Here is a 112938-nt window from a genome sequence, read left to right as displayed (position 1 = left end):
GCTGGGCCAGCCAATGGAGCGACCCCCAGTGGATCCAGGTCGACCTCGGCAGCAAGCAGGACCTGAGCCGAGTCGTACTCACCTGGGAAGCGGCGCACGCCAAGAACTACGAACTCCAGGCCTCCGACAACGGCACCGACTGGCGCGCCCTCAAGACGGTCACCGGAAGTGACGGCGGAACCGACGACGTAGCCGTCTCCGGTTCCGGCCGCTACGTCCGGATGCTCGGTACCGCTCGCACCGGTGGCTACGGCTACTCGCTGTGGGAGTTCCAGGTCTACGGCAACGGCGACGGTCCGCCGCCCGCCACCGGGGGCGCGGTCGCGGTGACCGGCTCGCAGGGCAACTGGCAGCTCACCGTCGGCGGCAAGCCCTACCAGGTCAAGGGGCTCACCTGGGGGCCGTCCGTCGCCGACGCGGCCCGCTACATGCCCGACCTGAAGTCGATGGGCGTCAACACCATCCGAACCTGGGGCACCGACGGGACCAGCAAGCCCCTGCTCGACGAGGCGGCCGCCAACGGTATCCGCGTCGTCAGCGGCTTCTGGCTCCAGCCGGGCGGTGGTCCAGGAAGCGGCGGCTGCGTCAACTACGTCACCGACACCGCGTACAAGAGCAACTCGCTCACCGAGTTCGCCAAGTGGGTCGAGGCGTACAAGAGCCACCCCGGCGTCCTGATGTGGAACGTCGGCAACGAATCGGTACTCGGCCTCCAGAACTGTTACAGCGGCACCGAGCTGGAGAACCAGCGCAACGCCTACACCTCCTTCGTCAACGACGTCGCCAAGAAGATCCACTCCATCGACAAGGACCACCCGGTCACCTCCACCGACGCGTGGACGGGCGCCTGGCCCTACTACAAGCGCAACGCCCCTGACCTCGACCTCTACTCGATGAACTCCTACGGCGACATCTGCGGCGTCCGCGGCGCCTGGGAGCAGGGCGGCTACACCAAGCCCTACATCATCACCGAGGGCGGACCGGCCGGCGAGTGGGAGGTCCCGGACGACGCCAACGGCGTCCCCGACGAGCCCACCGACGTACAGAAGGCCGACGGTTACACCAAGGCGTGGGGCTGCGTCACCGGACATCAGGGAGTGGCGCTCGGTGCCACGCTGTTCCACTACGGGCTGGAGCACGACTTCGGCGGCGTCTGGTTCAACCTGGTGCCCGACGGCCTAAAGCGCCTGTCGTACTACGCGGTGAAGAAGGCCTACGCCGGATCGACGAGCGGTGACAACACGCCGCCCGTCATCACCGGCATGGGCGTCGCCCAGGCATCCGCCGCCCCGGCGGGCAAGGAGTTCACCGTCCGTGCGGACGTACGGGATCCGGATGGCGACCCCGTGACGTACAAGATCTTCCTCAGCGGCAACTACGCCAGCGGCGACAAGCGGCTCGTCGAGGCTCAGTGGCGGTCCACCGGAAACGGCACGTTCGCCGTCACCGCGCCGGAGAAGCTCGGCGTGTGGAAGGTGTACATCCAGGCCGAGGACGGCCGCGGCAACGCCGGGATCGACACGAAGTCGGTCAAGGTCGTCGCACCCCCCGTCGACGGCACCAACGTCGCGTTGCACAAGACCACCACCGCCTCCTCCTCCCAGGCCTCCTACGGCGACTGCCCGTGCCCGGCCTCCCTCGCGACGGACGGGAAGACGGAGACACGCTGGGCCAGCGACTGGAGCGATCCCCAGTGGATCCAGGTCGATCTCGGGGCTCCGACCGCGTTCCGCAAGATCCAGCTGGTCTGGGACCCCGCCTATGCCAAGTCCTATGACGTGCAGGTCTCCGACGACGGCACCAACTGGCGCACGATCCACACGACCGCGGCGGGCAACGGGGACATCGACACGATCGACGCCCCCACCACCGCCCGGCACGTGCGTCTCCAGCTGAAGGCACGAGGCACGGAGTGGGGCTACTCGCTGCACGAGTTCGGCGTCTACAGCTGATCGCACCGCAGAGCGCCGCCGCCGCATGACCGGCAGGGCCCGACCGTCGCCACCACGGGGCGGCCGGACCCTGCCCTCACGTGTACGGGGCCCCGATCGAGACAGAATGCTGAGCGGTCGCGGGGCCGATCAATCTAGGCTCTCAGCATGTCTGGACCGACGTTGGTGATCGAGTTGGCGGACCCGCTCTCCACGGCTGCGCTGCGGGAGTTCCGCGCGTTGATGGTGGGGCTCTCCTCCCACTTCGACGAGAAGCGGCCCGGGTTCTTCGACGTCAATGTGCCCGCAGAGCGGCTGGGCGTCGAGGACGGGAGAACTGAGGACTGGCGAAAGCCGTTCCCCCTTCCGCTCCTCGGCAGGACCGGTTCGGACGAGGAGCTCAAGGCCCTCGTGGGATTCAACCCGCAGCGTGAAGACCGGCGTCGGCCTTTCCTGGTCTACCTGATGGGGCCGGATGTCGGAGACGAGGGCGTCTTCGAGGCCGAGCACGCGGACCAGCCCGAGGTGGAGGCCGTCCTCGGCTTCAGGCCGACCCACGCCGTCAATGTCAGCGCCTGCTGCAATCGAGACATCGACCACGTCGTCACGGCTCTGCTGACCGCCGCTGTCATGGACGTCATCGGGGGCGTGGCCAACGTCGAGCTGCTGGACGGACAGGAGTTGGTGGTCGCAGACCTTCCGGGGGTATCGGGGATTGCGCACGACTGCATGGCACTGGGAACGGCCGATTTCCTTCGTGTCTGGGTCGGACACCCGGCCTTCCGGCTGGTCAAGTAGGACAGCTGGTTCATGGAGTTCCTCGTCCGGCTTCCCCAGGGCAATCGCACGCACCGGCGTCCTGCGTGCGGCTGCGCCGTAGGCTGCGTGTCATGGGGCGATTCGATGAGGTCACGGCGACGTTCTGGGCCGACGACGACTACGGCGTCCAGCAGCCTCTGACGGACGAGATGGTGCGAGAAGCTGAGCGCGTGCTCGGCGTGACACTGCCGTCGTCCCTGCTTGACCTTCTGCGGGCACGGAATGGCGGCATCGTGGGTGCTGGTCACGATGCGTTCCCCACCGGTCGGCCGACGTCGTGGAGCGAAGACCACGTTCCCTTCGACTACCTCATGGGCATAGGGCACAGCGACGGGCTGATCTCGTTGCTCGACACCCCGTACCTCGTCGAGGAATGGGGCATGCCCGCCCCACTTGTGCTGCTCTCCGGCGATGGACACTGCTGGGTGGGGCTCGACTACCGCATCTGCGGGCGGCACGGAGACCCCACGGTCACCTGGTTCGAGACGGACCTCGGCGCGGAGCTCGTCCTGGCCGGTGACTTCCGTTCGTTCGTCGAGGGCCTCACGGACTCCGAACGGTTTTGATCTCCAGGTCCGCAGGGGGAAGGCACGATCGCAGGCGTCCAGCCTGTCGGAATACGTTCCGCGGCTGCCTCCAGCAGCCGTGCCAAATGATGAGTTTCACACGCGAACTCATCGAGCTGGGCCGGCCGGCTGAGCAGGCCGCGGTACGGCAGCGAAGGGAGGCAGGGTGAACCAGTCGGGAACCGCTCGTCGCAGCGTCTCCGGTCCCTGTACCGCCACGGCCCCGGAACGCAGAGCGGCGGGCCATCCCAGGTCGCCGCGCCAGATCTTGATCATGTGACGCAGGCTCGCGGAGACAGTGACGGTCACATCGAAGCCCGGATCCACGTCGCAGACGTCGGCTTCGGCCGCTGTGATCACCAGCCACCAGTGGCGGGCGTTCGCGGCGACGTCCGAGAACACGAACCGGACCACGGTGCGCCCGGCCGGAACGACACCGTGGTCGATACGCCGGTGCATGTCCCACATCAGCAGCTTGGGATCGAGATCCGCGTCACCGAGCTCACCGATCCACCGAATGCCCCAGACACTCAGTGCCTCGACCACCGGCCGGAGCTCATGGCCCGCCGGGGTCAGGACGTAGCGCACCTGATGGCCCTCGGACCGTCTTTCCACGATTCCTGCGCGCACGAGCTGCTGCAGTCGCTTGGACAACAGCGTGGGCGACATCCGAGGCACACCGCGCCGCAGCTCGTTGAAGTGCTCGGTCCCCGTCACCAGTTCGCGCACGATCAGCAGCGTCCAGCGTTCGTCGAGCAGCTCCATCGCTTTTGCGACCGGACAGAACTGGTAGTACGAGGACCCCATAGGTACAGGCTAGGACCCTGGTGAGAGCTCGGCCACCGACCGGGGACGAAGCTACGGACACCGACGGAGCGGGCTCCGGTACAGATCCCGTACTGGAACAGGCACACGTACCTTCCTAGCCTTGGTTCTACGGGAGCGGTGACGATCCCGGCAGTGCCACGGAATCCGGAGGCGAGCTCTCATGACCGAAGCAATCGACGCAGTAGAGGCCGACCGCGCACTCAAGACGAAGCACCGCAAGATGTGGGCACTGGGCGACTACCCGGCCGTGGCCACCCAGCTCATCCCGGACCTCGGACCCGATCTGGTCCAGGCATGCGGCATCCGCAGCGGTCAGCGCGTCCTGGACATCGCGGCCGGGTCGGGCAACGCCGCGATTCCTGCGGCCCTGGCAGGGGCGAGCGTCGTGGCCTGCGACCTCACGCCCGAGCTGTTCGAGGCCGGGCGCAAGCTCGCCGCAGAGCGGGGCGCGGAGGTGGAGTGGCGTGAGGCCGACGCGGAGGCTCTCCCCTTCCTCGACGGAGAATTCGACACTGTCATGTCATGCGTGGGGATCATGTTCGCCCCGCATCACCAGGTCAGTGCCGATGAGCTGATCCGTGTCTGCCGCCCGGGCGGGACGATCGGCCTGCTCAACTGGACTCCGGAAGGGTTCATCGGACAGATGTTCGCCACGATGAAGCCGTTCGCGCCCCCGCCCCCGCCCGGTGCGCAGCCCCCGCCGATGTGGGGCCGGGCGGAACACGTCCGCGGCCTTCTCGGCGACCGGGTGACCGACGTAGAGGCACATCGGCGGACGGTGCGGATCGGCCGCTTCGGGAAGCCGGCGGACTTCCGTGAGTACTTCAAGGCCAACTACGGCCCGACCATTGCCACCTATCGGAACATCGCTGACGACCCCGACCGTGTCGCCGCGCTGGACGCCGGTCTCGACGGTCTCGCCGAAAGGGCGGGCGCAGGCGACATGGAGTGGGAGTACCTGGTGGTCACTGCCCGCAGGAGCGACTCCTGACGGTGACCGGACGAGCACGCACAGGGTGACGCCGGGACCGTGCAGCCCGTAGCGCCCCGCCGACCGCCCCTGCCCGTTTGTCGCTGGGGGCGGCCCTGCGGTGGACCCAGTGGCTGAGATCAGGCGAGCAGCAGTCGACACCAACCGTCAGCGAGCCAACGCTCGAACCGCTCGGGCGGCCAGTCGCGGTCCTCGACCAGCAGGCAGTAGAACTCGGGCGAGTTGGTGGCCCAGATGACGTCGGCCACTTCCTCCAGATCCAGCCCGGGGCGCAGCTGTCCCGTCGCGGCCAGGTCCTGGGCCAACAGCCGCATGTTCTTCGCACGGCGCCGTGCGATGCCCTGCCAGACCTCCGCGGCCTCAGGCGGTCCCGTGCGGGCGACGCGCAGCAGTGGTGCCAGCCGGGCGTGCATCTCTCTGACGGCCCGTGCGTATCGGCGCAGCTTGAGTGCCGCGTCCGGTTCGGCGCGCATCTCGCGTACATAGTCCCGCTCGGCCGCCGGAACGGCGTCGCCGGTGCCCGAGATGGCGGACTCCACCAGCTGAAGGAACAGCGCCGGCTTGCGGCCCGCCACTGTGTAGACGGTGTCGACCGCGACGCCCGCGCGCTCGGCGAGCAGCGCCATCGTGGTTGCTGCGTAACCGCGTTCGGCGAACAGCTGCGTCGCCGCGTCCAGGATCGCCTGCCGGGTCGCCTGCGCTGCCGCCCGTCGGCGGCTCGTGTCGTACTGCCTCTTGACCTGTTCGTCCACGGGGTCGATGCTAGTCGTATTCATCCGAAATGGCTTCGGTTGAATATGAGGGATGTGGTCCTGTGACGTACGCGTTCACCTTCGAGGTGCCGATCGACGCGGACACCTACGCACGCATCAAGGAAGGTCTGGGGCCGGAGAAGCCGCCCGGGTTGGTGGCTCACCTCGTCCAGCGCACAGCCGGTGGGCTGAGGTACACGGATGTCTGGGAGTCGGAGGCCGACTGGAAGCGGTTTGCCGAGGAGCGTCTGCATCCGGTCGTGGACCGAGTGGTCACGGCGGCGCTGGGCTTTCGTCCGCCCGAGCCGTCGGTTCAGCGCCTTGAGATGGTGGACGCCTGGATCGGTGCCTGACACCTCACGCGTCCAGGTGTCTTGATCCCCAGCGTTGTTGACTCGGCAGGTCGGGGGGCTTGCCGCAGGCTCAGGGCTAGGCCGGACAGCGTGAGAGCAGGCCGCGTGTAGTGCACACCTAGTTAGGTTACCGTGCGCTACCGCGGCACTCACGGCCGCCGGCGTCACGGTCGCCCCTGTCGCCGGCACGTTCACCACGCCGCCGAGAGGCAATTCGGTGGCCGCCGCGCTCGGGCATTGTTCACGAATTGTTGGATTGCCGATACGTTGCGTGATGACAGTGGGTCGTTGCAGAGGCGGCTCGCGGCATCGAAAGGACTGACAGCCATGAAGCGACGTATGGCTACAACGCTGGGGGCGCTCGCGGCCGCCGCAGCGCTGGCCCTCACGGTCCCAAGTTCCGCGTACGCGGCGGAAGGCGTGCTGATCATCAATGGCAGCGAGTACAAGGACCCGTCCGGCTGCTACTCGATCACCTGGTACCCGTCGTCAGTGACCAACCACACCGATGCCATCGCTGAGGTGCACTCCGGGCCCAAGTGCACCGGGCTCGTGGAGGAACTTCTCTATCCTGGCAAGACGTACCACTCCGAGACTGCCGGGAGCGTCTTCGTCCTCTGACGCCCCGATCGGCCACCCGCCCGCTTCGTGGTGCCCGCTCCCACAGTCCGGTGGCGGGTGGTCTGCGCGCATGGGTGGGGCGGAGAGCGAAGAGCCTGCGCGAGGGGCGGGCTGCGGGGAGGCCGGCCCTGAGTGTCTGTCCAGTCTCAACGGGCAGGCCCAGCTCTTTCGAGCTGTCGGCTGTCAGGCTCCGCGTGGGGCTGAGTCGTAGGACGCTCGCCAAGGCACTCCGTGCCGGCGTCAGGCCGACGGCCGAAAGGAGCGCCTCGAGGCTGATGTGGCCATCGCCGGTGCCGTCGTCCCGCTCGACCAAGAGCTGCGATGGGCGCAACTCGCACCCATACCTGGCCCTCGGCGTGGTTCACCCGGCGATGGTCGCGTACTGGTTCGGCCCGACCGATCGACTTCCGGCCGCGGCGAGGACGCCAGAGCCGCTCAGATCTCCCCTCAGCCGTGACCGGCCGTACAGCCCCTGAGCGGCGATCAAGGGTTCGGGCGTCTCTTCGGATCCCCTGATGAGCGCTCCGTCGGCGGCCTTCGCTCCGGACCGCCGGCTGGTCAGAGCTGGAACTCGGCGGGAGACAGTCCCAGCGCTGTGCAGGCCTCCCGGATGATCATGTGTTCGGCATGGGAGAAGTCTCCGTCAGCTCCGGCGATGATGATGCCGGTCTGGATCACCGCCCGCGCCTCGGTCGGCTTCTTCGCGGTCTTGGCGATGTCCTGCATCGCCTCGGCCTTGCCCTGTGCGAAGTTGTGAGTCAGCTGGTCCGCATGCTTGCCGAAGCGCTGGCGCAACTGCTCCGGAGGGAAGTTCTGCAGCACGTCGTTGCTGAGGATCAACGACTCGACGTGCTGCCGCTCGGCCGGGTCCACGCGTCCGTCCGCAGCAGCGACCAGTGCACACATGGCCATGCTCGCGTCCCGGTACGCGCCACTCTTCAGCTCGGTCTTGAGGGAGCCGAGCTGTGTCTTCAGCACACTCACCAACTGGGCGCGTGGGCCACCGGACCCTCCACCGCGGCTCGGTCCGTGGGTTGACCCACGGCCGCCCTGGGCCTGCTGCAGAGTCTTGGCCTGGTCCTTGAGCCGGTCCCACATGGGCATGGACTTCACCTCGTTGTTCCGTGCGTCATCGGTCGCGCATCCGCTCGCGCGTTCACCGGACCAACGGCTGCCGTAAGGCAAAGGTTCCGCAAAATAGCGGCCTCCCTCTTGCGGGGCATCGCTGGGCAGGCAGGCAGGCAGGCAGGCAGGCGGGGCTCGCCAGGCATCGTGCCGCCCACCGGGCTGCGTCTATGTCGCCGAACTCGATCGACTCAGTCCCGCGTACCGGTGTGCCACTCCGCCGGGAAGCAGGTATTCGGCCAGCAGGTTGCCGGCGCGGCGGGACGGCAACCCCATGTCGTGCAGGAGTTCATCCGCGCAGTGGATGTCGTAGGGGCCGAAGTCGTAACCGCCGGAGCCCGGCAGCACCTGCTCCTGCCAGGCCAGGCGGGCGTCGGTGTCCTCCCGCATCTCTTGCTCATCCGGGACGGTGCGCAGCGTCGCCCGGAAATGGCCGGTCAGCCAGTGTGCGGTGAGTTCCACGCCCATCATGTTGTTGAAGACCTGTCGGAAGCCGACGAATCCCAGCCGGTCGGTGCCGGGCGGCACGATGCCCCGGTAGAGCCGCAGCCGCCCGTCGGCATCGTGCACGCGCACGCTCGGGTCCAGGAACGGGAAGACTTTGCGGTGGCCCGTGGCGAACACGATGACATCCGCCGCCACTTCCTCGCCGGTGGCCAGACGCAGCCCTTCGTCGGTGTAGGCCTCGACGGCACTGACCTTGGTGGCGATCAGGCCGCGCCGAACGGCCTGTGTGTAGCCGCGTGGCATCACTCCCGCGTGGGCCAGATGGAAGGGGAGGGCGTGAGTGGGCCGCAGATGCCTCGGCAGCCGGTACAGCCCGGTGGAAAACAGCATGTCGCGGGTGATGAGCCACCACAGAGCACGCTTGACCCGGTTGTCGATGCGGTCGATCGGGGAGACGCAGGCGGGATCGTGATACCGGGGCAGGAGCGCCTCGCCGAGCCGGGTGAACAGGATCCACTTGTAGCCGACCAGGCCGAGCAGAAGCCGCTCAGGGATCATCCAGTTCACCTTGCGCTGCACGATCGTGGCCGCGGCCGCCTCGGGTGCGGCGCGGGTGACCAGGTCCAACGCGGACTTGCCGCCGCCCACGACGACCACGCGCCGTCCGGTGAACGTCCCGGCCCGCACTTCGTTGGAGTGCAGCACGGTCCCACGGAACAACTCACGCCCAGGCAGCTTGGGCAGTTGGGCATGATGATGAGCCCCACTGGCGACAACGACGTAGTCGAATGTCTCGCGACGGCGGTTCGCGGCCTCGTCCCCGGCGGGCCGGGAGTCGACCGACCAGCCGGAGGCGCCCACGCGCCCGGGCCCCTCCGCCGGCCGGATGGAGACCACCTCGGTTCCGGGCCGGACGCAGTCCAGCACACCGAAAGTCCGGGCGTAGTCCTCCAGGTAGCGTTGCGTGTCCACCGCGCCGGCGAAGTGCAAGCGGTTGGGCAGGTCCGCGAACTCGAAGAGGCGGAGTGCGGACTGGTTGGCCAGGCCGTCGTAGCAGCCCTCTGATGACCAGATCCCGCCGACCTGCCGGTACTTGTCGAAGACCGTGACGTCGAAGCCGTTCTCCAGCAGCACCTTCGCGGTGACGATTCCGCCGGGGCCGGCCCCGACCACACACGCTCTCATCAGCTGTCACTCCCCGTGGGCGATCGCCGTGTCCAGCTCGCTCATCATCCCGGTCGCGGACCTCCGTGCCCAGGGCGCCTCCGATGCCTGAGGATCAGAAGTCGAACCAGCACGACCACACCCCAGGGCGCGATGCGCTCGAACCTGCCCTGGGCGGCAGACAGTCGCCTGGGGCCCAGCGGCGCACGCGGCTGAAGCCGGAGAACGCTTCTGGGTCTTCCTCGTCGGGAGGCCGGGCTGGTGGCACCTGGGGCAGGCGTCAGTAGGGGAGGCCCTCCGAGGCCGCGCGCAGGGCGGCGAGCAGACACGTGGTGATCTCGCTGCCCGACGCGCCGGGCTCCTCCGCGTACTGGCGGGCGAAGTCCTCCGAGGCCGCTCGGAGCGCGCCGTTGAACGTCGCCGCGTGCACCCGGATCCGAAGGTCGTCGGCGCTGACGCCGGACCGGTCGGCGAGGAGTTGACCGAGGACGGGCAGGGCGTCGTCGTGGGCCTGGAGCCAGACGGAGCGCAGCGCCGGGTCGGTGGACGTCATACGGATCAGATCGAGGATGACGGGGGTCCCGTCCGGCAGTTCACCGTCGCGCAGGGAGCAAGTGACGAAGTCCAGCAGGCTCATGTCCGCCGGCCACTGGCGCAGTTGCTGGATGGCGAACTCGAGCCCTGCGGAGAGCAGCGGCAGCACGCAGCTCTCCTTGGTGGGGAAGTGGCGCCACAGGGTGCGGGAGGAGATACCGACGGCCCGGGCGATCTGCTCGCCCGTCGTGCCGGTGACGCCCTGTGAGGAGAACAGACGGACGGCTTCGGCGGCGATCTCGAAGCGGAGAGCAGCCTTGCGGCGTTCGGCGAGCGACGGCCTCACATCTGCCCGAATCATCTGCTCACGTACCGCTGATGGCGCTTCGTGCACCCTCGCACCCCCGGCTCTCGTCCCCACACCGCAGCATAGCGAGCCATTGAAAAGTGGCGCATGCCGACGTCTTGTCACTGAGTGACACGCGGACCTACGCTGCCGTAAGTGACCAGCGAGTAACAGTGTTGGTTCACGCCTTCGTTTGTCATGCGCAGGACGCATTGAAGGTGGTCAGGCGTAGTCGACCGCCAAGGATCGGCACGCCCCGGCAACGCGATCGACCACACCGTTCCGACAGCACCAACCTGCCTTCCCCGCACGAAAGGAGCTGCCCATGCCCACTCCCACCAGGCGCGCCCTGCTCACCGGTGCTGCAGGCCTCGCGGCCGCGAGCGTCCTGTCGCCGTCCTCCGCGGTGGCCGCGCCGGCCCGGGTGAGACTCGCCAGGGAGGAGCACAGGGCCGTTGTCATCGGCTCAGGCTTCGGCGGTGGCGTCGCCGCGCTGCGGCTGGCCCGGGCCGGCGTGCCGGTGACCGTACTGGAGCGCGGACGCCGCTGGCCCACGGGGCCGAATGCGGAGACCTTCCCCCGGGTGTCCGGCCTCGACAAGCGGGCGCTCTGGTACGGAACTCTCCCGGCGGCCGCCCGGCCGCTCGCGCAACTGATCGGCGCACCTCTGGACTTCGCGCCCTACGTGGGCCTCCTGGAGCCGGTACTCGGGCAGAACATCCTGGGCGTCTGCGCTGCCGGGGTCGGTGGCGGCTCCCTCGTCTACCAGGGAATGACGCTGCAGCCTTCCGAGGCGGTCTTCAACACCTGGCTGCCCCAGGACCTCGACTACCGGCGCATGAACGAGATCCACTACCCACGGGTCGCGGGCATGCTCCGGGCGGCGACCGCGCCCGACGCACTGGTCGGTTCACCCCACTACTACGCGGCGCGGGTCTTCGCCGAGCGGGTGCGCCGGGCCGGGTACGGCGTGGAGAAGATTCCCATGCCGATCGACTGGGACTACGCCCTGGCCGAGCTGCGGGGTGAGATGCGGCCGTCCTACACGAACGGCGACTGCGCGCTCGGCGTCAACAACGGCGGCAAGCACTCCGTCGACGTGACCTACCTCCGACTGGCCGAGGAGACCGGGAAGGTGACCGTCGAGACCCACCACAACGTCACCTCCGTGGCGCGGGCGGCGGACGGCCGGTGGGAAGTGCATGTCGACCGCACCGACGACGCGGGAACCGTGCTGGAGCAGAAGGTCCTCTCCACGCGAGCCCTCGTCATGGCGGCCGGAAGCCTCAACACCAGCAAACTCCTCGTCCGCGCCGGAGCCACCGGCGCCATCCCCGATCTGCCCGACGGCCTTGGCGAAGGGTGGGGAACCAACGGCGATCGCATCTACGCCTGGACGAACCTCCAGGAGGACTTCGGGGCCGAACAGGGAGGTCCGGTCGTCTACGGCAGCAAGGAGTGGGACGACCCCGGGACCGCGAACACGATCATCCAGGCGTCACTCCCGCCGCTCGGTATCGACGCACGGACGACCATGCTCGTCGGCTTCGGGGTGAGTGCGGACCGCGGCCGGTTCCGATACGACGCCGCCACCGACTCCGTGTCGCTGCACTGGCCCCTGGGCGGCGACGCCGCCAGCCACCGCAACATCCATCGGCGCGTCACCAAGGTGTCCAAGGGGCTCGGCCTCCTCACGGATACGAACGCCCTGGTCAACAGCACCTGGCACCCGCTGGGCGGCGCCCCGATGGGCACGGTCTGCGACCTGGAAGGCCGCGTCCTGGGTCAGCGCGGTCTCTACGTGCTCGACGGCGCCCTGATCCCCGGTACGACCGGCGCCTGCAACCCGTCCATGACCATCGCCGCCGTGGCCGAACGGGCCATGGACGCGATCACCGCGCACGACATCGACACGATCATCTGACCGACGAACGAGGAGCACACCATGAGCCGCACCAGAACCCGTTCCCGTTCCACCCTCACCCCCGCTCCCACCCTCACCCCCGCCCGTAGCAACAAGGCCGGACTGAGCCTCCTGGCCGGCGTCGTCGCAGCCGGCACCGTCTGCGCCGGCCTGACTGCGGTACCGGCCTCCGCCGCCGTACCGGAACCCGTCGTCTCCCGCGGGGTCACCATCCCCGCCTTCTACACCCCGCCGAGCGAACTCCCCTCCACCAACGGTGCGTTGATCCGCACCGAAGCCATGCCGCTCGGTCTGAGCATCCCCGGCCTGGACGGCCGCGCGATGCCGGGCACCGCAACCCGTCTGATGTACAAGTCCACCGACTCGGCAGGGCTGCCCGTCGCCGTGACCGGCGCGTACATCGAACCCTCGGCCACCTGGAAGGGAACCGGCCCACGCCCCCTGGTGGCGGTGGCCTCGGGCACCATGGGCCAGGGCGACCAGTGCGCGCCGTCCTTCGCCCTGCAGAACCCGCTCACCCTCAACGGCGACACCGTCTCCGTGGGCTACGAGGCGCTGGCGATCTACCGTCTCCTTTCCACCGGGGCGGCGGTCGTCGTCACCGACTACGTCGGCCTCGGAGCAACCGACCGCCTGCACACCTACGTCAACCGCGTCGACCAGGCACACGCCTTGCTCGACGCCGCCCGCGCAGCCCGTTCCGTACCCGGCGCATCGATCACCCAGGCTTCCAGGACGGGCCTGTACGGCTACAGCCAGGGCGGCGGTGCCAGCGCCGCTGCCGCGGAACTCCAGGCCTCCTACGCGCCCGACGTCCCGCTCGCAGGAACCTACGCCGGCGCACCCCCGGCGGATCTGACCTCGGTCATGAAGGGCATCGACGGAAGTGCGCTCGCCGGTGCGCTGGCCTGGTCGATCAGCGGCTTCGCCCAGGCCGACCCCGACCTGCGCGCGGTCGTCGAAGCGAACATCAGTGCCACCGGCAAGGCAGCTCTGGCGGACGCGTCGACCATGTGCGTCGGCGACGCGCTGTTCGGGTACGGCTTCACCAAGAGCAGCAAGTGGACCACCAGCGGCAAGTCGATGGGGGACATCATCGCCGCGGAACCCCGTGCGAAGGCGGCCCTGGACAAGCAGCGCATCGGGAGGCTGAAGCCGACCGGACCGGTACGTCTGGCCACCGGCATCCAGGACGACATCGTTCCGCACTCCCAGGTCCGGCAGCTCGCCCTCGACTGGTGCAACAAGGGCGCCACCGTCACTTACGACGCCATCGTCCTGCCGAACCTGGGCGACAAGATCCTCACCAACCATCTCGTACCGCTCATCACCGACCAGGGCGACGCGATCTCCTGGCTGACCGACCGCCTCTCCGGCAAGGCGGTCACCTCCAACTGCTGGACGATGCCCATTCAGCCCTGACCCCTCCAGCGTCGACCAACGGGTCCACCGGAGCGTCGCTCCGGTGGACCCGTGTGTGCTGAGTCCGGCGTACAGCCGCAGATCCGACTGCCTGTCAGAGGGCGGCTCCTGGCCGTGCAGGAGCCGGCAGGGACGCCGCACGGCCGGCTCGCGTCAGTGGGTGCCGAGCAGGGCGCGCCAGGTCTGCGGGCCGATGACGCCGTCTACCTGCAAGTGGTGGTTCTTCTGGAAGGCGGCTGCTGCCGACTTCGTCTTCGAGCCGAACCCGCCGTCGACCGTGAGGCCGTAGCCGTAGACGTTCAGCTGCGTCTGGGCGGCCTTCACCGCCTGGCCGGACGTGCCTTGCTGCACCGTAACGATCAGCTTGGACCACGTGTTCGGGCCGATGACGCCATCAGCGGTCAGGGAACGGGACTTCTGGAACTTGATCACGGCGGAGCGGGTCTTCGCACCGAAGATGCCGTCGGCCTCGACCGTGTGGCCCCGCGCGGTCAGCAACTGCTGGGCGGACCGCACGTCCGCACCCTTGGAACCGCTCTGGAGGATCGGCCAGGACACACTCGGGGAGGGCACCTGTCCACCGCCTCCGCCACCATCCAGCTTGACCGGGCGGAAGGGGTCGTAGTTGTCACTGCCGATCCCGTACCTGAGTTGCCGGTGTGTCGTCCCGTACGTACCGCGCTGTTCGTACGCCCAGTAGGCACTGTGCGACGCGTTGGCCCACTTCTCGAAGATCACCACGTGACGGAAGTCGCCGTCAGTGGTGCTGTAGTCGATGAGCAGGTCCCCCTTCGTGAGCTGACTCACGCTGCTGAGCCGCTTGGTGACACCGTTTCGCGAGTCGGCCAGCCCGACGGTGTTCAGGCCGGGCTTCCCCAGCCCGAGCGCCATGGAGACGTAACCGGAGCAGTCCTGGCGGTATCCGTCCTTCCAGTTGCGCTCCATGCTGTAGGGGACGGGGCCTCCGTTGTTGGCCGTGAGCCAGGTGCGGGCCCGGTTGATCATCGTGTCGCGCGAGAGCGTGGCCGTAGCCATGGTCGACATCTCGCTGACCTGGGTGACGAGCTTGCTTTCGGCCTCGGGCTCGGGGCCGTAGTCGGTTTCGCCCTGTGCGGCGACCGTCGTCGGCTCCGAGGAGACGTTGTCGGCGAGCGACGGTACGACGGCGATTGCGACCGCGACACCTCCGGCGGCGACACCTATGAGAGTGACCTGCGCACGGCGCGTGAGTCGGCTGCTGAAAGACATGATTTCCCCGTATTCCTGTCGTGATGGCACGCCGACCCGAGTGGGCCGGCCGGGGCTCGGCGTTCCTCTCGTAGGTCGGCTGTCGCCTGCGGCCCCTGACGGGTCATTACAATGGCAAAGGTTGCTGCCCCGGCCCAGCGCTGTGTGGAAGCTGCATCAGTCAGTGACGTGACCTCGACAATGTTCGGGATGTGTGACCGATCTCGTCACGGCCGATCGTTCCTCCGAAGCGCGACAATCCGCCTGCGTGCTCCTGTGGGGCCCGGGCGTCCACTCGGCACTCCCTGTCGGGCCGTCGAACAGCTGGTTGGCGACGAGTGGGCGGTCGAGGGCTCCAAGTGTGATGAAGGGAAGGTGAGTTGATCGCGTCGATCGGGCTGGCGACTGGGCGTCGCCGGAACGCCCGGTGCGGGGTGCTGTGCGGCGGCCCGCGCAACTTGCCGCACACGACCCGCGCCACCCTCTGTCGGCCGGCGCACACTCGTACGGGCTGTTCATGCCCGCGGTTTGTCGGAGGGCAGGTCGTCGAATCCTGTGCGGATGGATTTCGGAGATCGGGTGAACCGTGCCATCGAGCAAACGGTGTCGGGCAGGGGACCGATCTCTGTGACGGGGGAGACCGGTCCCCTTCGGGTGGCGGGCGACCGGCTGCAGGTCCGGCGGGTGGCCGCTGCCCGGACGGATCCGGTGACCCGGCCTTCATCGGTTCAGCGAAGAGTTTCGGGCCGCGTGACGAAGCGGGCAAGCTCCTCGGCTCCGCCGCGGGGCAGGTCAGCGACCGCTGCATCCGGCAACGCGGCAATCACGGCGCGCAGCCCCGCGTTCAGGTCCGGCAGCAGGGACCAGGCTGAAGCCGGGGCCCTGACGGCAGTGAGCAGCAGATCGCCCGGGTAGAAGGAGGCGTCGAGCAAGGGCTCCTCGAGCAGCAAGCGAACTGCGAGTGGAAGGACGTAGGGCAGTGCGACCTGCTGTGAAACGAGGACGCGCAGATCCGCCGGACCGAATTCCCGCAGGCGCACATGCCGCAACGCATGCACTTTGCGCATCAAGTCGGTCGCGTCAGCGGCAGGGGACGTCCAGCGCGGCGGGTCCAGTTCATCGAGTGTGCGGTCCAGGTGCAGCAGATGGTCCATGGCGCCCATTCTCACCGAAGCGGACACGGGACCTCGGGCCAGGTCACGGGCGTGAAGTCCAAGCTCTGCGCGTGATCCGCCCGACTTCCCCGGACTGCCCGACCCGGTCGGCGACCCGCTCGCTGGTGGAGAAGCGAGCCGACACACGTGCCGATCTCCCGGATGGACGGACTTTTCGCGTCCCTCCGCGTTGTGATCCCTGATCACCCGCATGATCTCAGGATGCCGCTCGCGTCGGGTCCTCCACCGACGGCACCCTCATCGAGCTGTACGCCCACAAGCCCTCGACCCGAGCCGACCCGAACCGACGGCCGCACCGCCGTCCCCACCCTTCAGGAGCAGCCCGTGATCACCGAGCAAGAAGCCCGCGACGCCATCCGGCACGCCCTCGGCGACGTCGCCAGCATCAGCATCGAGACCTTCCCTGCAGGCAACCTCTCGATCACCATCACCAAGGGCGAACACGCAGCGACGATCGACGGTCACACGGAAAGCGGCTGGGGCTGGAGCATCGACCCCGTCGAGGACGACGGATTCTCCGGCCACGAGAACACTGCCGACACGCTCGAGGAAGCTCTCGTGAGCATCCACGCCGCCCTCATCTGAAACGACACGAGCCGGCAGGGCGTGGCCACGAGTCCACCGCACATGTGCGGAGAGCACGCCCTGTCGGCCATGTCTCCTTCGATACGCGCCGTGGCGAGGCCGAGGCGTCGTCCCCTGTGTGCCACGACGGGGCGGAACCGATCGGGTGATCGTTTCAGGTCGCAGCACCGGGCAGCGGACGAGGCGCCGGCCCGTCCGCCAGGGGTTCCTCGTCGGCCGCCGGACGGGCCGGCCACCAGGAGCGGTTACCGAGCAGGGCCAGCGCGGACGGCAGGACCAGCGCACGCAGCACCATCGCGTCGAACAGCACCGCGACCGTGAGGCCGACAGCGATCTGCTTCATCTCGATCCGGTCGATGAAGAGGAAGCTGAGGAAGACCGAGACCATGATGACGGCCGCGCTGGTGACCACACTCGCCGATCCCGCGATGCCGTCGACCACTGCCTGCCGGGTGGGCACCCCCTTGCGTACGGACTCCTGGATCCTGCTCACCACGAAGATCTGGTAGTCGGTGGAGAGCCCCACCAGGATCGCGAAGACCATGAGCGGCGTTCGCGATCCGACGAAGCCGAGTGATTCGAACCCGAGTACGCCCTCTGCCCATGTCCCTTGGAAGACCAGGGTCAGTACGCCCCAGGAGACCATCACCGTAGCCAGATTGAGTGCCACGCCCAGGACCGCGAGGACAACGGATCGGAACGCGGCGAACATGATGGCGAGAGTCGTCAGTGACACGAAGACGATCACCCAGGGCAGCCGGTCCTCCTGGTGCGCCGCGTAGTCCACCCCGCCGGCGATCTCCCCGGAGACCGCGACTTCCACCCCCGTTGCCGCCCCGCTCACGGTGTCCGGTATCAGATCGGTCCGCAGCCGCTCCAGGGAGCGCGTCGCCTCTGCCGAGTTCTGGGCGTACGGAACGGGAACCTTCAGCATGGCCGTACGCCCGTCCTCGGCCACGGTCAGCTCCGGCATCCGGTCCTGGGCGAAGAGTCCGTCCCCCCTGGTCCGGTCGGCGAGTGCCCGCAGCAGAGCTGCGGGGTCCTCGGCCCGCACCACGACGAGGTGCGCGGGCCCTTGGGACGGGTACGCGGCTGTCAGCCGGTCGTACGTGGACACCGCCACCAGACTGTCGGGGAACGTCTCCTTGCCCTCTGTGCCGAGCTTCATGTTCAGCGCGGGCAGGGCGAGCGCGGCTGTCGCGGCGGTGCCGAGGAGCAAGGCGGCCAGTGGACGGCGCACCACCGGTCCGAGGAGGGCGGTCCACGCCTTGTTTCCGCTCCCGCCCTTACCGCTGCTCCCGTCCCGGTCCCCGTCCTGCCTGCGCCGGGTCCGCCGCCCGTCCATCCGGTGCCCCAGCATGGCGAGCAGCGCCGGAAGTACGGTCAGAGAGCCGGCCACCGCGACCAGGGTCACCAGGATCGCGCCGGTGGCGATGGACGAGAAGATCACGTCGTCCACCAGGTAGAGACCACCGAGCGCGAGCACGACGGCCAGTCCGGAGTCCACGACTGCCCGCCCCGAGGTGGCCGCGGCAACCTCGACAGCAGCCACATGGCTGAGCCTTCCGCCCGAACGCTCGCGCTCCTCGCGGGCCCGCTTGAGGTAGAAGAGCGAGTAGTCGACGCCGACGGCCATGCCCAGCATGAAGATCACGCTGATCGCCGCGCCACCCGCGTCCGGGAACACCCAGGACGCCAGACCGTACAGACCGACGGCCCCCGCGAAAGCGGTCAGCGCGAGCAGGACCGGGATCCCTGCCGCCAGCACCGCGCCGAAGACGACGAACAGGATGAGGAAGGTGACGGGCAGACTGATGGCCTCGGTCCGCTGGAGGTCCTGGCCCATCTTGTCGTTGACCGCGGTCGATATCGACGCGCTGCCGGTCTGCTCGATCCGCAGATCCTTGTGCGCCCTCTGCACCGCCTCCGTCTGTTCGAGGAGACCCTCGACATCGTCCTTCGCGGTCTCCTTGTCCCCGCGGAGGGTGACGGTCACCCGCAGCGCGGCACCATGGTCGGCCCGCACCGGATCGGCGACCCGGACGACGGACGGCAGGGAGGCCATCCGTCCCCGTATCTCACCCGCTGCGGCGCGGGCGGCCGATTCGTCGAGGCGGCCGTCCTTGTCCGGAGCCGTGATGAGCACCTGCTCCTCCGGAGCGGGCGTGAGACCACCTCGCGCGGCCATTGCCTCGGCCCGCCCTGCCTCACCGACCCAGAAGTCCTCGAACGTGCCCTTGTTGGTACCCACGGCCATGCCGGCACCGAGGCACAGGGCCACGAAGAGCAGCCACCCCACGATCGCCCGCCAGGGATGCGTGGCGAACCACCTGGCTGTCCGGACCGTGATCGGTCGATGCTCGCTACGCACGCGGGTCCCTTCCGGGGAACAGTGATTTCTTGCTTGATCACCTTCCTCGGCCCGGGCCGCGAGTGCACTGGTGCACGCAACCGGCTTCTCCTGTGGCTAGCCCCACCCCTGGTGCCGTCCCGGACGGCTCAAGCCGGTGGAATTGCCGGGTTGCGCTGCTCGAAGCGGCCGGGCTTGCCCCAGGAGAGGGGCGCCTGCCAGTCATGTGGCTGCGGCATACCTCTCCGCCGTCAACTCGAAGACCCGTACTCGTCGCCTGCAACTGGGATCGACCGTCTCATGGAAGGGGCGCATCCCTAGCTTGGTCATGATCCGTTCGGACGCATCGTTTCCCACCTGAGCAATGCTGATGATCCGCTTCAGTGCGCAGTCCTCGAACCCGAACCGAACCGCTGCCGCAGCGGCCTCGGTGGCCAGCCCCTGTCCCCAGTGCGCGCGACCCAGCCGCCAGCCGACCTCGACCGCCGGCAGTACCTCCGGCAGGAAGTCGGGAACCGACAGGCCGGTGAACCCGGCCAGCTCGTGCGTGGAGCGGATCTCCACGGCGAACAGGCCGAAGCCCTGTACCTCCCACCCGCGCTCCATGGCTTCGATCCCGCTGCGGGTCTGCTGTTCGTCACGGACGCTGCCGTCACCGATCCACCGCATCACATCGGGGTCGGCGTTGACGGCGGCGAGGGGGACGACATCCTCCTCCCGCCAGCGGCGCAGGAGCAGGCGGGGAGTCTCAAGCATGACCATCCGAACATTCTGGACCAGTCTGCGTGCGGCTCCACCACCCTCACCGGATGCCTTCGGCACAAGGCCCGGGCCGTTCTGATGGCAACTAGAATTCCTCACTGCCGGCACCGGCTCCGACGGCGGTCGGAAGCTCTGGATCACTGGGGGATGGCAGTGCACGTTGCGCCCTGGATCCATGTCGTCGCGGAGCAAGGCTCCATGCCTGTCGATCTCCTGCTTCCCGTGACCGGGAAGACGTACGTGGCGCGACTCGACGGCCGGGAGATGCGGGACACGGACTCCGTCTTCCAGGTCTTCTACGACGGACTGCGGCTGCCGGACTACTTCGGGTGGAACTGGGATGCCCTCTCCGACTGCCTGCGCGACCTGAACTGGCTGCGCGCGGAACACCACGTACTGAGCATCGAGGCCGCGGACGAGGCACTGTCGGACGATGCCGCCGGGCAGCAGTTGCTCTTCAGGACCCTTCTGCGGGCAGGACAGCGCTGGTCCTCGACACAGCGGCCCCAGGGTGTTGACCTCAGCAGGCTTGTAGTCGTCATGTCCTGTGATCCAGCCTCCGTTTCGGTCCTGCAGGCACAACTGCGCATGTGCTGGGACGGGCCGGGTTCGTCGTAGCGGCGCGGTGAACGCGCACGCCGAACGTTCTCGGGTGAAGCGCCGGAAGCCGGCGTTGTCGACGCCGCACGAGCAGCGTTTCCCCAATGGGACCGAGTCACATCTGCACCCGCCGGCAAGAGGAGGTACAGGAAAACCCGAGGTCCTGGCCTGATGACGCGGGACCGGCCTGGGGCCTAGGGTGTGCCGGTGATCTTCAAGAGGAAGCAGAAGGGCGCGCGACTCGCTGCCGCGGTGTCCGAGCTCGAGGATGCGGTCGCCGCTCGCGATGGCGACCGCACCGGTCGTGCGTTCACTGCCATGATGCGCGACGTGCAGTCGGCCTCGGATGCTGAACTGATGTCGGCAGGGCCCCGGTTGGCGGCGCTGCTCCCGGCGTTCCCACCCACGGGACCGCGGCCGACACTGGCGATGGCGGTCGGCTTCTGCGTGGAGCGCGCGGCCGACCCGGCAGCCTGTGCGGAGCCGATCCTCAGTGGCGTTCACAAGGACCTGCTCGACGCCCTGGAGTTCGCCCGCCGCTGGACCGCCGGCGGGGCCGAGGACGAACTTCCGGAGCCGGACGAGAAGATCATCGACGACGCGCTGCTGGCACGCCTGGGCGGCGACGCGGACGAGGCCACGCGGCTGGCGCTGGCCTGGTGCTCGGCCGAGGAGTGGCAGCCACCCGCGCTGGCCGTACTGTGCCGCAGCGCTGAAGTGCGTCATCGGTACGCATCCGAGATCCTCCCCGCCTGCCGCGACTTGGAGGCTCTGGAGCGGCACGACCTCAAGTGCCTCACCTACGCGCTGGCGGTTCTGGACGACGAGCCCCTGCTCGTGCTGCACGGACCGACCAGGACGGGGTTCGAGGTGCGCATCGGCGGCATAGGGGACAACTTCCAGTTGCACACGCTGCTCGCCCATGTCCTTGTGGGCGGCGGCCATGTACCCGGCACCAGGCCTTCGGCGGAGAGCGTTCGGCTGGCCACGGACCCCGAGCCCGCCCGGGGCCGCTCCGAGACCGTTGCGACGGGGACCTTCGAACTCCTCGCCCCGGACGGCGCGCGAATCTGGAACGAAGGGTTGCCCGACGACATCCCCGTGGTGGAGGGACGCCGCCTGCTCGTGCTCGATGAGCCGATGTACGAGCGCAGCTGGAACGCCGACCGGTTCTTCCCGCATCTCCCGGGCACCGCTGTACTGACCCGCGTCCTGACCACGGATGAGACCCGGACCTGGTTCGCCCGTACCTCGGCCGGGTCGAACGCGTAGGAACTCGGGAGGAAATGATGAGCACAGCCCGATAGCGCAGGCGGCCGCCTTGCACAATCGCTTGGCGGCGCGGAGAACGGACTCCCTGCCGATCAGCTACGTATCCGCAGCCACGGCGTGACGACCTCTCAGGCCTGGCCCGTTTCGAACCGGCTGATGCGGCCGTCGGTCGTCACATCGAACCGCCAGGCGGTGCGCATCTCGCCCCAGGTGTCGTTCCGATAGTCGACGATCAGGCCACGACCGCCGTCGGACTCGGACGCGACCGCCATGTGGCCGCCGGAAGAGAAGATCTCTCTGTCCGCCCATTCAGTGAGATTGCGGTCCGAGCCGTCGTCGGACATGGTCGCGCCAGGGGCGAGGAGTGCCTCGAAGGCGCCCCGGTCCCCGGCGTTGACGGCAGAGACGAAGGCGCGGACGGCGGGGTCGGTCAGCTGGGCCGGGTCGATCACAGGAGCCTCCAGGTCGTGCACGTACGGTGCGCGTGTGCGACCAGGGAACACCGTGGACAGGGCCGGGGATCCGACCTTCACTCATTCGAGTCCCCACCGCGTGTCACCGCATCACGGGACCGGCCGACTTCTACGGAGGCCGGCGTTCCCTACTTCCCGGGGCACATCGCGCGCCCCGTTCAACCGGACGGTGTGACGGAGGGCCACACGCCGAACCACTGCTCGGCGCCGTACTCCTCGAACCTCTCCACCTCGCTGAACCCCAGCTCGGCCGCAAGGCGCATCGAACGGCCGTTGGCAGTCTGCGTGCAGAGCACCACAGGCTCTCCGGGCAGGGCGTCGGCGAACCAGGCGAGTGCTGCCGCACACGCCTCGGCGGCGTACCCGTGTCCCCACGCTTCCGGCAGGAGTGTGTAACCGAGCTCGGCCTCCCCTCCGTCCGGACTGACGTGCCCCGGACGTCCTGCGTCGCGCCGATCGAGCGTGACCATGCCGATCATCGCTCCGTCGAGATCGATCACGAAAAGACCGTGGCGCCGCCCGGGTACCTCCGGCACCGCGCGTTCGAGCTCATCGCGCGGTCGAGGGCCACCGAGGTAGATGTGCACCTCGTGCGAAGCGAACAGTTCGATGAACGCCGCACGGTCCCGGGCCTCGGACTCGCGGAGAACGAGGCGTTCGGTCCATATCGGGGCAGGTGGCCAGGCGACGGGGCCGAGTCCAGTCATGGCGGGCAACCTATCGCACAGCCGTGAGGCCCGGCCAAGCGTTGTGCCATCGTGGGGATCATGGGCCAGTCGCAGGGATATCCCGTCCTCAGGAGCAGTACCCCAGCCGATACGTACGCGCTGGCTCAGCGTCTGCGCAACCTGATGTCCTGGCAGAAGCCGACCGTCCGTCTGGGCGCCGAACTGCAGACGGTCGAGGACGTGTTGCGCATGGTGGACGTGCTGCCGAACGCTGTTTACGCAGCAGAGGGTGCGCCCTGCGACCCGGAGGGGTGGACCCATGAATACCGGGCGGATACGTTCCCGACGGACAGGGACGAACTCCGGGCCTTGCTGCCGTTCATCCTGGATGTCGACATGCCGGTGGATGAACTGGAGGAGTCCTTCGTCCGGGCCCTCGGCGCCGGGCCGGCCACGATCGACTGGGCAGGTGCCTGGCCGAACGCCCCGGAACTCGGCCTCGTCGCGGACCCTCTGTTCGAGGGGGTTCAGGTCGTCTTCAACAGTGACGATCCCGGCTGGGAGCGACCCGCTCACGACCATACGGTTTTCGTGCACCTGTCGAAGGGGAGCGATTTCCCCACGACGGGGGCGGAGTGGCTGGCCGGACAGGTCGGCGCACGCGTGCTCGGGGGACCGCTGCTCGGTTGGTGACGGGGCGGACACACGGCGCGCAGGGCGGGTGCGGTGGCCGCCTGCCGCAGCACGTTGTGCGGCCCAGCTGGTGGCATCGCTTCTTCGGTGTCTGCTGACGATCACGCCGACGGGTCAGACCGGTGCAGGCAGCCGTCGATCACCTCCGCGGCCGAGGAGCCGACGGGCCACCGGCCGCTCCGCAGCGCCGTGGCCCGACCCCCACCGCTGAATTGTGGTGAGGGCCGGACGCAAGGGCTCCCGGCCAGATCTCCTACGGGACTATTCGCTGCGCAGAGCCGTGGCGGTCCGGGCCCTCGCAGCCCAGCCGGCGGGCAGCAGGGCACCCAGGACGGCAATGAGCAAACCGCCGAGTGCGAGCGGGAGCAGTTCGGCCCCGTGGTAGACGGCGATGACGGATTCGGGGAGGCGGAGCCCCGCGCTCTCGCCCATCGAGGGGAGGACCCAGCCGTGCAGGGACACGCCGAGAGGCACGCCCAGAGCGCCAGCGACAAGTCCCGTCAGGGCGACCGAGGTGAGGACCATCGTGATGGTCTGCCGGGGGGTCATGCCGAGCGCCTTGTGGACACCGATCTCCCGGACGCGTTCGCGGGTGTCGAGCAGCACGCCGTTCAGCACACCGAGTGCGGCGACGGCGACGAGCATCGACGTGAGGACCGCGGACAGCGCGTTGAGCGTGACGACCATGTCGCTCCCGGCGCCGAGTCCTCCGGCTCGCGCACTGACCCCCAGCGGTGCCAGGTCCTTGTTCAGCGCGTCGATGTAGCCAGTAACGTCGGATCCTGGCGCGACCGCGATGTGATGGCTCGTATCCGTCAGGTCGGGATGTGCGGCCGTGAGGGTCGCGGCGTCTGTGAAGACCTGCATGCCGTCGAGACGGGGATCAAGGACCTCACCGACGATCCGGACCGTGGCCGGCTCGTCCAGGCTCCCTAGGCCCTTCAGGGTGGCATCCTCACCGATCCGGATGCCGGAGGTGGCAAGGAACTGGGTGGGCACCACGGCCTCTCCGGGCTTGTCGATCCAGCGGCCCGAGACCATCGTGTAGCCGCCCCAGGAGGCGTCGCCGGTGAAGGCGATCACGTCGACGGTACCGGTCACACCTGACACGGTCGCCCGTACCGTCGCCGCGCTGTAGTACTTCCCGGTTCCGGCGCCGGACTTGATGGCCGCGGCGACTGCGGCGGGATCGGCCCTGGGCTGCTTCTCGAGGCCAGGGCTCTGGGGGCCGAACTCCGGCAGGGGCGCTGCGACGGTGACATCGGCGACGTCATGGGCCTTCGCCTTCATCACCTCGCCGAGCGAGGCGCCCATCCCCACGGTGAACGTGACAGCGATGGTGCCGAACAGGACCGCCAGGCCCATGGCCAGCGCGCGAGCGGGCCGCGCGAACGGCCGGGCCAGGCCAAGGGCGACGGGCTGCGGCAGCGGCAGCCGTCCGGCCAGGCGTGCTGCCCACCGGCCGCGCTCCGTCGACGAGGCGTGTCCGACGGTGAGCGCGTCGACCGTGCGCAGCCGGCCGGCCCTCCAGGCACTCGCCCACGCGGTCGCCCCCACGAGGCCGAGAATCCCGGCGGTCACCGTCAGGTCGACCCAGGGGGCGATGGCCGGCGAGGAGACGCCGTAGACCTCCCCGGTCTCGGCCAGTACGGGGACGGCGAGCAGATGGCCGACGAGTACGCCGAGTGCCGTGCCGGCCGCGGCAGGGGTCAGCGCCTGGGCCACGTACGCCCGCACGACCTGGGCCGGGGTGAAGCCGACGGCCTTGAGGATGCCGATGCGGCGCGTTCCGGTGCCCACGGCCGACGCGACGACATTGCCCACCGTGAGCACCGACATGACCAGGCCCAGAGCACCGAACGCGATGAGGAACGGGACGTAGAGGGCGGTGTCGCGCTCGGAGGCCTCCTTGACGGTGAGCCAGGACTGCCGGCCGACGGCCGCTCCCGGAGGGAGGGTTGCCGCCACGGCCGTGCCGCCTGCGGTGATCTGCGCCGCGGTGTCGGCTTCGGTGAAGCGGTAGAGCATCTGGTAGCCGCCGTTGCCGGGCGAGGTGAGTGCCGGCATCTGGGCCGGGACCACCCAGGCGTCGGCGGTCTGCGTGATCGAGCGGGCCAGACCGACCACCGTCAGGGTCGGGTCTCCCGGCAGAGCGGGGAAGGCCACCTTCATGCCCATGGTCGGGATGAGCGCGCCTCCGGCGGACAGCACGATCTCGCCGGGGCGGGTGGGCCACCGCCCGTCGAGCAGCGTCACCTCGTCCACATCCCGGCCCGGATCGCCCCGCCCCACCACGGTCATCGGCCACCCGGGGCCGGACCGACCCGGCCGCGGGGTGACCGTCGCCGTACGGAACGGCCCCGCTGCGCCGCTCACCCCTTCGGCGTCCTTGGACTTCGACAGCGGTCCGGTACCCACCCTGCCGGCGTCGTACTGGACGGAAAGGTGCGCGCCGTGCTGCTGGGCGAAGGCATCGTCGAAGGGCGCGCCGGACACCGCCAGCAGCGACCCGCCGAGGATGGAGGCGGCCACCGCGATCATCGTGGCGAGCCCGATGACCAGTGTCTGCACCCGGCGTCGTCCCACCCCCGAGCGCACCACCTTGCCGAGCGCGCTCATCGGACGATCTCCGGGGCGACGGCGCGCGACCGGACGTCCTCGGTGACCCGGCCGTCGGCGATGCGGACCGTACGGTTGGTACAGGACCGGGCCAGGGCGGGGTCGTGGGTGACCACGAGAATGGTCTGTCCGTCGGCATTGAGCTCCGTGAGCAGCCTGCTGACGTCCTGTCCGGCGGCCGTGTCCAGAGCCCCGGTCGGCTCGTCGGCCAGGAGCAGCGGCGGCCGGTTCATCAGCGCCCTGGCCACCGCGACCCGCTGGCGCTCGCCGCCGGACAGCCGCCCCGGGTAGGCGCGGGAGTGCCGGTCGATGCCGAGGGATTCCAGGAGCTCCGCCGCCCGGCGGTCCGCCTCCCCACGTGGCGTACCCGCGAGCCGCGCGGGCAGTACGACGTTGTCGGTGACGGTCAGATCGTCGAGCAGGTTGAAGAACTGGAAGACCATGCCCACTTTCGACCGCCGGTAGAGCGCCGATCCGGCCTCGCCAAGCCGGTCCACCCGCACGGAGTCCACGGTGACGGTCCCCGTATCGGGCCGGTCGAGACCCGCGATCAGATTGAGGAGCGTGGACTTGCCGCTGCCGGAAGGCCCGAGGATCGCGATGGCCTCGCCCGGCTGCACGGTCAGCGACACCTCGTGCAGAGCGGGCGGACCGTCGTCGTAGCGACGGCTCACCTCGCGTAGTTCGATCACTGGCGTGGTCATTGAAGGGCTCCTTCGGTACGGGCAGCGGACTCCTTGGACGCTAGGAGCGCGCCCTGCCGCCGTGCGTCGCCCGTCCGGACCCTTTGCCGTACCGCGTCGGGATGATCTACCGGAGCGTCATCCCTGCGATGTAGGCGCCCGATGTATGCGACGCGCCGGGAACGACCACTGAGGCGGACTCGGAAGGTTCGGGCGACGGCGAGAATGAGCAGGTGATGTACGTACGTACGATGCTGAACCGGCTGCGGAACGCTGCACGTCAGGCGGTCCGTGAGGCCAGGCTGCCCGGCAGCCCGCCGCCCCGGCTGACCAGGCGTGCCTGGCAGTTCGACGTGCTGGTGGCACTGACGATCGGTATCGCCACCGTCTACTACGGCATCGACAACGCCGACAACGTCGTGGTGCGGGAGGTCGCACCCGGCGTGGAGCGCGTCGTGCCGCGCCCGAACGGCCTCGGCGGGATGGTCTTCATGGTGACCCTCGCGGCTGTCGCGTCGGGAGCCCTGTTGTTGCGCCGCCGCTTCCCGCTCGCCGTACTGTGCATCGTGACGGCCGCGACACTGGCGACACCGCAGAGCGTCCTGAGGCTGACTTTCTACGCGTTCGTCATCGCCGTCTACAGCGCCGCCGTGTACAGCCCGTACCGGGTGGCGACCCTGGCTGCGCTGCCGGTGTCGGTCGTCCTGGTCGGCACCTCGGGGAACTCGGTGACACCGATCGTCCCGAACGAGTACATCGCCCTGCTGATCCTGGTCCCCATGGCAGTGGCCGCCGTTGGCCTTCGTACCTGGAAACTCCGAACCGACGAGGGCCGCACCCGGCTCTCCGCCCTGGAACGCGCACAGGCCGAGGCGCTGCGCCGAGCCGTCGAGCACGAGCGGGCCAGGATCGCCCGCGAACTGCACGACGTCGTCACGCACAACGTCAGCGTGATGATCATCCAGGCGGGCGCAGCGCGCAAGATCATGGAGACCTCCCCCGATCAGGCCGGCGAAGCGTTGCTCGCCGTCGAGGCGGGCGGGCGGGCGGCCATGACCGAGCTGCGTCACGTCATGGGCCTGCTCACCATGGACAGCGAGGACGAGGGAACAGGCGGGGACGCGGACATCGCGGGTGTGGCGGTGGAGCTCGCCCCGCAACCCGGCCTGGACCAGTTGGAAACGCTGATCGGGCGGGTCCGGGACACCGGCCTGCGCGTCGACCTGACCGTGACCGGCCCGCCACGTCCCCTGCCGCCCGGCGTCGAACTCGCCGCCTACCGCGTGGTCCAGGAAGCCCTGACCAACACGGTGAAGCACGCGTCCGGCGCCATGGCCGCCGTGACCGTCGAATACCGCCCGGACCATCTACGGGTGGAGGTCACCGACACCGGTGGGCGCCCCGGCGCGGGCGCGACCACCGGGAACGGCCGGGGCCTCATCGGTCTGAGCGAGCGCCTCGCCGTCTACGACGGAACTCTGGACACCGGCCGGCGTCTGACCGGCGGGTACCGTGTCGAGGCCCTGATCCCCTTGGAGACACCGTGACCGAGCCGCTACGCGTACTCCTCGCCGACGACCAGACTCTGGTCCGCACCGGATTCCGGTTGATCCTCGGTGCCGACGGCATCGACGTCGTCGCCGAGGCGACCAACGGAGCCGAAGCGATCGAAGGGGTCCGCCGCACGCGTCCCGACGTGGTCCTGATGGACATCCGGATGCCCGAGATGGACGGCTTGGAGGCCACCCGCCGCATCCTCACCGGCGACCTCGACGCACCCCGCGTCATCATCCTGACCACCTTCGACCTCGACCGCTACGTCTACGCGGCGTTGTCCGCCGGAGCCAGCGGCTTCCTCCTCAAGGACGTCACCCCCGAGCAGCTGACCGCGGCCGTCCGCACGGTCCGGGCGGGGGACGCTCTCCTCGCTCCCGCCATCACCCGCCGCCTCGTGAAGCGGTTCACCCAGCGCGGGAGCGACGCCGCCACCCTCCACCGCAACCTCGCCTCGCTGACCCCGCGCGAGCTGGAAGTATTCGGCCTGCTGGCCCGAGGACTGAGCAATGCCGAACTCGCCGCCCACCTCCACCTGGCCGAAGCGACCGTCAAGACCCATGTCGCCCGCATCCTCGCCAAGCTCGGACTCCGTGATCGTGTCCAGGCCGTCATCGTCGCCTACGAGACGGGGCTGGTCAGCGCAGGTGGAGGCGAGAACGCCCAGTCCATCGAGTAGACGAAGACGCAGCCGCCGGCCGAACACGGTCAACCCTCACCTGCTGATCACCCAGAAGACCGCCATCCGCTGCGCGGACTCGGCGCACGCGCTTCTGGGAGAGACCGCCGAGCAGGCATCACAGTGACGAAATGCGCTCGCTCCGGCTCACCCTGTGACGAGATCATGGACAGATGCCGTCGACCGAATCAGCAGCCCGCGCGCTTCAGGACCATGCCGTTCTCTGGAGCATCGGCGAGGCCCGTGCCATTGACGTCGTCAACGCCGCCTGTCGTGCACTCGTTGCCGGTCTCGACGGTTCCGCCCTGCGGATCCTGGCCGCTTGCACACGCGCGGAGGCGGATTACGACGTCCCCGAGCTCCTTCCCCCAGCACTCGACGAACTGGGCCTCACCTTCCATCCGCCCGGCAGTGTTGGCGGCCAGGAAGCCGCCGCGCGAGCACTTGCCGCCCGGATGGTGGCCGGTCAGCTGACCCCACGAGAGTTGGCCTTCCGGATTCACCAGCGCTTCGGACACGAGTTGCCGTCGGCCGAACGGCTCGCTGAACTCGATGACGAGTACGACACCCTCGAATACAGCGATAGAACACCGGCGCAGGTCGACGCCGATGTCACGGCCGAAGCCCTCCGGCTCGCTCAGCATCCTCGTGTTCCGACCGAACCCACGGATGCACAGCCCTGAAGCACACCGTCGGACCCATGGGTTCGCGCTGAACAGTCCTCGTTTTCCTTGAACCCACGGGGCTGGCCGTGTGCTCCCGAAGCTGCCACGAAGTGACAAGTAGCTCCGTGCAGTCGTGGGAACTGGTTTGTCGTCGGTCCGGCGCCGGCACCCTTGCTGGCATCAAGGTCGTTCACGGCTGTTACGGTCCTGCCATGACTCGCCGTGACCGTGCCTTGGAGACTCTGCGTCAGCACTCTGAGCTGGCTGATCTCGCGGCGTTCCCGTTCGGCTTCGACCTCGACCGGGCCGAGCACGTCGAGGCGGTGCGGCTGGCATCCGGGACGGCTCTGCAGGCGGTGGCCGGCGATGACACCGGCGGCACCTACTTCCTGTGCTCGAACGGTGAAGTTCTCTATGCCGGCTCCGATGGCGAAGCCGGCCTGGTCGGCGACAGCGTGGACGAGGCACTCGAAGTACTGATCGGGCTACCCGGCTGGCGGGACTACACGGACCTCGACCTCCAGGCGGGCACGGCCGAGCTGACAGCTGTGATCGCCCGCACCGAGGAGACAATCCGTAACTCCTACGCCCCGCAACTCGATCACGACCGGAGCCGCCTCCTGGCCGGGCTCGGCCTGAGCCGTCTCCCACAGCTGGAACTGGTTCGGCGGCTGCACCAGTCGCTGCTTCGCACCGAGCCGGACTTCATGCTCCTCAACGCGGACGAGGGGTGCGCCTACACCCTGCTTGACCGGCTCCCACGCCCGCCGCTTTGGCGAACCGTCCTCGCACCGGGACAGGCAGACCTCCTCATGCTCCGCTCGGACCGCACCTGTTGGGACGAGGTTGTGGACGACCCGGGTCGTCGCGCAACCCTGCTGCGATCGGCCCAGTACGACCGTCGGACCACCGACCTTCCGCTCCTACGGACCTTGCTCCGTGCCGAGGCCCAGCTCGGCCACACCCAAGAGCTAACTCTGGCCGCGGTTTTGGTAGGTCTGCATGGGCACGTCCAGGACTACGAGCTGATGCAGTCACTCCGCATGGCCGACTCGGACGTCCACCACGCGCTGGGCGGCTTCCCCGAGGGGGCAGAAGGGTTGAGGGCCTGGGCGACCGCGTTCGACGTCTCCAACTACGGGCAGGACCCGACGGACGAGGATGCGCTCACCTGGGCCGATCTGGCCCGTCGCCAAGGTCGAACGGAGCTGGCTCGCAGCGTCCTGGTGCGACTTCTGGACGACGCGGGACCGCGCGACGCACCCCTCCTCGGACGCCTTGCCGGACAGCTCGCGACGCTCGGGGACTACACCCAGGCCGCACGTGCGCGGAAACTGCACGCCAGCCTCCAGGACGACCCGGAACAGCGTGGGGCCTTGACGCTCAGCCTCGCGGTGCTGCAACGACGGGCCGGCGATGTCGAAGCGGCCTGGCAATCGTTGCAGCGTGCCGTCGCGGTTCTCGACGGTCCTCCGCCGGAACCCCCTACCGACCAACTCGCGCTGGACCTCGACCTTGATGAGCAAGAGTGTCAGGCCGTTGCCTGGCGCAGCCTCCAGCTGGGGCAGATGGTCACCGAGGAGCATTTCCTTGTTGCGCGCGCCGCAGCGACGACGGGACTGGCCGCAACCGCCCGCACAGCGCTGGCGGCAGGCACCGCGGTAATGGGCACTCTCACTCGCCCGACCGACAATCTCCGCGGGCTGGCCCATGCGATGACAGAGGAGTCGGAGGGCTGGTAACAGCGATGCAGAGGGCTCGTGTTGCGCTGCCGGCGACTGCGACGGCGATCTTGACTCCGCATTCCCGAGCCGCCGATCGAACGCGTCCGCCGCACATGCAGGCGGACATCATGCGGTTCTCGGAGCGTTGCCGGTCTGGTCGGAGAAGTAAGTACCCTGACGCGGTGATGACCAGCACCCTCTTGTCGAGAGCCACGAGCGGCACTGTCGACCCGCCGCTGCTCCCTCTGCCGGATCGTGTGGCAGCACTGCTGTCGGAGCTGGGAAGCCCGCCGCGACTGGCAGCTCACCTGCGCGCCGTCCATGACGTCGCGCACCAGCTGGTCGACTGGCTGGAACAGCATTACCCAGCCGTGATTTTCGACCGAGAGGCGGTGCTTTTCGGGGCTGCCACGCACGACGTGGGAAAGACGGTGCACCTCGACGAACTTTCAGGGCCCGGATCGGCGCACGAGGAGGCTGGGCAGGCTCTACTGATCGGCCACGGCATCAGCCCGGAACTGGCGCGATTCGCCGCCACCCACGCGGCATGGGTGGATGCGCGGGGCGGCCTGGACGACCTGCTGGTCAGCCTCGCCGACAAGATCTGGAAGAACAAGCGTGTCCCGGACCTGGAAGATCTCGTCGTGGCCCGCCTGGCCCGAGCGACTGGACGAGCGGTGTGGGAGGAGTTCCTCGCGCTCGACGGAATCCTGGCTCGCATCGGCGACGCGGCCGACGAGCGTCTGGCGTTCCAGGCATCCTTCCCGATCCACAACTGAGGGCCCGAGGCTGCTGGGTCGCTTGCTCCGGGAGACCACCGCGGCCAGGACGGCGACGGCGCGGGGTCAGACGTCGAGTGAACTCGTCCGACTCGATCAGACCCGTGAGTACCTGGATCATGTTGCTGATGCCGGGATCGCTCGCGCTCCACCGCTGGGCTGCAAGCGGCACGTTCGGAGTAACTGATCGTTGCAGAATGGCTTGGCCAGACGGTTGTGCACTGCGACGATGCGACTTCGACTGGGCGGTTGAGAACGGGGCGAGTCGTGACGCAGTGGCAGCTCTTACAGGGGAACGTCTTGCTCGGTGAGCTCAGTGAGTACGGCTGTGACCAGCCGTTCTTCCTGGCGCGCTTCACTCCGGGGCCAGGATGGGAGAGCGTGCGGGCCTTGTTCGAGGCATGGGCGGCCTTCAGTGGCCCGGACCCAGACGGCTCGCGCATCGTCGCCGTGGTGAAGCCGCTGAGGGACCTGGAGCTCACCCTGGCACCGGTCGGCGGCGGGCAACCTTTGCTGCAGGTCTTCAAGAACTGCATGCTGTGCATCGACGGGTCGGAGGCCCGCCTCCGCCACTGACTCGGCGAGCGGTGATTCTGCTGGAGTCTTCGCAGGCAGATCACGCTGTAGGCCAGTTCGAGAAGGCCCTGATGGAGGTCGGCGCGTCGCTCGTAGAGGGTGCGGAGCCGTTTGAACTGGTGCAGCCAGGCGAAGGCGCGCTCGACCACCCAACGCACCTTGCCCAGCCCAGAGCCGTGGGCGACGCCGCGTCGGGCGATCACCGGCTTGATCCCGCGCTTCCACAGCAGGCGTACAGGCGTACAGGCGTTGGGGCTTGCGGCGTGGGTGCCCCCGCAGGCCCCGGATCGGTGGGACGGCGTCCAGCAGCTGCAGTAGCTGGGTGACGTCGTGACGGTTGCCGCCGACAAGCGGAACCCATTCGACGTGCCTGTAACCCCGGCGAGACGACTACCGGCCCCCCCCCCGCACCCACGGTCATTCCAGTCCTGGGTATCAGCTGCTGAGGTCGAACACGCCCCATGCGGTGAACGGCTCGGCCTGGACGTAGATCCTGCTTCCTCGGCCGACGACCCGCCGGCGGCCGGAGGCAGGGCCATCGGGCAGGGTGAGCAGGCTGATGTCCGTTGGCTCGACCGATGCTTCGGTGAGCTCTCCGTGGGCGAGTCGGTCTTGCTCCTCGCCGTAGCCTCCGTAGAAAGCCACCCGCTCGCCGTGGACCGCCACCGCACGGGCGCCCCGAATGCCGTTCGCCCACACCCTCACGGGCCGCTCGGGACGGTCGGGGCTTATCTCGACGAGTGGGAAGTCCGTGTATGGGCACGCCCAGGCGGTGGTGCCCGACACGTTCAGGGCGTAGCAGTCGAAGAGACCGGGGATGCGGGCGCTGTCTGATGTCCAGGTGAGCTGGCCCGTGGCGCTCCAGCGGCGGATTCCGGCGGGGTTCTCGTCGAAGTGCCCGACCCAGAACTGGCCGGCCTCGTCCACGAGCATGTGCTCGATGGCGTCCCCGACGGAGAAGGCCGAGGTTTCGCGGCCGAGCGCGTCGAAGACCTGGACCTGGGGCGAGTCCCCGTCCCTGCGGGCGCGAGACGCGGCGACGACGAACCCGCCGTCGGGCAGGCGGTCCAGGTGAGGCCAGCGGGCCCGCACGGCGCTCAGTTCGGTTAGTTCGACGCTGCCGTCCGGATGGACGGAGACGACCAGGGCGTCGAAGAGCGGCTTATCGCCGCCGGGCTGCGGAGCACGTTCGCCAAGCAGCCAGTGGGCGGCGCCGAAGGCGTCGACGGTACTGGTCAGGACGTGGCGGTTGTGGTGCGCTCGGGGGAGGTGGGCGTAGGGAATGAGGGCGGTCTTCTGCACGGGTGGGCTCTCCTGGGTGGTCGGTCACGGCCATCGGACGCTGCGGGGTGAGCGGCGGTCGGCGGCGCGCGAGCGGTGGAGAGGGGAGCGGGGTGCCTAGGCCGTATCTTTGGGATCTTGCCAGGGTGGCCCGTTGCGTGTTGTCAGGAATGCAACTTGCGCGGTTTGGCCCCGGCTGGTCCAGCTGAGGTACGGAGACCTTCGGCGGGCGGACCCCGCACGCAGCGGCGGACCGCACGGTTCGATTGGCCTCCGCGCGAGCTGAACAGACCCTCGTGGAGCGCGGCGTGGCGGGAAGCGTCCGCGAATGACCGGAGCAGCCCGGACACCCTCATCGCGGTCTCCGCCGCCTCGAACCGTTCGAAGGCGGACAAGGATCCCGCGGAGTGGCTGGCCTCGGACGGCTCTACCACTGCACCTACGCAGCGACCTGGGTGGGGATGACGCCGAGCGGCAGGCCTTCCTCGGGTTCGCCGAGGAATGCTCGACCACCACCGTGGTCTACGAGCCTGCCTCGTAAGCCGGATTCGCTGGATGCCCGCCAGATGCTGCAGCGCACGGTGCGTACCGCGGCCGCGCTCGCCGGGCACGAGTGGGACTTCCTGGACCGGTTGTGCGACGCGGGTCCTCGCGTACGGGAGCGCCGCCAAGGCGAGCGTGCTCTTCTCCGGTACGCGGTCGCCTCCCCGGCGACCGGGCCGACGCCGGTCCGATCGGGTGGTGGTGGCGGGGCGCGCGGGAGAGTCGGGTTGGGCGGATCGATTCGCCACCGGGGCCGGCTTCTAAGGTCGGGCCCGCACCATCCTTGATCATCTCTGGAAGGGATTCCCCTGTCATGAAGCTCCGCACCACCCTCGGCTCCGGTCTCGGCGCGCTCGCTCTGGTCCTGTCGATGGCCGGCTCGGCCCAGGCCGCCCAGGGCAACTTCACCTACAAGTACGTCGACGGCTTCGGCGTGGAGCGCCAGGCCACCCTCCACGACCCGCACAGCGGCAAGTGCATCAATCTCTACGCCGTCGGCGACGACGAGGAGCAGCCGGGCTACGGCCCGCACAACGACACCGACACCGCCGTGACCGTCTACCTCGGCGCGAACTGCCAGGGCCCCGACTGGCGGCTGAAGGCACACGGTCAGCCGGCCAAGGACACCCTGGAAGTCCGCTCGGTGCGCTTCGACGCCCCGCAGGCCAGGTAGGCGGGCTCGCTTTCGCCCGCATCGTGCCGGGTGGCGGACCGGCCGGACACACGGCCGGTCCGCCGAGCGACGGCGTTGCTTCTTGCTGCGGCTCGTCTTGCCTACATTCTTCCGCTCCCGGCAGGATTTCCGGTTCCGCCGGATTCGGCGAAGTCGCGCGGCGCGGCCCCGTTGGCGGGACCGTCGCGCAGCCTTCCCGCCACGTCAGATCGCCTCGTGGTCCACCCGCGGGTGCCCGCAGACCCGGATGATCGCACCTGAGCCGATGTCCCCTCCCGTGAAGTCCCGGTACTGGCTGAAGCAGAAGTCGGGGTCACCTTTGAATTCTGGACATCCGCAGGTTTGGATCGGCGTGTCATCGGATACCACCCCGGTGCAGAATTCCAAGGACCCGTGTGACGCGATACCCGGGTCGATTCCGGACCGGGCGAGCACGCCGGCGGCTACACCCCGTGCCTGACTGATCAGCCGCGCTGCCTCTCTGAGGGCTTTCACATGCTCGTCGCTGAGACGACCGTCGGGGCGATAGGACATCATGACTCCTGCCGATCGACACCGGGCTTGACGGGCCCCTTCTCGCGCCCGCCGCGCCCGTGGAGGTAGTTCGGGCTTCGCATGCGATGACGCTGCCCAGGTCACTGTTCGTCGACCCGCTCGCACATGGCGAGTCCGGGTTCGATTTCCGTGCACTCGAAAACCGGCTGAGTGCTGGCCACTGTCACAGGCTTGCCCGGTTCCTCTCCACGGCCCGCGGGGTAGTACGCGAGCGAGAAATGCCGGACTGCCTGCGGGTACTTCTCAAGTAGGCCGCGAAATTCCTCGATCAGTCCGCCGAACTCCTCCGGGACGGTGTCTCTGCTCCTGCGCTTTTCCGTCATGACCGCCTCCTAGGCCAGAGAATCGCTGGTGCCACCCCGAGGGAAGTCGTAGCCGTCGACGCCGACCAGCGCTCGAGTCCGTCACGCCGCCGCCCACCCATCAGCTTCAGTTTCGCGCAGGGAACGCGCATGCGCAGCGTGGGCCACGCTGAGGGGCAAAGCGGTCACCACCTCCTCGCCGTACAGGCGGTGACCGCCGTTGCCGCGTTCCGGCTCAGCCGGCAAGCCGCGCCACTCGTAGGAGCGCAGTGTCTGGACGTTCACCCCGGCTGCCTCGGCGGCTTGCCCGCTGCGCAGGTCCGCGCTCACCGCTGCTCCCCGCCGGCAGCGGTCCGTACGGCCAGAGCGTCCAGGACCGCCTCGTGCGCCTGGACCACAACAATGTCCAGCCGGATCAGGTCCTCGCCGGGGGTGGTGGCAGCAGCCACTCTCGCGCTCCACCAGGAGGTCACGGACCCGGTCCTCCATGCCCTCTCCTCCCACCAGGTCCAAGCGCAGGTGTAGCGGCTGGTCCTGGACAGCGAGGTCAGCCGCTCGGAGAACAGCGAATCCCACTCGGCGACCCGCAGGGGCCTCTCCGCGATGGGCAGCGTGCAGGGTTGCGGCACCCAGGCCAGATCGTTCATCGCGCCACTCCCGCTATTACGCCCCGCAGGTGGAGACACCTCCGACGGTAATCCTGTACCTGGGCAACCCGCTCCTGAGCGCACAACTGGCCAACTGAAGTGCTCACTGGCCAGGTAAGGCACTCGGTCACAAGTCATGTGACTGAGGGCGGTAGTTGGCGGATCTCGAAGGTAATAGTTGGCTGATCACGCCGTGATCAGCGCCCAGCAGAAACACGTTCCTGCAGGGTAGAGCGTCGGCTGTCGACTATCGCTGTCGTTGGCCACTCTGGACAGACAGATGCTCAGCGAAGGGCCGGGTGGGGCGCCAACGCTGAAACCTTCAGTGCAACAGCTCGTGATGACTAGCTTGCGGGTAGGGGCCGGTCGTCGATGACGTTCTTCATGACGAGGGTAGAGGTGAGGCGCTGGACCCCTGGCAGGCGTGCGAGCTGCTTGTCGTACAGCTCCTGGAACGCCGCCAGGTCAGCGGTCGCGACCCGTAGGAGGTAGTCGGGCTCGCCGAACAGGCGCTGCGCCTGAAGCACGTGCGGAACGGCTGTCACGGCCTCTTCGAAGGCCGTGACGGTGTCGGGGCTCTCCCAGCGCAGGGTGGCGAACACGAGCGCCTCGAAGTTCAGGCCGACGGCGGCTGGGTCGACCACGGCGCGATAGCCGCGGATCGCACCCTCGCGTTCAAGGTCGCGCAGCCGGCGGTGACAGGGAGAGACGCTGAGCTTCACTCGAGCGGCCAGCTCGGTGATGGTCAGGCGGCCGTCGATCTGCAGCTCGGCAAGAATCTTCCGGTCCAGGGTGTCCATGAGGGAGATTCTCCCTCACATTGCGCGATCGTGGGGTAAGGACGCAAACACCTTCGGGCTCATCTGACCTAGCCTTCCCTCCAGGGCAAGAAATGCGAGAGGGAACGATCGATGGATACGACAACACTGGCGGCCTTCCTGGCAGTGGACCTTCTCCTGGTGTTCACCCCCGGCGCGGACTGGGCCTACGCGATCTCCGCCGGACTGCGGGAACGCTCGGTTGTTCCGGCAGTCACAGGGCTGGTCGCCGGACACGGGGCCCATGCGCTGGTGGCCGTCGCGGGCCTCTCGGTGATCGTGGCGGGCTCACCGGCCGCGCTCACCGCCCTGACCGTGGCGGGCGCCGGCTACCTGCTGTGGCTGGGCTGGGGCGTTCTGAGGCAGCCGGCCGTACCGACAGTCGCTGCAGAGAGCGCGGACGCCTCCCGTGTGCAGGTGATGCTGAAGGGTGCCGGGATCAGCGGTCTGAACCCGAAGGCACTGCTGCTGTACTTCGCGCTGTTCCCGCAGTTCATGGACTCCGCCGACGGCTGGCCGGTCGCCGTGCAGACCGGGCTGCTCAGCATGCTGCACCTGACCGCGTGCGCCGGCGTCTACCTCGCCGTCGGCGTCATGGCTCGTACGGTCCTGAGAACCCGGCCCTCGGCCGCCCGGATCGTCACCCGCATCAGTGGTGCCATGATGATCGCCATCGGCGCCTTCCTGCTGGTGGAACGCCTGGCCGGCTGAGGGGCCCCTCCTGCTCCACCGCCACGGACCCGAAGGAGAGCGTGCACGTGGAAGACCAGACGCAGCAGGAACAGGCGAGCCCCGCAGTCCGGAAGCGCGTCCAAGACAGCTTCGACCGCCAGGGGCTCATGGCACACCTCGGCGCGCGCCTTGCCCACATCAGCCCCGGCCGCGTGCACATAGTGCTCCCGGCTTGTCCCGAGGTGACCCAGCAGCACGGATACGTCCACGCCGGCGCGACCAGCGCCATCGCGGACACCGCTGGCGGATACGCGGCTCTCACGCTGTTCGACGAGGCATCCGAGGTCCTCACCGTCGAGTACAAGATCAACCTCCTCGCGCCCGCCGCCGGCACCCATCTTGAAGCGATCGGTACCGTCCTGAAGCCCGGACGTACCCTGACCGTGTGTCAGTTGGAGGTGTACGGCGTCCAGGAAAGCGGCGAACGGCAACTCGTGGCCAACGGGCAGCAGACCCTCATCCGCGTGAACAGGCCTGCCGGGTGAGCATCAAAGTCTGACCCCCGCTCCGCGTCACTGAGCCAGGCCGCACTCGGCGCGCGGCCATGCTCCTCACCCGACGGGCCCGGTCTTCGGCTGCGGCGGCGATGGTCCTCAACCGGCTGCATGTCATGGCCAATCCGTTCGGCTCCCCACAGGACACGCGTGACACCCTCGCGTTCGCTGCGGCGCTTGGCATCCTGCCGGAGATCACCTCGGTCGGCCTGTTTGCGACGCCGTGGGCAAGCGGTCGGTCATCGTCCTCGATTGACCGGCCTGCCGTGCGAGCCGCCCCCTACAGTTCGTCGGCGTGGGCCCGTGCAAGCTCACGCCACTCGGCCCGCGGCAGGCCGGCACCGCCTTCCTCGACAGTGAGCACCTGGAGCGCGACATGGTCGGCTCCGGCGTCGAGGTACTCCCGTGTCCGGGCCCTCACACGCTCGGCGTCGCCGAGGGCGAACAGGGCGTCGAGGAGGCGGACGCTGCCGCCGTTGGCGAAGTCGATCTGCGTGAACCCCAGGCGCAGCAGGTTATCGGTGTAGTTGGGCAGCTGGAGGTACATGCCGAGCATGCTCCGCGCAGTGGTGCGGGCCCGGTCGAGATCTGTGTCGAGCACGACCGACAGCTCCGGAGCGAGCAGCGCATCGGGGCCGAGCGCTTCGCGTGCTTCCGCCGTGTGTTCGGTGGTGACGAGATAGGGGTGCGCGCCCAACGACCGGCCGGTCGCGAGCTTCAGCATCTTCGGGCCGAGCGCTGCCAGGACCCGACGTCCCGAATCCAGGGGCGGGGTGGCAGCATCCAGCGCATCGAGGTAGGCCACCATCGCGCTGTAAGGCTTCGCGTACTGCGGCACCATCGGGCCATGGCTGACGCCCAGACCAAGGACGAATCGCCCGCGCCCGCTCGCGTCGAGCGCCGCGATCCGCGCCGCCACCTCCTCGGCGGTGTGGTCCCAGATGCTCAGGATGCCGGTGGCCACCGTGACCGTGCGGGTGGCGGCGATGACAGCCGCAGCGTCCTCGGGGGAGGGACTGCCCCCGATCCAGAGGGCGCCGTACCTCAGCTCTTCGAGCTCGGCGACCGCCTCGGCGATCGCCCCCTTGCCTGCGTCTCCCCGTGCCCCGTGCAGGGCGCTGCTCCAGATGCCGACTCGTCCGAATGCCTCGCGCGTCACAGAAGTCATGGTGTGCTCAACAGCCATCCCTGCCCGCTATTCCCGGCTGCGCACGGATTCATCCGTATGGAAACGCCGCAGCGGTGCAGTCCCCGACAGCGCCTCACAGATGGCTCGACCAGCGGCCTCCGGCGGGGGAGGGGTGACGAGGGGGCGCGGTCGGGCGGGAGGGCGGCATGCGCTTACCGAGAGGGTCCTCACCGCCGACGAGGTCAACCCGGATGGGCGCGAAGCGCGCCGCCCAATCGCCCAGCGGGAGCGCAGGTGGCCACATGCATCGCTCAGTTGTCGCTGTGAGGTAGCGCCGACGTGAGCATGTTCGCCTTGCAGTGCCCGGAGTCGGGAAGGGTGCTGCATCGATTGAACGTGCGGGTCCGCGCTCTCCTCCGGTCAGAACGCAGCTACGCGTAGTGGTGACCTTGACCCGGCCAGAGGCGGGTGTCGTGCACGAGGCCGCCGGGTAGCGGGGCGCGGTCAACCACGTAGTCGCACGCGACAAACCCGATGACGTCGGCGATCATCCCCGGGAGACTTGTCGCCCATGGATGAGGTCAAAGTTGTCGTCGCCCATTCCGAGCGCGCGACGCTGCGTGTCGGCGATGTGTTCTTGAAGGTGGACGCCGATCAGGCGCGCATCGACGTCGAGGTCGAGGCCATGGCCCTGGCGCCGGTCCCGACCCCGGCGGTCCTGTGGCGCAATCCGCCCGTGCTCGCGATCGCCGCAGTCCCGGGGACGACGCTCGGGCGTCTCGGCGGGCCGTCGACCGGGTCGCCGGCGGGGTGGGCTGCGGCGGGTGCCGCCATCCGGAAGCTGCACGAAGCGCCCCTGCCGCACCTGCCGGGCCGGGCCGGCCGAAGCATCGTCGAGCTGGCGGCGGAACTCGACGACGAGTGCGAGTCACTTGTGACGCACGGCGTCCTGCCCGCCGACGTGGTCACCCGCAACCGCCAGGTCGCCGATGCCGCGCTCCGGCCGTGGACTCCGGCGTTCACGCACGGCGATCTGCAGATCGCGCACGTCTTCGTCGACGGCGACGAGGTGACAGGCATCATCGACTGGTCCGAGGCGGGTCAGGGTGACCCTTTGTACGACCTCGCCACCTTCACGCTCGGACACGAGGAGCACCTCGACGACGTCATCGCCGGCTATGGCACCGACGTCGACCTCGACGTGATCCACGCCTGGTGGTCGTTGCGAAGCCTGCTGGCGGTGCGCTGGCTGATCGAGCACGGCTTCGACCCCTTCGCGCCGGGCTGCGAGATCGACGTGCTGAGAGCCCGAATGTGAGCTGCGCGGGCCCGACTGCTCGGTGCGTCATGACGCACCGAGCAGGCCAACCACCGGGTCGATCGCCCACCCTTGCTCTCAGCAAGGTACGAAGAGCAGGCCGTCGCCAGCAGGCAATCACCGAGCCGAAAGCCCAGCTCCTGGGGCAGAAGTACCCACCGGACCCCGGTGTACGGCAGCCGCTCGATGAGCGCCCACAGCGACGACTGGCGCATCGTCATTCCCGGAGGTCTCCAGAAGCCTCCCTTGTCAGGAAGCGTCGGCCGGACCGCCCATGCGATTGGCGGCGGTGCCGAAGCTAGTTGGTTCCGGCGGTGAGTTCGCTGAAGAGCCTGTTCGCCGCGCCCGAGGTGAACTGGCGCTGCAGCTCGGCCCGGGCGACCTGCTTACGGAACTCTCCTTCGCCGCCGGTGAAGCCGGCGTTGTGCATGATGTCGGTGATCCACGTGGCGAAGGCCTGGTAGTTCCAGATGTGGGGCAGGCAGGTTTCCGAGTAGCTGTCGAGGAGCCTGGGATCGCCTTCCTTGACCTGGCGGATGACGGCGCGGGCGAAGACTTCGGTGTCATGGAGCGCCAGGTGGATGCCCTTGGCGCTCATCGGCGGGACGATGTGGGCAGCGTCTCCGAGGAGGTACAGCCTGCCGTAGCTCATCGGGTCGAACACCACGCTGCGCAGTGGCACGATGCGCTTGTCGAGGATCTCCCCGCTCGTCACGGGCGTTCCGAACCGGGCCTGCAGTTCGTTCCAGATGCGCTCGTCCGGCCACTGTTCGGGGGTGTCGGTGACCGAGCACTGGAGGTAGATGCGGCTGGTGCGCGGGCCACGGGGGATCATGCCGGCAAGGCCGAGGGAATGGATTGCCATGCCGGACGGCTTCGTCGGGACCGCAGCCAGGACACTGAGCCAGTTGTACCCGTACTCGTGGGAGTACTCAGTCAGGGCGGAGGCGGGGACGGTGCGGCGGCTCACCCCGCGGAACCCGTCGCAGCCGGCTACGAAGTCGCAGTAGATGATCTTGGCTGTACCGTCGGCGTCTCGGTAGCGAACGAGGGGGCGATCGCCGGTGACGTCCTCCAGGGAGACGTCGGCTGCTTCGTAGCGGAGGTCTCCGCCGTTGCGCAGGAAGAGCTCCGTGAGGTTGCGGACCAGGACCTGCTGGGGGCAGTAGAGGCTCTCGTTGTCGTCGTCGTCCACGTCGATCGGCATGGCTTCGCCGTCGATGTAGAAGCCGCCTTCGCTGTGGGGGATGGGCTCGCCCGCCAGAACCTCTTCGAGGCCCCACTCGCGGAACATACGCACCCCGAACGTGTCGATGGTTCCAGCGCGCTGCCGCTGCTCGACGTAGGCGCGGGGGTGCTTCTCCAGGACGATGCAGTCAATGCCGTTGCGCAGCAGGAAGTTGCCGAGCGTCAGGCCGGCGACGCCGGCTCCGACGATAGCGACAGACGTGGTTTCGCGTGTCTCGGTCATGGTGTGCGAGCCTCCGTGCTCAACGGGGTGGTCGAACACGTCGAGGCGTGAACGACAAAGCCGCCCGGGTGGTGCGGCGTACAGGCACCACTCTGAGACGCGGAAAACGGGCGGACCACCGGTGATCGAACAGCTGATACCGAAAAGCCGCCGACATCGGTGGACTGCCGAATCACTGCCGGATCCGGTTACGCCTGGTCGCGCCAAGCCGGCGCGCGGCCACCTTCGTCCTTGCGCAGGTCCGCCTGGTAGCGGCCGGGGGTCTGGCCGACCACCTCGGTGAACGCGTCGATGAAGCTGGAGGGATTGGACCAGCCGCACGCCATCGCGGTCTCGGTGACCGACATCCCGTCGGTGAGGTGGCCCAAGGCGTGGTGGATACGCAGGGTGGTGCGCCAGCGGTGGAAGCTCATGCTGAGTTCGGTGTGGAACAGCCGGCTCAGGGTGCGCTCGCTCGCCCCGACTGCGCGCCCAAGTTCCGCCAAGGTGGCGGGCCGGGCCGGATCTTCGTGGAGGAGAGCAGTGGCGGCGCTCAGCCTGTCATCGCTGGGTTCGGGCAGATGCAGGGACTGCTCGGCCTCGTCGGCGAGCTCGTCCACGATCACTGCGAGCAGTCGCTTGTGCGCGCCGGGACCTCGCTCCGGCTTGTCGGTCAGCGCCAGGATCGCCTCACGTAGCAGGGGGCTGACAGCGAAGACGCTGGGATGGTCGACGAGCCGACCGCACAGGTGTACCGGAACGGTCAGGAGACGGATGTCGGTTCGGCCGTACAAGCGATGGGAGTGAGCGAACCGCGGGGGTGTCCACGTGACACGGTTGGCCGGGGCGACCCAGGTTCCGCGCTCGGTCACAGTGGCCAGCGTGCCGGCAGCGGCGTACACGAGCTGCCCCTGCGTGTGTGAATGAGGATCGAGTTGATAGCCGTGCGGCAGCCACGCGGCGCCCTGAAGCGTCGTTTCTTCCGGTGCTGAGGGCGTCATCGAACGTTGGCGGCCTTTCGGTATCAGACGTCGGTTTACCGGTGGTCCGGTAGTAGCGGTGGAGCCGAAAGTTACCTCATGAGTACTGACGCCCAGGCACGCAGCCGAGAGAGCTGCTGACGATGCCTTCTCGAATCCAGCGCCCGCACAGGCGGCGGATGCTGTCGCTGACCGTCCTCGCCCGCAGGCAGATCAGCCCGCACTTCATGTCCATCACGCTGGGCGGAGACGATGTCCAGTACCTGACGCAGTCCGGGTACGACCAGTCCGGCCGCCTCTTCTTCGCCGATCCCGACGCTGACGACGTCTTCCTGCCCACCAGCGAACGGTGGATCCTCCAGCTCACCTTGCAGGGCTCCAAGCCACGCCCGCGCGTCCGGACGTACTCGATCCGGCGCTTCAGACCAGAGCTGTCGGCATTCGACATCGAAATCTCACTCCATGAGAGCAACGGCTCCCCGCGATCCGACGCCCCCGGAACCAGGTGGGCCCAGGCCGCCGGACCTGGGGCCGAAGTGGCGTTCCTCGACGAGGGATACAGCTACGCACCCACCCCCGACGCCGCATGGCAGCTACTCGTCGGCGACGAAACCGCACTGCCGGCGATCCTCGCCATTCTGGAAAGTTCCGCCGGCACGCTGCCTGCCGAAGTCTTCCTGGAAGTTCCGGCCCGCGAGGACATACGCGACGACGTCGTCGCGCCCCCAGGCACCAACATCCACTGGCTGCCCCGTGCGGAACCCTGCGCGAAACCCGGCGCCCTCGCCCTGCAGGCGGTACGGCAGGCCCGGCTTCCCGACGGCCGCTTCTACGCCTGGACTGCGGGCGAGTCCTCGCTGGCCACCGGCGTTCGCCGGCACCTCGTCGGCGAACGCCAGGTTCCCAAGTCCGACATTTGCTTCCGCGGCTACTTCACCTACAACAGAGCCAGTCTCTGATCACGCCGGATCGCCCGGATGCCGGCTCCACCCCACCCGCGCTGAACCGGCCGAAAGCCGCGAGCGCGAAGACGCGGCCGGACAGGTGGTTCAGAACGGTCGCACTCGACTGTGCTCCGAACCGGAACCCGAACCGGGACCCGAGCCCGAACCGGGACCCGAGCCCGAACCCGGACCCGGACCCGAGCTCGAGCCCGGACCCGCACTCACGGTCCGCGCCAGAGGTTGGCGAAGGCCGAGTTCTCGATGGACCGCCTCTGGCGTACGGCCTCCAGCTCCATCACCGCGTCGTGGACAACGGCCACCACAGTCGTCACCGCCTCGTCATCGAGGCCGGGCTCATCGTCGGCCTGGTCGCCGTCGATGCCCACGACCGAGGCGAGGGCGGCAAGGACGGGTTCCTTCTCCTTCCAGCGGTCCGCTGCCCGACGACGCGCGGGCGTATCGACCGGTTCCACGCGTTCCGAGCCGAAGGGCAACCGGCCGCTTCGCTTCCGGGCCAGTTCACCGTCCTCCTCCAGGGCTGCCTGGTACGCGGCCGAGAGGTCTTGGCCCCGGCGCCACAGCCAGTCCTCGATCCGTTCGAAGGGCGCCTGCCGAGTGAGCCCTGCCGCCGCCTCGCCCATGAGCCGATCTTCCAGAGTCGGCGGTCCACCCGGCACGATGCGGTCGCCTTCCAAAGCGACTGCCTCTGTACCGATGAGATCGATCAGCTCGGCTCCGGCGAGTGCGAGCGACAGGTCACCCTGACCCACAGAATGTTTCGAGCCCGGGTCCATGCTGATGATGAAAAGGTCTTTCGCCGTGGTCATGAACGGCTCCCCTCGGAGACATCGACAATGGTGCGCACCCAGCGCCCCGGCACGTGTCCGAGGCCGGTCCGGCGGTGGAGCGACTGTCACGATCAGTATCGCCCCCGCCCACGCAGCCGAAGCCCTTTCGCGAGGCTGCGGAGGCTTCTTTGGGCGCTCAGCGAGAAAGGCTGGTGTGCCGGGCGCCCTCGTCTCCGTCGCGCATGTACCGAGATGGTGGAAGCAGCTGCGCCGACTCGCGGGATGCTTCCATCCGAACGGTCGAATCCTCACACCGGTCACGCCCGGCCATGTCATCTCAGCAAGATCGTGTTGCGGGCTCTTAGGGTTCACCCCATGCCTCGCAAGCGTTCTCCGAACGGCCGCCGGTCCCTGTTGCCGCGTCAGGGGTGGGTGTGGTGGCTGCCGTTCGCCGTAGTGGTGGCCGACGTGACCGCCGAATTGGTCCTGCGTGGACGGGAGCCCGTGAGTTTCCTGCTCATCGGGGTCCCTCCGCTTGCCGCGGCGACGCGCGGCCCGAGGGGGACGGCGCTGTCGGCGGTTGTCTGTCTGGGGCTGCAGATGCTTTTCGCCGCCCTGCGCCCCGGCCACTTCCATGAGCAGCACCACATTGCGTTGTACGTGGGCACGCTGCTCATCGGAATCGCCAGCACGGCCCTGGCGTGGCAGAGGGAGCGGGTCAGACAGCAGTTGATCCGCGCGAACTCGGTCGCAGAAGCGATGCAGCGCGGCCTGCTCCGCCCGGTGCCGCGCAGGCTCGGGCAGGTACGGGCCGCCGCGTTCTACGCGGCGGGCGAAGGAGGCACCCTCGTCGGCGGCGACCTGTACGACGTATGTGTGACGCCCTTCGGGGTGCGGGCGATCATCGGCGACGTACGGGGCAAGGGGCTGGGCGCGGTACAGACGGTGGCGGCGGTCCTGGGCAGCTTCCGGGTCTGCGCGCACGAGTGGCAGGACCTGGGCAGGCTGGCGGAGCGGCTGGAACTCAGCATCGCCCGCAACGCTCCGGTCGGTGTCGAGTACGACCCCGAACTCTTCGTCACAGCACTGGTGCTGGAGTTCCCGCCCTCGGGTGGCGAGGTTCGTGTCCTCGGCCGTGGGCACCCGGCGCCCGTCGTTGTCGGCCCGGAGGGCGTACGGCGACTGGTCACCGCGCCCGCGCTGCCGCTGGCACTGGGTGGGCTGTCTCCCGGCGGCGCGGCGGAGACGACGGTGCATCCGCTGCTCCCCGGTGAGGTGGTTGTCGTGTATACGGACGGGGTGAGCGAAGCGCGAGACGCGCAGGGAGCTTTCTATCCGGTGCTTGAGCGCCTCGCGCAGCGTTTCGGGGGCGGAGGAGCAGGACCAGACCCTGCGGACGTCGTTTCCTTCGTACGGGCAGACACGGAGCGCTGGTCGAAGGAATGTGACGACGACCAGGCCGTTCTCGCCCTCACGCTGAAGGAGCGCCCTCGTGAGGGTTACTGAGGAGGTGCTGTGCCGAGCCGGCCCTGCTGGCGTCGGGCCACCGCCGCCCGTGTGCCCAGCGCATATCCTCGACGAGGTCGTGATTCGGTCTCGCAGCGAGCCGACGCTCGGACAGGTTCGTGTCATAGGCCACCCGTAGTCTGCCGCCATGCAGACGACTCTGATGATCTACGACGGCACCGCACCGGCCGACTCCGATGTCCTGCGTACCGGGGGCGTGCCCCTGGCTCCCGCAGGTTTCACCTGGCCCATGTGCGGGTCCTCCTGCGGAGGGCCGCTGCAGTTCTTCGCCCACCTCCCTGTGGAGTACGGCGCCCTGTCGGTATTCGTGTGCCAGAACGATCCCGGCGCTTGCGATTCGTGGGACGCGACCTCCGGCGCGAACCGGGTCTACCTGTTCCCCCGGGAGGGACTGCAGCCAGTGGCCGTGCCCGAGAAGGGGGTAACGCTCCTGCCCGCCACCTCAGCCATCCGCATCCACGCCGTTCCGTTCGATCCCGAGGAGCACGAAGAGCACGAAGAGCGTGAAGAGCACGACGACCTCGCGCCTGATGCATACGACCTTGCCCGCTCGGGATGGAAGTGGGAACCCGAGGAAGGATTCGGGAAGCAACGCGAAGTGCTCGGATCGCTCGGAGGCAGCCCCTCCTACCTCGAGGACGACCGACTGCCCACATGCGCCTCCTGCGCCGGCACGACGGAATTCGCGGCACATCTGGAGGAAGGGATCTCCAGACAGACCGCGATGAACCTCGGCGGCCAGCTGGGCTACGTCTTCGTCTGCCGCGCCTGCTGCAGAGGTGCCTTCCTCACAGACTGAGCACACAGACGCACCCAAGGGACGCCACCGGCGAGGATGAGACCATGAGCGTCGCCAGATCGAGCACGGTGGTGCTTCGGGTGACCTGCGGGGGCCGTTCAGACCGGCCGAGAAAGTCGACCCAGCACAGACCGGAACCTCTCCCGCCCTGCCGCGACGCTCGCGTCCCACAGACCTGAGGCGTGACCGCTCAGCGAGAGTGACTGGAGCCGTTGTTCCTCGGCGAGAAGGCCGGCGCCCGCCACGTTCTGGTCCAGCATCCCCATCGCGGTGAGCGCCGTATGGCCGCAGGAAACGGCGTCCTCGGCGTTTCCTGCCCCGTGGGCCAGCAAGGCATGACGCAGGCAGAGGACGGCGAAGAAGGCATAGGTGTCGGCGACATCAGTGATTTCCAGCTCGTTCGGCTGAAGCTCGGGGAACCGTTCCAGCAGGCTTACACGCTCGGCGGCGTCGGCGAGAGGCCGGTCGGCACACCAAAGATCGCGCACGGACTCCACATAGAAGTCCAGGTCGGCTTCCCGCCCCGGCGCGCCCGCCCGCAGGCCCACGAACAGGGGTGCCATGCGTTCGGTGCAGGCGGAGACGTACAGGCGAATTGCCTCGCCGCCTCCGTCAAGCAGCGCCTTCGCGACGCCCTCCTCCACCAAGGTCTCCACGTCTCACCCTCATCCCGTTCGAACAGTCGACAGGCTACACAGCGGGCGCCAAGCGCAGTTTGACGTGTTGGGGCCCTGAGGTGTCTGGGTAGCCCCCGTTCACAGGGCTGAGCCGGAGGGCCTTCGGGAAGCTGGTGAACGAGCTGCGACGCGAGGGTGCGGACGCGGCGCAATGGTCGATAGGGAGGTTGTCACTCCCACCGGCCAGGCGCTTGACTGAAAGCGTCCTTGGGCGCGAGCCTTGCGACCGGGCAAGGGGCGGCGGCAACTGCGCTGCGCGAGGGCTATGTGTCCTTGGTTTCAGCGAGCGGCGTGCGAAGGTGCGCATCGCCAACCAGTAGTGGGTGCCCAGGTGATCGCGTTCCTGATCGACGTGGTGGCGGGTTCCCTCGTCCCCGGCTTCGGTGGCAGACGGCGGGCGAGGGCTGAGGCTCGCGCCTTCGCTGAGGGAGGTGAGGTTCTCTTCGAGGCATGCATCCTCGGCGACCGCCCCTTTTGCAGTCCAGTCGTGGTCTTCATCGCGGCCTCCAGAAGTTCTCTGCATATATCGCCTACCGAGGTGAAGACCCTCGCGCGTCGCGCTCTGCCGGCCGAACACATCGAGGTACGCCAGATCCGCAAGCGGACTCGATCCGACTCCCGGATCACCCCTCCCTTCGAGCATTGCCGAGTGTCACGACGGGAGCCTCGGTTTCGTGGTCGCCTGTGCACCTCAGCACATGCGCTGGTTCACCGGGTCGCTCAGAACTGGACGCCCGGACTGAACGCCAGAGTTACCCACCGACTCCGGTGGTCAGCGGGCAGAGCATCGAACGCTGCTCTCTGTTCGGAGGCTCTTCGGCACGTCACTGCGGACGGTCGGCCCTCAATGCGGAAGGATGGGCGACATGATCTTGCCTGCCCTGCCGGAGGAGTCCTTCCGCCGCGTTCTCTGCGTTGTCGCGCACCCCGACGACATGGAGTACGGCACGTCTGCGGCCGTTGCCCACTGGACAGCGCGCGGCATCGAAGTCGGCTATCTCCTGCTCACCCGCGGGGAGGCCGGCATGCCGAACCCTCCCGAGGAGACGGCACGCCTACGGGTCGCCGAGCAACGGGCTGCCTGTGCCGTCGTCGGTGTCGAGCACCTGACCATTCTCGAACATCCGGACGGTGTGCTCGTCTACGGCCTCGACCTGCGCCGTGACATCTGCCGGGAGATCCGCCGGTTCAAGCCCGACGTCGTACTCGGCACCGGTTGGGAGATCGAGGCGCCCTGGGGCTTCGACCAGGCGGACCACCGCGCGGCCGGGCTTGCGACGCTCGACGCCGTGCGCGACGCGGGCAACCGGTGGGTCTTCCCGGAGCAGGTCGACGAGGAGGACCTCGAACCGCACTCCGCGCGCTGGCTCCTTCTCCCCGGGCTCGTCGGCACCGGTGCAACCCACGGCGTCGAGGTCACGGGTGAGCCGCTGCGCCGCGGCATCGCCTCCCTCAAGGCGCATGCCGCGTACCTTGCCGCGCTCCCTGATCACCCCGCCCCCGAGGACCTCATCCCGAAGTTCACCGCGATGAGCGGCAAGACCATCGGAGTCGAGCACGCCGTCCTGTTCCGAGCCCACGACTTCCAGGCACCACCGGAGTTCTTCACAGAAGACGAGCAGGACTGACGCGAGGTCACCCGCAGACCACGTACCGTCAAGATCTCTGAACCAAGTTCGGTCGGGCACGCCGAATGATGACTACTCGTGGAGGGCACCCAGGACGTTTCCTGTGGATCATCCTCACCGGTCTTTGTGCAGCCTGGATACGGTGGCTGCATGACGACGATCCTGCGGCACCCTCGGCCTGGATTCACGTGGGATTGGTGGGCGGTGGACGCTCACGGTTTCCTCGTGCACTTCAGCGACGGTCCTGCTCCGGAGCACCTGCTGGCGCATGTGGATCGTGTCGATGCCGCTGCTGCGTGGGCGGAAGAGAACTGCCCCGCGTGGTTCGACGCTGGTCCCCTGCCGCTTCACACCTTCAACTGCAACGGCGAGCTGCCCACTTACCTGCGCAGCGGCGTTCCTGACTCCCCACTGCGGCTGTCCGACGCGCCAGCGGCCATCGCGAATGTGGCGGTCTTGGTTGAACTGCACCGGGCAGTGGGAGACACCTGGACGGTTCACCTTGACGAAGGCTGGGTCTAGGCAGCTCGACTGGCATCACCTTGCTGACCAGATGAAGATGGCGGCGAGGTGGAGTCCGGCGAGGTAGATGGTGGCGGTTTGTCGTAGCGGTGGCCAGTCCGCGCCACTGCTTGAGCTTGTTGATGCACCGGTCGACCGTGTTGCGCTGCTTGTAGGCGTCGCGGTCGAAGGCCGGTGGTCTGCCGCCTGGGCTGCCGAGACGGTTGCGGTTGGAGGCCTGGTCGGGGGCTGCGGGATCACGGCTCGGATCCCACGTCGGCGAAGATGGGTGCGGATCCGCGCGGGGCGAGTACGCCTTGTCGGCCAGGACCACGTCTGGCGTGATCCTGGGCCGACCGAGCGGCCGGGGCACCCGTAAGCGAGCCATGACCTCGGAGAACGCGGGTGTGTCCCCGGCCTGTCCGGGCGTGAGCACGAAGGCCAGCGGCCGGCAGCGGCTGTCGGCGGCGAGGTGGATCTTGGTGGTCAGTCCGCCACGGGAGCGTCCGAGGGCATGGCCGTCCGGCTCACCGGCTGGAGCCCCTTTTGACGGGCCCCGGCGGCGTGCTGGTGCGCGCGGACGACGGTGGAGTCGACCGCGATGACCCAATCGATGTCGCCCTCGGCGTCGGCCTGGGCGAACAGGTGGTGAAGACCCTCTCCCAGGTGCCGTTGGCCGCCCACATGCGCAGTCGGTTGTGGGCGCCCTTCCATGAACCGAAGTGCTCGGGCAGGTCCATCCACGGTGTCCCAGTGCGGTACTTGAACGCAATCGCGTCGATCACCTGCCGGTGATCACGCCACCGCCCACCCCGCCGAGGCCCCCACTGGGCGTCAGTCAACGACACACATCAACAAACGATCAGATGATCCACAGGAAGCGTCCTAGCCTCTCGCCGAGCTACATGGCCAGCGGAGTAGAGGGATACCTGGTGTATGGCGCCGGCGCTCGCTACGCCGAACTCCTCGGCGAGGTGGCCACACCACAGGAGGCTGTTGCGCTCGTCGTCGCACACCTCCCGAGCGACTGCGGGGCTGCGGTGGAGAAGCCCTGGCAAGGGGCGGACTCCTTCTGGGGCAGATCGGGATAAAAGAATCGTCCGACCGGAGTCATGCCGGGATGAAACTCGGCCACCAGGGCGGAACGTTGGCCGGGCACGTCGGGGCGGGGTAGGCGTCCGGTATGCCGAGCCATGTGACGAGGAACCAGGTGAACCACAGGGTGAAGATGAGCCCCGTAGCATGCGCTGACCTGCGATGACGTCTTCCGAGGGTGCTGTGCAGGATCACCCATGGAACCACAGCGGCGATCCATATCAGAGGCATGAGAAGCAGCAAAGTCATGGTGTTGGCGCTTGCGCTGATGCCGATGTCACAAGCAGCCCATGCCCTCCCAATGGCAGCGATGGCCACCATCGCGGTCAGCCCACCGAAGAGGACCCCAAGGCCCGTTCCTCTGATCCGGCGGCTCGGAGGATTCGACGGTTCTGTTCGCACCACCATCTCCCCATCTGCCGCGCCGTAGATGCGGAGAGTACCAACGCGTTGTGGAGCGGCCCCTCGAGGGGGTGCCTCTCTATGTCCTTCGTCAAGGTGTGACTGTGTGCCGCAGTTGGCAACTCTTGAGCACCTCGGCAACCATTCCGGCTCGGCGGGGGTCCTCCATACCAGGCCCCACTCGGGGCCGTCGACGCGAGGGTGGAGGCGCGCCGTAGGGGTCCGCAGGGCAGCGAAAGGCGTCGGCGACTTCCTGGTCGAGACGGTGGGAGAAGCCGTCGCCGAGGTGATCCTCAGCCTGCTCGCCTGCGCCCTGCTCGGCTGCCTGGCTCTGATCGCCTACCTGAGCTGGTCCTTCAGCCCATGCTTCACCATCGCGGGGTCCGGGCTCCTCAGCCTCTTCCTCGCCCACGGCGCCTGGCAGACCTTGCGCGCTCCAGCGAAGGGGCGCCGTCGGGGCCTCGCTGCCCTGACCGCTGTCGGTTTCACCGTGACGGCCCCCTCCCTGCTGTTCTACGCAGCAGGATGCGACTGCCTGTGAGGCCGTTTGGCTCAGTCACGCGAGACCGAGGCCGGTCATACGTCGTCGATCAGCCGGGTGGCCATGCGCGGGGCCTTGGGCCGGATCACCTCGACGAGCCTGCGGCGACCGAATTTCCGCAGCGAGGCCGGGGATCCGTAGCGCTCTAGCAGCCAGGTCACCGCGGCGTGGTCCAGACGCGGCCCGAGGATGCGGCACCCCGGCGACCACCTCTGCCACGGCGTCAGTAGCGGCCGACTGGATCGACGCCCACAACCCATCACGGCCCGGACGGCCTACTGAAAGCTCAGGCGGTGTGGGTGGGCCGGATCGATGGGGCACGTGTGCACGCGCATCAGACCGCGCCCGAGATAGACACCGACCGGGTCGATGATGTGGGGGTCGTTGTCGGCATCGCGGTCCTCGACCGGCAGCCAGCTGCGTGAGGCACTGTCGCACTCCCACTGGTCCACGGTGAGCAGAGGCGGCATCGCTGTACCGCATGCCCGGCAGTCGACCGGAGCAGGATCGGTCAAATGCCAGGAGGCGAAGCCACCGACTTTCCAACCGGGCGCGATCGACAGATCGCTCATGTAGTCGACCTCCTCCGGTTCCTCGGCCTGGGCCGCGGCCATCGCCGCCACATAGTCCTCGTACGTCGCGTAGTCGGCCTGTGGGGAAGAACCATCCTCGTCCTCACCTTCCTCGTCGAGAAGGCCTGCTTCCCACTCGTCGATCTCCTCCTGAAGCGCCTCGTCCAGCAATCCGACGTACTCGTATTCCACGACCTGCTCCGGGTGCACGACACACATGGTCGGGACGCATTCCGCGCGGCCGGCCACCGGAGGCTCGGGCTGCGGTGTGAGTACGGCGCCCACGTCGGCGGAGTGCCGCCACTTGAGCACGACGTCGATGGTGCGGTCGTCGCCGTGCACCTCGAAGGGGCACCAGAAGACCTGTAGGAGGTCCTGGCCCTCGGGTCCCACAAGATCCGGAACATCTCGTACGTACAGCTGGGCAACGGCCAGCATCGGCAACGGGTCGTCCTCACGAAGGCCCGGGACGTGGTTGGCCCGGGTCATGCCGTCGAGCAGGCGCAGTTCCTCCTCGGTGTACTCCCGTCCCCGAGAGTCCTCCTGGATCCGACGGCGCAGCCTCACGTCGGCGAGGAGATACCCCCTGCCCTGCGGGTGCACGGCCGTGCACACCGGCCACGGTTCGACGGCCGGCCACAGCAGAGGGCCCGCCACCGAACTTTCCTGTGCCCTGGGAGCGCCGTGACGGGGATGCAGGCGGGTGGCCGTGCGCCGGTGGGCTGAAAGGGCGGGGAAAGCCGCTTCCACATCGAGGGGGCGTGGTGGGGTGGTACGGGTCATGAGAAGGCCTTCCAAGTCCGTTCGGCGGTGATGTTGTACAGAGGTCCCGGACACCGGCGGCGGGCTCCAGACCACCCAGGGCGCGGTGGACATGACTGCGCACAACGGCAGCCGGATAGGCCGAGTCGCCGAGCAACCAGGCCCGGCACTGTGGTGAACCCATCCATACAGCGAGGTTGACCTACCGCAGATCGGGGCTGTGAGGACGCAGATACGCGGCGAACCGGTCCGCCCGACCGCCGCGCCTACCGGTGGTGACGTCCCTCGCCGACGCCCTCGGTCCTGACTGCCGTCCAGGGTGGCCCCCGCCGGGCTGGATCCACTCAGGCCAGCAGAATGTCCTCGCCCGCCGTCACAGGGACGACCTGACCGGCCGGCGGCGCGTCGGCGCTCACCGGCGTCCCGAAGTCGGACAGCGTCATCGTCGCCGTGGCCTTCATGCCGCCGAAGTAGGACAGTCGGGCCTGGACCGCCCGCCCCTTCCCGTCGACCCATACGTCCGCGTACACAGGCATGTCGTCGCCCAGCTTCTCCCGCAGGTCGTCCATCTTCTGCTTCGTCTCCGTAGTCATCCGGAGCGTCGCGGTGGCATGGTCGATCGTTCCCCGGTAGTGCACCGCAGGGGCGCCGTTCACCTGCTCCGTGCCCTCGTTCGACACCTGCCGCATCGCCTCCATCTGGCGGAGCAGGTGCTCGGGGTCGTTCAGCGGCGCCCGCAGGAAATATCGGGTCAGTGCGTCGCTCCGGACGGCCGAGGCCCACTTGCCCTCGTCCACCGCCCGCGAGCCCCGCACATAGACGGTGTCGCCGACGAAGACCTCTTCGACAGGATCGATGCCGCTGTCCTCGATCTCCACCGTGAGCCGACCTGTGTCACCCGCCAGGTCGAAGGCGCCGGTGATCGTGAACACGTACGTCGTGGGGCTGTCGGTGGACTGCAGCTCAATCTTCTCTGCCACGCGGACGCTGTTCGCGCTCGTCCTCCCTATCGCGGCGCGCACGGCCGCGGCATGATCCGCGGCCTTCTTCGCTCCGTCCTCCGAGTCGGATTCCGGACCGCCGGAACAGGCAGTGCAGAGCAGAAGGAGAGAAGCGGAGAGAAGGTGGGCGCGGCGCATGGGCTCTCCGAGGATTCGTTTCGGCGGTGCGGCAGGGTGGAGCCCGAGCGGGCCTGTAGATCCTCGCACGAAACCGGAGACGGGACTTGGGGATCTGGCCCTGCCGCCCTGTCCTTCACGGCTCCTGACGTGACATCGGGTACGGCGGGTGATTCTGCAGGACAGGGGCGGGCCGTGAGCCGCTCGGCGCTGGGGCAGCGCTCGCTCGGCCGCACGTGGCCTGTGGCGACTCCGCGACCCCGGTCACCTTGCGAGCCAGGCGTGCCTTACCCCGCATCGATGGCTGAGCCGCTTCGGCAAGCCGCGCCGTCTCGACCGCCGGGCCTCGACAGGGACCCCCGGGCGGGGTTCGTGCGCCACGGGCGCGGCATTCGCGCCGCGACCCGGCGGCTGCGGGAACTGTCGGAGAACGTGGGACGTACGGAGTGATGGCCGTCTGATCGATACGGCGCACCTTCATGTGACCTGTGTGCGTGTGCGGAGCGCCGTGAGCAGCCGATCAGGAGCCGCCACGCTTCTTCCGCAGAGCACCGGGCTTGTGCACGGCGGAGCGGCCGGTCCTGTCGCTCTCCACCTCGTACTGCGGTTCCTCCTTCGAGGCGTCGACGGTCCGCCCGGCTGCACGAGTGCGGTCCGTGTGCTTCCTGGTGACTTTGCCCGTCACCTCCTGGCCGTGGCTCTTCCAGGTCACCTTGTCGCCCTTTTTCGGCTTGTCGTCCTTCTCCGTCACAACAACCTCCTCGTAGGCGCGGTCGATCCCCACTGTGCCCATCCAGCGTCGTGCGGACAGCCCTGCCGCGCATCCGCTCGGCCGGTGGCCTGGCATGGCCCCTTCGGTGACGTGGGACCCGAGGCGCCGACGCCTCACCCCGGCTCGTACAACAACGTCTCGAGGACGTCCGGTATCACGGTTTGGGGCGCGCCTTCTGCCGGGCACGGTCTTCGGAATCCTGCATCTCGAGGATGCGGAAGACATGAGCGCTCGAGCGCTTGCGCGCGCTCCCACTAGTGAACAGCGCCGCGCCCGCTACTGCGGGGGGCACAGCCAGGAATCCGATCGCGAGGAGGTCGGGCCAGTCCCGCTCGACGCTGCACAACCTCGGCGTACCTTCGCTGTACGACGTGCTCTCGCTTTCGTAGAACAAGGGTGCCTCACAAGCGATTTCGTCTTGGTAGTCGTGCACGGTGAACGGCATCGACAGCAGGTACCCGAGCCAGAGGAACAGCGCTGCCGAGACTGTCATCAGGCCGACACCCCAACTCTGCTGCCGTCCGGCCCAGCGGTCGAATTCCTGTCGGGCGGTCCATTGCATGAGAGTTCCCCGTTTGTCGACTGGCTGCTTCCCTGTTCCGCCGGAGATCGTACGTGCGTTCTCAACTGTCGGTGGCCCTGGCCCGGACGGCACCCAGAACTGCGCCTGATCCCCGTCTCGGAGGCCCGCGGCCTTGAGGAAGGCCGCGAGGCTTCGGATCCGATTGCGGACTGAACGCTACGCAGAACCTACGGAGAACGGCCTGACGAGCGGCCGGGCCCGGACCGGAGAAGTTCCGCAGGGGCGGGCACAGTGGTAAGCCACTGTCGTTCCCTCCGGCTCCGGGCCGGGCCGCTCAGGCGCTGCGGTGGGTCAGGGCGCCCAAGGGGCCGCCAGGGTCCAACTGCTGTCGGCGGCCAGGGTCTGAGGGCGGTTGAAGCCTGTGGCACCGTCTCCCGAGGCGATGTGGACGGCGGACTCGAAGTGGCGCAGGTAGGAGCCCGGGATGTTGATGGACTCGAAGGTGACTCCGGTCCCGCCGATGCCCGCTCGGGCGCAGAACGTGGCGTCCGCGCGGAACAGCGGCGAGCCGTCGTCGGCCGAGTTACGCACCCTGCTGTCGGCGTGGCGCAGGAACTGGCCGGGGAAGTTGACGGACTCGAACGAGTAGCAGGACGAGTCGGCGAGTCCGCGCCGGACCGTGTACGTGGCGTCCTGCTTGAGCAGGGTGCTGCTGCCCGCGTCCACGACCTGCGTGGAGGCCAGACTGTCGGCGTGCCGCAGGTACCGGTCGGTGTGGCCCCAGGTGGTCACCCGCAGTGACTTCCTGACGTCGGTGGCCAGCACTGCGGAACTCCGCCACAGGGCGGGTTCGGCGGTGTCCCAGGTGGCATCGGCGGTGAAGCCGGTGGGAGTGTCCCAGGCATTCGGGCCGCCACTGCGGGCGAGATAGACACTGTCGGCATGGTGCCGCAGGTAGCTGCCGGGGTAGTTGAGCGATTCGAATGACGTGCCACCCGCTGCGAGGCCGGGCCGGCTGCACCACGTGGCGTCCGAGGCGAACGAGCCGCCGGTGCTCGCCTCGACGCGCACCCGGCTGTCGGCGTGCCGGAGGTAGCGGCCGGGGTAGTTGACGGATTCGAACGAGTGGCAGCGCGGGTCGGCCAGACCGGGGACGGTGCGGTACGAGGCGTCCTGACGTGCACCGTCGGCGGAGGTGGAGCTCAGTACGTCGGTGCGGGCCGCAGAGCTCGCGTGCCGGAGGTAGCGGTCGGTGAAACCGGGGGTGGTCACCTTGAACGAGCGGACGTGTCCGAGAGTGAGGCTCGGGCTGGAGTTGAGGTTGCGCGAGGCGCCGATCAGCGCGCTGTGCGCCGCGCGAAGCTGGTCCGTGTCGACCTTCTGGATGCGCCGGTCGTAGGTGAGCAGTCCGTTGTACTCGCCCTCGACGTCGGTGATCTCGGTGTAGACGTAGGCCGACAGGCCCTTGGTGGTCATCAGTTGCTGTACATCACGGACCATGCCGGTGTAGCGGTCGTTCAACTGCTCACGGCTGGAGACCTGCTCGTAGGCGAAGAACTGTCCGTCGGGGCTGTACTCGTGGCCAGGTGTGCGCAGGCCGATGCCGCCGAACTCCCCGAGAACGGAGATGCGGGTGTCCGAGGGGCGTGGTGCGTCGGGGCCGGTGTACACATGCCAGTCGATGATGTCGCCGGTACCGGGGTCGCCCTTGGAGTCGCAGCAGTTGTACCCGCTGTGCGGGTTCATCAGGCGGGTCGGGTCGTAGTTCTCCAGGTCGGTGGTGACCTGTCGGGTGGCTGCGAGGTCCCACTCGCCCCAGCCCTCGTTGAACGGGACGTAGGTGACGACAGCGGGGGAGAAGCGGTGCTCGTCGATGATCTCGCGCGCCTCGGTCTCCAGTTGCGCGGTCTGTGCCGGGGTGCGGCTGTGGTCGAAGGCGGGCGTGGACGGGATGTCCTGCCACACCAGTAGCCCAAGCCGGTCGGCGTGGTAGTACCAGCGGGCCGGCTCGACCTTGATGTGCTTACGCACCATGTTGAAGCCGAGCTCCTTGTGCTTCTGCAGGTCGGATGCCAGGGCTGTATCGGTGGGTGCCGTGTAGAGGCCGTCCGGCCAGAACCCTTGGTCGAGTGTGCCGATCTGGAAGACGAACTCACCGTTCAGTGTGGGCCGCATGACCCCGTTGACCAACTTCTTGCCTATCTCACGCATACCGAAGTAGCTGGTGACGCCGTCGACCGAGGCGCCGGAAGCGTTGCGCAGGGTGACACGCAGGTCGTACAGGAACGGGTCGTCGGGTGACCAGCGGCGGGCGTTCGGCACCGGGACGGAGAACTCGGTGAAGCCGCCTGTTGCCTGGCCCACCACTTGGGAGCCGGACATCGCCTCGGCGAGGACGGTGTGGCCGCTGACGCTGCCGCGGGTGAAGACGCGAACCCGTGCCGTGTTGGTCGACAGGTCCGGCTTGATGTCGACGGAGTAGATCGACGATGTGGGAGTGGGTTCCATCCACACGGTCTGCCAGATCCCTGACGTCGGTGTGTAGAAGATGCCGCTGGGATTGTTCACCTGCTTGCCGACCGGCTGCTTCTCACCGCGTCCGTCGGTCGGGTCGTAGACCCGCACGATCAACTCGTTTGCACCGCTCCTGAGTTGCGAGGTGATGTCCGCCTCGAACCGGTCGTAGCCACCCTTGTGAGAGGTGACCTGTGTGCCGTTGACCCAGACCGTGGCCTCGTAGTCCACGGCGCCGAAGTGCAGTTGCACCCGCCTGTCGCCCCAGTTCTGCGGGACGGTGAAGCTGCGCTTGTAGAACATGAGGTCACGGTTGTCGTTGCGCATGATGCCGGACAGGGCCGATTCCACCGGGTAGGGCACGAGGATGCGCTCAGGGAGCGTCTGCCCCACGGGCGGGGCCGCGTTACGGTTGACGTTGCCGGAGCTGTCGGTCGGCGGGTTGAGGAACTCCCATTCCCCGTTGAGCGACTGCCAGTCCTGCCGAGTCATCTGAGGTCTCGGGTATTCCGGCAGAGGATCGGTGGTGGACACCTGACTTGTCCACGGGGTGGTCAGCGGTGGGGACTTGGGCACCACGGCGGCGGAGGCCGAGCTGGTGAAGAGAGGGCCTCCTACCATCACCAACAAGGCCACCACACAGGCGATGACGCGACGCATCGAACTCCTCCAGGGCAGGACGGGGCTCGGAGTCCGGCGCACCACGAGGCCGCCGGCCACTGCAGTGTGCGGGAGTCCGTGCGGGATGGGGTGAGCGGCGTTGATGCGAGGGCGAGCGAGCCCTGCGCCTCAGCCCGGACACAGAGGGCTCCGGCTGATGCATCGGGAACCTAACACGGAACAGACTTCAACGGAATCACCCAGGAACTCTCAAAAAGCAAACTTTCTCGATCCCTCTGCTGTCGCCGCACACCAGCCAAGTCGCCCTCCCTGCCGTCGTGTTCGCAGCAAGCGCTTCCCCGTGCCCCGGTCGGCAGTCTGCTGCGGGGCGACTCCGACAAGCCCCGGCCACTCAGGGGTGTGAGCGGGCAACTACGCGCGTTGCGAGGGAAGTTGCGAAATCTCCGCAGGGGGCTCGTTCCGGTGGTGTGCATGTGGCGTACAGCGGTTCGCGAACTCACGACGCCCGCCAGGTCGGCCGGGGCCGTGCGAACCGCCGGCATCGCCTTCGGCCGGATGATCCTGGCCGTCGACGGCACGCCGAAGTGTGCGAGGGGAACGGGTGGAGCGCGGCATCGGTCGTACGGGCGCCGGCGGCATGGCGGAGGCGCCGATTCCTGTGCGGGAGCCCTGCTCGTAGCTTCGGCTCCCACACACGGAATTCAGCGCACAGGCATGAACTGACCCAGCTCGATGCGTCGGCGTTCCTCGAGGTCCTCGATGCGCCGCGCCTGTTCATCGGTGAGTACGTCGCACACCCAGTCCCAGTGCAGCGCCACCCGGTCACCGGGGGAGAGCCCGTCGATCAGTGTCCTCCCACCGGCCGAGCAGCGGACGGTCTCCTCCCGCCACGCGCCGTCGGTCAGCCCCGCGCCCTCCCAGCACAGCGGGCGTGACCGCACGGTCGCCACGTCGCTGTCGGCATCGACCACCACTCCGGTACGGATGCGGCACTGGTCGAGCACGGACAGGGCTGTCGGATGCCCGCTCGACCGCAGCATCGACGCCCACGGATACACCTCGAACACCTGGAAGCTGTGATGGGCCAGCGCCCGGTCCCCGGCCTCCCGCCAGGTGCCGCCCAGCTGGCCACGGAACCGGTCGGTCATGCGCTCCACCAGTGCGGCGGGGTCGGCCCGGTCCAGGAGCTCATTGCCGATCCAGTAGGCCTCGACGACCCGCACGTCCAGCGGGTCGGGGATGCCGGCCGTCTCCGCGAGGAACTGGAGATAGCACCAGGCCCCCTCGAACTGCCGGGCCCGTCGCTCGATGTCGTCGGTCGCCTCCCGGCACAGGAGGGCCGCCGCGTCGGCGGGCCCGCAGTAGCCGAGTTCGTTGGGCGGGTAGGCGTATCGCGCGAACAGCAGGGCACCCTCGGCACTCACTCAGCAGATCCTCGGTAGTTGTTCGCCGATCGGCAGCCCGATGACCCGGCTCCCTCCCAGCCCCGTTCTCGCGACGACCATCCCCGCGTGGTCCGGCACGCAGCTGCCGATCCGGCAGGCGGACCGGCCCAGGGGATGGGCCCGCATCGCCTCCAGCACCCGGTCCGCGTCCTCGGCCGGGACGATCGCGATCAGCTTGCCCTCGTTGGCCACCTGGAGCGGGTCGAGCCCGAGCAGACTGCACGCGTCGCGCACCGTCGGCGGCACGGGAAGGAGCCGCTCCACCAGTTCGACGCCCACGTCCGAGGCGCGGGCGATCTCGTTGAGCGAGGCCGACACACCACCGCGCGTGGGGTCCCGGAGCACATGGAGGTCGCTCCCGGTGGCGAGCATGGCGGTGACCAGGCCGTGCAGCGCGGCCGTGTCACTCTCGACCGTCGTACCGAACTCAAGGCCCTCCCGGCAGCTCATCACAGCCACCCCGTGCACGCCGATGTCCCCGCTGACGAGCACGGCGTCACCGGGCCGCGCCCGGCGGGCGTGGATGTCGACACCCGGCGGGACCACGCCGATGCCCGAGGTGTTGAGGTAGACCCCGTCACCGCTGGCGCGCTCCACGACCTTGGTGTCCCCGGTGACCAGCCGAACACCGGCGGCTTCCGCGGCCCGGCCCACGTCCTGGGCGATCCGGCCGAGGTCGCTGAGTGCGGTGCCCTCCGCGAGGATGAAGGCGGTCGACAGGAACAGCGGAGTCGCTCCCGACATGGCCAGGTCGTTGACCGTACCGTTCACGGCAAGGTCGCCGATCGATCCGCCGGGGAAGAACATCGGCTTCACCACGAACGAGTCGGTGGAGAAGGCGAGCCGGGTACCGGACCCCACGGTCAGGACGGCCGAGTCACCGAGGTCGGCGGCGGCCGCGGCACCGTACGCGGGCAGAAACAGGTGCTCGATCAGCTCGGCGGACATCGCACCCCCGCCCCCGTGACCCATCACGACGGACGGGACGTCCCGCAGCGGTACGGGGCAGGCCCACCCCTCGAAGTCGAGATCGGGCACGCCGTCGAGCGGCACGGTCACTTCGTGCGCAACGGCGCTCACATCAGTCACGTCGGTCACTTCGCATCGACCAGTTCCAGTCGGCGGTGGGTGTAGTACGCGGCACACGCGCCCTCGCTGGACACCATCGTCGCGCCCAACGGGTTCCTCGGCGTGCACTCCTTGCCGAACGCCTCGCACAGATGCGGCTTGATCAGCCCCTGGAGTACCTCGCCCGAGCGGCAGAGCGACGACTCCGCGGTGTGAATGCCCGTCACGTCGAACCGTTGCTCCGCGTCGAACTCCCGGTACTTCGCGGAGAGTCGCCAGCCGCTGCGAGGGATCATTCCGATCCCACGCCAGGTCCTGTCGGTCACCTCGAAGACATCGGCGAGCATCTTCATGGCGGGCGCGTTGCCCTCGTCGCGTACGGCCCGGGGATAGGCGTTCTCCACCTCGTGGCGGCCCGCCTCCAACTGCACGACGGTCCGGCGGACGCCCTCCAGGATGTCCAGCGGTTCGAAGCCGGTGACCACGATCGGCACCTTGTACTTCCGGGCCAGCGGCGGGTACTCGGACGTCCCCATCACACTGCACACATGTCCCGCGGCGAGGAACGCCTGAACCCGGCACGTCGACGACTCCATGATGGCGGCGATCGCCGGGGGCACCAGGACATGGGAGACCAGGAGCGAGAAGTTGCGGACCCCGAGCTTCTTGGCCTGATACACCGTCATGGCGTTGGCGGGTGCGGTGGTCTCGAAGCCGATGCCGAAGAAGACGACCTCGCGGTCCGGGTTCTCGCGGGCCAGCTTCAGCGCGTCGAGGGGTGAGTACACCACCCGTACGTCGCCGCCTGCGCTCTTGACGGCGAACAGGTCCTGGCTGCTGCCGGGCACACGCAGCATGTCACCGAACGAGCAGAAGATGACCCCGGGGCGGGCGGCGATCGCCAGTGCCCGGTCGATGGTCTCCAGCGGGGTGACGCAGACGGGGCATCCCGGTCCATGGATCATCTCCACGCTGTCCGGCAGGAGTTGGTCGATGCCGTGGCGGATGATCGAGTGCGTCTGGCCGCCGCAGACCTCCATCATCGCCCACTTCCGCGTGGTGACGGCGTGGATCTGATCGATGAGCTTCTTCGCGAGGTCGGGGTCGCTGAACTCGTCGAGATACTTCACCGGCCGGCTCCTTCGGGGGACGTGCTCTGCTGGGCTGCGACTTCGAGGGGGTCGCCGAACTCCTCGGCGAGGATGCCGAGCCGGTCGAAGTTGGCCAGGGTGTCCTTGGCCGACCGCTCGTCGAGGCGCTGGATGGCGAAACCGACGTGCACGATCACGTATTCACCGACCGTCACATCGGGGATGTACTGGAGGCACACCTCCTTGCGTACCCCGCCGAAGTCCACCTCAGCCATCACGGTGCCGTCGACTTCGGCGGTACTGAGGACGCGCCCCGGAACAGCCAGACACATGGTCCCTCTTCTCTGTGGATCTCTCGGGTACGTGAAGCCGCGGCGTCAGCGAGCTGCGGCGATCATGAGCTGGCCGAGGGCGATCCCACCGTCGTTGGGAGGGAGCAGCCGCGGCCGCAGAACGGTGAAGCCGCGCTCCGTCAGGCCGTGTTGGGACGCTTCGAGCAGTACGGCGTTCTGAAAGACGCCACCGCCCAGGGCCACGGTGTCCAGACCGGTGCTCGTGCGGCAGAGGTCCGCGAGGCCGACGACCAGGGCGGCGACGGCAGCGTGGAAACGGGCGGCGATCTCCCCGGCGGACTCCCCGGCCCGTACGTCGGACACCACGGCCCGCACGACGGGGCCCGGATCCGCGACGGCGGGGTCCTCGCCCGCGCCGGGCCGGATCGCGAAGCGGTAGCCGTTCCCGGCGGCCAGGGGGCCCACCGCAGCGCCCCGGGCCAGCCCCTCCAGTTCCATGGCCGCCTCCGCCTCGTACGCCACCTCGTGTCGTACACCGGCCAGGGAGGCGACCGCGTCGAAGAGCCGACCCATCCCCGATGTCGGCACACAGCCGAAGCCGGTCGTGAACTGGTGGGCCAGCACCTCGCGTTCGGCGGCCGGGCAGGCCTGGACCGCGGGCAGGTCCGCGTCCCAGGGAAGTCCGGCCGCGTGCAGATGCGCGAGCGCCATCCGGTAGGGCCGCAGCACACTCGCGTCGCCCCCGGCCAGCGGTACGTAACCCAGGTGCGCGGCTCTGCGGAACGACGCGTAGCCGGCCACCAGGACCTCACCGCCCCAGGCCGCACCGTCGTCCCCGTGGCCGGTGCCGTCGAAGGCGATGCCGATCACCCGCTCGTCCCGGCCCAGGCCGTGTTCCGCCATGACCGACGCGATGTGCGCGTGGTGGTGCTGCACGGTCCGCACGGGCCGCCCGGCCGCATGGGCGCGGGCCCAGTCGCCGGAGTGGTAGCCGGGATGGCGGTCGGCGACCAACAGGGCGGGTTCCACCCCGGTGAGTTCCTCGAGGTGCCTCTCCGTGCGCGTCAGGGCGTCGACCGTGGACAGGTCGTCCATGTCGCCGATGTGCTGGCTCAGCCAGGCATAGCGGCCCTCGCCCAGGGCACAGGTGTTCTTCAGGTCCGCGCCCACGGCGAGCGTCGGCGGTACGTCGAAGGGCAGCGCGAGCGGCAGCGGGGCATACCCGCGTGAGCGGCGCAGCGGCAGCTCCGCGCCCGCCACGTAGCGGCTGACCGAGTCGTCGCACGGCACGTGGATCCGCCGGTCGTGCCGTAGCCACGCATCGACCAGCGGCGCGAGTACGGACAGCGCGTCGCCGTCGTCGGTGACGATGGGCTCGCCCGAGAGGTTGGCCGACGTCATCACCAGTGCGTCCGGGCCAGGGTCGTCGTCGCCGAGCCCGAAGAGCAGAACGTGCAGGGGCGTGTACGGGAGCAGCAGCCCGAGGTCGGCACAGCCGGGCGCCACGGCGTCGGACACCCCGGCACCGGCGCCCGCCCCGGCGGGCCGCCGGGGCAGGAGCACGATCGGGCGTCGGCCACCGGTCAGAAGCTCTTCCTCGTCCGCCGTGACGGTCACCAGTCGCCGCGCCACGTCGAGGTCCGGGACCATCACCGCGAACGGCTTGCCACCCCGCCGCTTGCGCCGGCGCAGCTCGGTCACGGCCGCCGCGTTGCGGGCGTCGCACACCAGGTGGTACCCGCCCAGTCCCTTGACCGCGATGATCCCGCCGTCGGCGAGGAGCTTGCGGGCGGTGCGCAGCGCGTCCTCGTCACGGGACAGGGGCACCCCTTCGCCGCCGACCAGTTCGAGCCGGGGCCCGCAGTCGGGGCAGGCGACCGGCTGGGCGTGGAAGCGCCGGTCGCCAGGATCCTCGTACTCCGTCCGGCAGGCCGCGCACATCTCGAAGTCCGCCATCGTGGTCGCGGCCCGGTCGTACGGCAGGCCGGTGACGATCGTGAACCGGGGACCGCAGTGCGTACAGGTGATGAAGGGGTGGCGGTAGCGCCGGTCCGACGGGTCGGCCAGCTCGTCGAGACAGTCGCGGCAGGTGGCGACGTCGGGCGGGACGAGTGTCCTGGCCCGGTCGGCCGTGCCGGAGTGCTCGATGGTGAAGCCCGTGCCGCCGCGCGTCGGCAGCTCGCTCGTCCGTACGTCCTCGACGACCGCGAGTGGCGGGGCGTCGGCCCGCAGTCTGCGGCCGAACTCCTCCACGGCGTCGGCCGGTCCCTCGACCTCGGTGAGCACCCCGTCCCCGGTGTTCGTCACCGTGCCGCTGAGCATCAGCTCGGAGGCGGTGACATACACGAAGGGCCGGAAACCCACGCCCTGCACGACGCCGCGCACCTCGAACCTGCGGCGCACCCGCTCCGCCCGGCCGCGCCCCATCATCTCCAGGCCCGACATGGCCTCCCGGGCCTTCGCCCGGTCGATGAGCTCGACGGCGAAGCCCATGTGGAGAAGGACCCAGTCGTCGCAGCCGGGCGGATCGTCGAGCATTCCGATGTTGACGCGTCGTCGGGCGCCCTCGACATCCACCAGGGCCAGCTGGCCCGCATAGCCGTCCACGATCTCCACGACGCGGCCAGGAATGCCTAGGCACATGATCAGGATCTCCGGAGTTCGGCGCTCTTCACGGACGCGTTCGGTACGGCGGGGACAAGCTGCCGGACCAGGGTGTGCACTGCCTGGACCGCCTCGGGCACCGCACGGCCGACGGCTTCGCTGAGCCCGATGCCCTCCTCGACCCCGGCGGGCGTACAGCCGACGAGGAAGGTGAGCGGAAGAGTACCGCCCAATTGATCCAGATTTGCCAGGACAGCGACCGGATTCATGCCATGGGCGTCGAATTCACCCGTACCGAGGTCCTCCGGGTCGATGCGGAGGACCGTCACCTCCCCGGGCGCGCCGCCACCCGGGCACGCGTCGACCAGCACCAGCGCGTCGTACCCGTCCAGCAGGTCGTACGCGAGGTGCATACCGCGGATTCCGTAGTCCACCACGCGGACCTGCGGGGGCAGTCCGCCCTCGGCGGCCAGCCGCCGTACGGCCTCCGGGCCGAAGCCGTCGTCGCTCAGGAAGAGATTGCCGATGCCCGCCACCAGTACCCGGGCGGCGGTGTGCGGTGCGTCCGTCATGCTCGGCTCAGCCGCCACCGGACTGGAGGCGCGGAGCCTTCGGGTGCTCGGCCTTCTTCGGCTGTACGGAGGTGTCGGACCGCTCGTCCGAGGTGCCCGACGGCCGGTCGACGGGTCCGCCTTCGGGCTGGTCCGAGCCGGTGTCGCGGGACCCCATCGGGCCCCGTTCCGCCTGCGGCTCCTCCTGGACCCGGCTGTCCTTCTCCGGTGTGTCCGCCATGGGGTGCTCCTCACTCATGTCAATCGGGTCGGGGTTCACATGGAACGGATGCGCAGGTAGCGGCGGATGTCGGGGATCGACCTGATCGCGACCCCGACGGCGACGACGCCCATGGCCGCCCCCACGACAGCGGTGATGAAGCCCAGGTTCTTCACGATCGGTTCTCCTCTCGGTACGGCGCCGACTCCTCGACGCTCAGGGGTGTCAGCTCGTCGGGCGCGAAGTAGAAGTAGCGGCCGTACCAGTCGTGCAGGTCGGACGCCGGGTCGTCGACGAGGACCAGGGCGATGTGCGTACCGCCGTCCACGTCCGCGAGCACCGCGGTCACCCTTGCCACCTGGCCGGCGAAGAACAGGTCCTGTGCGTCCGCCCGCCGGGAGGGATGGACGCGGACCAGGCTGCCCCTGGCCACCCGCACCCCGTCGATGACCACCGCGTCGCTGTCCGGCCGGACGGAGGCGTCGGCCGCCGGATCCCACCAGGGCGCGCCCGCGGTGTCGAAGTCGGCGGGCTCCACGTCCCGCACATCGCCGGGCGGGACCACGAGAGCGGCGGGCAGGGGGGCGTGCGGGTCGCGCAACAGGCCGTGCAGCTGCTGGAGGTCGGCGGGCGACATCCCGTCGCACCGGTCGATGATCTCCCTGGCCCGGGGGTCGGTGGCGCGGGCCTCCGCCTTCTCCTCCTCCGTCATGGTCATCACCCGGAGGGTCAGGATCTCGTCGATCTCGGTCGAGTCGAACAGGGCGCCCGGGCTCTGCTCGGCGACCTCCGGGTAGTCGTACAGGATGATCGGCGCACCGAGGAGGGTGTCCGTCGCTCCCTTAGGACCGGCCAGCACGGGCCAGCATCTGCGCTGCCGGCACCGCCCGGCGGCCGCCGCCGCTTCGGCGGGCGGTTCGAGCAGCGAGACGAACGCCGCGTCATGCGCGCTCAGGAGCAGATGCGCGCCGATCAGCGAGGCCCGGATCGCGGCGTCCTTGGTGTCCGCCGGCTCAGGGTGCTCGTTGGTGACGCTCACCGTCAGGCGTACGCAGCCGTCGTCCATGACGGCACGCGTACGGATACGGACCCTCAGCGGCAGCCGCCGCCGCACGATCCTGCCGACCACCGCGCCCCGGGCGTCGGTCACCGGTTCGGAGTCCTCACCGCCCGTCACCTCGTGGACGGAGTCGGCCGGTTCGTCCAACGGCAGTGCGGCCAGGATGACTTCCCGCTCCACCGCCTCGTCCCAGGACATCACCGAGGCGCCGTCGACGGTGAGCCGGTCCACCGGAACCTCGGCCCCGTCCTCACCCGTGGACCGCACCTCGCGGACCTGGAGCTGGAGGAAGCGCAGATGAACGGTGACGGCCGCCGGCCCGTCCTGCGGTGTCAGCAGGCACTGCATCTCCATCCCGGGTTCCTCGCCGAAACTCGCCGCTGTGGCATACGGCGGTCCGAGGACGCCGAACTGCCAGCGCGAGCGGTTCTTGTGCGAGCTGGCGCGGTACGGGTAGAGGAGATACCCCTCGTACAGCACGGCGTCGGCGATCGTACGCACCTGGTCGAGACTCACAGGGCCACCTTGTCGTGCTCGGCCAGGAGGGCCTGGACCGTCTCGTCCCAGCTGATCAGCCCGCGCCGGGCCCGGAAGTCCGCGAAGCGCGCGAGCACCTCGTGGTCCAGTCTGATCCAGCCGGTGTTGGGGAAGTGCGACGCCACCAGGTGCCGCCACACCGCGACCGGCATCTGATACCGGGCCTCGCAGTCCCACGGCACCCGTTCGACCCCGAAGCCCTCGCTGCCCCGGGTGAAGACCGTGCCGGAGAACATCAGGGCGAGCGGCACCGCACCCTCGCCCAGTGCGTGGAGATAACGGGAGCCGACCACATCGAAGTCGTACGTGCACGGCAGGGCGAGATCGACCTCGGTGACGTCGCCGAACCCCTGCACCGTCGTGTCACAGCTCATCCACTGGAACGGCTTCAAGGTGTCCGTCCAGCGTTCCCGGCCACCGAACAGCGCCTGGAGGCCGCTCTGTTCGGCCTCGTCGTAGTGGCGCCGCTGCGGCTCGATACGCACCTGGCAGTGCAGGGCGACGGCGTGGATCCGCGTACCCGTCCGCTCCTCGATCCGCAGCCGCGCGGTCAGCTGCGGTGCGGCCGCGTACGGATCGGCGGCGATGTCCAGCACGGAGAACGCGAAGTCGCTCATGGTGCCCCGATCCCGGCGGGCCGGCTGCGGTCCGCCACCTGCGCGAAGAACGAGTCCATGGCGGCGAGTGCCTCGGAGCCGCCGTCGAATCCCCGCCACAGGGTGCGGAGTCGGCCCACCAACTCGTAACAGGCGTCGATCGGCACGAGGTGACACGATGCGCCGCCGTCCTGGGTGCGCCGGATGAGCAGGGCCTCGACATCGGGACGCAGTACGGCAAGCTCCGGGCTCGCCTCGACGACGGCCTCCCAGGCGTCCAGCGGGAGTTCCGACTCGGTGGCCCCGGCGGGGCCCGGGTAGAACGCGACCATGCGGTCCTGGACGGAATTGCGGAACAGGAAGGCGAGGCCCACGGGGATCTGCAACTCGTCCCAGGCACGCCCGTCCACGGTCAGTCCGGCGAAGTGCAGATAGCGCTCAGGAACCGCCCGGTACCGCAACTCGGCGCTCTCGTCGGTGAACAGCAGATAGCAGGCCCGGCACCCGCACATCAGAGCGCGGCTGTCGAGACTCACCACATGGGAATGGTTCTCGCCGATCGGTTCCGCGCACATCTCGCAGCGATCCCCGACAGGCGGCTGCGGCCGGTTGCGTGTGAGCCGCAGCAGAGTGGCGGCCGGGGAGGCGGCACGGGCGGTCGCGATCACGGTGCCACCGCCGCGGGCACCGACACGGAGACGGCGGACCCGTCCGAGAGCAGGGGCAGCGGTGCCAGATGCACGCCGTCGCCGTCGAGGCAGACCCCGGCCCGTCGCACGTCGTAGTGCGCACGGCACCCGGCGCAGCGCAGTACCGCGTCGCCGGCCGCACCGCCCAGTCGCCGCGCCAGTGTGGCGCCCTCGAGCGGCTGCTCGCAGCGCGCGCACCGGTCCTCGAAGGCGAAGAGGTCGGAGCCCACCCGGCACACCAGAACCGGCATCCTGCCGACCCCGACCCGGGCCACCGCGCCGGACGCCAGCCCGGAGAGCTCAGGCACGACTTCCCACGACGCGCCGTCGTCGCCGGGTGCCCCGGTCTCCGCGTGCAGCCGGGCGAACAGCGAGTCGACCGGCACCAGCGGCCCCGCCGCTCCGGCAGCCTCCTCGTCGGCCGCCGTCTCCACCTCGATCGAGGTGATCTCCGGAGCCGCCGCCTCCACCGCACCCTGCACGGCCAGCTTCAGCGTGACCGAGGAGGACGGGCAGCCGTCGCAACTTCCCAGCAGCCGCAACCGGACAGTGCCCTCGTCGGTGACGGCGAGCAGTTCCACATCACCGCCGTGCGACCCCAGATACGGGCGCACACCCTCCAGCGCCTCCTCGACCCGGGTCTCCACGCTGTACGGGTGAAGCCCGTGCACCAGCAGGACACTGGACACCAGCTCGTCACCGGCGAGCGCGGCCAGGACACCGTCGTCCAGCCGCCCCTGCTCGTGCACCAGGTCCAGCAGCCGTTCCAGTCCGGCGCCGTAGAAATCGGCGACGAGCCGCACCAGTTCCTCGCTGCGCTCCCGGGCGACCGCGCCGCCCGAGCCACTCGCGGCGATCAGGGTGTCGATGCGGTCACCGGTCGTCCGCCAGTCGGGCGTGGCCCGTGTCTCCTCCTGCGCCATCACTCGCTGCCCGCGGACTGGGTGGGGGAGTGCAGGAGTTCCAGCTTCTTGCCCTCGCCGAGATACATGTGCACTCCGCAGGGCAGACAGGGGTCGAAGCTGCGCACCGTACGCATGATGTCGATGCCCTTGAAGTGCTCCCGGTCGTTCTCCTCGAAGATCGGCTGCCCCTGTACCGCGTCCTCGTAGGGACCGGGCGTGCCGTAGGTGTCACGAGGGCTCGCGTTCCACGGGGTCGGCGGGTACGGGTGGTAGTTGGCGATCTTGCCGTCCCGGATCACCATGTGGTGCGAGAGGACACCGCGCACCGCCTCGGTGAACCCGCAGCCCACACCCTCCTCGGGAACCTCGAACTTCTCCCAGGTCTTGGTGTTCCCGGACCGGATCTCCACGAGAGCCTTCTCCGCGAAGTGCAGCGCGCAGGCTGCCGCGTACGCCTGGAAGTAGCTCCGCGCCCGGTTGCGCTCGATGGTGTTGCTCCACTTCGGGACGTGCCACTCCAGCTCCACCGGCCCCTTGAGGGCGGTCTTGGGGAGGTTGATCTTGACGCTGTGGCCGGTGGCCTGGATGTAGCCGATGTCGACCAGGCCGGCCAGCGCCGTGGTCCACAGGCGCGCGAGCGGCCCGCCGCCGGTGTCCAGCGCCAGGTAGTCCTTGCCGTCGAACCACCGCGGCGACATGACCCAGCTGTACTTGTCGTCCAGATCCCGCTTCTGCGGCTGCGGGTTGGTGTGCTGGTTCCACGGGTGGCGGCGGTCGACCGGATTGCCGAGCGGGTCGTGGGAGACGAAGGTCTCCTGCTCGTCCCAGTCGTTGTAGTAGGACGAACCGAGCAGGATCCGGATGCCGAGGTTGATCTTGACCAGGTCGGTGGTGACCAGCTTCCCGTCGACGACGACACCCGGGGTGACGTACATCTTCCGGCCCCAGTCGGTCATGTCCTTGTACTCGAAGTTGCAGTGCTCCGGGTCCTGGAAGGAGCCCCAGCAGCCCAGCAGAATGCGCCGGTTGCCGACCTGTTCGTACCCCGGCAGGGCCTCGTAGAAGAAGTCGAAGAGGTCGTCGTGCATCGGTACGACCTTCTTCATGAACTCGACGTACCGCTGGAGCCGGGTGATGTAGTCCGTCATCAGCTGGATCGTCGCCACGGTGCCGACGCCGCCCGGATAGAGCGTCGAGGGATGGACGTGCCGCCCCTCCATCAGGCAGAACATCTCCCGTGTCATCCGGCTGACCTGGAGCGCCTCGCGGTAGAACTCGCCGGTGAACGGGTTCAGCGACCGCATGATGTCGCCGATGGTCTTGTACCCGTGGGCGTCGGCGTGCGGGGAGGGAGTGCGGTTGGCCTGCTCCAGTACACCGGGATTGGTCTCCGCGACCATTTTCTCGCAGTAGTCGACCCCGACCAGGTTCTCCTGGAAGATGTTGTGGTCGAACATGTACTCCGCGGCCTCGCCGAGATTCACGATCCATTCACCGAGGTGCGGAGGCTTCACTCCGTACGCCATGTTCTGCGCGTAACAGGAGCAGGTGGCGTGGTTGTCACCACAGATTCCGCAGATTCTACTGGTGATGAAGTGCGCGTCCCGCGGGTCCTTCCCCTTCATGAAGACGGAATAGCCGCGGAAGATGGAACTGGTGCTGTGGCACTCGGCGACGACCTTCTGTTTGAAGTCGATCTTCGTGTAGATGCCCAGGCTGCCGACGATCCGGGTAATGGGATCCCACGCCATTTCGACCAGGTCGTCCTTGCCCCGGCCGCCTCCGGCACCCTTGTGCTGGGTCGCGGTCATGCGCCGCCTCATCTTTCTGTCCGTTGCGGTGATTGCGCGGTCAATTACCAGGTGCGTGTGGCACCGGTCTTGAGTTCGCGGCCCGGCTTACGCCATTTCGGTTCGCGGTCCAAGGTGTGCGTCGTGATGTTGCGCAGGCGCCGCATCGTCGCCCCGTACAGGCCGACCGCGTTCGTCGAGAGCTTCCCGCCGGGAGGTTCGTCCATGAACGGCATGAACTTGTCCGGGAACCCGGGCATGGTGCAGCCGATGCAGATGCCACCGACGTTTGGGCAGCCGCCGATGCCGTTCATCCAGCCCCGCTTGGGCACATTGCACTTGACCGTGGGCCCCCAGCAGCCCAGCTTGACGATGCACTTCGGTGAGCCGTACTCCGTCGCGAAGTCGGCCTGCTCGTAGTAGCCGGCCCGGTCGCAGCCCTCATGGACCGTCGATCCGAACAGCCACGTCGGTCGCAGCGCGTCATCGAGCGGGATCATCGGCGCCTGGCCCGTGGCCATGTAGAGCAGATAGGTCAGCGTCTCCGACAGGTTGTCCGGCTGGATCGGGCACCCGGGGACGCACACGATCGGGATTCCGGCCTTGGACTTCCAGTCCCACCCCAGGTAGTCGGGGACTCCCATCGCGCCTGTGGGGTTGCCCGCCATGGCGTGGATGCCGCCGTACGTCGCGCAGGTGCCGACCGCGACGACCGCGGTTGCCTTCGGAGTGAGCCGGTCGAGCCACTCGCTGGTCGTCATCGGCTGGCCCGTGGCCGGGTCATTGCCGAAACCGCACCAGTACCCGTCGTCGTGCAGGCGCTCATTCGGAATCGATCCCTCGACCACCAGGACGAACGGTTCCAGTTCGCCGCGGTCCGCCTTGAAGAACCACTCGAGGAAATCGTCGGCGCCGCCGTTGGGCCCGCACTCGAAATCGATGAGCGGCCAGTGCACAGCGACCTGCGGAAGCCCCGGAAGGGCGCCCAGGGCGATCTCCTCGATGCTCGGCTGGGTGGCGGCCGTGAGAGAGACAGAATCTCCGTCGCAGCTCAGCCCCGCGTTGATCCACAGAACATGGATCAAGGTGTCCTCCGCCTTTACCGCTTCCTCTGTCGGCATGGCACTGCCGCCTTTCAGAATGACGGCCCAGCGGCCGTTGGCCCCACGGATGGGAATACGCACATTGCTACCATCACGCCTCGATCCGACGATTCCGGCAACACGGCACATCCATCACCTGCCGCAATTCAGGGACCGAACGACCTCATGACGGGGGGCTGCTCGGGTGATGCGGCCGTGTGATCGGGCCGGTCCGTCGGCCTCGCGGCCGCCTCGTGCCCCTACAGTCGGAGCCATCCGCGGAAGGAGGTGGCAGCCGTGCACGAGCTGGCCATCACGCAGAGTGTCGTCGACGCGGTGTGCGAGCGCGCCGCGGGGCGTCCGGTCCACTCGGTGTGCGTACGCGTGGGCGTGCTCACCGCCGTGGTGCCCGACGCGATGCGCTTCTGCTTCGGGCTGGTCACGGAGGGAACGACCGCCGAGGGGGCACGGCTGGAGATCGACCAGCCCCCCGGCACGGGCCGCTGCCGCACCTGCACCGTCGAATTCACCTTGGCCGACCTGATTCTGCTGTGCCCCTGCGGCAGTGCGGATGTGGAGATCACATCGGGACAGGAACTGCAGATCGTTTCCATGAAAGTGGGCTGAACATGTGCGCTACGTGCGGCTGCTCCGAGGAGTCCGGCGGAACCAGGATCGTGATGCTGCGGGAGGACGATGCACCCGACCATCCGCATCCGCACACCCACCCGCACACCCACCCGCACCCGCACCCGCACGAGCGTGCGCGGTCGAACGACACCGGTGAGACCGTCACCATCGAGCAGAAGGTACTCGCCAAGAACAACGCTGTCGCGGAACGTAACCGCGCCTGGCTGACCGACCGCGGGGTCGTGGCCGTGAACATGATGAGCTCACCGGGGGCAGGCAAGACGACGCTCCTGGAACGCACCATCACCGATCTGGGCGGCCGCCGGCCGGTGGCCGTCATCGAGGGCGACCAGGAGACCCGACTCGACGCCGACCGGATCAGGAGTACGGGCTGCGCCGTGGTACAGGTCAACACCGGGGCGGGATGCCATCTCGACGCGGAGATGATGCAGGACGCCCTCACGGCGCTGTCCCCGGCGGCGGGCTCGTTGCTCATGGTCGAGAATGTCGGGAATCTGGTGTGCCCCGCCCTGTTCGACCTGGGTGAGCGCAGCAAGGTCGTGATCATCTCGGTCACGGAGGGTACCGACAAGCCACTGAAGTATCCGTACATGTTCGCGGCGGCCGACCTGATCCTCATCAACAAGGCCGATCTGCTGCCCTACGTCGACTTCGACGTCGAGCAGTGCGCTCGCCACGCACGCTCGGTCAATCCGGCCGTACGTGTGCTGACGGTCTCCGCGACCACCGGCGCGGGCCTCGCCCAGTGGTACGACTGGCTCGCCGAACAGCGGTAGCAGCCGCGCCGGGCCGCGATCAGTCCCGGGGGCGTGGGGGCCGGGCCGCAGAACCGGATGCGGGGCCTTCCTTGCGTACGAACGCCCGGCGCAGCCCGTGGTACGGGTGGTGCTGGTCCTCGAAGATGCGCCGCATCCGGTCGAGTTCGGCCGCACGGTACGGTGCCAGGTCGACCCGGTCCCGCTCCGCCTTCTTGGCGTTGACACGGGACTGCGTCGCGGGCATCGCGGCCAGGCGGGCCGCCAGGGCGCCGACCTCGGAGTCGAACGCCGTGGGTGCACACGCGATGACTCTGTCGACGAGCCCGAGTCCGTGGGCGGCCGCGGAGCTGACCGGAAGCGCGTCCTGCATGAGCCGCTCGGCCGCGGCCGCCCCCACCCGCCGCGGCAGCGAGTACGTCCAGTACTCCGACCCGTACAGCCCCATCAGGCGGTAGTGCGGATTGAGTACCGCGCCCGCCCTGCACCACACCTCGTCGGCGGCCAGGGCCAGCATCACCCCGCCTGCCGCGGCGTTTCCGGCCACCGCGGAGACGACGAGCCGGTCCGTCGTTGTCAGCACCGCTTCCACCAGATCGTCCATCGCGTTGATGTTGGCCCAGGACTCGGCGCCCGGATCGGCCGCCGCCTCGATCACATTGAGGTGGATGCCGTTGGAGAAGAAGTCCCGGCCGCCCCCGACGACCAGTACCGAAGTGGGCCGGGAGCAGGCGAACCGGTACGCGCGCAGCAGCCGCCGGCACTGCTCCGTACTCATTGCGCCACCGCGGAACGAGAACGACAGAAGGCCGGCGCCCGCCTCCTCCCGGTAACCGATCTCGGCCCACGTGTCCTCGTGACCGTTGCGGTGCAGCGGAGCCGGCCGCGCAGCCACGGCGGACAAGCGCCCGGACAGCGCCACGGTGGCGGGGAGCTTGAAGGTGGCCGGACCGCCCGGCGCCCGCCGGGGCCGCAGTTCGGGAATCCACACCGCGCCGTCAACGGTCGCCCGGCAGATGGCACCGTCACGGGTGGCCACGATCTCCCCCGGGCGCCCGCTCAGCCGGGGTTCGGGATACCCGCCGTGCAGGAACCACTCGTCGCCCATGACGTCGTCCAGCACACCGGGCTGGGAGTCAGCCGCTCTGAGTTTGCGCACAACCGTGGAGGTGGAGTCCGACTGCCAGTCGATGCGCCGTAGTGACTGGCGGAACAACGGTCGGCAGCGCGGGCCTGCTCCCGCGTCCTGCGGCGTCGGCCTGTACGTCCCGGAAGCGAAGCGCTCGACGGCCAGGAGCACCGCCGCCATGGCGGCGTCCGAGACCTCGTTGCGGTACAGGTCGCTCTTGCCCACCGGGGGCAGCACGCAGGGAACGGACGCCCAGACGTCTCCGGCGTCCATCTCCGCGTTCGCCTGCAGCACGGTGACACCCCAGCGGTCCGTGCCCTCGTGGAGGGCCCAGTCGAGGGAGGAGGGCCCGCGGTCGCCGACCGGCCCGGGATGGACGATGAGGCAGGTGTGGAGCGACCACACGTCCTCGGGAATCGCGGTCCTCAGATAGGGCGCCACAACAAGGCCCGGATTCTCCTGGCGGACGGCATCCCGGACGGAGCCGCCCGTGTCCTCGTGCACGAGCCGCACGGCCACCGAGTGCCCGTGGTCCCTGAGTTCGGCCTGCACGCGTTGGGTGAGGCTGTTGAAGGCGCTCGCGAGAAGCAGGATATGCATGGCGATCACTCCCGGTGGCTGGGGTCCGTTCGGAGCGAGCGTGAACGTGTATCCGTACTCACGGGGACCCAACGGGCCTGAGAATGCCGAGATTCACTCGAAAGTGAGAATCCTGTTCCGGGAGCGCCCTGCCACGGCGCCTTCTGCGCGAACACCTGGTCTCTCCGACCTTCGTGGCTGCCGGCACGAGAACTGTCGGGGCAGTTGTGGCGTCCTGGGTAGCGGCGGTCATTTTCGGCACAGTTGCGGGTTGCGGGTTGCGAGGGCTTCGCGTCCTGCGGGTCGGGCGCGGAGGTTCTGTGAGTGAAGGGGGCAGTATGGAGGAGTTGCAGGCCGGGGATCCGCGGATGGTCGGGCCGTACCGGTTGCTGAAGCGGCTGGGTGGGGGCGGGATGGGGCAGGTGTTTCTGGGCCGTTCCCGTGGCAGTCGGCCGGTGGCGGTGAAGGTGGTACGGCCGGAGCTGGCCATGGACGCCGGCTTCCGACGGCGTTTCGCGCACGAAGTAGCGGCTGCACAGCGGGTCGGCGGCTTCTACACCGCACACGTCGTAGACGCAGATTCTTCGGCCGATCCGCCGTGGATGGCCACCGCCTACATTCCCGGCCCCTCGTTGCAACAGGCCGTCGGGCAACACGGTCCGCTGCCGGAGCCCGCGTTGGGGCTGTTGACCGCCGGGCTTACGGAAGGACTGGCAGCCGTACACAGCTGCGAGATGGTGCACCGTGACCTGAAGCCGGGGAACGTCCTGCTGGCAGCGGACGGTCCCCGGTTGATTGATTTCGGCATCGCGCGGGCGGTTGAGGACACGCACCTCACCGGCACGGGAGTGGCCATCGGGACGCCCGGCTTCATGGCTCCGGAGCACCTTCTGGGAAATCGCGCAGGGCCGATGTCCGACGTGTTCTCACTCGGCGTCGTGATCGCCTACGCGGCGACAGGCCGCCTTCCTTTCGGAGCGGGCGTCCCGCACGCGGTGAACTACCGGGTCGTGCACGAGCGCCCAGACCTGGCAGGGCTGCCTGCGGCCCTCTCCTCGCTGGTAGCGGACTGCCTGGCCAAGGACGCCTCGCGACGTCCGACCGTCGAACAGATCCTTGACCAGGTGGTCGTCTCGGAGGGGACGGGGATCTCCTGGCTGCCGCCCACCCTCACCACAATGATTGCCGAGCGTGACGTCGTCACTCCGACGCGGGACGACACGGTCTTCCCCGAGCCGGAGCCGGAGCCGGAGCCCGAGGCGGGCGGGGCGGACGCAGCCGACCGGGGGCGGCTGAATGATCGCGAGCCTGGACGGGAGGTGCTCCGCCATGTCAACGCGCTGCTCCGCCTGGCCAATCTGGAGGTGGACGCAGGGAGTCTGGACGAGGGGCGCAGGCTGTTCCAGCAGGCCATCGATGCCGGCGGCACACCTGAACAGACGGCTGACGCGCGTAACGGCCTGGGCTGGCATGAGACTCAGGCAGGAAATCTGGACGAAGGGCGCAGGCTGTACCAGGAAGTCATTGCGACCGGTCCTCTCTGGCACAAGAGCTGGGCGCTCAACTGCTGGGGGCTGCTGGAAAGAGATGCGGGAAACAGGGAGTTCGCGCGCGGCCTCTTCGGGCAGGCGATCGACTCCGGCCAGTGGGGCATCGTCATGGCAGCGTCGTGGAACCTGGCCGTGGTGGAGGTGTGGGCCGAGAATCTGGGGGAGGCCCGTAGGCTGCTTCAGCAGAGCACCGAGGCCGAGGGTCCGCCTGAGCAGAGGGCCGATGTACTCCTGTACTGGGCGGACGTGGAACGCGACGCCGGGGACCACGAACGCGCCCGCCGGCTCTACCAACAGGTGCTTGACCTGAAGGAGCCACCCGCCTGAAGCAGCGAGTGGGTCGATGCCGGCGAGCGGATCGGCGGAGTACTGCCAGCCGTAGGTCGTCTCCGCCCTTCTGCGGAGCAGGGCGGTCGGCCGAACCGCCGAACCCGGGCCGCGCACGGAGCGGACCGGCGTCCGGCCGGGCCGTGAGGCCCGGACGGACGCCGGTCGTCGGTCATCCGGAGGTGTCGCGGATCAGCTCACCTGGAGGGTGACGTCGTCCACGACGTACGAGGTCTGGAGGGACTGGTCCTCCACACCGTTGAACTTCAGGGTGACCGTCTGTCCGGCGAACTCGGAGACGTCGTAGGACTTCAGTGCGTATCCGGTGTTCGCGTCCAGGTTCGACAGCGTCGCCAGGGTCCGGCCGCCGACCGACACGGTGAAGGTGTCATAGGCGATGTTCTCGGTCTCGTCGGTGTCGATGTGCAGATAGAACGACAGCCGGTGAGTGGCGCAGCCCGACGGGATCGTCAGCGACTGCGCGGCGCTGTCCGTGCGGGCGGTGCCCCAACCGTTCAGCCACGCCTTGTAGGACCCGCCGTGCGATGGCTGGCCCGCCTGGTTGGTGATGACGCCCGAGGTGGCCGTCCACGGGCTGGTGCCGCTCTCGAAGCCACCGTTGACGACGAGCTGACGTGCGGTGCATGTGCCGCCGCCCCCGCCGACGGTGAGCGTGTAGGTGGTGCTGTGGCTCACCGTTCCGGAACCGGTGACCGTCAGGGTGTAGGTGCCCTGCTGGGCGGCGGCCCCGATCTGTACGGTGAGGGTCGAGGAGTTACCCGACTGGACGGAGGACGGGCTCAGCGTCGCGGTCACGCCGCTCGGCGCGCCGGAGACAGAGAGCGCGACGGTCTGCGCGCTGCCGCTCACGGTGGTGGTGTTCACCGCCGAGGTGACGCTGCCACCCGGTGCGGCGCTGCCGGAGGACGGGCTGGTGGAGAGGGAGAAGTCCTGCGACGGGACGTCGCTGCCGACGGCCTGCTTCCAGACTGCGTACGCGACACCGTCCGCACTGCGGTCCAGGACGGTCGCGTTGATGTTGTTCGTCGTGTCGCAGGAGCTGTGGTAGCAGGGATCATAGGCGGCGTTGGCCGTGCCGCCCCACTTGGCCGCCTGCGCCGAGGTCTTGCGGGCACTCGCACCGGCCGCGTACCCGGAGGTGGGGATACCCGCTGCCTGGAAGGACGCGTCGTCACTGCGTCCCTGGCCCTCGACGTTCTCCTCGGGTGCGAGGTTCAGAGAGGTCCAGTAGGCCTTGAGCGGGGCGGAGGTCGTGGAGTTGACGTTGTTGATGAAGTAGCCGGCGTTGGTGGAGCCGACCATGTCGAAGTTGTAGTAGCCCTTGATCGCCGTGCGCTGGGCGCTGCTGAGCTGGTTGACGTAGAACTCCGAGCCGTTGAGGCCCTGTTCCTCGTCCGTCCACCAGGCGAAGCGCACGTGCTTCGTCATGGTCGGGTTCTTCTGCGCGAGGACGAGCGCGTTCTCCAGCAGGGCCGCGGAGCCCGAGGCGTTGTCGTTGATCCCGGGGCCCGCCGCCACGCCGTCGAGGTGCGCGCCGAACATGACGGTCTGGTCGGCGGGGCCGCCGGGCCAGTCGGCGATCAGGTTGTTGGACGGGTAGGTGCAGGTGGAGCAGGTCTGCTCGGTGACGGTGTACCCGGCCGCCTGCAGCTTGCCCTTCACATAGGCGAGTGACTGGGTGTAGCCCCCGCTGCCCGCCCGTCGGTGGCCGCCGTTCTGCGCGGCGATCGTGCCGAACTGCGTCAGGTGCGCCTGGACGTTGGTGACGGAGATGTTCGGCGGGTCGGTGCCGGGCTGTGTTCCACCGACGTTGAGCGTGTAGTCGACGGTGTGCGCGAGCGATGTGCCCTGCCCCTTGATGACGACGGTGGACGCGCCGGGCGCGGCGGTGGTGGCCGCGGAGAGGGTCAGGACCGAGGACTGGCCGGACTGGACCGTGGCCGGGTTGAAGGAGGCGGTCACTCCGGAGGGCAGACCGGTGGCGGAGAGGGTCACCGACTGGGCTGTGCCCGTGGTGGTGTTGGTGACCACGGATGTGGTGACCGAGCCGCCCTGCTGGACGGTGCCGGCCGAGGGGTTCAGAGCCAGGGAGAAGTCGCTGTTCTGCCCGGTCGGTGCACAGGTCGGGTCACCGGCCTGGGCCGGCACGCTGATCGCGTCCCACGCGGCCTTGGTCTTCTGGAAGAGCCCGCAGGTGGCGAGGTCGAGTGACTTGGCCGAACTCAGGGTCGCCGTGCGGTACTTCTTGTAGGACATGCTGCTGGTCTTGAGCAGCATCCCGCCGTAGAAGATCTTTCCGGCGTTCTGGATGCCGACGCCGGTCAGGGTGGTCTGGTTGCAGGTGGTGCTGTTCGGCTTCCCGCCGCCCGGGTTCGTGCCCTCGGCAAGCAGATAGAACCAGTGGTTCAGCGGTCCGGCCGCCGCGTGCACCTCGGTGCCGGGTATCGCGGAGCTGTAGCAGGCCGGGTCGTTGTTGACGGCCGGCGGGTTGTACATGTTCCGGATCGGTCCCCGGCCCTGGAGGTTGATCACCTCGCCGACGGTGTAGTCAGGGACGTCGTACGGCGAGGGCTGGTTCATGTACGCCTCGGTGAGCGCGCCGAAGATGTCTCCGGTGCCCTCGCCGAGTCCGGACTCCTGACCGCTGGTGCCGCCCGGGGTGGTGGTGTCGATGGCGTGCCCGTACTCGTGGGCCACCACGTCCGCTCCGGCGATCCACTCGTTGGCGCTGTTGCGGCCGATGGTGACCTGATTGCCGTCCCAGTAGGCGTTCATCTCGGGCAGGCCGACCTTGGCGGGGAAGGAGCGGCCACTGCCGTTGACCCCGTTGCGGCCGAGCCACTGGCCGAGCATGTCCCACTGCTTCTGCGCGGCGAACATGAGGTCCACGCAGCCGGTCTCCTTGGATGTGGGGTTCCCCGTGCCCCAGGAGTCCGACGATTTCGAGAAGACGGTGCCCGTGCTGTAGTCCGCGCAGCTGAGCCCGGCCCGGTTCGGGTCGCGGAGGCTGTAACTCCCGCCGGAGTTGGTGGTGTCGATGGCGAGGGGTCCCGGACCGTTCCACTTGCTGGTGCCGCTGCCCGCGACGACGTCGTCGTGCGTGGCGATGACCTTGCCGGTCCGGGCGTCCACGTAGACGTGAAGTCTGCTGGGCGCCTTCTCCGTACGGCCGGAGAGGACCGTTTCCCAGGCAAGGGTCTGCCTGGCCCCGTCCAGTCTGACGACCAGCCGGCTGCTGCGGACCTTGTCGACCTTCGCCAGTTTCGCCCGCGAGAGGGTTTCGGCCTTCTTCGCGGTGAGGACCGGATCGGTCGCCACGTCGATCCGCGTGGAGGATGCCGACTGCAGGGCGCGTACGTCACCGTCGCCGTCGGCCAGCACGACCGCGTCGCCGCCGACGACCGGCAGACCGCGGTAGCTGCGCTCGTAGGCGACGGAGTAGAGGCCCTTCACCCAGGGGGTGACGAGGCGCCGTTCGTACTGTTCCTGCGAGGAGTTCACCAGGGAGTCGAGACCGCTGTCGACGGCACGGTCCGCTGCGGCGACCGCCCTCGAGAGCGGGGTCGTGCGTGCGTCGGCGCTGCTCGCCGGGGCTTCTGTCTGCTGGGCGACCGAGGTGCCTGTCAGCCCGGCGAGCATGGCCAGTGTCAGGCCGGCCGTCACCGTTCTTCGTTTCATCGGGGCTCCAAAGCGTGGGGGAGACTGGTTCGTCGCCGCCGAGTATGGGCGTGAGCATGACCGCTGAGGGACATCCCGCCGGGCATAAGACGCGAGTTATGGTGCGACGGCGGCACGCTGCGTACGCTGCTGAAATGCAGCTGGAACTGAGGCATCTGGAGGCCGTCTGCCGGATAGCGGAGGCGGGCAGCCTGGGTCTCGCGGCGCGCCGCCTCGGGGTGTCACAGCCCGCGCTCTCCGCGCAGCTGCGCCGTATCGAACGGGTGGCGGGCGGCGAGCTCTTCGTGCGCACCCGGCACGGGGTGGAGCCCACGTCGCTCGGCCAGTTCGTGCTGGGAAAGGCCCGCAGGGTGCTCAACGAGATGGACGCGCTGGGAGCGGAGTCGCGCGCGTTCGTCACGGGCAGGCCGCTACGGCTGGGCTGCATCCTGTTGGTGCTGATCGACGGATTACTGGAACAGACGGATCTGGCCATGTCGGGGCAGGAGATCACCGTCGATCTGGAACATTCGGCGACCGCGCTGCTCCGTATGCTCGGAGCGGGGCAGTACGACGCCGTCGCGTACGGCGAGGTCAACGAGCACGAAGTCCCGCTCCCCGCCGGGGTGATGGGCAGGACCTTGATTCCCAAGGAACCGTTCTGCATCCGGATGTCGGCCGAACACCCCCTCGCGGAAAGGGAGTCCATCGACCTCGCGGACCTGGCCGACGAGTCGTGGATGACCCTGGTCGAAGACGACGACGGCGGACCCGAAGCGCTGGTCGAAGCTTGCGCGAAAGCCGGGTTCGTACCGTCACTGCGCTACCGGATCACCGACCGCAAGATGCACTACGGGCTGATCGCCGCGGGCCGCGCGATCTCGCTCAGCCAGCCGACGGCCCCGTACGCCCAGGGCACCGTCCTGCGCCCCCTCGTCGGCACGCCGATCACCGGCCGTATCCGCTTGGCCTGGAACCGCTCGACGGTCTCGGCGGAGCAGGCGGAACTCCTGTACCGGGCGGCTGCCCGCGCGTACCTGGCCAATGTGGACAACAACCCCTTCCACCGGACCTGGTGGGACGCCCGCCCGGAGCTGCATCCGGCACTTGAATGAGGTGCGCAACCCTGTGGCGGCGTCGAAGCGGCCTCACCCGGGCGGTCAGTCGTAGCCTTCGTTCGGAGAAGGGCGGTGCGGCTCGAGGCAGCGAGCCTCGGGAGACTCCCTGAAGACGGTCTCCCGGCCCGCGGGGCGTCGTTCCTCAGCGCAGTCCTGGAGCCGCTCGCACGGAGCGAAGTATCTGTAGGCCCTGCTACGCCCTCCGCGTGGACGTCCAGCCCTGGCGTCGGAGGCTTTCGAAGCCGCCCAGGAGGATGTCCAGGGCGAATTCGAACTCGAACTGGTCGTCGCAGCCGCCACCGACCGTGGAGGCTCCGTCGTGTGCGGCCGTCGCCGCCAGTTCAGCGATGTGCGGGTAACGCTCCGCCAGCCCGGGGTCCGGGGGGCCGGAAGGGCCCGAGGTGTCGAACAGTTCCTGGCTGAAGCCGAGGAGGCGGCTGCCCATCGCGTGCATGACGTGGTGCGTGAGGTCGGCGGAGAGGCCGCCGTCCCGGAAGGTCCCGGCCATCGAGTCCAGGTAGGCGAGCATGGCCGGGGTGGGGCCGGTCCGCGACGCGATGACCCGGGCCGCCCAAGGGTGGCGCAGCAGGACGCGTCGGGCCGAAAGGATCCGGCCGCGGACCACGTGCTGCCAGCCGGGGCCCGCGGCCGGCGGATCGATCTCGCCGACGACGGCGTCGGCCATACCGTCGAGCAACTCCTCCTTGTTGGCCACGTGCTTGTACAGGGCCATCGGTACGACGTCCAGGTCCTGCGCGAGCCTGCGCATGCTGAGCGCCTCGATGCCGATGGCGTCGGCGAGCGAGACGGCGGCGCGCAGGACGCGATCCCTGTTCAGGGGGATCCGTTGCGGGTGCGTGGCTTCCTGCCGGGTCATTCCGGTTCGGCCCCTTCCGTCCTCGGTGGCGCTCCTCCTTGACGAGTGTACGCCGTACACCTATCGTTTTCGTCAGGTGTACGGCGTACACCACCGTCGAGCAAGGGGTACCGAGAAGATGAGTCCGGACCGAAGAACCGCGGTGGCCGCCGGGTCACTGTTCCTGCTGACCGAGGTCGCCGCGATAGCCGGCGCGGTCCTGTACCGCCCCCTGCTGGGCGCGGCGGACGGCCGACTGCCGCAGGGCGCCGACACGCAGGCGCTGCTCGGGGCGCTCTGCGAGGTGGTGCTGGTGGTGGCGGTCGCCGGTACGGGGGCGGCGCTGTTCCCGGTCCTGCGGCGCCACGGCGAGGGGCTCGCGCTCGGGTACGCCTTCGGGCGGCTGCTGGAAGCGGCCGTCATCGCACTCGGGATCGTCGCGGTCCTGGCGCTCGTCACCCTCCGGCGGGATGCGGGGGCTGCCGCCGGCGCCGACGTCGCGCTGGCCACCGTGCACGACTGGACGTTCCTGCTGGGGCCCAACATCGCCCTCGGTCTCAACACCGTCCTGCTCGCCTACCTGGCGTACCGCGCACGGCTCGTGCCGCGCTTCATCGCCGTGCTCGGGCTGATCGGTGGGCCGCTGATCTGCGCCTCGGCCGTCGCCGTGATGTTCGGGGCCTACGCGCAGCTTTCCGTGGCCGGCTCGGCCGCCGCGCTCCCGGTGTTCGCGTGGGAGCTGGGGCTGGCAGGGTGGCTGATCGTCAGGGGGTTCGGGCCCGGCTCAGGCGCCGAGTCCCCTGCAGACGGAGACGTGGCTGATCCGGTACGTGTCCATCGGTGAGACCGACCTGAGCCCGATGCCGGTGCCGTCCGGGGCGAGCACTCGTGTGAGTCGTGGACGAGTGTCTCCGATGTGGCTCGGTGGCTTTCGCCGTAGTGCACCGGCCGTTGCCCGGCCCTCCACGTTCGTGATGTCCCGGCAGGTGACCGCGTACCACCGGAACGCGCTGCCGTACGCCTGCCGCGCTCCGCCAAACGGTTGATACCTCGTCAATTCGCTTGGTAGGGGAATCACTCCGATGGGTCAATTCAGGTGTCTGCACCAATGGGGCGATGATCCATCGAGTCCCCGCGGGCACGCCTCCCTCCCGGGACTGAACTCATCCCGTCCGGACGGGCCTCCGCACATCCCCATCTGGCAGCGGCCGGACATGTCGGCCTGGGCCGGTTCGGGACGTCCGTGGATCGGAACACCCAGCGAACACCCAGTCGCTGCTCGGAGAAGACTTCCGAGTGAGGAGGAACCCCTCATGCCCATCAGTCCCAACCAAGGCTCCACCAGCGGGGGAACAACCATCACCATCACCGGCGTGAACCTGGCCGGTGCCACCGCGGTCCACTTCGGGTCCCGGACAGCCACGATCACCGCGAACACGCCGACCTCGATCAGCATCATCAACCCCGCGGGCTGCGGCGTCGTTGACGTCAACGTGACGACCGCGGGAGGCACGAGCAACTCGCTCTCCTTCTTCTACATCAGCCCACCGATCGCGGTGTCCCTCGTCCCGGACGGCGGCCCGACCGGGGGCGGCAACACGGTCACCATCAACGGCTACGGCCTCTCCACGGCCACCACCGTGTCCTTCGGCTCCAACAGCGCGACCCCGACGGTCGTTTCGGACAGCCAGCTGTCGGTGGTAGTCCCGACCGGCAGCTCCAGCGGTTCCATCGCCGTCACTGTCACCACCACGGGAGGCACGACCGCTCCGCTCACCTACGCCTACGCCGACGCGCCGACACTGGTCTCGCTCTCACCCACCTCGGGGTCAACGTCCGGCGGCACCTCGGTGACCGTCAACGGCACCGGCCTCGCGTCGACCACGGGCGTCACCTTCGACGGCATCACCGCGTCCTTCGCAGTGTTGAACAGCACCACGCTGGTGGCCGTCACCCCTCCCGGCACCGCAGGTTCCGTCAATGTCGTCGTGACCACCGAGGGCGGTAGCGCCACCCTCAGCAACAGCTTCACCTACGTGTCCGGACCCGGTATCTGACGGCATCTCGGACACTCGAACGCGCACGGCTCACGGTTCCGGCCCGCTCCGGTCCACCGGCTCGTGCCAAGCGGAAGCGGTGCGGTCTCGCGTGCGCCCGCCCGCACCGCTTCCGGGACCCCCAGCTCGCGGCCCCAGACAGGCCGACCACACCCCTTGGAGTCACCGTGGCCCCTCCCGTCCTCACCTCGGTCGTACCCAGTACGGGTCCCGCGGCGGGCACCAATCCCGTGACCCTGAACGGAAGCCAGTTCACCGGCGCCATCGCCGTCACGTTCGGATCCGCGGCTGCCCTGTCGTACGCGGTCAACACCCCGTCGACGATCACGGCGACCGTCCCGCCCGGAACCGGCACGGTCAACGTCACCGTGCGCACCCCCGGCGGCCTCAGCAACGCGATCGCCTACACCTACGCACCCACGCCGACCCTCAGCGCGATCGCACCGAATCAGGGTTCGACGTCCGGCGGGACAAGCGTCGTCCTCACCGGCACGGGCCTGACCGGGACCACCGCGGTCACCTTCGGCAGCACCCCCGCGACGTCGTACACCGTCAACTCCGCCACCCAGATCACCGCCGTCACTCCGGCCGGCACCGGCGCGGTGGCGGTCACCGCGACCACCGTCGGTGGCACCTCGGGCCCGGTGTTCTTCTACTACCTCAACGCGCCCTCGCTGCTGTCCGTCTCGCCCGCCGGGGGAGCGGCGACCGGCGGGACCAGTGTGGTCCTCACCGGCTCCGGCCTGACCGGGACCACCGCGGTCACCTTCGGCAGCACCCCCGCGACCTCGTACACCGTCAATTCCGCCACCCAGATCACCGCCGTCACCCCGTCCGGCACCGGCTCCGTCGCGTGCACCGTCACCGGTCCCGGCGGCACCAGCAACTCCGTCATCTACACCTATCTGCCGGCGCCGGCGCTCACCACGCTCTCGCCCGCACAGGGGCCGACGGGCGCGGGCGCCGCAGTGACCCTGACAGGTACCGGGCTGACCACGACCTTCGCGGTCCACTTCGGCACCGTGCCGGCGGCCTTCACCGTGGTGTCCGACACGACCGCGATCGCGATCGCGCCGGCAGGGCCGGCGGGTTCGGTACCGGTGAGCGTCACGACGTCGGGCGGCACCAGCAACTCGCTCGCCTACCAGCGCGTCGCGCCTCCCGCGATCTAGCCGGTGCCACGGCACCGGCGCCCACCGGACCGCGCCCTGCGTCACCGGCCCGTTCCGACCCATTCGAGCGAGCCGATGACTCAGGTGGGCCCGCCGGGGCCCGCGCCTACGACGCATGCCGTCACATGGGGCCTAAGGTCACGGTCCGGTCAGGCGAACCCCGTCTGACGATCAGACCGAGGAGGACCCCAGTGAAAGCGTGTCTTGCACGCAAAGTCGGACTCGTGATCGCCGTGGCGGCGGCCACGCTGCTGTCCCTTGCTCCATCGGCTGCAGCTCTCGATCCGTCGTCGACCGCGGTCCAGGCCACGCCCTCACCCGCGACGACCGGACAACTGGTGACCCTCGACGCGACGGTGACCTGCACCTCGGACCCGAGCGACGGCCTCGGCGTGTCGTTCTTCGACGGTCCGAATCTCCTCGCGACCGCACCCGTCTCGGCCGACGGACGCTCCTCACTGACCACCGGTTTCACGACGACCGGAACACACGACATCACCGCCGCCTACAACGGCGACGACACCTGCGGCGCTTCGAGCAGCAAAACCACCGTCACCGTGTCCCGAGCCCCGGCTCCTCCGGCCGACAAGCCAGGGTGCCTGCTGTGCGGGCTGATCGACTTCCAGGCCGGGGACGTCCACAACGACATCAACGTCAACAGCAACAACGTGACGCGCGTCCACAAGTGAGCCCGGCCCGCCTACCGCTGGACGAGGGGTGCCACGGGCTGTGGCACCCCCTGGCACCCCTCGTCCGTCCGATCGGGAACACCCCATTGGGCCGGACGTCCGAGGTCGGCTGGACGGGTGAGAACGCGCAGGTCCCGGTGCAGCCGAAGCGGAGGCGAGTGGGCTGCGCAACGAACCGCCCCCCGAACGCAAGACGGAGACAGCCCAGCCGCCCTACGTCGAAAGGCGCCGCGATGACCACCCGCTCCCCCCAGGAGCACGCGCAGGAAGCGATCCTCACGAAGATCAAGGAGGTTGCCGACCAGCTGGACGCCGATCGCCCCGAGCAGACCTCTGGTGTCCTCAAGACCCTCGCCGAGGCGTACGCCTGGGCCGTCGCACCGCAACACGCGCACTGACCGAGCAGCACCGGCGCCCGCCACCCACCCGGGTGACGGGCGTCCTTCATGCCCGGCCGCCGTCGCCGGAACAAGACGTCAATCGACGAACAGTTGAGCCTCCACCGCTGTCACCGGCGCGCCGCGCAGCGCATCACGGTCACACCCCGCACCTCCGCCGGCCTAGGCCACGCCGTCGAGTGGCCGGAGGAAGCGCCGTTCATACCGCTTGATGCAGCGCGTGCGACGAGCTAGTTCCAACGCCTCCTGGCACTCCGGGTCAGACATGCTGTCCGTGCGGTACTGCTCGTACGCGGCGAAACCGGGAAACGAGAAGAGGGCGTAGGCGATGTCGCTGTCGCCCTCACTCGGCAGGAAGTAGCCGTGGTGCGTCCCGCCGAATCGGTTGACGAGCCCGACCCAGCGGCGCCCGTATTCCTCGAAGTCCTCGAGCTTGTCGGCGTCGATCTCGTACGTCAGATGAATGGTGATCATGCCTACATGATGCAGCGGTCTCCAGGACGGCCGCACGTCTGAGAGACGTGCCTGTCGAGCAGCGGGCCCCAGGCCACCCCGCCCCGGTCACCCGGTCCCGGGGCGGGTCTGCTCAGCGCTACCAGCCGGGCGGCTGAGCCGGGTCGAGGGTTCGCCACTGGGCGAGCACGTCGGGGTCCTGTGCGTCGAGCCAGTCGGTCAGTTCACGGAAGGACACACACCTCACCTCCTTGCGGGGGCAGATGTTGCGCATCACGTCCTCGACGGCGTCCATGTAGATCCCGCCGTTCCAGTCTTCGAAGTGGTTGCCGATGAACATCGGCGCGCGGCTGCCGTGCAGGACCCTTTCGAAACCGGCGAGATAGGCGTCCCGGGCCTGCTCGCGCCAGTGCCCGTACCGCGCAGGGTCACCCTCGGTGCTGCCGTCCGACTGGTTGTAGAGGAAGTTGAAGTCCATGGAGAGGACCTGGAAGTCCTTGCCCGGGAAGGGGAGCATCTGCAGCGGGAGGTTCCAGATGCCGTCCTTCTTCGAAGGCCAGATCTGGAAATCGCCGGGCGAGCTCGCGTCGTAGCGCCACCCGAAAGCCTTGGTGGCGGGGAGCAGCGTCTTCTGGCCCTCCAGGCAGGGTGCCCGCCCGCCGACGACCTCGCGGGTCGGGTCGAACGGGAGAGGATCCAGGTCCTGGTAGCCGGTGTTGGTCTTCCAGTTCTGCACGAAGGAGTAGAACGCGTCGATCTCCTGGGTCCACTCCGCTGTGCTCCAGTCGCCGCCTCCCTTCTTCCCGCAGAAGTGGCCGTTGAAGTGCGACCCGATCTCGTTGCCGTCCTTCCACGCCCCACCGAGCTGCTCCAGCGTCATGCGGATGTGCTCGCGTGTGGGATAGGAGATGGCCGCGGCTCCGGCCTTGTGCTGGGGCGGCAGGTACAGGCTGCTGCGTTCTTCCGGGAGGAGGTAGATACCGGTGAGGAAGAACGTCATGTGGGCGTCGCTCTCCTTCGCCACCTGCCGGAAGCGGGAGAACATCCGGTCGTCGCCCTCCAGTGCGCCGTCCCACGAGAACACGACGAACTGGGGTGGCTTCTGACCCGGTTTGAGCCTCTCGGGCTTGAGCTGACGGGGCTGCGGACCGGTGTAGGAGGTGGAGCCGTCTCCCAGGATCCTGACCTTCCCGTCCCAGTTCTCCGTATCGGCCTTCTTCGCGTCGGCGCGCTTCTGCCGGGCGGGGGGCTTCGGCTCGGCAGCGGTCCTGGTGGCCTCGCGGGGCGTCGCATCGTCGGATGCGCCGCCGGAGGGCAACAGTACGAGGGCCGCGCAGAGCGAGGTGGCGAGGCAGACCACCAGTCCTGCGGTGGCACCGGGACGGGTGCGGATCCGGATCCCTATTCGGTTCATGCCGGTCCGGTCGGCGAGTATCGCGGCGCGTTCGGCCATCGTCGGGCGTGATGCTCCGCGGCGGTTGTCGTGTTGTCCGGTGTCCTGCCGGCCCTGGTCTCGTTCGGTCACTTGGATACGGCCTTCATGTAGCTGGTCCAGATCCGGGCCGGAAAGTCCCTGCCGGCCGCCGGGTCGCCTCCGAGCCCTTTGAGTGATAGCGGTGCGAGGCTCTTTGTCAGGTTCATCCGGTACGTGACGACGGCGGTGGACGCCTCGGGCGTGTAGCCGACGTACCAGTGCGCCATCTGGTCCTGTGTCGTTCCGGCTCTCCCGGAGAACGGCGCTGCGAAGGTGTCGGCACCCGTCCCGCTTCGGGCGAGGGAGGCGGTGATCTCGTCGGCCACGGCGGGTCTCATGGCGCGGCTGGCCTTCGGGCGGGTCAGCGGGACCGACTCGCCGTTGCGGGTGACCTTGGCCACCGAATACGGAGTGGTGTGCGAACCGTGAGCCGCGAACGTCCCGTAGGCGTTGGCCATGCGTATGGCGCTGGGAGTGGAGCTGCCCAGGGAGAACGCGGGGACGGGGGGCCCGAAGCTGGACGCGAGCAGCCCGGAGCCCTCGGCGATGCGGCGGACCCGGTCCAGGCCCACGTCCATGCCGAGCTGGAGAAACGGTGCGTCCACGCCCCGGGCCAAGGCGTCGTGCAGGCCGATGCGGCCGTAGGAGCGATCGCCCTCGTTGTGGCCTTTGATCATCTTGCCCGAGCGGTCCCAGTAGGGTCCCTCCGGCGTCATGACCGGAAGGCCGTCGTCGCCGTCGTAAGGGGTCGAGGGGGTGAGCGGGGTGCGGGGACCACCGCGCTGATGCGATACCCCGTACTCGAGGCCGGCGGCGTAGACGAACGGGGTGAAGGCCGATCCGGCGGGCACGGTACTCGCGTTGGATTCGTTGAAAGCCTGCTTCTGGAAGTCCGGTCCGCCGTGGACGGCGAGTATCCGGCCGTCCGGCGAGACCGAGGCCGCCCCGAAGCGGGTGTTCCGGTCGGCCTTGCGGTGCCGGGGATCGAGCCTTTCGCGGGCTTGCTGCACGGCCGTGGTGAGGGCTGCCGTCCGTCGCTTCTCGAACGTCGTGTAAATCTGGTAACCACCCAGATCGAAACGGGAGTCGGGGATATGACCCGCGCGCTTGGCGTACGACTCGGCGAGCGCGACGAGATAACCGTCCTGCCCGCCCGCGTTGTTCGGCCTGGGAGGTGCCTTGGGCTCGGGAAAGGTGGTGTACCGAGCCCGCTCGGCCGGACTCAGCCTGCCGATCGTCACCATACGGTCCAGCGTCCAGCTCCAGCGCTTGATGGCGCGCTGCCGGTTGTCGGGATCGACGGCAGGATCATAGAGCGAGGCCCCCTTGAGCAGGGAGGCGAGGAAAGCACCCTCACTCGCATTGAGCTGGGTGACCTCCTTGCCGTAATACGCCTGCGAGGCGCGTTGCAGACCGTAGGTTCCACGCCCGAACCAGCTGGTGTTCAGGTACCCCTCGAGGATGGTGTCCTTGCTCAGCCGGCGGTCCAGCTTGACCGCGAGGAGCATCTCGGTGAACTTGCGTGAAAAGGACTGGTCCTGTGAGAGATAGACGTTCTTGACGTACTGCTGGGTGATGGTGGATCCGCCCTGGGTGTCGCCCTCGCCCACAGTGCGCCACAGTGCCCTGCTGATCCCTTTGGTCGAAATGCCGTGGTCCGAGTAGAAGTTGGCGTTCTCAGCCGCCAGTACGGCCCACCGGACAGACTCGGGAATCTTCGACAGGGGCATCTCCTGGCGACTCACCCAGCCGGTACGGGCCATGGGGGAGCCGTCGGCCCAGTAGTAGACGGTGTCCTGCTGGGTGGCGAACGAGTTGAGGTCCTCAGGCAGGTCCGTACGGGCATAGGCGACGCCCACCACGGTCGTGAGTGCGGCTGTGCAGATGAGGAACGACGCGAGAGAGAGCCGCCACGAGGGCACCCATCTTCGCCATCGGTGCCGGCCGGCCCGCGGATAGTCCGGCCGCAGGCTCAGTCGCGAGCGCGGCCCGGACTCCCTTCTGCGGCCTCCCCCTCCCCGGAGCGGTGCTTTGCGCACGGCACGAACGATCGAACCTAATGTGTGATGCTTCGTCATACCGCCCAGCCATGAAAGTCCTGGCCCGGCTCGCTCACCGCGGCCGCGCCCTTACGTGTGAAGTGGTCTTGCGCTCGCCTGTCCCGGCATGCGTGGCCGCCCCGCCCGGGGGCTCCTGGAGGGCGTCACCGCACGCGGGTGGCCCAACGGCGCGCCCTGCGCTGTGGCTTCCGGCTGCTGACGGGACGTAAGGCGGGACACTGTTCGGTGGGACTACAGGTCATGCGCATCCTCGGGTTCAGCCCATGGGGCAGCTGATCGGACGGAACCACGCGGAAGACGTAGGCACATGCCCCATCCTCACGATTCCGGCGCATCCCTAGGCCAAAGCTTGACCGAGAGTCGCGTCGGAAAGTCACGTAAAGATAACAGGCCCCTGCGGCTGTTCCTTCTCGGAGTCACTCATCAGGCGCGCGGCTCCGGCCTTTCCGGCCTTCCGGCCAGGGCACGGACGGACTCGCGCGCTCCGAGTCCGTCCGGCGTGGGGACAGCGGGCGTGCGCAGCGTGCGCATCCGCGCGGACGACGGCCAGGAAGGGGTGCATGAGCAAATGGTGAGGGTTCATCGGCAGGACGAGTCCGGGCACCGGCGGACCTCGGGCTCGGCCGTGGCGACTGCTGGTGGTTGCGGCTCTGAGCAGACACGGAACGGTCGCTACCGTCTCGCCGTCGTCGTTGAACAGCGGGGCGGCAGCGACCGCTTCACCTCGGGGTCACCAGTTCTTGTACCCGACGTTGCCGAGGCCGCAGAAGGTACAGGCGGGGCTCAGGAAGTCCTCCGTGCGCCGGAACTCCTCGTCGGCGAGGTGCCAGCGCAGCCAGGCGGTGATGATGTGCTGGCCGTTGCGGGTGGCCTGGATGTGGTCAGTGCCGTCGAGAACGTTGAACCACACCGGTACGGCGGTGTTGGCGTAGTCACGCTCCATGTTCGCGGTGGCGAAGTCCTCGTCGCCGCCTACGTAGAGAGCAGGGTTGCGCAGACCGGCCGGGCCGTTCCCGTCGAAGGAGCCGCCGGCCACGTGGAGGGTGGTCTCGAGCCGCGGCTCGTCGGCCACGTCGAACGTACCGATCGACCCGCGCGAGTGGCCCCCGAATGCCACCTCGGAGGTGTCGAGGTCCTGGTACAGCGGGCTGCTGGAGGCGGCGTTCTGGTCCTCCAGCCAGTCGAGGGCATCGACCATGTAGTCGCCGCTGCTGGAGGAGACCTCGCTGTAGACGACGAAGCCGTGCGACGCCCACTGCCGCAGCATGTCCTCGTAGTCCGCGGGGTCTGACCCCGCTCCCGGACCCCAGACGAGAATCGGGTGGTTCACGCCGTTCTGGCCGGCGTTCGTCGGGTACACGAGCCACCCGTCGTTGCCGGGGCCCGCGGTGCTGTCGATGGTCACGGCGTACGGCCCCGGCGCCGTCACATCAGTCACGGGAGGCAGGGAACCGGGAGGGGGGTCGGTAGGGCCCCCTCCGGCCTCGGCCTCGACGAGCACGTCGTCGACCGTAAGGGTCTCCAGGGCGCTGTTGGCGTCCAGGGAGAACCGCAGCCGCAGCGTACGGTTCGCGACCGAGGCAGGCAGAGGGAAGGACACGCTGCCCGTGGCGGAACGCGCCGACTCCAGCGCGGTGTAGGCGCCCCCGTCCACCGAGTAGGCGGCGCCGAAGGACTCACCGAGGTCCAGACCGGACGCGGCGCGGGTGTACGACACCCTCACGTCGCTGTATCCGGTGAGGTCGATGGATGCGGACGTCAGGGTCGGGTCGGAGCGCAGCGACCCGCTCAGCCGGGCGCCGTACGTGCCGGTGCTGACGGATCCGGAGGCGGTGAAGGTGCCGAGTCCGTTGGAGAAGCCCTCGCTGTACACGGGGGCGACTGCTGAAGCGGGGGTCGTTGAGGCGTCGGTGGCGACTACGGCCATCGTGCAGGCGGCAACTGCGCTGACTGTCCGCAGGCGTCGGCTGAGGTGAGACATGTCCGATGTCCTTTCCAGGCTGCGCCGGTCGTCCGCTCCGGCGCTTCGTCGTGGCGGGCGCGTGCGCGAGAGGTGTTCGTTCCGGACGGCCGGACGGAGCCTCCCGAACGGTCCTTGGCGATTAGAGCGGGAACCGTGCGACAGGGCATCACGCAAATCACCGGTCTCCGGAGGGCAAGGGCCCGCACTGTCCTTGGCTCGCGGGGGGAAAGGCGGGCTTCCATACGTACTTCTGCCTGGCTCGCCTGGCGTCTGGACCTCCCGCCCGGTGGGGAGTAACCGGGCGACACATTCCGGCAGGGGAGGGGCAACACATGGGGACAGTTCTGCTGGTGGCGTTAGCCGTTGCGGTGGCCGCGGTCGTTACCACAGGCCTGGTGCGTGCTGGGCGACGCGAAGCACAGGCGGAGGAGGCCCGGCTTGCTGAGCAGGCGCGGCGGCAGGCGCGCCGGTCGCTGGACACCGTCTGGGCGATGAACGACCGACAGTTCGAGGAGTACGTTGCCGAGCTGTGCCGCCGGGACGGATGCACCGACGTGAAGCGTGTCGGCGGGGCCGGCGACCTGGGCGCGGATGTGACCGGCCGCCTCCCGGATGGTCGACGCCTCGTGATCCAGTGCAAACGCTACGCCAGGCACCGCACCGTGGGTAGCCGTGACCTGCAGACTTTCAACGGCACCGCGAGAGCGGAGCATCGAGCTGACGCCCCCGTCTTCGTCGCCTCCTGCGTCTTCACCAAACCGGCCCGCGCCTTCGCTGCCCGGCACGGCCTGTGCCTCATCGACGTCGATCTGCTCGGCTTCTGGAACAGCGGCACCCCACTGACCTCGTTCCTGGACCTGGACATCGGCCGCTCGGGCACCAACCGCAAGCTCCACCCCGACCACGACTGACAGGAGCTCGCCGTGCCGAACTGGGGCCCGTTCCGCTAGCGGATTGCCGCCGGATCCGCGGAGAGATCGATGGTGAACGCCACGCGATCGAGCCCGGGGCCGTCGTAGTCCGGCTGCACCGCTGAGGCCGCGAAACCGAGCCGCGTGTGAAACGCCTGCGAGGCGTCGTTCTCAGGGCTGGTGATGCAGTGCACGTAACGGCGCCCATGGGACTGAGCGAGCGCGAAGAAGGCCTGGTAGAGGGCGCTCCCGATGCCTTGACCATGCAGTGCCGGGTCGACGCCGACGAAGTGCACATAGGCGGTATCGGGCTGCGTCTGCGACAGGAAGCCGATCAGGAAGGCGGCTACCTCTCCACTGTCGTGTTCGACCAGGAAACTGGTCGTGGTGAAATGCTGGAAGTACAGCTGGGGCAGAAGCAGCGCCCGTTCCGTCGAGCCTGCCCTCCCTTTGAGGCCACCCCACCAACGGTCCAGTACGGCGAGTACCCGGAAATGGTCGTCGTTGGAAAGGTGCCGAGCCGTCAGGCCGGCAGGAAGATCCTCGATCATCTGTTCAGTGTGTCATCCGCCCGATGTGTTGCGCGGACTTGGCCGGAATTGGACATCAACTCACCAACCGCCCTCAGAGGATTCGTGGCGTTGGTTGCGGTGCCGGAATGCTGTTGTGCGAAAGAATCGGCCATGGCGGCTTTCACGCGCAGACCGATGAGTTTCCTGGCGAGTACAGGTCGTCATCTGAAGACCACACGTAAGACCTACCGGAGGACATGACGGGCCGACCTGTTGGCGCTGATTCACGAGTATTGGTTGGCTGAGGATGCTTCATCGAGGATGTGACCATGTTGGACAACGAACCGGATGCCGTGCTGGGGCCGTTCTCGTCCCCGGACGCGCGAGCGACGTCGTGGGCGTCGGCGATGGCGGTCCTCGGTGAGGCGGAGGTGTTCTGGCTTTCTACGGTGCGGCCTGACGCGGGCCCCCACGTGACGCCGTTGCTGGCGGTGTGGAGTCTGGGGGGCATGTGTTTTACCACGGGCGGCCAGGAGCGCAAGGCGCGAAACCTTGAACGTAATCCCCGCTGTGTGTTGACGACCGGCACGAATGCCTTGACCGGTGTGGACGTGGTCATCGAGGGTGTCGCAGCCGTCGTGGATGGGCGCTCCGAGCGTGAACAGGCTGTCGCGGACTTCGAGCGGAAGTACGGTGCGCATCTGACCAGCCCCGAGGGTACCTGGTACGGGTTGGGCGAAGCCGTCATCGCCGGCGACACAAGGCTCTATCGAGTTGCGCCGACTGTCGGATTCGCTTTCGGCAAGCTACCGACGTCCAGCCAGACTCGCTACACGTGGCCGAGCCAGTGACCGGGATGCCCCCACTTCAGCAACTGGTCCAAGGTGTCCTCGATGAACTCGTCGAGACCGGAGCCGAAACCGGCTTGCAGGTTGCCGTTTACCACCACGGGGCTCGTGATGTCGACGCGGTCGCCGGTGTCGCCGATGGTCGTACCGGGCGCAAGGTGACTCCGGAGACCCTGTTCTTCAGCTTCTCCGCCGGCAAGGTCATGACCTCGCTGATCGCTCATCTGCTCGTCAGGAGCGGTGCTGTCGGATACGACACACCAGTGGCCGACCTGTGGCCGGAGTTCGGTGCTCACGGCAAGGGGACGGCGACTCTTCGACACGTGCTGACCCACTCGGCGGGCGTACCGGCGATGCCTCGGGGGATCGGCCCTGCCGACCTCACCGACTGGCCACGGGTTTGCGCCGCGATCGCCGACGCGAAGCCGCGGTGGCAACCCGGGACCAAGACGGGGTACCACTCGTTCACCTTCGGTTTCCTCGTCGGCGAAATCGCACGCCGGGCCACGGGCAAACCGATGAGGCAACTCCTGAACGAGTGGATCGCCGTGCCCCTGGGCCTCCAGGGTGACCTGTACTTCGGTGTACCCCAAACCGACTTGCCCCGGTTGGCACGACTCGAAGACTCCGCACCGCGTCCCGTCGCCCCACACGACAGCGATGCCATTCTTGCGCCCTGGGAAATGCAACCGACCGCGGTCATGGGCAACAGCCACGACATTCTGCAAGCGGACATCCCGTCGGTCGGCACCTTCACTGCGCGGGGAATCGCTGCCATGCACGCCGGGGTGCTCGGCGGTCGGCTCATCGGTGCACACCAGCTCGAGGAGGTGACGGCGGTGGCCTTCGAGGGTACCGACCAGGTCTTCGGTAACCAGGCACGGCTGGGCCTGGGCTATCCCCTCGGCCGCATCGGTGCTCGGCCGGACGAGACACTCACGACATTCGGCTGGGTCGGTGGCGGCGGCAGCTACGTCTATGCCGACAGAGCCACAGGCACCTCCTTCGCCATGACCAAGACACGTCTCACACCCCACTTCAACACCGCGCAACGACTCGCAGACGTGATCACAGCCGAGACCGACCCACACGCTTGAGTATCGACACGAGATGTCCGCAAAGGCTTGAGCTACGCGGTGAGGGCCAGGTTGTGCAGGCGGGTGATGCCGAGTACGGGCTGGTGAACACTTCGCCTTTGCGGGAGGCAGTCACCCCGGTGTTCTGGCATCCGCCACCGGCATCGACCCGGGCTTCGCGAGTGAGCGTCCTCCAGGACCGGTCCGGCATCGACAAGCTCGCCGTCCGCAGGGACGACTGACGGCACGTCGAGGCATTCCGCCAAGGGCAGTTGCTCTTGGCAGTAAGTCGCTGTCATGTTCGAGTAGTGCAGCCGTAGGATCACGCCATGACCACCGATGTCCCGCTCACCCGAGAGTCGTTCCGGCGCCTCCATCCGATCAGCACGCCCCGGCCGGTGTCCCAGTTGCCGGATCGTGTCTGGACCGACGAGGACTGGGACCGGATCCGACGCGGATATCGTGCCCGGGACATGGATGAGAAGTGGAACGTCTTCGTCGAAGACGATGTCCTTTTCATGCACCGGAGTTGGACCGGTCGCGGCATCTATGAGGCGTCCTTCGCCCCCGTCATGGGTGGGGGCATGAGGATCGCTTCTGCTGTGGTGGAGGCTGACGCGGGGCGCTATCGGAGGACGGGAGACGAGTACGACCGTCTGATGATGGAACTGATCATCAGCGCGATCATCCTTGGAGAGCCCGCCGCCGACCTCCGGGCCGGTCTCGTGGAGTTGACCGCCCGGGCGTCAGAGAGAAGAGATCTTCCCGCGGGCGCGGTGGAGCACAGTGTTCTGGGCTTGCGCTCGGGATCGTAGGCACCGCAGCCTGGCGAGTGTTCACAGCATCCATGTCCTCGTCGACCGTCCCTTGCCGTGGTACCTGCTCAGCGGACCACGAGTTTGGCCGCGTCCGCGGTGAAGACGGCCCGCCCGGCGATGATCCGCCCCTCCCGGTAGGGCCCGGGGCGTACCAGCCGGCCCAACGAGGTGAGCAGTGCCGTGGCGTCCATGGCCTGCTCGGTGATGCCTGCGGCGGCCATCTCGCTCACACCCTCGGCGCCGTGACCCGGGATCGGCCGGTATCCGACGACCGGTAGCCCGGCGGCGAGCGCCTGCATGGCCGTTTGCCCCGCGGCATTGTCCACCAGGGCACTGGATGCCGCCATCAGGTCCGGCAGGTCCTTGACCCATCCCAGTGCCAGAACGCCGGAAAGTTTCGCGGCGCGGGCTCGCAGCTTTTCGTCTCTGCCGCACAGCAACACCGGCAGGTGGCCTGACTGCGCGAGCAGGACCGCAGTCGCGGTCAGTCCTTGGCCCACGCCCCAGGCACCGGCTGATACCAGCACAGCCGGCCGTCCGGGTCCGCGTCGCGCCAACTCCGACGCCCAACGGGACAGCCGAGCAGGATGCGACTGGTCGGCGGCGGTGAAGGCCGAAGGTACGACCGGACCGCACACCATGGCCGGGCCTCCGGTCGCGGCACGGACTCGTGCCGCGGCGGCTTCCGTCAGACACAGATGGAGGTCGTTGCCCGGGTGGAGCCACTGCCGGTGCACGGCGAAATCGGTGACCACCACCGTGCTGGGCGGGCAGTTGTCACCATGGACGGCGCGCAGTCGCCCGGTGACCTGTGCGGCCTGGTGAAAGGTGGCCACGAGCGCGTCAGGGCGCCAGCGCTCGACGACGTGGCGCAGGCGTGGCTCAAGGGCTGCGGCCAGTGGGCCGGTATCCGGTACCCAGCTGCTCCGCTCGCCCAGGGCTCCGCGGTCGCGGAAGAACGCCGAGTAGACCGCTTGGTAGACCCATGGGCAGCGGCGGAGCGCAGTGCGATATGCGGCGCGCAGCCCGCGCCCGGCACCGGCGGGCAACAGGTTCAGTAGGTCCACACGTGCGGTCATGTGGCCGTCTGCCCGCAGCCGCTCCGCCAGTTCGGCAGCCACGGCGTCGTGGCCCGCCCCCATGCTTGCGCTCACCATCAGGAACCTTCCCATTCCTGAATATTCCCCGCGGGACGGTTGCCGTGCCACACCCAGACCGGGTGGCCGTTAGCCCAATGCGGGCATGCGCGTTTGCCAGTGCGCCGATTCCATGAAGGATGACTCAGAGCGGCCCGGTGCCTGCCGGGCTCGGAAGAGAGCTCCGCCGTCGGTGGCCACGGAGGACGGAAGGCCCATGCGCTCGAGCCCCCCACCCCGCAACAACCCCGTAGCCGAAGCCGACGCGGCGCCGGTGGCGACCGAGGCCGCCCGGCCCGCCCGCAGCCGGCGCCAGGTCGTGCTGATCACCGGCGCTTCCTCCGGAATCGGCGCCGAAGTCGCTTCACGGCTCTCGGCCAGTGGTCGGTGGGATCTGCTGCTCAACGGACGGGACGAGGGCCGGCTCGGCGCAGTCGCGGCCCGCACCTTCGGCGCCGCGCTGCCGATGGACCTGGCTTCCCACGAGGGCTGCCGAAGGCTCACCGAAGCAGCGCTGACGCACAGTGGCAGAGTCGACGCCCTCGTTGCCGCCGCGGGACTCGGCTGGGCAGGTGCCTACACCGACATGACACCCGCCAGCGTGAATCGCCTGGTGAATGTCAACGTCTGCGCCGTGCTCCACCTCGTCAGCCTGATCCTGCCGCAGATGATTTCTCGCGGGTCGGGCCGGCTGGTGCTCATCGGCTCGGTGGTCGGCCGCTACGGCGTGCGGGGGGAGGCGGCGTACGCGGCGACGAAGGGTGCGCTGATCCCCTTCGCGGAAAGCCTTCGATACGAACTCCAGGGCACAGGCGTCCACCTCAGCCTGGTGCTGCCAGGCCCCGTCGACACCGCCTTCTTCGCCCACCGTGGCACCCCCTACAAGCGCTCCTGGCCACGCCCGGTACCCGCCGGGCGAGTCGCGGCAGCAGTCGAGGAAGCACTGACGGGAGGCCGGGACGAGATCACCGTGCCTGCCTGGCTGGGCATCCCCGGCCGGCTGCAGGGCATGGCCCCGCACCTCTTCCGCACCCTGGCCACGCGCTTTGGCTGAGCTGCCGGGCCACCGGTACGGGCGCAGGGATCGTGACACGTGATCATCCTCTCCGTCGTACTGGCGCTGGTCGCCGCGCTCGGGAACGCGGCAGCCTCCGTACTGCAGCGCCACGCCGCAGCAGCCGACCTGCCACAACCCTCCGGCGGCCGCCCCGCCCGACGGTTCGGCTTCGTTCGTCACCCGGCCTGGCGCTGGGGGGCGGGACTGTTGCTCTTCTCCGGCGTGGCGCAGGCCCTCGCCCTGGCGGCCGGCCCGCTGGCAGTCGTGCAGCCGGTGATGACGACAGAACTGTTGTTCACCCTGGTGCTTGCCGCTGCTGTCTTCCGGTGGCCCCCCGGAGCCCGGACCTGGGGGGCATTTCTCGGGATGGCGCTGGGCTTGGTGGCCTTTCTCCTCCTGGCCGGTCCGACCGGCGGCACGGAGACCGTAGCGCCGAAGAGGTGGCTGGTCAGCGCCGTGCCCGCCGCCGCCGTATCGATCGTGCTGGTCGTAGTGGGAAAGGAGCTGCGGGGACCGGCGCGGGCTGTCGTGCTGGGGTCTGCGACCGCCATCGGCTTCTCCTTCACCGCGGCACTGATGAAGGACACACTCGGCCTGGTGGCCGGCGGACACCGGGACCTGCTCACCACGTGGCAGATCTACACGGCCGCAGCCGTCGGCCTGGGCTCCTTCCTCATGTTGCAGGCCACCCTGCGGGCTGGTTCCCTGGCGGCATCACAGCCCGCGCTCACACTCGGCGACTCGCTCCTGAGCGTCATTCTCGGCGTCTCGCTGTTCCAGGAGCGGATCAACCTTGGCTGGCGGGTGCTGCCGGAAGTGGCATCGCTCGTTCTCATCGCATTCGCTTGCGTGCATCTGAGCAGGTCGCCATTGGTCTCTGGGAAGGAGGCACAGCGATGGTGAGACACCCGGGCAGGGGAGGCGCGCGCGTCGTGTCCGGCGTAGCAGGCGGCGCGCTGGGTATCGCTGCCGCATGGCACATAGGTCCCGCCGCCACCTGGCTGCCTCCCCTACGGAAGATCCTCAGCCCCACCCTGGACGGCCGAGGTCACCCCGACCATGTGGCCCTGACATTCGACGACGGACCGGACCCGGCCAGCACTCCCCACTTCCTGCGCGTCCTCTCCGAGCACAACGTGCACGCCACCTTCTTCCTCGTCGGTACCTCGCTGAGACGTCATCCGGCCCTCGGCCGGGCGCTCGTGGCAGGCGGTCACGAAGTCGCGGTGCATGGCTGGCATCACCGCCGCCCCTGGTACCCCACGCCGCTGCGCGACGTACGGGAGGTGGCGCGAACCGCCGACGCCGTCCGGCAGATCTGCGGAACGGACCCGCAGTGGTATCGACCGCCCTACGGCATCCTCACCGGCGGCAGACTGGCTGCTGCCCGCCGAGCCGGACTGCGACCGGTGCTCTGGTCGACGTGGGGGCGGGACTGGACCGTGAACGCGGACGCCCACTCTGTGCAGGCATCGGTCCTCAAGGGTCTGACCGGCGGCGCCACGGTGCTCCTCCACGACGCGGACGGATGGAGTGCGCCTGGTGCGTGGCGAGCCACGCTGGGCGCACTGCCCGGCCTGCTGGCCGAGTGCCGTCGACTCGGTCTGCGCGTAGGCCCTCTCAGCGAGCACAGCCGTGAGGTGTGATCATGAAGGACTGCGGCAAATAAGTGGACCGGTTCCTTTGCATCGTCGTCTCAGGTGCCGCCTGCGCATACCCAAGATCAGTGAGGCGTGCAACGTCACGAGCCTTTTATGCCCTCACCCAGTTCAGTCTCAGGAGCGGACCCTACGGGGGTGCCGTTGCGGGACGATGACGTGGCGTCAACCCGTCTCCGGGGCTTCCTTCGGAATCGATCATCTTTGGACAGGGCGAGACATGGTGCATGTGCTGAGCAGCAGGACCCTACTTCGGCCCACCGATCCCGAGCGCTCGCGGGACTTCTACGGGACGAAACTGGGCCTGGAGATTTACAGGGAGTTCGGCACCGGGCCCGAGCGCGGCACCGTCTACTTTCTCGGCGGTGGCTTCCTCGAGGTCTCGGGCCGCTGCGACACCCCGCCGTCCCCAGGCCTGGAACTGTGGCTACAGGTGAGTGACGCGCAGGCGACCTACGAGGAACTCGCCCGGCAGGGTGTCGACATGCTGAGGGCTCCCGAACGAGAGCCCTGGGGACTGATCGAGATGTGGACGGCCGACCCGGACGGCGTGAAGATCTACATTGTGGAAGTGCCCGAGGACCACCCGATGCGCTATCGGCCGGGCACTTAGGCGTCGTCTCACGTGGTGGGGGCTCGGCATCGGGGCTCGTCCAGCTACTCCGCGACGCTCGCGATGAACGTGTGGATTTCGGCGGTGAGGTTGCGCATGTCCTCCCCCGCCGCGTGCACCGAAGTGGCCTCGAACTGCCATTCCTCAGAGGGGGCCCGGTCGCGGATGCCCCAAGTCAGTTGGACGTGGCCGCCAGAGTGGTGTTCCGCTGACAGGGTCAGGTCGTAGCAGAGGGAGTGCCAGGTGCGCACTCCTTCCCAGCCCCGGAAGTCTTCGACAAGTGAGGCGAAGAAGGTGTCGAGGCCGTCTCCGTCCCAGGTCTCCACCGAGGTCTCGACATTTCCCCAGGGTCCGCGAGCCCTGACGAGGAAGTCGAGTGTTAGTTCGTCTTCGTACCGCCGGGTCGGCTCCGAGAGCAGTAGGCGTGCGGGCACGGAGTCTCCCACCTGGACCATAGGGCGGCCGGAGTCGTCGTAGTCGATCACGCGATCAGGTTAGAAGACCGGGCAGGGCAGCCGTCGCACTCTCGGACGGGCCGACATCGGGCGTAGCCACTTTGAGGGATGATCGCCAGCCATGGCTGTGGATCTTGAGTGCGAACTCGTTCCTGACGGGCTGTGGGAGATTGTGGCGCCGCTGATACCGCCGTTCAAGCCGCGTCGGCAGGGCGGTGGAACGGCTCCGGTGGCGGACCGGACGGTGTTCTGCGCAATCGTGTATGCGCTGACCACCTCATGTGCTTGGCGTCGCTTGCCGCCCAGCTTCGGCGTGAGTCCGGCTACTGTGCACCGCCGATTTGCTGCCTGGACAAGAGCCGGCTTGTGGCGGCGCCTCCACAACGAAGTCCTTGACCGGCTGGGTGCCGTAGGGGCGATCGACTGGTCCGCTGCCCTGGTTGATTCTGCTTCGGTCCGGGCGAAAAGGGGGCCAGCTCGTAGGTCCGAATCCGGTCGACCGGGGCAAACCCGGCGCCAAACTCCACACGGAAGGGATTGCGGGTACATCCTGGGACATTGCTCCGCGAGAGGTTTGGCACCACTCGTAAACATGGTCCGTTCCACCACCCAGCGATGCCGGCCCAGGCGGCTGAAGGGTCCGATGCCACGGCGGGCGATGCGGGGCACGATCTGCCGGAGTCGCAGCCAACCTCGTAGATGGCCAACGTCGTAGCCCTTGTCCGCATGCAACTTGGCCGGTCGGCCTCGTCTCGGCCCGTATCGGGAGCGGATCGGCGGGATGCCGCGCATCAGCGGCACCGGCGCCTGGCTGTCATGCGGTAAGCAGTGCCGCTACTTCACCGGTGTCGGCGCGATACCGCTGAGGCGCTGATCGACGGGATCACCGAGCGCGCGCCGAGCCCGCACAAAAAACCTCGGCGGTGATCCGGCCGTCCTCGCGCAGGTGGGCGATGGCTTCGGCGTGGCTGCCGCCGGCGTCCGGAAAGGTGAGGGTTGACTCGTGCAGTACCCCAAGGGCGTCTGCCGAGCCCGTGGGTGACAGGGTCACGCACCCGTCGGCGGCGAGCGGGGCCGTGGCGGGGGAGAAGACCGGTCGGCTCTCGACGAACTTCCGCACCTGCCGTTGTGGTTCTCGTGGGCCTTCCCATGAGTCCCGGTGTCACAGACCGTCCTGCTGCAACCAGGACCACGGACACAGGGGCTGCCCGGAACGGATGTAGTGACTCTCTTGCGAAGGTGGGATGGCGGTGGCAACGCCCCGGTCCGTGGTGCCGCTGCTCGCGGTCTGCGCGGGCTACTTCATGGTCATCCTGGACGTGACCATCATCAACGTCGCCGTTCCCGTCGTGGGCCGGGAGTTGGGGGCCTCGCTCACCGCTATCCAGTGGATCACCAACGGCTACACGCTGGCTTTCGCCGGCCTGCTGCTGGCTGGCGGCGCGCTCGGGGACCGGTTGGGCAACCGTCGGATCTTCTGCACCGGGGTCGTCGTTTTCACTGCGGCCTCGGCCGGCTGCGGGCTGGCCCAGCACACCGGGGCCCTGGTCGCCGCCCGGCTGCTGGAGGGAGTCGGCGCGGCACTCATCGTGCCGGGCTCGCTCGCACTCCTCCAGCAGGCATACCCCTCGCCGGCGGAGCGCTCCCGCGCCTTCGGACTCTGGGGGTCGATGGCCGGCATCGCCGCCTCCGCAGGCCCCCTCCTCGGCGGACTCCTCGTCACCACCGTCGGCTGGCGATGGGTCTTCTTCATCAATGTGCCCATCGGATGCGCCTGCCTGCTGCTGACCCTGCGCCACGTAGCCCCCTCGCCCCGGCAAACCGGCCGCTCCCTGGACTGGCCGGCCCAGGGCGCGATCTTCGCCACGGTGGCTCTGCTGACCGCCGTCCTGAACGAGGCCGGACGACGCGGCTGGACAGACCCACTGATCCTCGCCGGTGCCGGCCTGTGCGTGCTGGCCGCCGCCCTGTTCGTCCTGCGGGAGCGCCTGGCCCGCACTCCCGTACTGCCTCTGCGACTGCTGCGATCGCGTGCGCTGAGCGGCGCGGCCGTGATCGGCCTGCTGTTCAACTTCGCCTTCTACGGGATGATCTTCACCGCCAGCCTGTACTTCCAGCAGCACCAGGGTCTGAGCGCACTGCGCACCGGCCTCGCACTCTTCCCCGCTGTCGCCATGACAATGTTCGCCTCCGTCCTGTCCGGGCGACTCGCACGACGCACCGGACACCGCCCGCTGGTGGTCTCCGGCATGCTGCTGGCAGCTGCGGGCCTGGCCGGCTGGGCAGCCGCCGGGACGGACCCGGGCTATCCGCTGCTCGTCGCGCCGATGATGGCAGCCGGATTCGGTACTTCCTTCGCCCTCACCGGCTCGACCACCACCGTCATGACAGCCGCACCCGAAGGCTTCTCCGGCACCGCCTCCGCCCTGTTCAACACCACCCGCCAAGTAGGCAGTGCCGCAGGCGTCGCATTGGGCGGCTCACTGCTCGCCGCGACCGGTGACTTCACAGCGGGGCTGCGAACCAGCATGGTCATCGGCGCGCTCGCCTATTTGGCAGCTGCCGCCCTCGCGCTCTCCTGCATCCCGTCGAAGGAGACCCACCACACCACCGGCTGAAGTACCGCCGACCAGTCACATTCCTCGGATGCCTGGCCGAAGCCGATGTCGTCGCCACAACCGCCCTGGCGCAGTGGCTCGGCAGGACCCCCGGCACCACCTCGGCGACCCTGGAGGACGGAACTACGCGAACCCCGACACGTATGGCACGACCCCACCCAGCATCGTCCCGGTCAGACGCCTCCGGTGATCGTCTGACCGTCACCGATCACCGGGCCCGCCGACCTGACCGCGGGACCGCAACGTCAACTCGTCAAGCGCAGCTGGTCCAGTTCGCCGGCGATCGCCTCCCGCAGCACGTCATGCCGGGGACCCAGCCTGAACTCTTCGTCAGTCCACCGTTCGCGCGGATAGAGCCACACAGGCTTGCCCACCACATCGGCCGGCTCCCACTCGAACCGCGGCCAGACATGCGCATGCAGGAACGGGTCCGTATTCCCCAGGATCTCCAGGTTGACCCGCCGGAAGGCCGGGTCCAGCCGCCGACAGGCATGCTCGACCGCTTCACCGAGTTGGTCCATGTCGGACAGGAACGACAGCCGCTTCGGCTTCGGCAAGTCCGACAGCCGCTGCACAGCTGGGTCATCCACGAGCAGAACCGAGTATCCCGGCAAGAACTGAACATCCCCGATGACCGCGAATCCTGACGTCAACCGCCGCATCACGGTCGGGTTCTCACCGCTGAGCGCAGTCCCGACCCGATCCACCCGCCAGTCACCACTCATGGCCAGAACCCTATTTCGGTGGTCAAGGATGGCTCTTCGCTTCCCCCGCCCTCCTCAATCAGTACGCGTATCCAGGTCACCGGGAGCCGCCGAGCGAGCGCAGGAGCTTGTCACGAAACCGCTATCCGCCACGACGTGGCCAAAGTTCCGCATGACCGTGTCGCGTTGGTCAGGTTCCACGCGCGACCTCCGGAGTGCACCTGAGCACCTGATCACCCCTGCACCGTGCTCTTCCGCTGTCGGCAGCACGACGGAACGCGGGCAGGGGTGCTGACCGCGCCACAAGTCCGTGCGGAAGCGCCCGAGATCAACAGCGGGACGGTCCGTAGCGGTCTCCGGCACACGAGGGGGAGCAGCAGTACGCGGAGCGGTGGCATGGCCCGCTCCCTTCTGGAGTCGACGCAAGGTCCGTGCTGCACCAACGGGGCGCCGACTCGAGCGCGGGGCCGAACGGCATTGGCAGCCCATGACACGTACGCCGTGGAGGGCCGGCTGCGCCTGAGAGTGAGGACCTTGTCCCTCCGCGAGTCGACGGGGATCATGAAGGCGTGCACCACCGAGAGGAACTCCATGAATGGCTCCTGTGCGCCGGACTCACGGTCGTCGAGGAGATGCGCCCGGGCAGCCTGTTCCCGCCGGAGGCCGGCTGGCGGATCGCTCGGGGGATCGCGGCGCCGGACGGCGCGGCCCCGGAAGCACTCGACGCCGCGTGGTGGCGCCGCCTTGCAGATGCCGACGGCGAGTTCCTGGTGGCCGTCCTCGGACATCGGATCGGCGGCAACGACTCCTGGTGGACCCGAGTTCGCTGCGCCGACGGCGGTGTACCGGGGCTGACCGGCGGCCCAGGGTTCGTGGCGCTCTCCGTCGACGGGCAGGTGCTGCTGGCCGAGGTGCCCAGCGCGGACGGCCCTCGGGTGACGGCCCTTGACCGACTGCCGGAGCGGCTGGAAGAGGCCGCTGCGGCCGCCGGGCGCGAGACGGAGACCGAGCGCGCCGAGGTGTGGGCTGCGGTGCCCGGCCGACCGGCGTGGCCCTTGCACTGGGCGGAGGGGATCGGGTTCAACCCGGCCGCGCCGGACGAGCTGCTGATCCGGCTGCTGGATGTGGAGGTGGGCTTCCTGCACGGCTGCGACCGGCCTGCCGTACTCGACGCCGCCGTGACGCATCCCGATTCGCGGGTGCGCTCGAGGCCCGCGGACACTTTCCGGCCCAAGCTCACGTCCGACCAGTGGGTACGCCTGATCCACGCCGAACCGTCGCCGAGCAGGCGCGTGCTCTGGGCCGAGAATGCCTGCGCCTGGGGCGTCGAACTTCCCGGGGACCTGTACGACGACCTCCTCGCCGGCCCGTCCCGCGCTCAGACCGCCGAACTCCCAGGGCTCCCGGCACACCACCTCCCCGGCCTCGCGGCCGACGCCGATCCCCGGGTGCGGGCAACTGCCTGCGCCCGATGGGAGGAGCTCGCCGCGCCGCCGCGAGCGCGACTACTGGCGGACACCGATGACGAGGTGCGTACGGCGGCTCTTCTCGCCCACCACACCGGTGTCCCCATGCCTCGCCAGGTCTTTGCCGCGCTGCCCGCGCCACGGCGGGCACTCGAACAGTGCCGTCTCTCGCCCGAGCTGGAGGCGGAGCTGGTCCGGGACGGGGATGCGGAGGTGCGCCGAGCGCTGGCCGCCAACCCGCGGCTCAGTGCACACAGCGTCGCCGTCCTGGCGGAGGACCCGTGCGACGACATCCGCTCGGCCGTGGCACTGCGGCCCGACCTCGACGAGGAGCAGCGTGCCGCGGTGCGCCACGACTTCGACGCGACGTTGATGTCCCGCACTCTGCCCTGGGTGGAGGACCTGCACGGTGACGCCGATGCGATGCGCCGCCTCGCCGTATCCGCCCATCCGCTCGTCCGCCGGAGCGTGGCCCGTGCCCGGCATCTTCCACCGGACGTCGTGGAGCGTCTGGCGGGGGACGAGGACCGCGCGGTCCGCCTCTTCCTGGCGGAATCGTGCGAGGACGCTACGGCCGAGATGTTGCTGGAGGTCTGGCGCTGGTGGGACGGAAGCTTCAGTCACCCCGACCGCCCCCGTGGCCACCCCAACTTCCCTCGTACGGGCCTGCTGCGCTACCTCGGCGACCCCTGTGGGCGGATGCGCCGCCTGGCCCTGGACGATCCGGAGTCCGTGCCTGCCGATGTCGCATGTTTTGCCCGCGACCCAGAAGCCGAGGTGCGCTGCCGCGCAGCCGAGGACCCCCGGCTGTCACCGGCCGACGCGGTGCGGTTGCTGAACGACCCGTCGTCCGACGTCCGCGCGACCGCTGTGCGCCATCCACGGCTTCCGGCCCGCGCCCTTGCCGGGCTGCTGCACGACCGCGACTCGGCAAGCGCGGCGGTGACGAATCCGGGGATCCCGGTCCCTGTCCTGGACCGCATCCTGGCCGAGGCGGCGGCAGCAGTGGCAGCCCGGCGCTGAACAACGCCGACTTTCCTGCAGAGCGAAGCAACATTGGTTGACCGGGCCACAATGCGCATCGCACTCTGCGTCGGGCACGAAGAGCTGATGGTCCTCCAGCCTTACTACGCAAACGGGATCCGCAATTCGGCGCGCCAGTTCTGGAATGTGGACCCTAACTCTGCCTTCTGGGGTATCCCGAGCTGACGCTGGGAGGAGTACCAACTGATGGGCGACCGGGAGTCGCTGTACGACTTGTCCAAGCCCTGGCCGCCGGACTTGCCGGTGGAGACGGACGGAAGTGCTCTAGGTTGGCTGTCGTGAGTGCCTGGGGTGGGGGTTACCGCTATGTCGGACCGGCCGAGCTGAAGGCTGCGGTCCGTCCTGGTGGCGGCGGGTGTCGGATCGGCTCGGCGGCTGACTTCGATGCCTGGATCGCGGAGCGATCGGCGGCAGAACTGACTGAGCCGTTCACCTTCGTGGTCGGTATGGACGGTGTGCTTCGGCTGGCGCCGCGACGAAGCGAGCATGTGGCCTGTGCCGGCGGAGACATGGTTCTGAGCGCCGGCGAGATCAGCTTCATGCGGGCGGCGGACGGGTGGGCCGTGAGCGAGGTCAGCAATCAGTCCAGTGGGTATTGCCCGGACGTCACCTCCTGGGTGGAGGCCGCCCGTGCCCTGGACGACGTAGAGCTTGGGCGGCCTTGCGGCTTCACCCATGAGGTGGTGTTCCGGCGATGCCCTGACTGCCAGGAGCACAACATCGTGCGCGAGGACGACTTCGTCTGTGTCTTCTGCGGCAGCGATCTGCCTGCGGCGTGGAACGTGGATCCGACCGCGTGAGCACCGAGGGAGACACCTACTCGGTGATTGCAGCGCAGAAAACGGCGCGTCGTAGGGGACCGCGAGGTTGTTGTATCGGCGCACGAGAGGGGGCAGCGATGTGCGAACCATACCTGTACTGCTCATCGGCCTGCTGACGACTGAACCGATCTGTAGCGGGGTCGTGACCAGGCAGATCCGCAGTCTGTCCCGGCGGCTCAGACGCTTTGCCGAGCATGGTCAGCGGCGCTGACAGCTGGTTTGCAAGGGCTTAGTCCTCCGGCAGCTCCCATGAGGCGAACCAGTGGGGGAACGGCCCGGCGGAGGGCGGGAAGGCGAACGGGGGGGTGCGGTCGGTGAGCAGGCGCAGTACGAACTCGCCGGTGCCGCAGTCGAAGCGCTGCCACTCACCGTCCAGGTGCTGCACCAGAACCGGCCAGTCGTCGGGATCGGCCGGTCCGGTCAGCCAGTGGAAGGTCAGCTCCTGCTCGGAGGTCCCCCATATGAGCACGCCGCCGGGCGCGGGATGGACCGGGTGTGGCCGGTACAGGTCGGCGTACCGCGCCATGTCCTGGCCCCAGGAGACTAGATCCGTGCCCAGCGCACCCGGCACCAGGAGGTCCAGGTACTCGTCGAAGCTGCCCGCGCCGAAGGCGTCGACGATGTCCTTGTAGTCACCGGGCAGCGCGGTGCCCAGCGCCGCCTCCGTCGCGGCCCAGTCGACGCCGCACCGATCGGGCTCCGTCCACCCGGTGGCCTCCCGCAGCAACGCCACCCACCCGACCCCGGGCGGGCGGGCGAACGCGCGCCGGGCGAGGATCACGACGCGGCGCGGGCCATCGGCGGTGGCCGTCACGCCGTATCCGAACCAGTGCTCGGCCAGCACCCACCCGCGCAGCTCCAGCAGCCCGCCCTCCCCGCCGATGAGGAGCCCACCCTCCCCGCCCACCGGCGGACCGTCGGGCACCCCTGCCGCCCTACCCCCGACGACCCACGCACGTACCGGCAGACCCGCCCCGTCAACCACGTCCGCAGCGACGCGCTCCAGCTCGGCCAGATCCTCCGCGTCACTGGGAACACAGACATGCCCTGCCCCATGAAAGGGCAGCGGGCAGTGCAATTCGGGCGCGCGCCAGGCGTCGTTCAGACGGGCGCGCAGAGCTGAGGCATCCACACGGCCAAGTGAACAGCACGGCACTGACATTGAGCCTTTTCAACTGCATCAGCAGTACGCCGTTGGGCTGACAACAGGATGAAGCCCCTGGTAGGTGGGTTTCAACCAAGATCACCAGTCCGTCAGGAGCTTCCGCGTGCTTGTCTACCCGTCCGGTATCGACCTGTCCAGCCGAACTCTGCAGCAAATATCCGGTCTCCTCGCAGGTCACCGTCGACGGATCGGCTCCCGCTGGCGTCGCCTGACCTGCGGCCGGCAGGCCATGCTGGTCCTGGCTCACCTGCGCTGCGGCGACACCTACGCCCGCCTCGCAGCAGGTTTCCGCGTCGGGATCGCGACGGTCCACCGGTACATACGCGAGGCCGTGAACCTCCGGTATCCGCGCCACTCGAGGGCGGCGGCAGGCGAGTAACTGGCGTCGCGCCCACGCTGGAACAGGCCATAACGACGGTGCGGAAGAAGGCGTACGTGATCCTCGACGGCACCGTACTGCCAATCGACCGCATCGCCGCCGACCGCCCGTACTACTCGGGGAAGAAGAAGCACCACGGGATGAACGTGCAGGTCCTCGCGGATCCAGCCGACCGTTTGATCTGGGCCTCGGACGCGCTACCCGGAGCCGTGCACGATCTGACCGCGGCCTGGACCCACGGCATTCCCGCCGCTCTCGCCGATGATGACGCCAAGTGCTGGGCTGACAGGGCGTATCAGGGCGCAGGCCCTGCTGTCCGCGTCCTGTTCCGGGGCAAGAACCTGCGCGGCTGGCGTCGTAGTCACAACCGCGATCACGCCAAGATCCGCAGCCTCGGCGAACGCGCTATGGCCACCCTCAAATGCTCGCGCCTCCTGAGGAAGCTCCGCTGCAGCACCACCCTGATCACCGCCGTCGTCCGTGCCGTCGTCGCACTCGAACTCGCCGCCTGATCACGATGGAAAAGGCTCACTGAGCCCTTTCCAACACGATCCCGGACCGAGTGTCGGAGCCGAGTGGTAGACACCTGCCATGGCGCAGTTCTTGGTACTGGTTGACGGCGAGGCGGGCGGATGGCGCGTCGACCGCGAGGCACTGACTGCGGCGATCCGGGCTCGGTGGTCAAGTGTCGAGGTCGACTCGACCCACCTAAGTGAGTCGCGAAGCAACTGCTGGCGCTTCGAGACGAAGAGCGGTCTGGGCGAGGCATATCTGCATCAGGATGGGACCTGCCTGTACCTGGACGGCGGGCACGAGGATGCTGCGTGGTTGGCGGTCGCCTTCCGCAGGCTCGTTCCGGCGGATCTTGATCTGATCTTCTGCGACGAAGGCTACAACTTAGATGTTCGGCTCAAGCCCGAGGCCACTGATGCCGAGCTGACTGCTGTGATGAGCAATCCCTGACTCGGCGGATATGCCCACCTGCTCGTTCGCCTCAACTTGTGGTGGGGTGATAGGTCACGCGGGGTCGTTCTTGTGGTGTGTGGGTGGCACCGTTCGGCCCTGGGGCTGGGTGGTTGGGTGTTCGGGGTTTGTGTGTGGTCTGGGTGTGGGCTTGGTACAACCTTCCGTGTGTGTTGTGGGTCACATCTTGTGTGAGCAAATCGCTCTCCGAGGTGTAAGGGGGAAATATGATGATGACGCG

108 protein-coding genes and 7 pseudogenes (1 of these 115 only partly in view) are annotated in these 112938 nt (G+C 68.6%); 53 read left to right on the top strand and 62 right to left on the bottom strand.

The genetic code is table 11. The features are described from left to right. The 3 genes from ACFW9O_RS25885 to ACFW9O_RS25875 form a co-directional block, all read left to right on the top strand. Positions 1–1952, top strand: the 3' portion of a protein-coding gene (locus tag ACFW9O_RS25885) for a discoidin domain-containing protein (protein WP_384612518.1). The gene continues 223 nt to the left of window position 1, outside the view; 1952 of the gene's 2175 nt are visible here — the last part of the coding sequence; its start codon lies beyond the left edge, outside the window; it ends in the stop codon at positions 1950–1952. 147 nt (positions 1953–2099) lie between these two features. Beyond that, positions 2100–2729, top strand: a complete 630-nt coding sequence (locus ACFW9O_RS25880; RefSeq protein WP_384612516.1) for a DUF6368 family protein — start codon at positions 2100–2102, stop codon at positions 2727–2729. Between the two features lie 92 nt (positions 2730–2821). Further along, positions 2822–3316, top strand: coding sequence for an SMI1/KNR4 family protein (locus tag ACFW9O_RS25875; RefSeq protein ID WP_384612514.1), 495 nt, complete (start codon positions 2822–2824; stop codon positions 3314–3316). 108 nt (positions 3317–3424) lie between these two features. On the opposite strand, the gene ACFW9O_RS25870 is transcribed toward ACFW9O_RS25875, so the two are convergent. Continuing rightward, positions 3425–4123 (bottom strand): helix-turn-helix domain-containing protein, encoded by a 699-nt coding sequence (locus ACFW9O_RS25870; protein WP_351179926.1) that lies wholly within the window; start codon positions 4121–4123, stop codon positions 3425–3427. A gap of 181 nt (positions 4124–4304) precedes the next feature. Here ACFW9O_RS25870 and ACFW9O_RS25865 point away from each other — a divergent pair, with 181 nt between their 5' ends. Next, on the top strand, positions 4305–5135 hold the full coding sequence (locus ACFW9O_RS25865; protein WP_384612512.1) for a class I SAM-dependent methyltransferase: 831 nt from the start codon (positions 4305–4307) through the stop codon (positions 5133–5135). A 119-nt stretch (positions 5136–5254) separates the two neighbouring features. On the opposite strand, the gene ACFW9O_RS25860 is transcribed toward ACFW9O_RS25865, so the two are convergent. After that, complete coding sequence (locus ACFW9O_RS25860; protein WP_384612510.1) at positions 5255–5911, bottom strand: TetR/AcrR family transcriptional regulator; 657 nt, start codon at positions 5909–5911, stop codon at positions 5255–5257. A gap of 38 nt (positions 5912–5949) precedes the next feature. Here ACFW9O_RS25860 and ACFW9O_RS25855 point away from each other — a divergent pair, with 38 nt between their 5' ends. Further along, the gene (locus ACFW9O_RS25855) at positions 5950–6240 is read left to right on the top strand and encodes a hypothetical protein (RefSeq protein ID WP_351179917.1); all 291 of its coding nucleotides are present in this window, start codon (positions 5950–5952) and stop codon (positions 6238–6240) included. A gap of 339 nt (positions 6241–6579) precedes the next feature. Next, positions 6580–6861: a hypothetical protein gene (locus ACFW9O_RS25850; RefSeq protein ID WP_384612508.1), complete on the top strand. Its 282-nt coding sequence runs from the start codon at positions 6580–6582 to the stop codon at positions 6859–6861. A 558-nt stretch (positions 6862–7419) separates the two neighbouring features. Here the strand turns inward: ACFW9O_RS25850 and ACFW9O_RS25845 are convergent. From ACFW9O_RS25845 to ACFW9O_RS25835, 3 genes are all read right to left on the bottom strand, one after another. Then, entirely contained in the window at positions 7420–7965 is a 546-nt protein-coding gene (locus ACFW9O_RS25845; protein WP_351179911.1) for a tellurite resistance TerB family protein, read from the bottom strand. 189 nt (positions 7966–8154) lie between these two features. Then, positions 8155–9618, bottom strand: a complete 1464-nt coding sequence (locus ACFW9O_RS25840) for a flavin-containing monooxygenase (RefSeq protein WP_384612506.1) — start codon at positions 9616–9618, stop codon at positions 8155–8157. A 259-nt stretch (positions 9619–9877) separates the two neighbouring features. After that, positions 9878–10492, bottom strand: a complete 615-nt coding sequence (locus tag ACFW9O_RS25835; protein ID WP_351179905.1) for a TetR family transcriptional regulator — start codon at positions 10490–10492, stop codon at positions 9878–9880. Between the two features lie 310 nt (positions 10493–10802). On the opposite strand from ACFW9O_RS25835, the gene ACFW9O_RS25830 reads away from it, so the two are divergent. Together ACFW9O_RS25830 and ACFW9O_RS25825 are read left to right on the top strand one after the other, a co-directional pair. Further along, complete coding sequence (locus tag ACFW9O_RS25830) at positions 10803–12401, top strand: GMC oxidoreductase (protein ID WP_384612504.1); 1599 nt, start codon at positions 10803–10805, stop codon at positions 12399–12401. A 21-nt stretch (positions 12402–12422) separates the two neighbouring features. Beyond that, positions 12423–13823, top strand: a complete 1401-nt coding sequence (locus ACFW9O_RS25825) for a lipase family protein (protein WP_384612502.1) — start codon at positions 12423–12425, stop codon at positions 13821–13823. A gap of 153 nt (positions 13824–13976) precedes the next feature. Here the strand turns inward: ACFW9O_RS25825 and ACFW9O_RS25820 are convergent, their stop codons facing one another. Further along, complete coding sequence (locus tag ACFW9O_RS25820; protein WP_384612500.1) at positions 13977–15071, bottom strand: peptidoglycan-binding protein; 1095 nt, start codon at positions 15069–15071, stop codon at positions 13977–13979. Between the two features lie 707 nt (positions 15072–15778). Beyond that, complete coding sequence (locus tag ACFW9O_RS25815; RefSeq protein ID WP_384612498.1) at positions 15779–16204, bottom strand: contact-dependent growth inhibition system immunity protein; 426 nt, start codon at positions 16202–16204, stop codon at positions 15779–15781. Between the two features lie 345 nt (positions 16205–16549). On the opposite strand from ACFW9O_RS25815, the gene ACFW9O_RS25810 reads away from it, so the two are divergent. Beyond that, on the top strand, positions 16550–16810 hold the full coding sequence (locus tag ACFW9O_RS25810; RefSeq protein ID WP_384612496.1) for a hypothetical protein: 261 nt from the start codon (positions 16550–16552) through the stop codon (positions 16808–16810). A 154-nt stretch (positions 16811–16964) separates the two neighbouring features. On the opposite strand, the gene ACFW9O_RS25805 is transcribed toward ACFW9O_RS25810, so the two are convergent. Continuing rightward, on the bottom strand, positions 16965–19181 hold the full coding sequence (locus ACFW9O_RS25805; RefSeq protein WP_384612494.1) for an MMPL family transporter: 2217 nt from the start codon (positions 19179–19181) through the stop codon (positions 16965–16967). Between the two features lie 201 nt (positions 19182–19382). Beyond that, on the bottom strand, positions 19383–19922 hold the full coding sequence (locus tag ACFW9O_RS25800; protein ID WP_384612492.1) for a GNAT family N-acetyltransferase: 540 nt from the start codon (positions 19920–19922) through the stop codon (positions 19383–19385). 198 nt (positions 19923–20120) lie between these two features. Between ACFW9O_RS25800 and ACFW9O_RS25795 the strand changes: the two genes are divergently transcribed. Continuing rightward, entirely contained in the window at positions 20121–20540 is a 420-nt protein-coding gene (locus tag ACFW9O_RS25795) for a barstar family protein (RefSeq protein ID WP_384612490.1), read from the top strand. A 189-nt stretch (positions 20541–20729) separates the two neighbouring features. Continuing rightward, on the top strand, positions 20730–21794 hold the full coding sequence (locus ACFW9O_RS25790; RefSeq protein WP_384612488.1) for a hypothetical protein: 1065 nt from the start codon (positions 20730–20732) through the stop codon (positions 21792–21794). 128 nt (positions 21795–21922) lie between these two features. Here the strand turns inward: ACFW9O_RS25790 and ACFW9O_RS25785 are convergent, their stop codons facing one another. Together ACFW9O_RS25785 and ACFW9O_RS25780 are read right to left on the bottom strand one after the other, a co-directional pair. Further along, entirely contained in the window at positions 21923–22246 is a 324-nt protein-coding gene (locus ACFW9O_RS25785) for a nuclear transport factor 2 family protein (protein ID WP_384612486.1), read from the bottom strand. Between the two features lie 179 nt (positions 22247–22425). Next, complete coding sequence (locus ACFW9O_RS25780; protein ID WP_384612484.1) at positions 22426–22974, bottom strand: GNAT family N-acetyltransferase; 549 nt, start codon at positions 22972–22974, stop codon at positions 22426–22428. 60 nt (positions 22975–23034) lie between these two features. Here ACFW9O_RS25780 and ACFW9O_RS25775 point away from each other — a divergent pair, with 60 nt between their 5' ends. Continuing rightward, entirely contained in the window at positions 23035–23628 is a 594-nt protein-coding gene (locus ACFW9O_RS25775; RefSeq protein ID WP_384612482.1) for a hypothetical protein, read from the top strand. A 261-nt stretch (positions 23629–23889) separates the two neighbouring features. On the opposite strand, the gene ACFW9O_RS25770 is transcribed toward ACFW9O_RS25775, so the two are convergent. Then, positions 23890–26247, bottom strand: coding sequence for an ABC transporter permease (locus tag ACFW9O_RS25770; protein WP_384612480.1), 2358 nt, complete (start codon positions 26245–26247; stop codon positions 23890–23892). Then, positions 26244–26951 (bottom strand): ABC transporter ATP-binding protein, encoded by a 708-nt coding sequence (locus tag ACFW9O_RS25765; protein ID WP_384612478.1) that lies wholly within the window; start codon positions 26949–26951, stop codon positions 26244–26246. The genes ACFW9O_RS25770 and ACFW9O_RS25765 overlap by 4 nt, the downstream gene beginning before the upstream one ends. A 230-nt stretch (positions 26952–27181) precedes the next feature. Here ACFW9O_RS25765 and ACFW9O_RS25760 point away from each other — a divergent pair, with 230 nt between their 5' ends. From ACFW9O_RS25760 to ACFW9O_RS25735, 6 genes are all read left to right on the top strand, one after another. Further along, positions 27182–28477 (top strand): sensor histidine kinase, encoded by a 1296-nt coding sequence (locus tag ACFW9O_RS25760; protein ID WP_384612697.1) that lies wholly within the window; start codon positions 27182–27184, stop codon positions 28475–28477. Continuing rightward, positions 28474–29163 (top strand): response regulator, encoded by a 690-nt coding sequence (locus ACFW9O_RS25755; RefSeq protein WP_384612476.1) that lies wholly within the window; start codon positions 28474–28476, stop codon positions 29161–29163. Before ACFW9O_RS25760 ends, ACFW9O_RS25755 begins: the two co-directional genes overlap by 4 nt. Before the next feature lie 173 nt (positions 29164–29336). After that, positions 29337–29846 (top strand): hypothetical protein, encoded by a 510-nt coding sequence (locus ACFW9O_RS25750; RefSeq protein WP_384612475.1) that lies wholly within the window; start codon positions 29337–29339, stop codon positions 29844–29846. A gap of 194 nt (positions 29847–30040) precedes the next feature. Beyond that, a complete protein-coding gene (locus ACFW9O_RS25745) occupies positions 30041–31570 on the top strand; it encodes a tetratricopeptide repeat protein (RefSeq protein ID WP_384612473.1) in 1530 nt (509 codons plus the stop codon). Positions 31571–31737: 167 nt separating this feature from the next. Further along, on the top strand, positions 31738–32331 hold the full coding sequence (locus ACFW9O_RS25740; protein ID WP_384612695.1) for a phosphohydrolase: 594 nt from the start codon (positions 31738–31740) through the stop codon (positions 32329–32331). 267 nt (positions 32332–32598) lie between these two features. Further along, positions 32599–32907 (top strand): hypothetical protein, encoded by a 309-nt coding sequence (locus ACFW9O_RS25735; protein ID WP_384612471.1) that lies wholly within the window; start codon positions 32599–32601, stop codon positions 32905–32907. A 20-nt stretch (positions 32908–32927) separates the two neighbouring features. On the opposite strand, the pseudogene ACFW9O_RS25730 reads toward ACFW9O_RS25735, so the two are convergent. Next, positions 32928–33258, bottom strand: a pseudogene (locus ACFW9O_RS25730) (transposase); the annotation flags it as partial. An 84-nt stretch (positions 33259–33342) separates the two neighbouring features. After that, complete coding sequence (locus ACFW9O_RS25725; RefSeq protein WP_384612469.1) at positions 33343–34209, bottom strand: hypothetical protein; 867 nt, start codon at positions 34207–34209, stop codon at positions 33343–33345. Positions 34210–35044: 835 nt separating this feature from the next. Between ACFW9O_RS25725 and ACFW9O_RS25720 the strand changes: the two genes are divergently transcribed. After that, a complete protein-coding gene (locus ACFW9O_RS25720) occupies positions 35045–35404 on the top strand; it encodes a hypothetical protein (protein WP_384612468.1) in 360 nt (119 codons plus the stop codon). Between the two features lie 204 nt (positions 35405–35608). Here the strand turns inward: ACFW9O_RS25720 and ACFW9O_RS25715 are convergent, their stop codons facing one another. The 5 genes from ACFW9O_RS25715 to ACFW9O_RS25695 all read right to left on the bottom strand — a co-directional run bounded on the left by ACFW9O_RS25715 (position 35609) and on the right by ACFW9O_RS25695 (position 37708). After that, positions 35609–35941, bottom strand: coding sequence for a DUF6422 family protein (locus tag ACFW9O_RS25715; RefSeq protein WP_384612467.1), 333 nt, complete (start codon positions 35939–35941; stop codon positions 35609–35611). A gap of 98 nt (positions 35942–36039) precedes the next feature. After that, entirely contained in the window at positions 36040–36282 is a 243-nt protein-coding gene (locus ACFW9O_RS25710; RefSeq protein ID WP_384612466.1) for a hypothetical protein, read from the bottom strand. Positions 36283–36363: 81 nt separating this feature from the next. Beyond that, a complete protein-coding gene (locus tag ACFW9O_RS25705) occupies positions 36364–36591 on the bottom strand; it encodes a MerR family DNA-binding transcriptional regulator (RefSeq protein ID WP_384612464.1) in 228 nt (75 codons plus the stop codon). Further along, positions 36588–36908: a hypothetical protein gene (locus tag ACFW9O_RS25700; RefSeq protein ID WP_384612462.1), complete on the bottom strand. Its 321-nt coding sequence runs from the start codon at positions 36906–36908 to the stop codon at positions 36588–36590. The genes ACFW9O_RS25705 and ACFW9O_RS25700 overlap by 4 nt, the downstream gene beginning before the upstream one ends. Positions 36909–37252: 344 nt before the next feature. Next, a complete protein-coding gene (locus ACFW9O_RS25695; RefSeq protein WP_384612461.1) occupies positions 37253–37708 on the bottom strand; it encodes an Lrp/AsnC family transcriptional regulator in 456 nt (151 codons plus the stop codon). 111 nt (positions 37709–37819) lie between these two features. Here ACFW9O_RS25695 and ACFW9O_RS25690 point away from each other — a divergent pair, with 111 nt between their 5' ends. Together ACFW9O_RS25690 and ACFW9O_RS25685 are read left to right on the top strand one after the other, a co-directional pair. Beyond that, the gene (locus tag ACFW9O_RS25690) at positions 37820–38437 is read left to right on the top strand and encodes a LysE family translocator (RefSeq protein WP_384612459.1); all 618 of its coding nucleotides are present in this window, start codon (positions 37820–37822) and stop codon (positions 38435–38437) included. Positions 38438–38484: 47 nt separating this feature from the next. Beyond that, on the top strand, positions 38485–38943 hold the full coding sequence (locus tag ACFW9O_RS25685; RefSeq protein ID WP_384612457.1) for a PaaI family thioesterase: 459 nt from the start codon (positions 38485–38487) through the stop codon (positions 38941–38943). 289 nt (positions 38944–39232) lie between these two features. Here the strand turns inward: ACFW9O_RS25685 and ACFW9O_RS25680 are convergent, their stop codons facing one another. Further along, positions 39233–40120, bottom strand: coding sequence for an LLM class F420-dependent oxidoreductase (locus tag ACFW9O_RS25680; RefSeq protein ID WP_384612455.1), 888 nt, complete (start codon positions 40118–40120; stop codon positions 39233–39235). A 532-nt stretch (positions 40121–40652) separates the two neighbouring features. Between ACFW9O_RS25680 and ACFW9O_RS25675 the strand changes: the two genes are divergently transcribed. Beyond that, on the top strand, positions 40653–41399 hold the full coding sequence (locus tag ACFW9O_RS25675) for a phosphotransferase family protein (RefSeq protein WP_384612453.1): 747 nt from the start codon (positions 40653–40655) through the stop codon (positions 41397–41399). A 298-nt stretch (positions 41400–41697) separates the two neighbouring features. Here ACFW9O_RS25675 and ACFW9O_RS25670 read toward each other — a convergent pair whose 3' ends face one another. Both ACFW9O_RS25670 and ACFW9O_RS25665 read right to left on the bottom strand, forming a co-directional pair. Further along, the gene (locus tag ACFW9O_RS25670; protein WP_384612452.1) at positions 41698–42870 is read right to left on the bottom strand and encodes a 4-hydroxybenzoate 3-monooxygenase; all 1173 of its coding nucleotides are present in this window, start codon (positions 42868–42870) and stop codon (positions 41698–41700) included. A gap of 188 nt (positions 42871–43058) precedes the next feature. Then, entirely contained in the window at positions 43059–43850 is a 792-nt protein-coding gene (locus ACFW9O_RS25665) for a helix-turn-helix domain-containing protein (protein ID WP_384612450.1), read from the bottom strand. Positions 43851–43972: 122 nt separating this feature from the next. On the opposite strand from ACFW9O_RS25665, the gene ACFW9O_RS25660 reads away from it, so the two are divergent. Next, the gene (locus ACFW9O_RS25660) at positions 43973–44788 is read left to right on the top strand and encodes a siderophore-interacting protein (RefSeq protein ID WP_384612449.1); all 816 of its coding nucleotides are present in this window, start codon (positions 43973–43975) and stop codon (positions 44786–44788) included. A 206-nt stretch (positions 44789–44994) separates the two neighbouring features. Here the strand turns inward: ACFW9O_RS25660 and ACFW9O_RS25655 are convergent, their stop codons facing one another. Next, positions 44995–45600, bottom strand: a complete 606-nt coding sequence (locus tag ACFW9O_RS25655; RefSeq protein ID WP_384612447.1) for a GPP34 family phosphoprotein — start codon at positions 45598–45600, stop codon at positions 44995–44997. A gap of 336 nt (positions 45601–45936) precedes the next feature. Between ACFW9O_RS25655 and ACFW9O_RS25650 the strand changes: the two genes are divergently transcribed. Together ACFW9O_RS25650 and ACFW9O_RS25645 are read left to right on the top strand one after the other, a co-directional pair. Then, positions 45937–47067 carry a PP2C family protein-serine/threonine phosphatase gene (locus ACFW9O_RS25650; RefSeq protein WP_384612445.1) on the top strand — a complete coding sequence of 377 codons (1131 nt, stop codon included), beginning with the start codon at positions 45937–45939 and terminating at the stop codon, positions 47065–47067. 163 nt (positions 47068–47230) lie between these two features. After that, complete coding sequence (locus ACFW9O_RS25645; protein ID WP_384612443.1) at positions 47231–47887, top strand: hypothetical protein; 657 nt, start codon at positions 47231–47233, stop codon at positions 47885–47887. A 98-nt stretch (positions 47888–47985) separates the two neighbouring features. Here ACFW9O_RS25645 and ACFW9O_RS25640 read toward each other — a convergent pair whose 3' ends face one another. Next, on the bottom strand, positions 47986–48543 hold the full coding sequence (locus ACFW9O_RS25640; RefSeq protein ID WP_384612441.1) for a hypothetical protein: 558 nt from the start codon (positions 48541–48543) through the stop codon (positions 47986–47988). Between the two features lie 887 nt (positions 48544–49430). Between ACFW9O_RS25640 and ACFW9O_RS25635 the strand changes: the two genes are divergently transcribed. Beyond that, on the top strand, positions 49431–50192 hold the full coding sequence (locus tag ACFW9O_RS25635) for a PIG-L deacetylase family protein (protein WP_384612439.1): 762 nt from the start codon (positions 49431–49433) through the stop codon (positions 50190–50192). 150 nt (positions 50193–50342) lie between these two features. After that, positions 50343–50714 (top strand): hypothetical protein, encoded by a 372-nt coding sequence (locus tag ACFW9O_RS25630; RefSeq protein ID WP_384612438.1) that lies wholly within the window; start codon positions 50343–50345, stop codon positions 50712–50714. Between the two features lie 133 nt (positions 50715–50847). Here ACFW9O_RS25630 and ACFW9O_RS25625 read toward each other — a convergent pair. The 3 genes and pseudogenes from ACFW9O_RS25625 to ACFW9O_RS25615 all read right to left on the bottom strand — a co-directional run. After that, positions 50848–51171 (bottom strand): annotated as a pseudogene (locus ACFW9O_RS25625) (IS5/IS1182 family transposase); the annotation flags it as partial. An 8-nt stretch (positions 51172–51179) separates the two neighbouring features. After that, complete coding sequence (locus tag ACFW9O_RS25620; RefSeq protein WP_384612701.1) at positions 51180–51377, bottom strand: hypothetical protein; 198 nt, start codon at positions 51375–51377, stop codon at positions 51180–51182. 26 nt (positions 51378–51403) lie between these two features. Further along, positions 51404–51478 (bottom strand): annotated as a pseudogene (locus tag ACFW9O_RS25615) (hypothetical protein); the annotation flags it as partial. Between the two features lie 120 nt (positions 51479–51598). Between ACFW9O_RS25615 and ACFW9O_RS25610 the strand changes: the two are divergent. Together ACFW9O_RS25610 and ACFW9O_RS25605 are read left to right on the top strand one after the other, a co-directional pair. Continuing rightward, positions 51599–51784 carry a DUF6193 family natural product biosynthesis protein gene (locus ACFW9O_RS25610; protein ID WP_384612436.1) on the top strand — a complete coding sequence of 62 codons (186 nt, stop codon included), beginning with the start codon at positions 51599–51601 and terminating at the stop codon, positions 51782–51784. 512 nt (positions 51785–52296) lie between these two features. Next, complete coding sequence (locus ACFW9O_RS25605) at positions 52297–52731, top strand: lysine transporter LysE (RefSeq protein WP_384612434.1); 435 nt, start codon at positions 52297–52299, stop codon at positions 52729–52731. A gap of 38 nt (positions 52732–52769) precedes the next feature. Here ACFW9O_RS25605 and ACFW9O_RS25600 read toward each other — a convergent pair. The 20 genes and pseudogenes from ACFW9O_RS25600 to ACFW9O_RS25505 form a co-directional block, all read right to left on the bottom strand. Beyond that, positions 52770–52925: pseudogene (locus ACFW9O_RS25600) on the bottom strand (IS110 family transposase); the annotation flags it as partial. A gap of 81 nt (positions 52926–53006) precedes the next feature. Then, on the bottom strand, positions 53007–53960 hold the full coding sequence (locus tag ACFW9O_RS25595) for a hypothetical protein (RefSeq protein WP_384612433.1): 954 nt from the start codon (positions 53958–53960) through the stop codon (positions 53007–53009). A 449-nt stretch (positions 53961–54409) separates the two neighbouring features. Further along, the gene (locus tag ACFW9O_RS25590; protein WP_384612431.1) at positions 54410–55045 is read right to left on the bottom strand and encodes an LppX_LprAFG lipoprotein; all 636 of its coding nucleotides are present in this window, start codon (positions 55043–55045) and stop codon (positions 54410–54412) included. Positions 55046–55703: 658 nt separating this feature from the next. Beyond that, entirely contained in the window at positions 55704–55934 is a 231-nt protein-coding gene (locus ACFW9O_RS25585) for a DUF2945 domain-containing protein (protein ID WP_384612429.1), read from the bottom strand. A gap of 175 nt (positions 55935–56109) precedes the next feature. Further along, a complete protein-coding gene (locus tag ACFW9O_RS25580) occupies positions 56110–56517 on the bottom strand; it encodes a hypothetical protein (RefSeq protein WP_384612428.1) in 408 nt (135 codons plus the stop codon). Between the two features lie 312 nt (positions 56518–56829). Beyond that, positions 56830–59652, bottom strand: coding sequence for an AbfB domain-containing protein (locus tag ACFW9O_RS25575; RefSeq protein WP_384612426.1), 2823 nt, complete (start codon positions 59650–59652; stop codon positions 56830–56832). A gap of 662 nt (positions 59653–60314) precedes the next feature. Then, the gene (locus tag ACFW9O_RS25570) at positions 60315–61037 is read right to left on the bottom strand and encodes a DUF6390 family protein (protein ID WP_384612424.1); all 723 of its coding nucleotides are present in this window, start codon (positions 61035–61037) and stop codon (positions 60315–60317) included. After that, positions 61038–62156 carry a hydrogenase expression/formation protein HypE gene (hypE, locus tag ACFW9O_RS25565; RefSeq protein ID WP_384612423.1) on the bottom strand — a complete coding sequence of 373 codons (1119 nt, stop codon included), beginning with the start codon at positions 62154–62156 and terminating at the stop codon, positions 61038–61040. Beyond that, positions 62153–63256 carry a hydrogenase formation protein HypD gene (gene hypD / locus ACFW9O_RS25560; protein ID WP_384612421.1) on the bottom strand — a complete coding sequence of 368 codons (1104 nt, stop codon included), beginning with the start codon at positions 63254–63256 and terminating at the stop codon, positions 62153–62155. The genes hypE and hypD overlap by 4 nt, the downstream gene beginning before the upstream one ends. Then, on the bottom strand, positions 63253–63549 hold the full coding sequence (locus ACFW9O_RS25555; protein ID WP_351170369.1) for a HypC/HybG/HupF family hydrogenase formation chaperone: 297 nt from the start codon (positions 63547–63549) through the stop codon (positions 63253–63255). The genes hypD and ACFW9O_RS25555 overlap by 4 nt, the downstream gene beginning before the upstream one ends. Before the next feature lie 45 nt (positions 63550–63594). Then, positions 63595–66153, bottom strand: coding sequence for a carbamoyltransferase HypF (hypF, locus tag ACFW9O_RS25550; RefSeq protein ID WP_384612419.1), 2559 nt, complete (start codon positions 66151–66153; stop codon positions 63595–63597). A 2-nt stretch (positions 66154–66155) separates the two neighbouring features. Next, positions 66156–66686: a hydrogenase maturation protease gene (locus ACFW9O_RS25545; RefSeq protein ID WP_384612417.1), complete on the bottom strand. Its 531-nt coding sequence runs from the start codon at positions 66684–66686 to the stop codon at positions 66156–66158. 7 nt (positions 66687–66693) lie between these two features. Continuing rightward, the gene (locus tag ACFW9O_RS25540; protein WP_384612415.1) at positions 66694–66906 is read right to left on the bottom strand and encodes a hypothetical protein; all 213 of its coding nucleotides are present in this window, start codon (positions 66904–66906) and stop codon (positions 66694–66696) included. Positions 66907–66941: 35 nt separating this feature from the next. After that, positions 66942–67061: a DUF6893 family small protein gene (locus ACFW9O_RS25535; RefSeq protein ID WP_384612413.1), complete on the bottom strand. Its 120-nt coding sequence runs from the start codon at positions 67059–67061 to the stop codon at positions 66942–66944. After that, positions 67058–68461, bottom strand: coding sequence for a hypothetical protein (locus ACFW9O_RS25530; protein WP_384612412.1), 1404 nt, complete (start codon positions 68459–68461; stop codon positions 67058–67060). The genes ACFW9O_RS25535 and ACFW9O_RS25530 overlap by 4 nt, the downstream gene beginning before the upstream one ends. Further along, complete coding sequence (locus ACFW9O_RS25525) at positions 68458–69099, bottom strand: DUF6084 family protein (RefSeq protein WP_384612411.1); 642 nt, start codon at positions 69097–69099, stop codon at positions 68458–68460. The genes ACFW9O_RS25530 and ACFW9O_RS25525 overlap by 4 nt, the downstream gene beginning before the upstream one ends. After that, entirely contained in the window at positions 69096–69746 is a 651-nt protein-coding gene (locus ACFW9O_RS25520; RefSeq protein WP_384612409.1) for a DUF5947 family protein, read from the bottom strand. Before ACFW9O_RS25520 ends, ACFW9O_RS25525 begins: the two co-directional genes overlap by 4 nt. Beyond that, positions 69743–70690, bottom strand: coding sequence for a NifU family protein (locus ACFW9O_RS25515; RefSeq protein ID WP_384612407.1), 948 nt, complete (start codon positions 70688–70690; stop codon positions 69743–69745). Before ACFW9O_RS25515 ends, ACFW9O_RS25520 begins: the two co-directional genes overlap by 4 nt. Further along, entirely contained in the window at positions 70690–72483 is a 1794-nt protein-coding gene (locus ACFW9O_RS25510; RefSeq protein ID WP_351181645.1) for a nickel-dependent hydrogenase large subunit, read from the bottom strand. The genes ACFW9O_RS25515 and ACFW9O_RS25510 overlap by 1 nt, the downstream gene beginning before the upstream one ends. Positions 72484–72527: 44 nt before the next feature. Next, positions 72528–73583 (bottom strand): hydrogenase expression protein HypE, encoded by a 1056-nt coding sequence (locus tag ACFW9O_RS25505; protein WP_351181648.1) that lies wholly within the window; start codon positions 73581–73583, stop codon positions 72528–72530. Between the two features lie 258 nt (positions 73584–73841). Between ACFW9O_RS25505 and ACFW9O_RS25500 the strand changes: the two genes are divergently transcribed. Together ACFW9O_RS25500 and hypB are read left to right on the top strand one after the other, a co-directional pair. Next, positions 73842–74171: a hydrogenase maturation nickel metallochaperone HypA gene (locus tag ACFW9O_RS25500; RefSeq protein WP_384612405.1), complete on the top strand. Its 330-nt coding sequence runs from the start codon at positions 73842–73844 to the stop codon at positions 74169–74171. A gap of 2 nt (positions 74172–74173) precedes the next feature. Then, positions 74174–74971, top strand: coding sequence for a hydrogenase nickel incorporation protein HypB (gene hypB / locus ACFW9O_RS25495; protein WP_384612403.1), 798 nt, complete (start codon positions 74174–74176; stop codon positions 74969–74971). Between the two features lie 19 nt (positions 74972–74990). Here the strand turns inward: hypB and ACFW9O_RS25490 are convergent, their stop codons facing one another. Further along, on the bottom strand, positions 74991–76679 hold the full coding sequence (locus ACFW9O_RS25490; RefSeq protein WP_384612401.1) for a hydrogenase maturation protein: 1689 nt from the start codon (positions 76677–76679) through the stop codon (positions 74991–74993). Between the two features lie 317 nt (positions 76680–76996). Here ACFW9O_RS25490 and ACFW9O_RS25485 point away from each other — a divergent pair, with 317 nt between their 5' ends. Next, entirely contained in the window at positions 76997–78535 is a 1539-nt protein-coding gene (locus ACFW9O_RS25485; RefSeq protein ID WP_384612399.1) for a protein kinase, read from the top strand. A 192-nt stretch (positions 78536–78727) separates the two neighbouring features. Here ACFW9O_RS25485 and ACFW9O_RS25480 read toward each other — a convergent pair whose 3' ends face one another. Continuing rightward, the gene (locus ACFW9O_RS25480; RefSeq protein WP_384612397.1) at positions 78728–82234 is read right to left on the bottom strand and encodes a M28 family peptidase; all 3507 of its coding nucleotides are present in this window, start codon (positions 82232–82234) and stop codon (positions 78728–78730) included. A gap of 134 nt (positions 82235–82368) precedes the next feature. On the opposite strand from ACFW9O_RS25480, the gene ACFW9O_RS25475 reads away from it, so the two are divergent. Then, positions 82369–83328, top strand: coding sequence for a LysR family transcriptional regulator (locus tag ACFW9O_RS25475; RefSeq protein WP_384612395.1), 960 nt, complete (start codon positions 82369–82371; stop codon positions 83326–83328). Between the two features lie 196 nt (positions 83329–83524). On the opposite strand, the gene ACFW9O_RS25470 is transcribed toward ACFW9O_RS25475, so the two are convergent. After that, positions 83525–84208 carry a TetR/AcrR family transcriptional regulator C-terminal domain-containing protein gene (locus tag ACFW9O_RS25470; RefSeq protein WP_384612393.1) on the bottom strand — a complete coding sequence of 228 codons (684 nt, stop codon included), beginning with the start codon at positions 84206–84208 and terminating at the stop codon, positions 83525–83527. Positions 84209–84326: 118 nt separating this feature from the next. Here ACFW9O_RS25470 and ACFW9O_RS25465 point away from each other — a divergent pair, with 118 nt between their 5' ends. The 5 genes from ACFW9O_RS25465 (at position 84327) to ACFW9O_RS25445 (ending at position 88503) form a co-directional block, all read left to right on the top strand. Next, entirely contained in the window at positions 84327–85031 is a 705-nt protein-coding gene (locus ACFW9O_RS25465) for a DUF4386 domain-containing protein (RefSeq protein WP_384612391.1), read from the top strand. 469 nt (positions 85032–85500) lie between these two features. After that, positions 85501–86244, top strand: coding sequence for an IPT/TIG domain-containing protein (locus tag ACFW9O_RS25460; protein ID WP_384612389.1), 744 nt, complete (start codon positions 85501–85503; stop codon positions 86242–86244). A gap of 167 nt (positions 86245–86411) precedes the next feature. Further along, entirely contained in the window at positions 86412–87416 is a 1005-nt protein-coding gene (locus ACFW9O_RS25455) for an IPT/TIG domain-containing protein (RefSeq protein WP_384612387.1), read from the top strand. A 224-nt stretch (positions 87417–87640) separates the two neighbouring features. After that, entirely contained in the window at positions 87641–88105 is a 465-nt protein-coding gene (locus tag ACFW9O_RS25450; protein WP_384612385.1) for an Ig-like domain-containing protein, read from the top strand. Positions 88106–88338: 233 nt separating this feature from the next. Continuing rightward, positions 88339–88503 carry a hypothetical protein gene (locus ACFW9O_RS25445; protein WP_351174678.1) on the top strand — a complete coding sequence of 55 codons (165 nt, stop codon included), beginning with the start codon at positions 88339–88341 and terminating at the stop codon, positions 88501–88503. A 162-nt stretch (positions 88504–88665) separates the two neighbouring features. On the opposite strand, the gene ACFW9O_RS25440 is transcribed toward ACFW9O_RS25445, so the two are convergent. The 4 genes from ACFW9O_RS25440 to ACFW9O_RS25425 form a co-directional block, all read right to left on the bottom strand. Continuing rightward, complete coding sequence (locus ACFW9O_RS25440; protein ID WP_384612383.1) at positions 88666–88977, bottom strand: NIPSNAP family protein; 312 nt, start codon at positions 88975–88977, stop codon at positions 88666–88668. A 118-nt stretch (positions 88978–89095) separates the two neighbouring features. After that, complete coding sequence (locus ACFW9O_RS25435; protein WP_384612693.1) at positions 89096–90370, bottom strand: hypothetical protein; 1275 nt, start codon at positions 90368–90370, stop codon at positions 89096–89098. Between the two features lie 107 nt (positions 90371–90477). Next, positions 90478–92508 carry a transglycosylase domain-containing protein gene (locus tag ACFW9O_RS25430; RefSeq protein ID WP_384612381.1) on the bottom strand — a complete coding sequence of 677 codons (2031 nt, stop codon included), beginning with the start codon at positions 92506–92508 and terminating at the stop codon, positions 90478–90480. 712 nt (positions 92509–93220) lie between these two features. After that, the gene (locus ACFW9O_RS25425) at positions 93221–94471 is read right to left on the bottom strand and encodes a hypothetical protein (RefSeq protein WP_384612379.1); all 1251 of its coding nucleotides are present in this window, start codon (positions 94469–94471) and stop codon (positions 93221–93223) included. A 314-nt stretch (positions 94472–94785) separates the two neighbouring features. Here ACFW9O_RS25425 and ACFW9O_RS25420 point away from each other — a divergent pair, with 314 nt between their 5' ends. Continuing rightward, positions 94786–95364, top strand: a complete 579-nt coding sequence (locus ACFW9O_RS25420) for a restriction endonuclease (RefSeq protein ID WP_384612378.1) — start codon at positions 94786–94788, stop codon at positions 95362–95364. Between the two features lie 35 nt (positions 95365–95399). Here ACFW9O_RS25420 and ACFW9O_RS25415 read toward each other — a convergent pair whose 3' ends face one another. Then, complete coding sequence (locus ACFW9O_RS25415) at positions 95400–95915, bottom strand: GNAT family N-acetyltransferase (RefSeq protein ID WP_384612376.1); 516 nt, start codon at positions 95913–95915, stop codon at positions 95400–95402. Between the two features lie 290 nt (positions 95916–96205). Between ACFW9O_RS25415 and ACFW9O_RS25410 the strand changes: the two genes are divergently transcribed. From ACFW9O_RS25410 to ACFW9O_RS25395, 4 genes are all read left to right on the top strand, one after another. Further along, positions 96206–96727, top strand: coding sequence for a pyridoxamine 5'-phosphate oxidase family protein (locus ACFW9O_RS25410; RefSeq protein ID WP_384612374.1), 522 nt, complete (start codon positions 96206–96208; stop codon positions 96725–96727). Between the two features lie 5 nt (positions 96728–96732). Next, a complete protein-coding gene (locus tag ACFW9O_RS25405) occupies positions 96733–97821 on the top strand; it encodes a serine hydrolase domain-containing protein (RefSeq protein WP_384612692.1) in 1089 nt (362 codons plus the stop codon). A gap of 98 nt (positions 97822–97919) precedes the next feature. After that, positions 97920–98042 (top strand): hypothetical protein, encoded by a 123-nt coding sequence (locus ACFW9O_RS25400; protein ID WP_384612372.1) that lies wholly within the window; start codon positions 97920–97922, stop codon positions 98040–98042. A gap of 87 nt (positions 98043–98129) precedes the next feature. Beyond that, positions 98130–98615 (top strand): hypothetical protein, encoded by a 486-nt coding sequence (locus ACFW9O_RS25395; protein ID WP_384612370.1) that lies wholly within the window; start codon positions 98130–98132, stop codon positions 98613–98615. A 68-nt stretch (positions 98616–98683) separates the two neighbouring features. Here the strand turns inward: ACFW9O_RS25395 and ACFW9O_RS25390 are convergent, their stop codons facing one another. After that, positions 98684–99790, bottom strand: coding sequence for a galactosyldiacylglycerol synthase (locus tag ACFW9O_RS25390; RefSeq protein ID WP_384612368.1), 1107 nt, complete (start codon positions 99788–99790; stop codon positions 98684–98686). Between the two features lie 181 nt (positions 99791–99971). Between ACFW9O_RS25390 and ACFW9O_RS25385 the strand changes: the two genes are divergently transcribed. The 4 genes from ACFW9O_RS25385 to ACFW9O_RS25370 all read left to right on the top strand — a co-directional run bounded on the left by ACFW9O_RS25385 (position 99972) and on the right by ACFW9O_RS25370 (position 103082). After that, entirely contained in the window at positions 99972–100808 is an 837-nt protein-coding gene (locus ACFW9O_RS25385) for an SDR family NAD(P)-dependent oxidoreductase (RefSeq protein WP_384612366.1), read from the top strand. A gap of 39 nt (positions 100809–100847) precedes the next feature. Continuing rightward, the gene (locus ACFW9O_RS25380; protein ID WP_384612364.1) at positions 100848–101714 is read left to right on the top strand and encodes a DMT family transporter; all 867 of its coding nucleotides are present in this window, start codon (positions 100848–100850) and stop codon (positions 101712–101714) included. After that, positions 101708–102457: a polysaccharide deacetylase family protein gene (locus tag ACFW9O_RS25375; RefSeq protein ID WP_384612363.1), complete on the top strand. Its 750-nt coding sequence runs from the start codon at positions 101708–101710 to the stop codon at positions 102455–102457. Before ACFW9O_RS25380 ends, ACFW9O_RS25375 begins: the two co-directional genes overlap by 7 nt. Positions 102458–102689: 232 nt before the next feature. Beyond that, positions 102690–103082 carry a VOC family protein gene (locus ACFW9O_RS25370; RefSeq protein ID WP_384612361.1) on the top strand — a complete coding sequence of 131 codons (393 nt, stop codon included), beginning with the start codon at positions 102690–102692 and terminating at the stop codon, positions 103080–103082. A gap of 44 nt (positions 103083–103126) precedes the next feature. On the opposite strand, the gene ACFW9O_RS25365 is transcribed toward ACFW9O_RS25370, so the two are convergent. Then, the gene (locus ACFW9O_RS25365; protein WP_384612690.1) at positions 103127–103537 is read right to left on the bottom strand and encodes a DUF6228 family protein; all 411 of its coding nucleotides are present in this window, start codon (positions 103535–103537) and stop codon (positions 103127–103129) included. A 121-nt stretch (positions 103538–103658) separates the two neighbouring features. Here ACFW9O_RS25365 and ACFW9O_RS25360 point away from each other — a divergent pair. Further along, a pseudogene (locus ACFW9O_RS25360) lies at positions 103659–103907 on the top strand (transposase); the annotation flags it as partial. 221 nt (positions 103908–104128) lie between these two features. On the opposite strand, the pseudogene ACFW9O_RS25355 reads toward ACFW9O_RS25360, so the two are convergent. Both ACFW9O_RS25355 and ACFW9O_RS25350 read right to left on the bottom strand, forming a co-directional pair. After that, a pseudogene (locus tag ACFW9O_RS25355) lies at positions 104129–104356 on the bottom strand (IS5/IS1182 family transposase); the annotation flags it as partial. A gap of 64 nt (positions 104357–104420) precedes the next feature. Further along, positions 104421–104657 (bottom strand): hypothetical protein, encoded by a 237-nt coding sequence (locus tag ACFW9O_RS25350; protein ID WP_384612359.1) that lies wholly within the window; start codon positions 104655–104657, stop codon positions 104421–104423. 130 nt (positions 104658–104787) lie between these two features. On the opposite strand from ACFW9O_RS25350, the gene ACFW9O_RS25345 reads away from it, so the two are divergent. Next, positions 104788–106155: an MFS transporter gene (locus tag ACFW9O_RS25345; protein ID WP_384612357.1), complete on the top strand. Its 1368-nt coding sequence runs from the start codon at positions 104788–104790 to the stop codon at positions 106153–106155. 245 nt (positions 106156–106400) lie between these two features. Here ACFW9O_RS25345 and ACFW9O_RS25340 read toward each other — a convergent pair whose 3' ends face one another. Next, positions 106401–106880: a diadenosine tetraphosphate hydrolase gene (locus ACFW9O_RS25340; protein ID WP_384612355.1), complete on the bottom strand. Its 480-nt coding sequence runs from the start codon at positions 106878–106880 to the stop codon at positions 106401–106403. 548 nt (positions 106881–107428) lie between these two features. On the opposite strand from ACFW9O_RS25340, the gene ACFW9O_RS25335 reads away from it, so the two are divergent. Both ACFW9O_RS25335 and ACFW9O_RS25330 read left to right on the top strand, forming a co-directional pair. After that, complete coding sequence (locus ACFW9O_RS25335; protein ID WP_384612353.1) at positions 107429–109348, top strand: hypothetical protein; 1920 nt, start codon at positions 107429–107431, stop codon at positions 109346–109348. Between the two features lie 299 nt (positions 109349–109647). Next, positions 109648–110169: a hypothetical protein gene (locus ACFW9O_RS25330; protein ID WP_384612351.1), complete on the top strand. Its 522-nt coding sequence runs from the start codon at positions 109648–109650 to the stop codon at positions 110167–110169. 250 nt (positions 110170–110419) lie between these two features. Here the strand turns inward: ACFW9O_RS25330 and ACFW9O_RS25325 are convergent, their stop codons facing one another. After that, positions 110420–111322, bottom strand: coding sequence for a hypothetical protein (locus ACFW9O_RS25325; RefSeq protein WP_384612350.1), 903 nt, complete (start codon positions 111320–111322; stop codon positions 110420–110422). Between the two features lie 136 nt (positions 111323–111458). Here ACFW9O_RS25325 and ACFW9O_RS25320 point away from each other — a divergent pair. Both ACFW9O_RS25320 and ACFW9O_RS25315 read left to right on the top strand, forming a co-directional pair. Continuing rightward, positions 111459–112246: pseudogene (locus ACFW9O_RS25320) on the top strand (transposase family protein). A 79-nt stretch (positions 112247–112325) separates the two neighbouring features. Further along, positions 112326–112697, top strand: a complete 372-nt coding sequence (locus ACFW9O_RS25315; protein ID WP_384612348.1) for a hypothetical protein — start codon at positions 112326–112328, stop codon at positions 112695–112697. Positions 112698–112938 lie beyond the last annotated feature (241 nt).

It is taken from the genome of Streptomyces sp. NPDC059499 (genome assembly GCF_042749285.1).
GTDB lineage: Bacteria > Actinomycetota > Actinomycetes > Streptomycetales > Streptomycetaceae > Streptomyces.
Note: the sequence above shows the minus strand (reverse complement) of the source record. Positions and strands in the feature narration are given on the sequence as shown.

Bases quoted from the DNA above. Each gene is read 5' to 3' on its own strand.
- ACFW9O_RS25880 (WP_384612516.1), top strand. From the start codon at position 2,100: ATGTCTGGACCGACGTTGGTGATCGAGTTGGCGGACCCGCTCTCCACG.
- ACFW9O_RS25875 (WP_384612514.1), top strand. From the start codon at position 2,822: ATGGGGCGATTCGATGAGGTCACGGCGACGTTCTGGGCCGACGACGAC.
- ACFW9O_RS25870 (WP_351179926.1), bottom strand. From the start codon at position 4,123: ATGGGGTCCTCGTACTACCAGTTCTGTCCGGTCGCAAAAGCGATGGAG.
- ACFW9O_RS25865 (WP_384612512.1), top strand. From the start codon at position 4,305: ATGACCGAAGCAATCGACGCAGTAGAGGCCGACCGCGCACTCAAGACG.
- ACFW9O_RS25860 (WP_384612510.1), bottom strand. From the start codon at position 5,911: ATGAATACGACTAGCATCGACCCCGTGGACGAACAGGTCAAGAGGCAG.
- ACFW9O_RS25850 (WP_384612508.1), top strand. From the start codon at position 6,580: ATGGCTACAACGCTGGGGGCGCTCGCGGCCGCCGCAGCGCTGGCCCTC.
- ACFW9O_RS25845 (WP_351179911.1), bottom strand. From the start codon at position 7,965: ATGCCCATGTGGGACCGGCTCAAGGACCAGGCCAAGACTCTGCAGCAG.
- ACFW9O_RS25840 (WP_384612506.1), bottom strand. From the start codon at position 9,618: ATGAGAGCGTGTGTGGTCGGGGCCGGCCCCGGCGGAATCGTCACCGCG.
- ACFW9O_RS25835 (WP_351179905.1), bottom strand. From the start codon at position 10,492: ATGATTCGGGCAGATGTGAGGCCGTCGCTCGCCGAACGCCGCAAGGCT.
- ACFW9O_RS25830 (WP_384612504.1), top strand. From the start codon at position 10,803: ATGCCCACTCCCACCAGGCGCGCCCTGCTCACCGGTGCTGCAGGCCTC.
- ACFW9O_RS25825 (WP_384612502.1), top strand. From the start codon at position 12,423: ATGAGCCGCACCAGAACCCGTTCCCGTTCCACCCTCACCCCCGCTCCC.
- ACFW9O_RS25820 (WP_384612500.1), bottom strand. From the start codon at position 15,071: ATGTCTTTCAGCAGCCGACTCACGCGCCGTGCGCAGGTCACTCTCATA.
- ACFW9O_RS25815 (WP_384612498.1), bottom strand. From the start codon at position 16,204: ATGGACCATCTGCTGCACCTGGACCGCACACTCGATGAACTGGACCCG.
- ACFW9O_RS25800 (WP_384612492.1), bottom strand. From the start codon at position 19,922: ATGGTCATGCTTGAGACTCCCCGCCTGCTCCTGCGCCGCTGGCGGGAG.
- ACFW9O_RS25795 (WP_384612490.1), top strand. From the start codon at position 20,121: ATGCCTGTCGATCTCCTGCTTCCCGTGACCGGGAAGACGTACGTGGCG.
- ACFW9O_RS25780 (WP_384612484.1), bottom strand. From the start codon at position 22,974: ATGACTGGACTCGGCCCCGTCGCCTGGCCACCTGCCCCGATATGGACC.
- ACFW9O_RS25775 (WP_384612482.1), top strand. From the start codon at position 23,035: ATGGGCCAGTCGCAGGGATATCCCGTCCTCAGGAGCAGTACCCCAGCC.
- ACFW9O_RS25770 (WP_384612480.1), bottom strand. From the start codon at position 26,247: ATGAGCGCGCTCGGCAAGGTGGTGCGCTCGGGGGTGGGACGACGCCGG.
- ACFW9O_RS25765 (WP_384612478.1), bottom strand. From the start codon at position 26,951: ATGACCACGCCAGTGATCGAACTACGCGAGGTGAGCCGTCGCTACGAC.
- ACFW9O_RS25760 (WP_384612697.1), top strand. From the start codon at position 27,182: ATGCTGAACCGGCTGCGGAACGCTGCACGTCAGGCGGTCCGTGAGGCC.
- ACFW9O_RS25750 (WP_384612475.1), top strand. From the start codon at position 29,337: ATGCCGTCGACCGAATCAGCAGCCCGCGCGCTTCAGGACCATGCCGTT.
- ACFW9O_RS25745 (WP_384612473.1), top strand. From the start codon at position 30,041: ATGACTCGCCGTGACCGTGCCTTGGAGACTCTGCGTCAGCACTCTGAG.
- ACFW9O_RS25740 (WP_384612695.1), top strand. From the start codon at position 31,738: ATGACCAGCACCCTCTTGTCGAGAGCCACGAGCGGCACTGTCGACCCG.
- ACFW9O_RS25720 (WP_384612468.1), top strand. From the start codon at position 35,045: ATGAAGCTCCGCACCACCCTCGGCTCCGGTCTCGGCGCGCTCGCTCTG.
- ACFW9O_RS25715 (WP_384612467.1), bottom strand. From the start codon at position 35,941: ATGATGTCCTATCGCCCCGACGGTCGTCTCAGCGACGAGCATGTGAAA.
- ACFW9O_RS25710 (WP_384612466.1), bottom strand. From the start codon at position 36,282: ATGACGGAAAAGCGCAGGAGCAGAGACACCGTCCCGGAGGAGTTCGGC.
- ACFW9O_RS25700 (WP_384612462.1), bottom strand. From the start codon at position 36,908: ATGAACGATCTGGCCTGGGTGCCGCAACCCTGCACGCTGCCCATCGCG.
- ACFW9O_RS25695 (WP_384612461.1), bottom strand. From the start codon at position 37,708: ATGGACACCCTGGACCGGAAGATTCTTGCCGAGCTGCAGATCGACGGC.
- ACFW9O_RS25690 (WP_384612459.1), top strand. From the start codon at position 37,820: ATGGATACGACAACACTGGCGGCCTTCCTGGCAGTGGACCTTCTCCTG.
- ACFW9O_RS25680 (WP_384612455.1), bottom strand. From the start codon at position 40,120: ATGACTTCTGTGACGCGCGAGGCATTCGGACGAGTCGGCATCTGGAGC.
- ACFW9O_RS25675 (WP_384612453.1), top strand. From the start codon at position 40,653: ATGGATGAGGTCAAAGTTGTCGTCGCCCATTCCGAGCGCGCGACGCTG.
- ACFW9O_RS25670 (WP_384612452.1), bottom strand. From the start codon at position 42,870: ATGACCGAGACACGCGAAACCACGTCTGTCGCTATCGTCGGAGCCGGC.
- ACFW9O_RS25665 (WP_384612450.1), bottom strand. From the start codon at position 43,850: ATGACGCCCTCAGCACCGGAAGAAACGACGCTTCAGGGCGCCGCGTGG.
- ACFW9O_RS25660 (WP_384612449.1), top strand. From the start codon at position 43,973: ATGCCTTCTCGAATCCAGCGCCCGCACAGGCGGCGGATGCTGTCGCTG.
- ACFW9O_RS25655 (WP_384612447.1), bottom strand. From the start codon at position 45,600: ATGACCACGGCGAAAGACCTTTTCATCATCAGCATGGACCCGGGCTCG.
- ACFW9O_RS25650 (WP_384612445.1), top strand. From the start codon at position 45,937: ATGCCTCGCAAGCGTTCTCCGAACGGCCGCCGGTCCCTGTTGCCGCGT.
- ACFW9O_RS25645 (WP_384612443.1), top strand. From the start codon at position 47,231: ATGATCTACGACGGCACCGCACCGGCCGACTCCGATGTCCTGCGTACC.
- ACFW9O_RS25635 (WP_384612439.1), top strand. From the start codon at position 49,431: ATGATCTTGCCTGCCCTGCCGGAGGAGTCCTTCCGCCGCGTTCTCTGC.
- ACFW9O_RS25630 (WP_384612438.1), top strand. From the start codon at position 50,343: ATGACGACGATCCTGCGGCACCCTCGGCCTGGATTCACGTGGGATTGG.
- ACFW9O_RS25610 (WP_384612436.1), top strand. From the start codon at position 51,599: ATGGCCAGCGGAGTAGAGGGATACCTGGTGTATGGCGCCGGCGCTCGC.
- ACFW9O_RS25580 (WP_384612428.1), bottom strand. From the start codon at position 56,517: ATGCAATGGACCGCCCGACAGGAATTCGACCGCTGGGCCGGACGGCAG.
- ACFW9O_RS25575 (WP_384612426.1), bottom strand. From the start codon at position 59,652: ATGCGTCGCGTCATCGCCTGTGTGGTGGCCTTGTTGGTGATGGTAGGA.
- ACFW9O_RS25555 (WP_351170369.1), bottom strand. From the start codon at position 63,549: ATGTGTCTGGCTGTTCCGGGGCGCGTCCTCAGTACCGCCGAAGTCGAC.
- hypF (WP_384612419.1), bottom strand. From the start codon at position 66,153: ATGTGCCTAGGCATTCCTGGCCGCGTCGTGGAGATCGTGGACGGCTAT.
- ACFW9O_RS25545 (WP_384612417.1), bottom strand. From the start codon at position 66,686: ATGACGGACGCACCGCACACCGCCGCCCGGGTACTGGTGGCGGGCATC.
- ACFW9O_RS25540 (WP_384612415.1), bottom strand. From the start codon at position 66,906: ATGGCGGACACACCGGAGAAGGACAGCCGGGTCCAGGAGGAGCCGCAG.
- ACFW9O_RS25525 (WP_384612411.1), bottom strand. From the start codon at position 69,099: ATGAGCGACTTCGCGTTCTCCGTGCTGGACATCGCCGCCGATCCGTAC.
- ACFW9O_RS25515 (WP_384612407.1), bottom strand. From the start codon at position 70,690: ATGGCGCAGGAGGAGACACGGGCCACGCCCGACTGGCGGACGACCGGT.
- ACFW9O_RS25510 (WP_351181645.1), bottom strand. From the start codon at position 72,483: ATGACCGCGACCCAGCACAAGGGTGCCGGAGGCGGCCGGGGCAAGGAC.
- ACFW9O_RS25505 (WP_351181648.1), bottom strand. From the start codon at position 73,583: ATGCCGACAGAGGAAGCGGTAAAGGCGGAGGACACCTTGATCCATGTT.
- hypB (WP_384612403.1), top strand. From the start codon at position 74,174: ATGTGCGCTACGTGCGGCTGCTCCGAGGAGTCCGGCGGAACCAGGATC.
- ACFW9O_RS25490 (WP_384612401.1), bottom strand. From the start codon at position 76,679: ATGCATATCCTGCTTCTCGCGAGCGCCTTCAACAGCCTCACCCAACGC.
- ACFW9O_RS25485 (WP_384612399.1), top strand. From the start codon at position 76,997: ATGGAGGAGTTGCAGGCCGGGGATCCGCGGATGGTCGGGCCGTACCGG.
- ACFW9O_RS25480 (WP_384612397.1), bottom strand. From the start codon at position 82,234: ATGAAACGAAGAACGGTGACGGCCGGCCTGACACTGGCCATGCTCGCC.
- ACFW9O_RS25475 (WP_384612395.1), top strand. From the start codon at position 82,369: ATGCAGCTGGAACTGAGGCATCTGGAGGCCGTCTGCCGGATAGCGGAG.
- ACFW9O_RS25470 (WP_384612393.1), bottom strand. From the start codon at position 84,208: ATGACCCGGCAGGAAGCCACGCACCCGCAACGGATCCCCCTGAACAGG.
- ACFW9O_RS25465 (WP_384612391.1), top strand. From the start codon at position 84,327: ATGAGTCCGGACCGAAGAACCGCGGTGGCCGCCGGGTCACTGTTCCTG.
- ACFW9O_RS25460 (WP_384612389.1), top strand. From the start codon at position 85,501: ATGCCCATCAGTCCCAACCAAGGCTCCACCAGCGGGGGAACAACCATC.
- ACFW9O_RS25445 (WP_351174678.1), top strand. From the start codon at position 88,339: ATGACCACCCGCTCCCCCCAGGAGCACGCGCAGGAAGCGATCCTCACG.
- ACFW9O_RS25440 (WP_384612383.1), bottom strand. From the start codon at position 88,977: ATGATCACCATTCATCTGACGTACGAGATCGACGCCGACAAGCTCGAG.
- ACFW9O_RS25435 (WP_384612693.1), bottom strand. From the start codon at position 90,370: ATGAACCGAATAGGGATCCGGATCCGCACCCGTCCCGGTGCCACCGCA.
- ACFW9O_RS25430 (WP_384612381.1), bottom strand. From the start codon at position 92,508: ATGACGAAGCATCACACATTAGGTTCGATCGTTCGTGCCGTGCGCAAA.
- ACFW9O_RS25425 (WP_384612379.1), bottom strand. From the start codon at position 94,471: ATGTCTCACCTCAGCCGACGCCTGCGGACAGTCAGCGCAGTTGCCGCC.
- ACFW9O_RS25420 (WP_384612378.1), top strand. From the start codon at position 94,786: ATGGGGACAGTTCTGCTGGTGGCGTTAGCCGTTGCGGTGGCCGCGGTC.
- ACFW9O_RS25415 (WP_384612376.1), bottom strand. From the start codon at position 95,915: ATGATCGAGGATCTTCCTGCCGGCCTGACGGCTCGGCACCTTTCCAAC.
- ACFW9O_RS25410 (WP_384612374.1), top strand. From the start codon at position 96,206: ATGTTGGACAACGAACCGGATGCCGTGCTGGGGCCGTTCTCGTCCCCG.
- ACFW9O_RS25405 (WP_384612692.1), top strand. From the start codon at position 96,733: ATGCCCCCACTTCAGCAACTGGTCCAAGGTGTCCTCGATGAACTCGTC.
- ACFW9O_RS25395 (WP_384612370.1), top strand. From the start codon at position 98,130: ATGACCACCGATGTCCCGCTCACCCGAGAGTCGTTCCGGCGCCTCCAT.
- ACFW9O_RS25390 (WP_384612368.1), bottom strand. From the start codon at position 99,790: ATGGGAAGGTTCCTGATGGTGAGCGCAAGCATGGGGGCGGGCCACGAC.
- ACFW9O_RS25385 (WP_384612366.1), top strand. From the start codon at position 99,972: ATGCGCTCGAGCCCCCCACCCCGCAACAACCCCGTAGCCGAAGCCGAC.
- ACFW9O_RS25375 (WP_384612363.1), top strand. From the start codon at position 101,708: ATGGTGAGACACCCGGGCAGGGGAGGCGCGCGCGTCGTGTCCGGCGTA.
- ACFW9O_RS25370 (WP_384612361.1), top strand. From the start codon at position 102,690: ATGGTGCATGTGCTGAGCAGCAGGACCCTACTTCGGCCCACCGATCCC.
- ACFW9O_RS25365 (WP_384612690.1), bottom strand. From the start codon at position 103,537: ATGGTCCAGGTGGGAGACTCCGTGCCCGCACGCCTACTGCTCTCGGAG.
- ACFW9O_RS25340 (WP_384612355.1), bottom strand. From the start codon at position 106,880: ATGAGTGGTGACTGGCGGGTGGATCGGGTCGGGACTGCGCTCAGCGGT.
- ACFW9O_RS25315 (WP_384612348.1), top strand. From the start codon at position 112,326: ATGGCGCAGTTCTTGGTACTGGTTGACGGCGAGGCGGGCGGATGGCGC.